The sequence below is a fragment of the Corynebacterium timonense genome, assembly GCF_900105305.1.
In the GTDB taxonomy this organism is placed as follows: Bacteria; Actinomycetota; Actinomycetes; order Mycobacteriales; family Mycobacteriaceae; genus Corynebacterium; species Corynebacterium timonense.
Window position 1 is genome coordinate 1,311,366 of the sequence record NZ_LT629765.1, and the last position, 113,758, is coordinate 1,425,123.

Genomic DNA, 113,758 nt, shown 5'->3' on the forward strand with positions numbered 1-113,758 from the left:
CGCGGCTCGGGGAGCTCTTTTGGGCTCCCACCACGTACGCCCGCCCCGCGCTGCGCACTCCCTACAATGGCTCAGGTACCTACCCGCCCGCGCATAACCAAGCGAAGGAGTCAGGCTATGGCCTCGGAGCACTACGTTCTGTCCCCCTCCGCATGGGGCGCTGCGGTGGAAGTACCGGTGCAAAAACTTGTGCAGGCGACGCTTTTTTCGGATTTTACGGCGGACGCGGGCAGCAGGGCCACGCGCTACATCGATGTGGCGTTGCAGCCGGACCCGGTCGGCGGGGCGTGGCGCGTGCGCTACGCGGGCGGGATCCTCGGCGAGATCGACGCTGCGGACCGTGGGCGCTTCTTGGACATCCACGCGGTCTACGCCGCTGGCCTTGTGCCCGAGACACTCGCTGGGGTGCGCCTCGACCGCGACAGCGGCTTGTTCGGGGTCTCGGTGTTTTTCCCCCCGGCGCCGCTCGCTGTCCCGCGCAACGACGCGCCCTCCGGCTCGCGCGTGCTTCCGCCGGGCGACATGTTCCCGGTGGACACCTCCTCGGGCGAGGTTTCGGCCGCCGAGATCGCCGCGGCCTCGCCGGGGCAATGGCTCGTCGGGCTGCAGCTGCTCGACGGCACCGTGGTGGTCACGCTCGGCGGACGCGTCCTTGGCCACCTCCCTGACGAGGACTCGGGTGCCGTTGCTCCCCTGCTTCGCGACGCCCCCGCCGCCGCCTTCTCCGCCCGCGCGCATTTCCTCGACGGGATGGTCGGGCTCGACCTCGACGCCCAGGCGTCGGCCACCGCGGAAGCGGCGGCACTGCCGCGCCTCGGCCCCCGGCCCGATCCCGCAACGGGGGCGGAGGTGACCCAGTTCCCGGACGGCACGTGGGCCGTGACCACGGCCGGGGAGGACGTCGCCGCGTACCTCACCGGCGAGGGGGGCGCCCGGCGCGTGTCCACGCCGCCTGCCCCGAGCGTCGATTTCACGCCGACGAAGTCGTGGAGCGTGTCGGCGGGCCGGTACCTCAGCGAGGTGGAGAAGGTGCGGTTGCGGCGCCAGGCGGACGGCCGGGTATCGGAGGGGCGCCACCGGCTCGTCGATTAGCGGTGCGACGACGGAAAGGGTGCTACAGTCATGATGTTTCCCCGTTTGAATTAAAAGCGAGGCTGTCATGCGTTTCCCCTCCCGCTCCCTTGCCCTGCTCGTCGCGGGCGCCACAACCTTGTCCCTAGTGACGGCCCCGTCGGCGGGCGCGCAGAGCTCGTTATCGTCAACGGCCTCGTCGGTGCTGGGAAGCTCTGGGCGCGTGGATAACTCCGACACCCACCCCAAGGAGCCAGGCACGCCGGTGGAAATGCCGGGCGGGGTTATCGTGCGGATCATGGGCGACCTGCTCGGGCGTGGCCTCTCCGACCACGTGGGATTTCGCTCCGGCGACCTCGGCGTTATGGCCCCGCTGGGGAACGGCGGAGATTTCGCCCTCATTTTCGGCGACTCCTTCCGCGGCGCCACCTTGGGCGCCGGCGAATGGATGAGCCCCGTCGGCGTCGTCGCCCAGCTCGCCAACGGCGTCGTCGAGATCCTGCGCCCCCTCAACCAGGGCAACCGCGTGAACCAGCTGATCCCCTACGAGCGCGCAGACGGCGACATCCTCACGCTGATCCCCTCGGACGTGATCAACCTCGACGGGACTCTCTACATGCAGGGAATGTGGAACCGTGGGATCGGCAACGTCCAGTACACCGAAATCTGGAAGTCCACCGACAACGGGGCCACCTGGGACTCTGTGGGAACCACGAGCGCCGACTACATGGGCGGGATGGGCAACCTCATCTCCTGGGAGCGCGGCGCCGACGGCTACATCTACGTGGTCTCCTCCAGCTTCACACGCACGGACTCGGTGTACCTGTCGCGTTTCCGCCCCGAACAGATCGGCGACCGCACCACGTGGCAGCTGTTCGACCCGACCACGGGGACCTGGTCCGACCACGGCACGCCCATCCTGAGCACGGGCGTGAAGGCGGGCGAGATGAACCTGCGCTACATCGACGGGCACTGGGTGCTCGTGATGTTCAACGCGCAGACGCTACAGATCGAGGTCCGGGCCTCGCCCGAGCTGGCGCGCGACTGGAATGACGTGCCCGCCGCCGTGGTGGCCAAGAACGGCCCGTGGCGCACCACGCAGTCCCCGGCAAACTTCTCCCAGCTGTACGGCGGCTACATCGTGCCCGGTTCCACCTTGGCAAAAATGGATATCGTCATCTCGCAGTGGAACACCTCGACCAACGCGCGCTACAACGCGACCCAGTTCAACGTGACCGGCCTGGACGTCTTCTTCGGTCTCACCGAGGCGCCAACGGCCGACAACAGCGACGTCGAGGTCACCGAAGTGCCCGCCGCGGATGCCGGCTCGTTGAGCCCGCTGCACATCGCGCTCATCAGCGTGCTCGGCCTGCTCGGCCTCGGCGCCCTCGTCGCCTCGCTCTTCCCCGCGCAGGTCGCCGACCTCGTCAGCCGTTTCTCGCCGTTCTAGCCGCGCTTATCGACGCCCCACCGGCCGCACTGTAAAGTTCGGTCGGTGACCACCACCGAGCGCACCTCCCCATGGCCAGCCCTCGTGTCCATGATGCCGGGGTTTTTCATGATCCTCGTGGACTCGACGATCGTCTCGGTGGCCATCCCCGCCATCACCGCGGGCCTTGACGCCAGCTACAACGAGGTCATCTGGGTCAACAGCGCGTACCTTCTCGCCTACGCCGTGCCGCTTCTCATCACGGGGCGTCTCGGCGACCGCTTCGGCCCGCGGACGCTCTACCTCACCGGGCTCGCGCTGTTCACCGCCTCTTCGCTGGCCTGCGGCCTCGCCGGGTCGATCGAGGCCCTCATCGTCGCCCGCGCTGTCCAAGGACTGGGCGGGGCGATGGTGACGCCGCAGACGATGTCGGTGATGATCCGGACCTTCGCCCCCAACGAGCGCGGCGGCGCGATGGGCGTGTGGGGCGCGACCGCCGGCCTGGCTACCGTGACGGGCCCGCTGCTCGGCGGACTGCTTGTCGACGCCGCCGGGTGGCCGTGGATCTTCTACATCAACGTGCCAGTCGGTGTGGCCGGCCTCGCCCTCGCCTGGGTTCACGTGCCCGCGCTCGAGCGCTTCGCCCGCAACTTCGATTGGCCGGGGGTTGCTGTGAGCTCGGCGGGTATGTTCGGGCTGATCTTCGGTATCCAGGAAGGCGACCGGCTGAACTGGGACGCGCGGGCCATCGGCCTCATCGCGGGCGGTGCCGCGCTCCTCGCTGTCTTCGTGTGGTCGCAGGCGCGCACGAGGCGCGACGCCCTCGTGCCGCTCGAGCTCTTCGGCGACCGCAACTTCTCCCTGGCCGCGCTCACCATCGCCACCGTGGGCTTTACCATGTCCACGCACATGATCCCCTGGATGATCTACACCCAGTCGGTCCCTGCCCTCACCCCCACCCAGGCGGCGTTGCTCATCCTTCCCACGGGCCTCGTGTCCGGGCTGTTGTCCCCCTGGATCGGGTCGCTCACCAACACCCACCCGCCCAAGCCCTTCGCCATCGCCGGGCTCACGCTCACCGGCGTGTCGGTGGCATTGACGGCGCTTCTGGCCACCCCGGAGCTCAGCCCGGTGTGGATGCTCGGCGTCTCGGTCGTCTCCGGCCTGGGCAACTCGATGATGTGGGGGCCGTTGTCGATGATCGCCACCCGCAACCTCACCCCGCGGCTGGCCGGCGCGGGGTCCTCGGTGTACAACACTCTCCGCCAAGTCGGGGCCGTCATCGGCTCGGCCTCCATCGCGGCAGCGATGTCCACGCAGCTCAGTGCGCGCATCGGCCCTGGGGTGGCCGGCGCCCCCACCCACGCGGGGCCCCTGCCGGCCGCGCTCCACGAGCCCTTCTCGCAGGCCATGTCGGCCTCCCTGTGGGTGCCGGCCGCCGTGATCCTCGCGGGCGCCGCCGTGGCGCTCTTCTTCGCCCCCACGCGCTCGTGGGGCGAGGGGGGCTAAGCCCCCTCGCCGTTGAGGGAAAGGCCCCACACAGGGGCGTCGAATTGGTGAAAGCCCACGCGCTCCCAGAAGGCCACGCCGTTGTCGTTCCCCGGCGCAATCATGAGGCACGCGGTATCCGCCCCCTGCTCGCGCAGGAACTCCTGGGCGCCCTCCGCGAGCAAGCGCCCGATTCCGCGGCCCTGGCAGCTGGGCAGCACTCCGGTCATGTGGATCCAGCCCATGTGGCCGTCGTAGCCCGCGATGATCGCCGCCTCGATGCCCCCCTCTCCCTCGGCGACGATCACCGCGCACGTGGGCGTGGCCAGCGCATTGTCGAAGTCGCGCGGCGGGTCGTTCCATTCCTGCGTGATCCCGGAGGCATCCCACACGTCGATGACGGCCTGCTTGTCTGCGGGGGTAGCGTGGCGCAACGTCGTCATGCCTGACCACAATAGTCTTCTATGCAGCAGCGCAAACCGCGGCATCCAACGCGGCGCATCGAGGGCACCTACCCCACCTCGACGGGCACCGCGCGCATCGTCGCGGACCCCGCACGCGACGGCGCCTACATCCTCGAGGTCAACGACGTGCCGAGCTCCCATGTCGTCCTCGGCGCGCCCGAGGTCTTGAGCTTCGACTACATGGAGTGGATCGCCCAGCTTCTCGACGCCTCCCCACCCTCCACCACAGTCCACCTCGGCGCCGCCGCCTGCGCCCTGCCCTCCTACGCCCGCCAGCGCTGGCAGGGGCGCACCGTCGCCGTGGAGATCGACGCGGAGCTAGCCCGGCTTGTGCGCTGGGCCTTCGACCCGGACGTGGAGCTCGTCGTGGCGGACGCCCGCACGTTCACCCACGCCCTTGCGCCAGGCTCCGTGGACGCCATCGTCCGCGACGTCTTTTCCGGGCCCGCGACGCCGCGCCCCCTGACCACCGTCGAGTTTTTCCGAGCCGTGCGCCGCGCTCTCGCCCCGGGAGGGGTCTACGCGGCGAACGTCGGCGACCGCTCCGGGCTCCCCGAGACCCGCTCGGAACTCGCCGGCCTGCGTGAGGTGTTCGACCACGTCGCCGCGATCAGCACCGCCGACATGCTCGACGGCCGCGCCTACGGCAACATCGTGCTCGCCGCCTCCGACCAGCCGCTCACCTATACTGGCCGAGCCGTCTTCCGTGGCGACGCGTGGGCCGCGAGCCTCGGCGGCACCGCACGCTACGACCGAAAGGCCTCTGATGATTAGGCTCGCCCGCCGTGACGACGCCCCGGCGCTCGCCACCCTTCTCCGCGATTTCAACGCCGAGTTCGGCAGCGCCGCTCCCGGCCACAGCGAGCTCGCCGGACGCTTCGGCCGGCTCCTCGCTACCCCCGCCGCCTTCGCGGTCCTCGCGGATCCGGACGTCGGTTTCGCTCTGGTCACCCTGCGCCCCACCCCGTACTGGGACGGCCCGCTTGCGGTGCTCGACGAGCTCTACGTCCGCCCCGCCCACCGTTCCGGCGGCGTCGGCTCGCTCCTGCTCGCGCGCGCCGAGGAGGAACTCACCCGACGCGGGTGCCGGGAGCTCCACATCAACGTTGACGCCGAGGACACGGGCGCGAGGCGCTTTTACGAGCGCCACGGCTACTCCAATCGCGACCCCGAGTCCGGCTCGGAGATGTACGCCTACCTGCGCGAGCTGTAACGACCGAGGTGTGAGGCCCAAACTGTCCTAGAACCGCGGCAGGCCCGGTCCGAAGGCCGCGGCCCCGAGCACGCCGAGGACCCCGAGGACCCCGAGGACCCCGAGAACGACCGCCGCGATAGCGGCGCCGATCCCGGCGGCGGAGGAACCGGACGAGTTAGACGAACCCGGGTCGGTGGAGGCGGCCGGGGTGTGTCGGACGAGCGTGACGGCGTCGACAAGCGTGTCGTCCGCAGCGTTGACGCTGCGCACCTGCACCGTGGTGGGGGTGACGTCGATGATGGAGTAGTCCGGGGTGCGGTCCTGGTTCCACAGGGCGATCGTCGGGTGGTTCAGGCCCTTGGCGCGGGATTCTTCCAACGTCATGTCCGGGTACTTTGCGCCGTCGATGCCCTGGTAGTCGTAGTATTTTCCGCCGACCGCGGTATTCAGGGTGAGGTAGAGGACATCGCCCTTCTCCGGGTAGAGCACATCCCCGGGGGCGGCGTCCACGGCGGGCACCTTCGGCTCGAGGCCGTTGATGAGGTGCGAGCGGTTGTGCATGTGGTCGTGGCCGTTGAGCACGAGGTCCACGCCGACCTCGCTAAACACGGGGCCGAGGACCTCGCGCATACGCGCGATCTCCTCGGTGGTGTACCGCCCGCCCTGGGAGTAGAACGCGAAGTGGTTGGCCACGATGATCCAGTCCTTGCCCTCGCCGTGGGCGGCCACGGTGTCGCGGACGAACTGAGCCTGCTCCTGCAGGCCAGCGTCGTCCTTCCGGTTAGAGTTCAGGGCGATGAACAGGGCGTTGTTCTGCTCGAAGAAGTAATGGGAGGTATCGGCCACCTCGTTCGGCAGGTTCCAGTGCTCCTTGAAGTGCCTGCGCGCCAGGGGCGATGGGAGAACCTCGTGGTTGCCCTCAAGCGCCGCGACACGAACTGGCGCAGCTGGGGCGCCGAGAAGAACGCGTTGTATTGCCCGAGCGGGCCAATCAGGTCCCCCCACCCCTCGACCTGGTCCCCAAGGCTCAGCACGAACGAGGAATCCGGGCGGGCATTCGTGGCGCGTGCAAGCGTCGCGCGCCACGTCGCGGCCTGGTTCGACACTCCCAGGTTCACGCCGATCTGGGCGTCGGCAAGCGCGAGGAAGCTCCACGTGCCGTCGCCATCGTCGATCGTAAAGCTCTCCGGCGTGCTCCAGCCGCCGTCCTCCGAGCCGATCTGGTAGGTGTAGGTCACCCCTGGCTCGAGGCCGGAGACGTCGGCGAACCGCGAGCGGTAAGCAATCGCCCCGAAGTCGGCGTCGCGGGCCACCGTCTCGCGGACCGCCTCCGGGTTCGCGGCTGGGGCCACGCGCACCACCTCGTTGCCCGCGTGGTGTGAGCGCCACGAGAAGTTGACACTCGTCGCATCCGAGCCCACCCCCGTGACCACGCGGTAAATCGGGCCGCCCGCGGAGGCATCCGCAGACACCGCGTGGGCGGCGGGGGCGAGCGACAGGGTCAGGGCGGTCACAGTGGCCAGGGCTGCGGGGAGCGAGCGAGTCAGTTGCATATCTACACCTTCAACGTTGGCAGCAAACAACCTGTATATAACAGCACACTTTCCTGGCCGCCGCGCGTGACCCGCACGCCCGGACGCCCTCCCGCAGGACCGCACACAGGCGTAGCATGGGCTACCCACGACATCGACGTACGAAAAAGCTCAACAGGGAAAGGAACGCCATGCACAACGACCCCGCTAAGCCCGGTTACTCCTCCGAAGACAGCACGAACAAGCCGGTGGACAAGGACGACGACCAGCTCGCACAGGACACCGGCTCCCACCTCGGCTACGGCGAGGAGGCGCCCGAGAGCGTCGACGAAAGCGAGCGCAACGACGCGTAAACGGGGACGCGCCACCGGGGCTGGCGCGCCGCGGGCGCGAGCCGCATGACTACCACATCGGCCCGCGGCGCGATGCGCATCACTATCATGTCCGGTTATGACGCACACAACCCAGCCCGCATCGGCCGCGCCCGAGACGCACCACGACACCGCCAACCCCACAGCCGCGCTGTGGGAGAAATTCAGCGATAGCGCCCTCAAGCGGGGCGTGTTTTCCGCCTTCTACTCGCTCAAGGCCCCGTACTTCCGCACCGTGCTCCCCCGGGTCCGAGAGGTGACCCCCGGCGAGCGCGCGGTGATCCGCCTGGGTAAGTGGTGGGGCGTGAAGAACCACATCGGGACCTTCCACGTCATCGCTGCGCTCAACGGCGCCGAAGCCGCGATGGGCCTGCTGTGCGAAACGACGGTGCCCCCGACGCACCGCTGGATCCCCCGCGGCATGCGGGCGGATTACCCCGCGAAGTCCACGGGTGGCCTGACAGTCACCGCGACCGCGGACTTCCCCGATTTCTCCGCCATCACCCGCGAGAGCGGCGGCCAGCTGGTCACCATCACCTGCCAGATTGTCGACGACGCAGGCGTCGAGCCGGTCACGGCAGAAATCGACGTCTGGGTCACGGCCAAGCGGCCGCGGTAGCCCAGACGTCGGTCAGGGCGTCGTCGTCAGCGCTCTCTTCCTAGCGCTCGGGGGCGACCAGGATCTTGACGGACGTGCCATCCTTGTCAAGCAGGGCCGCGAAGCCCTTCTCCACAACATCATCCGGGGCGATCTTGGCGGTGATGTACGGATCGAGATCGATGCGGCCGGACTGCACGGCCTCGATTGCCTCGTCGTAGTCCCTGCGGGTGTAGCCGTAGGCGCCCTGAACGACGATCTCGGTGCGGTGGAGGTCCTTGAGCACGTCGAGCTCCAAGGGCTTGCCCGGGATGGCGACGAGCTGCAGGTGGCCGCCCGGGTGAAGGGTGCCCGCGAGCTCGTGGATCACGGGGATGACACCGGCGCAGTCGAAGGCGACGTCGGCAAGCAAGCCGTCGCTGTTCTCCTTGACCACCTCGAGCAGGTCCTCCTCCGTCGGGTTGACACCCACCGCTGCGACACCAGTCTTCAGCGCCAGCTCGCGGCGGGCGGCGTTGGGCTCGGAAATGATGACCCGGGCACCGCGCGCGGTCGCCACAGCCGCGACGAAGACGCCGATCGGCCCAGCACCGCCGACGACGACAACGTCGCCTTCTTCGACGCCGGCCAGGCGCACGGCGTGCGTGGACACAGACAGCGGCTCAATCATTGCCGCGTGCTCAAGCTCCATGTCCCCGACGGGCACGGCAACCTGAGCCGGCACGTTCACGGCCGCGCTCAGGCCACCGCCCCAGCCGGACAGGCCGAGGCCCCAGACCTTCTGGCAGAGGTTAGTCTTGCCCGCCTTGCAGGCCACGCACTCGCCGCACCATACGCCTGCCATGACTGCGACACGGTCGCCTTCCTTGAGGTCCTCGACGCCCTCACCGACGGCGGTGACGGTGCCGGAAAACTCGTGGCCCAGCGTGATCGGAAGGGATGCGCCGGTCACCGGCTGTTCGCGGTCCTCATCCGGGGTCACCGGGTAGGACGGGCCGTCCTGGTAAAGGTGGAGGTCGCTGCCGCAGATGCCAGCCCAGCCCACGTCCAAGCTCACCCAGCCCTTGTCGGGGGCGCCGGGCTCCTCCACCTCGTCGACGCGCAGATCCTTTGCTCCGTACAACCGAACAGCCTTCATCTCATTGTCCTTTCTTATGTGCCTTTTCTGAATGAACGATGGACACTGCCACTTCCTACGTTACCCCCGTAGGGTTTATTCATCACTCGCGCATGGTGATGCCGCAGCTCAGGAGCACAAAGATGAGTGAAGCGTCACACATTCCGGCGCACGGCGTGCCGGCTCGTCCCGCGGGCACGCCACGCTGCTGCTTCGGCCGCTATAGTCCTCGCTCATGGAGCACTCCCCTCACGACCTGGCGTTCATCGCCGACGACAACGGCATCCTCATCGTTGGCGACGCCGACGACCTTGCGGACCTCGACTCGCGCGCGAGCGGAACCCTGGGCGATGTTCGCCCCGTTTCTCCCCAGGTCTTATCGCGAGCCAAAGCTGTGCTCGACACCGCCAGCCGCTACCGAAACCTGACCGGGCGGTACCTCACCCCCACCAAGGAGTCCGCCGCCCTTCTGCGGCAACGCGTCACCAACGGGCCCGTATCGGGAGTTCTCCGCAAAGGCGACCTCGGCGCGGCCGGCAACCCCGGCGAAATCGTGTCAACCCTCTCGTTCAACCGTGTTCCGGCTGGCCCCGCGGTGGCCATGGGTATCGCGGGCATTGCCACCCAGGTCGCAATCGAGATTGCGATGGCCGAGGTCAAGCGATACTTGGAGTCCATCGACGACAAGCTAGACACCCTCCTGCGGCACCGGAAAATCGATGCCCTAGCCCACCTCGGCGGGATCCAGTACACCATCGACGAGGCCGACAAGCTCTACCGGCGAAGCAACAGCGTCTCGGCCACGACGTGGTCCAAGATCGACCACCTAAGCTCGTCGCTGAACTCCATCGAGTCGTTCGTGATCGAACAGGTCGACGACGCGGCCACACACATCAACGCGCACCGAGGGAACGCCAAAAAGGTATCGTCGCTCCTCGCGGAACTCAATGACGACCTTCCCCTGTGGGTTGGTGTTCTCGCGCGAAGCATGTATCTGCATGACCGACTGTATGCGCTCGAACTCGCGCACGTCAGCGAGTTCGAGCCACACGTGATGGAGGCCCACAGAGAGGGGATCATTGAAGCGAGAGGCGCGCGACTGGCCACCACGCTTGAGCGGCTGCTCGCGATCGATTCCACGATCCGGGAAGCAGGCACGCTCAACGATACTCAGTGGGCCCTCAAACACGGTCGCGCGAAGGAGATGACCACCAACGCAAACTCCATACTCACCACAATCTACGGTTTCGCCTCCCACCTCCAGGGCAGCGTGCCTGAGGCGACGCCGCTCGAGGCTCAGGGCCGCGGCCAATCGGCCCGGGCGCTGGTCGAACGATTCGTTGATTCGGCGAACCACACAGGGCGTTCAGCCTTCACCCACGCCCAACGAACCACCCAGAAGGTGATTGCCGCGGCCGCGGACCTCCCCCACCGAGACTCGACAGAACGGGCGGGTCTCGACGCCTCGGACGACGCGAGGAGCGGCCCCACCACGAGGTCCCGCCGCCGGAACGTCCGTGGCGCGGGGAATACGAAACCCGGGGACGCGTAAGCGGGAGCGCTTCCGTCGGCCTCGGCCGCGCCGCCGCCTCGGCCTACACGTTGAACTTGAACTCCACGACGTCGCCGTCTTCCATCACGTAGTCCTTGCCCTCTTGGCGTACCTTGCCGTGGGCGCGGGCCTCGGCCATCGAGCCCAGCTCATCGAGGTCATCGAAGCTGACAATCTCGGCCTTGATGAAGCCCTTCTCAAAGTCGGAGTGGATCACCCCGGCGGCCTTCGGCGCAGTGTCGCCCTGGCGGATCGTCCACGCGCGCGCCTCCTTGGGCCCCGCGGTGAGGTAGGTCTGCAGGCCGAGGGTTGCGAAACCAGCCTTGGCCAGGGTGTTCAGGCCCGGCTCCTCCTGCCCCACGGCAGCGAGCAGCTCCGCGGCGTCCTCCTCGTCCAGCTCGAGCAGGTCCGTCTCGCTCTGCGCGTCGAGAAACACGGCCTCTGCGGGTGCGACGAGAGCGCGAAGCTCGTCCTTTGTCGCGTCGTTAGTGAGCACTTCCTCGTCGGAGTTGAACACGTAAAGGAAGGGCTTAGCCGTCATGAGGTGCAGATCGCGCAGAAGCGCCAGGTCAAGCTCGCCCGTCTTGCCCGCGGCGAAGAGGGTGCGGTCCCCCTCGAGCACTTCCTGCGCCTTTGTCACCTCCGCGACGGTGGCGGCGACCTCCTTGTCCTTGCGCGCCTCCTTTTCCAGGCGCGGCAGGGCCTTTTCAATCGTCTGCAGGTCTGCGAGGATCAGCTCGGTGTTGATCACGGCGATATCGCTGGCCGGGTCAACCTGCCCGTCGACGTGGATGACGTTGTCGTCCGAAAAGGCGCGCACCACCTGGCAGATAGCGTCGGCCTCGCGAATGTTGGCCAAAAAGGCGTTGCCCATGCCCTCGCCCTCCGAGGCGCCCTTCACAATGCCCGCGATGTCGACGAACGAGACCGTGGCGGGCAGGATGCGCTCGGAGCTGAAGATCTCCGCGAGCCGGGCCAGGCGCGGGTCCGGAAGTTCCACGAGGCCCACGTTGGGCTCAATGGTGGCGAAGGGGTAGTTCGCCGCTAGGACGTCGTTACGCGTCAGCGCGTTGAAGAGCGTGGATTTCCCCACATTGGGCAGACCGACAATTCCAAGAGTTAGGCTCACAGGCGCCCATCCTATCCCACCGCCGTGACGCGACCCGCCGGGGTGCGTCGCAGTCTCCGGAGGGGCCCTGAAGACGTCGCAAAGCGCGTGCCGATGGGGCATGATGGTGCGGGTGAATACCGAAAAAGAGGAGCGCCCGGACGATCAGATCGAGAACGATCAGATCGACCGCGGGGTGGTCATGAACGAATGGTTGAAGTCGGCAGCGATGTTCACGCTGCGCGTACTCATCATTGCGCTTTTCCTGTTCGCTGCCAGCAAGCTCATCGGCGCGTTCTGGGCGGGCATCCTCCCCGTCGTTCTCGCACTCATTGTGTGCACCGTCCTCGCGCCGCTGTCGACGTTCTTGCGCCACAGGCGGGTGCCCGCCGCCCTCGCCTCGATCATCTCCATCCTCGTGTTTTTCGGCGTCGCGGGCTTCATCGGCTCCCTCATCGCGCCGGATATCGTGTCCCACTCGCAAATCCTCTACCTGCAAGCCCTCGAAGGCATCCAACGGTTGCAGTTGTGGCTGCAGGGCCCGCCGTTGAATATCGACCCGGAGGAGCTGAACAACGCCGTCAACGAGATCGCGAATTGGCTGCAGAACCAAGCCGGCGCCATCGCTGGCGGCGTCTTCGCGGGGATCGGCACCGCGGCTGGCGTCGCGATCACGCTGACCGTCGTCCTCGTCTTGACCTTCTTCTTCCTCAAAGATGGCCACCGCTTTCTCCCCTGGCTTCGCTCGGCGACAGGCGGGCGGACCGGCCTGCACGCCACGGAGCTGCTCACTCGCGCGTGGAAGACGCTCTCGGGCTTCATCCGCGCCCAGGCGCTTGTTTCGCTTGTCGACGCCTTTTTCATCGGCGTCGGCATCGCCATCGTGGGGGTGCCCATGGCGTTCACCCTCGCAGTGATCACCTTCTTCGCGGGCTTCATCCCCATCGTCGGCGCCGTCGTCGCGGGCGCGCTCGCCGTGCTCGTCGCCCTCGTCTCACTCGGCTTCACCGAGGCCTTGATCGTGCTGGCCATCGTCATCGCGGTGCAGCAGCTCGAAGGCAACGTCCTCCAGCCCGTCCTGCAGTCCCGCGCGATGAACATCCACGCGGTGATCGTGCTCGTGTCCGTCACCGTCGGCGGCGGGCTGTTCGGCCTTATCGGCGCTTTCCTCGCGGTCCCCGCCGCCGCCATGATCGCGGTGGTCTACCGCTACATCCTCGACATGCTGAAGATCCACGCTGGCGAAAGGACGGCGGATCAGCTGGACTTCGCCACCGACGAGGGCCGCACCATCGCCGAGCTGGAGGAGCGCGAATCTGTCTACGAGCGCAGGCAGTGGCGAGGCGACCGGGAGTGGGCCCCCGCCAATGTCGCCAGCCAGTTCACCACAGAATCGTCATCGACCCGCACAAAGCCCGGGTGGCACAAGCTGCGCGACAGCGAGCGCCTGCGCCGCCTGACACCCACCAGCATGTTCACAAAACTGTTCGATAAAAACGGCAACAAAGACACGTAGCGTCCGCCCCCTGTGGCACACTGCTGCCCATGTCCATCGTCTCCGCATTGGCCGTCTTCATCGCGGGCCTCCTCCTCGGGGCCCTCGCCTGCTACCTCGCCGTGCGCAGCCGCGCGACCCCGCCCCCGCCGTCCACCGACCTTGCCCCCGTCACGCACGCCCTCGAGCGCCTCGCCGGGCAGCTCGACGACATGGACGAAGACCGCGCCGTCGCCTACTCAGCTCTGGCCAGCCAGGTCCAAGCCATCACGCGCACCTCGACGCGGCTGTCGGACCGCACGGATCAGCTCCTCTCAGCGCTGCGCTCCCCGCATACCCGCGGCCGGTGGGGCGAGATGCAACTGCAACGCGTCGTCGAGCTCGGCGGGATGCTCGAGCACTGCGACTTCGACGTCCAAAGCACGGCGTTTGTCGACGGCACCCGGGTCCGCCCCGACATGATCATCCGCCTCTCCCACGGCCGTTCCATCGTCGTCGACGCCAAGGTTCCCTTCTCGTCCTACCTCGACGCGCTCAACACCGACGACCCCGAAGAAAAAGAGGCGTACCTGCGCCGCCACGCGCACCTGCTGCGCCAGCACGTCGACACGCTGTCCGCCAAGGCCTACATCGACGCTTTCCAGCCCACCCCGGAGTTCGTGGTCATGTTCGTGCCCGCCGACCCCTTCCTCGACTCGGGCCTGTCGATCGACCCGGAGCTTTTGGACTACGCCTTCTCCCGCGACGTCGTCATCGCCACCCCCACAACTCTTTTCGCACTCCTGCGCACCGTGGCCCTCGGGTGGCGCTACGAGGCGATCAACGACAAAGCCAAGGAGGTCCAACGCCTCGGGGCTGAGCTGTACCAGCGCCTGGGGACGATGGGCGAGCACTACAACCGCGTCGGGCGTTCCCTCGAGAAAGCGGTGGAGGCGTTCAACGCGAGCGCCGCGTCGATGGATTCCCGCGTCATGGTCACCGCCCGCAAGCTCAACGAGATGGGCATCCCTGCCCGCACTACCCGCGGGCGGGCCCCCGAGCTACACCACGTTTCCGCCTCGCCCCGACACGCGGCAGAAGAAACACGCGACTGACTCCCGCCGCAGCGCCCGCGACAGGTAGAATCTCCCGACGTGTCACACCCGTCATCCCGCACCTCCCACGCTCAACGAGCGACGTTCGTCGGGCTCCCAACGGGCTCTGGCATCGCCATCATCTTCGCCGCCGTGTTCACCGGCGCGCTCATCTCCATTTACATGGAGCAGATCGGCTGGCCTTTCCTCGTGCTCTTCGCCGCCGGTTCGGTGCTGGTGACCACGCTCGTCAACGTGAAAGGTCTCTTCCTTTCCGTCGTGTGCGCTCCTCTCTTCTTCGCGGCGGGCGTCGTCGGCGCGGGGTACGCCATGGCGCGCGTGAGCACAACGACCGAAGGGGCGGGCATTTCCCGCACGTCGCTGTTGGTAATGATCTACCCGCTCGCCGAGTTCTTCCCCGTCTTGGTGGCCGTGACAGCGGGGTGCGCGGTGATCGCGTTCCTCCGCGTGTGGCTCATGAAGCGGAACAACGAGCGCATCGAGCAGCGCGAGATCCGCGACCGCAGCCGCGCCGCAGAAACCAACCGGCGCACGACCCACCAGAGCAGGCGGGCACGCGCGAGGGCGAACGCCGTCACCGTCGAAGAGCTGCTCCGGCGCGGAGCCCAACCGACAACCAACGACCCCACCCCGCGCCGCCGCCTCGGCGACGACCTGTACGGCGACGAGAGCTAGGAGCGGGCCCTCGCCCAGAGCCAGCCGCGCCAGCGGGCTCGCGTTACACGCGGGCGGGGCGCAGGTCGCGGGGCAGCGAAAACGTGATCGTCTCGGTCGTGGTCGTGACCTCCTCCACGTCCGTGAAGCCGCGCTCGGCCAGCGATTCGACGACCTCGCGCACGAGAATCTCCGGCACCGACGCACCCGAGGTGACGCCCACGGTATTCGCGCCGTCGAGCCATTCCTCCTCGATCTGGCGGGCGTAGTCGACCAAGTGGGCGTCCCGTGCCCCCGCCTCAAGGGCGACCTCGACGAGGCGCTTCGAATTCGAGGAGTTCTGCGAGCCCACGACGATCATGAGGTCCGCGCGCGGCGCAATCGCCTTGACCGCCACCTGACGGTTCTGGGTGGCGTAGCAGATGTCGTCGCTCGGCGGGTTCTCCAGGTTCGGGTAACGCTCGTGCAGCTTGTTGACGATCACCATCGTCTCATCCACCGACAGCGTCGTCTGCGACAGCCAGACGAGCTTCTGGTCCTCCGCGAAGTCAGGCAGCTTGTCCACGCCGTCGACCCCGTCGACGAGGTGGGTCACCTCCGGCGCCTCACCCGCGGTCCCTTCGACCTCTTCGTGGCCCTCGTGGCCGACGAGCAGGATGTGGTAGCCGTTGCGGGCGAAGCGCTTGGCCTCGTTGTGCACCTTGGTCACCAGCGGGCACGTGGCGTCCAGCGTGAGCAGGTTGCGGTCAGCCGCGGAGTTACGCACCGCCGGGGAAATTCCGTGCGCGGAGAACACTAGGTGCGCACCCTCCGGAACCTCGTCGGTCTCCTCCACGAAGATCACGCCGCGGTCCTTGAGCGTCTCCACGACGTACTTATTGTGCACAATCTCCTTGCGCACGTAGACGGGCGCACCGTACTTCTCCAGCGCCTTTTCCACGGTCTCGACCGCCCGGTCGACTCCAGCGCAGTAACCGCGGGGGGCGGCGAGAAGAACCTTCTTACCCTGATCTGTCATGGAACCAAGGGTATCGAATCACCGTCTAAAAGGACAGACACCGTTATGCTGGTGATGTTTGCGGGGTGCCGCCCATGCGGCGCTCCGCGCGCACCGTGAGATGCAGAAAGGGGCGGGCACCGGTTCCGTGACACAGACAACACAGACGTCCACGCGCTCCGCGGCGAGCACCCCCGAATCCCCGTGGGCCGTGTCGAAGCTCAATCAATCGGTGAAAGGCTGGGTGGACAAGCTCGGGTGGCTCTGGGTCGAGGGCCAGCTCACGCAGATCAACATGAAGCCGACCTGGAAGCTGTCTTACCTTACCTTGCGCGATACGCAGGAGGAAGTCAGCGTTCAGCTCACGGCGAGCACGTCGCTGCTGCGCTCCATGCCCACCCCGCTCAAAGACGGCGACCGCGTGGTCATCTACGGCAAGCCGGATTTTTACGCGGGCCGCGGCTCCTTTTCCATGCGGGTCACCGAGATCCGCCACGTCGGCGAGGGCGAGCTACTGGCGCGCATCGAGCGCCTCCGCGCGCAACTGGCCAGCGAGGGCCTGTTCCACCCCGACCGCAAGAAACCGCTGCCCTACCTGCCGCGCACGGTTGGCTTGATCACGGGGAAGGGCTCCGCCGCCGAGCGCGACGTGCTTTCCGTCGCCCAGAACCGTTGGCCGGCGGTGAGCTTCGCGGTGCGCAACACCGCGGTCCAAGGCGCCAACGCCGTGCCCGAGGTGGTCGCGGCGTTGCGTGAGCTCGACGCCGACCCGCGTGTCGACGTCATCATTATCGCCCGGGGCGGAGGCTCCGTCGAGGACCTGCTGCCGTTTTCGGAAGAAGCGCTCCAGCGCGCCGTCGCCGCCGCCTCCACCCCGGTCGTCTCGGCCATCGGCCACGAACCCGACAACCCAGTGCTCGACAACGTGGCCGACCTGCGCGCCGCCACACCCACGGACGCGGCGAAGCGCGTCGTCCCCGACGTCACGCAGGAATATGCCCTGCTCGACGAGGCCCGCGCCCGGATGAACGCCGCCCTGCGCGGCTGGGTCCAGCGCGAGCGCTCCACCGTGCAGGCGCTGCGTTCGCGCCCCGTGCTGGCCAACCCGCTGACCTCGATCCGCCAGCGCCGGGAGGAGGTGGACCGAGCGCGCTCCCTCATCCGACGCGACGTGGGCTACCTGCTGGACAGGGAGCAGGCGGCGGTTCGCGCGCTGCGCGCCCAGGTCTCGGCGCTGGGCCCTGCCGCAACCCTGGCCCGCGGCTACGCCGTGGTCCAAGTGCTGCCGCGCGACCACAGCGAGCCTGAGGTGGTCACGAGCATCGAGCAGGCCCCGCCGGGCTCGCAACTGCGCATCCGCGTCGGGGACGGCTCGATCACCGCCGCCTCCATCGGGACCACCCCCGCCGATTAGCCCCACCCACGTCTTTACTGAAGGAGTACACCTACATGAGCGACCCGACACAGAACACGTTTGGCGCCGGACGCGGGGGGCAGGACGCACTGCCCGACCCGTCGTCCCTGACCTACGAGCAGGCCCGCGACGAACTCGTGGAAACGGTGAAGATCCTCGAGCTGGGCCAGATGAGCCTTGACGAATCCCTCGCCTACTGGGAGCGCGGCGAGGCTCTGGCGAAACGCTGCGAAGTGCTCCTTGACGGCGCCGCTCAACGCGTCGAAGCCGCCATCGGCAACGACTCCACAACCGACGGCGACGGCGACGGCGGGGAGACGAACGCCGACACCGACTAACCGCGGGGCAGGGGCTCGCTGCTGAGCGTGGCGGTGATGACCTCGCGGCGCTCCTCGTCCGTGCCGGCGCCTGTGACCACGAGGCGCACGTCACCGTCGTCGACGACCCACACGTCGCGCACGTCCGCGTCCCCCGAGGTATACACCCGGGCCTCGGCGCCGCCGACCGGCTCCGAGCGGTCGTACTCGCGCGGGTGCGGGTCAAGGCCGCGGACGGCCTCGTCGACGCCCGCCCCGGTCTGCGTGAGCTGGACGTAACCCTGGTCTGGCGTGACCCAGCCGACCACCGGCGCGGGGTCGCCCTCGATCACCGAGCGGCGCGCGGAGTTCGTCGTCCACTCCTCCGGCATCTCGGGGTAGCGCACCGGGAAGTCGACGGCGCGGGCCTCCAAGCCGAGGAAGGTCTCCGCGTCCACCTCCTGAACCGGGCCGCCCTCCGGCGCGCCCGGATTGAACGTGCACAGGCCCGTGAACCCGACGACGACGAGCATGGCGACAACAATGATCGCCATGTTGATCGCCATGTCCCGGCCGTCCTGAAAAATGCGGGGTTTGTCGTCCGAAGCCACGCGCTCCAGTATGTCACGCCCACCTTCCCACCCCCGTAAGAAGGTGGGAGGGGGAAAAAACCGGAGCCGGAAGTGCAACAATGGTCGCTTGGATACCCCCGTGCCGCGCCCGCGGCACGCGCCGAACGTTCGACAGCTCAGGAGGCCGCCTTCTATGACCGACACTTCAACGACGCAGAGGTCCCCGGAGTACCCGGACCGTAACCTTGCCCTAGAACTCGTGCGCGTCACCGAGGCGGCCGCGCTGGCGTCCGGCCGGTGGGTCGGCCGGGGGAAGAAAGAGTCGGGTGACGGCGCGGCCGTCGACGCGATGCGCAAGATGATCAACTCGGTCAGCATGGACGGCATCATTGTCATCGGCGAGGGCGAGAAAGACGAGGCCCCGATGCTCTTCAACGGCGAGCTCGTGGGCAACGGCACCGGCGCCAAGGTCGACATCGCGGTCGACCCCGTCGACGGGACGACGCTGATGGCGGAGGGGCGCCCGAACGCCATCTCCGTCATCGCGGCCGCGGACCGGGGCACGATGTACAACCCGAAGGACGCGTTCTACATGAACAAGCTCGCCGTCGGGCCGGAGGCGAAGGGCAGCGTCGACATCACTGCGCCTGTGGAGCACAACATCAAGGCCGTCGCTAAGGCAAAGGGCGTGGCGCCGGCCGACGTCACCGTCGTCGTGCTCGACCGCCCCCGCCACGAGCAGCTCGTGCGCGAGATCCGCGAGGCCGGCGCGAAGGTGCGCTTCATCGCGGACGGCGATGTCGCCGGCGCGATCGCGGCCGCTCAGGATACGAACTCCATCGACATCGCGATGGGCATCGGCGGCACCCCAGAGGGCGTCATCACCGCCTGCGCCATGAAGTGTCTCGGCGGCGAGATCCAAGGCCAGCTCGCCCCGCAGTCCGAGGCAGAGCGTGCCGCGGTGCTCGCCGCGGGCCACGACCTCGACCGCATTCTTGGACTCGACGACCTGGTCTCGACGGACAACTGCTACTTCGCCGCCACGGGCGTGACCAACGGCGACATGCTGCGCGGGGTGTCCTACCGAAAGAACGGGGCCACCACTCGGTCCCTGGTCATGCGCGCGCGTTCCGGCACGGTCCGCTACATCGAGTCCATCCACCAGCTGTCCAAGTTGCAGTCCTACTCCGTCGTCGACTACTCCGGCCCGGCGGAATAGTCACCACCCGGGCCGCGGCGAGCGGGCATAATCTCTAGGTAAGTACGTCCCCGAACAGAAAGATTACGTTTTCATGGCTGATCAGGAATACCGCATCGAGCACGACACGATGGGCGAGGTCAAGGTGCCCGTCGACGCGCTGTGGCGCGCGCAGACCCAGCGCGCCGTGGAGAACTTCCCCATCTCTTTCCGCCCGCTCGAGTCCCAGCAGATCCGCGCCCTCGGCCTTCTCAAGGCCGCGTGCGCACAGGTGAACAAGGACCTGGGCACGCTCGATGCCGGCAAGGCCGACGCCATCATCGCAGCGGCGAAGGACATCGCCGATGGAAAGCACGACGATCAGTTCCCCATCGACGTCTTCCAGACCGGCTCCGGCACCTCCTCGAACATGAACACCAACGAGGTCATCGCTTCCATCGCGAAGGCCAACGGCGTCGAGGTCCACCCGAACGACGACGTCAACATGGGCCAGTCCTCCAACGACACCTTCCCGACGGCGACCCACGTCGCCGCCACCGAGGCCGCCGTCACCGACCTCATCCCGGCCCTGAAGGTGCTGCACGAGTCCCTGGCGGCCAAGGCCTCCGAGTGGCATGAGGTGGTCAAGTCCGGCCGCACCCACCTCATGGACGCCACCCCGGTCACCTTGGGCCAGGAGTTCTCCGGCTACGCCCGCCAGATTGAGCTGGGCATCCAGCGCGTCGAGGGCGTCCTTTCGCGCCTCGGCGAATTGCCTATCGGCGGCACCGCCGTCGGAACCGGCATCAACACCCCGGCGGAGTTCGGCGGCAAGGTCACCGAAGAGCTGATCAAGCTCACCGGCGTCGAGCAGCTCTCCGAGGCCGAAAACCATTTCGAGGCGCAGGCCAACCGCGACGGCCTCGTCGAGTTCTCCGGTGCGATGCGCTCCGTGGCCGTCTCCTTGTACAAGATCGCCAACGACATCCGCCTCATGGGCTCCGGCCCGCTCGCAGGCTTCGGCGAGATCCACCTGCCGGACCTGCAGCCGGGTTCCTCCATCATGCCGGGCAAGGTCAACCCGGTCCTGTGCGAGACCGCAACGCAGGTTTCCGCCCAGGTTATCGGCAACGACGCCGCCGTCGCCTTTGCCGGCACCCAGGGCCAGTTCGAGCTCAATGTGTTCATCCCCGTGATGGCCCGCAACGTGCTCGAGTCCTCCCGCCTGCTGGCCAACACCGCCCGCCAGTTCGCGACCAAGCTTGTCGACGGCATCGAGCCCAACATCGAGCGCATGAAGGAGCTTGCGGAGTCCTCCCCGTCGATCGTCACCCCGCTCAACAGCGCTATCGGCTACGAGGCCGCGGCGAAGGTGGCCAAGACCGCCCTCGCCGAGGGCACGACGATCCGCCAGGCCGTCATCGACCTCGGCTACGTCGACGGCGAGAGGCTCACCGAGGAAGAGCTGGACAAGCGCCTCGACGTGCTGAGCATGGCGAACACCGACCGCAATTAGCCCGCCGCTAAGATGAGCCCCCAGTCCAATCCCTGCCGACTGGGGGTTTTTCAATGCCTGATTCTTTCAGCGAGCTGCGCGACAGCGGAGGCTCAAACCGCCCGTGGGTGATCGGCGCGATCGCGGTCCTCATCGTCGCGGTGCTTGCGGCAGCCGCCGCCGCGGCCTACGCGCTGTCGCGCCCCGCGTCCGAACGCTCGGCGTCGCCCGCGGTCGTCACCGTCACCGCGCAGCCCGCACCGCCGAACGGGCCCGCCCAGTCCCCGGCCCCCGGCACCTACACCGGATGGATCACCTCCACCTCGTCGGGGGCAGAGTCCGGCTTCAACGGGGTGCTCACCTTCGCCGGCGACAGCGCCATGCTCTCCTACCCCGCCAAAAACTGCGCGCTTTTGCTCACGCAGTCGCGTGACGACGCCTGGACGGCCCGCCCTCTTACCACCCGCTGCCCCGACAGCGAAGGCACGTGGTCTGTGCGCGACGCCGCGCCGGGGATCATCGAGCTCGAACGCGTCGGCGCGGAGGGGTCGACCACCCACGGCACCTTGTCGTGGGAGAGCCCGGTGTAGTCGAACATTTGCACATTTTTGCACCGGGTGTAATCTCGCACTCTGTGCAAGAAAAGAGCGACGGACTCCGGGAACGAAAGCGGCGCGAGACGCGGCGGCGCATCATCGACGAGGCGATGGCGCTCGTCGAAGAGCGCGGCTTCGACAACGTCACCATCGAGGACATCTGCCGCGCCGCGAACATTTCGCGCCGCACGTTTTTCAACTACGTGGATTCGAAGGACGAGGCGGTCTTGGGTCCCTTCCCCTTCGCGTTGAGCGACGAGGCCTTCGATACCATCGCGACCAGCCCGTCGGGCAACATCCTCGATCTCATCTTCAGCCAGCTGACGGTGCGCCCCGACGTCCTTGGGCGCGAGCACCTTTTGCGGCGCAGGGCCATCCTGAAGCAGAATCCGGCGCTCTCGGGCGCGGCCTTCGAGCGTTTGGGAGAAACATTGATGCGGCTCGGGCGGGCCGTCGATACGCATCTTGCGCGTTTCCCCGCTGACCGTAAGCTGCCTGGGGCACCGCAACAAATCGAGGCCAACGCCATTGTCAACCTGTTCTACGTGTCCGTGTCCACGTATCTGAGCAACCCGAATTTCCCTGCGACCGACCCCGTCGGGATCGAGCCGCTGCGGGCAGCAGCCCGCTTTCATATCGACCTAGCAAAGGAGCTTCCGTGGTAGACACCGCAGACGAACGCCCACGGGTCGGCCTGATTTTCACCGCCCTTCTCACCACCATGCTCATGAGCTCGCTGGGGCAGATGATCTTCGCGACCGCACTGCCCACCATCGTCGGCGAGCTCGGCGGAGTGGACCACATGAGCTGGGTCATCTCCGCCTTCCTCGCCACCATGACCATCGCGCTGCCCGTCTTCGGCAAGCTCGGCGACGGCATCGGCCGCAAGTGGCTCTACATCGGCGGCATCGTCTTCTTCCTCGTCGGCTCCACGATCGGCGGCTTCGCGTCCTCGATGGGCATGCTCATTGTCGGCCGCGCGATCCAAGGCTTCGGCGCGGGCGGCATGATGGTCTGCTCCCAGGCAATCATCGCGGAGGTCGTCCCCGCCCGCGAGCGCGGCAAGTACATGGGCGCGATCGGCGCCGTCTTCGGCGTCGCCTCCGTTCTTGGCCCCGTCCTCGGCGGGTGGTTTACCGACGGCCCCGGCTGGCGCTGGGGGCTGTGGATGAACATCCCGCTTGGTCTTGTCGCCATGGCGCTGTCCGCGGCCGTGCTCAAGCTGCGCACCGGCTCGCCATGGGGGCTGCGCTACGACTGGTTGGGGACGCTGTTCATGGTGGTGGCTACCACCTCGCTGATCCTCACCACAACGTGGGGCGGCACCCAGTACGAGTGGAGCTCGCCGATCATCCTCGGGCTGCTCGCAACGACCGTCATCTCCTCGGTCCTCTTCGTACTCGTCGAGGCGAACGCGGCGAACCCGCTCATCCCGATGTACCTGTTCCGCAACCGCAACATGGTGCTCACCACGGTGGCGGGCCTCGTGCTCGGCATCGCGATGATGGGCTGCCTCGGCTACTTGCCCACCTACCTGCAGATGGTCCACGAGCTCACGCCGACCAACGCGGGCCTGATGATGCTGCCGATGATGCTGGGCATGCTCATCACAGGTATCGGGGTCGGGTACCTCATCTCTGCTAGCGGGCGCTACAAGATTTTCCCGCTGATCGGCATGGGGTTCATGACCCTCGCCCTGTGGCTGCTCTCCACGCTTGAGGTGAGCACCCCTTTGCCGCTGCTCGGGGTCTACATGTTCGTCCTCGGCGTCGGCCTTGGCTTGGTGATGCAGGTGCTGGTGCTCATCGTGCAAAATTCCTTCCCGCTGGCGGTCGTCGGCACCGCCACCGCAGCAAACAACTTCTTCCGGCAGATCGGTGGGGCGATCGGCGCCTCGCTCATCGGCTCGCTGTTCGTGCACAACATGACCGAGAACCTGCGCGAGCGCGTGCCCGAGGCTCTCACCGCGATGGGGCCGGAGGGCGAGCCCTACGCCGAGGCCTTCACCTCTGGGGCGGCCCAACAGTCGCTCACGCCCGAAGCGGTGGGCATGCTTCCCGACGCCCTGCGCTCCGCTGTACTCACCAGCTACAACGACGGCCTCACGCCGATTTTCTTGATGCTTGTGCCCCTCGCCCTGCTGGCGCTGGCCCTCCTCATCCCTGTGAAGGAGGACCCGCTCAGCGAGACCATCGACTAACCGCGGGCTCGCGGCGCTTCTCGCCCGGCTTGGGCAAAAGCAGCTCGTAGATATCGGTGTCGCGCCACTCGCCTTCCATGTCGCCGTAGGTCATCTTGGCCATGTGATGAAGGGTGCCCACCTTCTCGAATCCCCGCGAGGTGTGCAGGCCGGCAGACCCTTCGTTTTCGGGGAAAATCCACGAGTGGATCGACCACTTGTCCAGATCAATGCAGGCTTCGATGAGCCGGTCGAGGAGGGCCCCGGAGACCCCGCGACCCTGCGCGTCCGGGTGCGAGTAGATCGAGTCCTCGACGACCCCGTGGAAGACGGAGCGCGAGGACGCCGGCGCCGCCGACACCCAGCCGAGAATTTTGTCTTCGTCCTCGTCGTCGACGGCTACGAAGACCGCCTCCATGATCTTCTTTGCGGTGAATTCTTCCCAGCTCGGGCCCTCGGTTTCGTAGGTGGCGTGGCCTGAGCTGAGGCCCATCTCATAGATGGCGCGGACCTGCGGGTAGTCCTCGCGGCGGATGGGACGGATCGTAAAACCGTTCTGAGACATGGCAGCAATTGTTCACTTTTCCACCATGTCGCGCAATAAGACGCGGAAAAGCCCCGCTCCGCGCCCTTCTTCAGGGTCAGAGCGGGGCTATAACGCGAGGGTTTTTACTCCTCGATGACGTTGGCGGTGAAGACACCGTCAGCGCCGCGGACCCACTCGATGCGGCCGTTCTCAAACTCCTGGACCCAGCCTTCCTGGTCCGGGTGGACCTCCTCCGGCGCCACCGGGAAGCCCAAGGAGGAGTCGGCGCGGACGTTGGTCAGCCAGTTGTTGGCAATCTCGCCCCACGTCGGTGCGCCGCCGGTGTTCTCGTTCCACGCGATGTAGTGCTCGTCGTCATAAGACACGATCCAGCCGTTGTCGACCTCCTCGACCTCAACAGGCTCGCCCCAGTCGGCTTCGGCGTACTGGCTCATGGCCTCGGCGACGCCCTGCGGCACGAGCACCGTCGCGCCGTCCGCCGTGGTCACCTCGACGGTAACGCCCTCGGGGGTGTCGGTGCTTTCGTTAGCCTGCTCCTGCTGCTCCTCCGGCTCCGGGGTGACCTCCTCGCTCGGCTGCTCCTCCGATTCCTCGGCCGCCGTCTCCTGCGCGGTGGTCTCTTCCGGCTGCTCCTCGTCAGCGCACGCCGTCAGGCCGGTCACGAGAGCGAGCGCGGCAGCGCTTGCAGCAATCTTCTTGCGAACAATCATGGTAAAAACTTCCCTTTCGTCGTTGGTATCACTTGTAACCTCCACTGTACGGAAAGTTTCCTACCTGCGTCGAATCCTTCCCCGCCGCGACCTCGGAGAACGCCGTTCATTTTTACCCTTCACCTGCGCCTTTGACGTACGAGAAGAATTTACGGTGCGGCCTTTTGCAACACCCACAAAGTCTTGAATTCGGTCGGAATCCGCCCGTTTTTCCCACACCAATGCGATCGTCGTTATGGGTGCATTTTCGTCGCTCAGTTCGAGAGCCACCACCTGTTTCTTCGACAAAATTTTCAGCAGCGGCCGCGGGGCGTACGCGACGCCGACGTTCGCGGCGACGACCTGGAGGGCGCCGCGAAGCTCCTCGACCGTGGTGCCTGGGGTGAACGCGAGGGTGACAATTTCGTCGGCCACGTCCTCGGGGCGCACCGCCTCCCCCACCTCCGCGTACACGGAATCCTTGGGCACCGCCACGCCGGGCGCCTCCGTGTAGAGGGTGACCACGTGATGGCGCTGCGTCACGCGCTCGTCGGGTAAGCGGACGAGGGCAAGGTCGCAGCGACCCGCCTCGAGCTCGGCGAGGGGGTCGTCGCTGCCCGAGGCGTCGATCGCCTCGCGGGTGGATGCCTCGTATCGGCGCAGCCACTTGCCGGGTTCAGTCCCTGTGACGAAGGAAAGCCTGAGCATGGGTTAATGCTACCGTCAAGGCCATGACGCACAACCAGCCATCGGGCACCGCAATGAAGCCCGCCACCGCGGCAAAGAAGCTCGGAATTTACCTACCGGCCACTCCCGACCACTTTCGAAACGGCGCCGTCACGCATGCACAGCTGCGCGAGCTGCAGGACAATCCGCCCGAGTGGCTGCAGGAGCTGCGCCTGAACGGGCCGCACCCCCGCCCCGAGGTTGCGCGCAAGCTCGGAATCAGTATCACCGCCCTCAAGGCCAACGACCTCGACAAGCCTCTCACTACCGAGGAGATCAAGGCCCTCTTGGCCGATCAGCCCGAGTGGCTGCGTACAGCCCGCGCTACCTTGGCACAGGAGCGCGGGCTGCATGAGGACACGGACAGGGCTTAAAGCATCTTCCAATCCTCAAGGTTGGGGTAGAGGGGGTACTTCTCTGCAAGCGTGTCGACGCGCGCGTGCAGGGCATCGACATCAGCCTCATCGCCCTTGATGAGCACCTCAGCGATGATCTCCGCGACCTCGCGGAAGTCTTCCGCCTCGAAGCCGCGGGTTGCCAGCGCGGAGGTGCCAATGCGCAGGCCCGAGGTGACCTTCGGCGGGCGCGGGTCGAAGGGCACAGCGTTGCGGTTGACGGTAATGCCCGCGCGGTGCAGCAGGTCCTCCGCCTGCTGACCGTCCATATCGGAGTTGCGCAGGTCAACCAAGACAAGGTGGACGTCCGTTCCGCCGGAGACCACGTCGATGCCGGCCTGCTTCGCGTCATCCTGCGTCAGGCGCTCGGCAAGGATGCTCGCGCCGTCCAGGGTGCGCTGCTGGCGGTCCTTGAACTCCGGGGTGCCGGCAATCTTGAATGCTGTTGCCTTGGCGGCGATCACGTGCATGAGCGGGCCGCCCTGCTGGCCCGGGAAAACCGTGGAGTTGAGCTTCTTGTGCAGCTCAAGGTCGTTGGTCAGGATGAAGCCGGAGCGCGGACCGCCGATGGTCTTGTGGACGGTGGAGGACACGACGTGCGCGTGCGGCACCGGGTTGGGGTGCAGGCCGGCAGCCACGAGGCCCGCGAAGTGCGCCATGTCGACCCACAGGTAGGCGCCGACCTCGTCGGCGATGGAGCGGAACTCGGCGAAGTCCTGCTGGCGCGGGTAAGCGGACCAACCAGCGATGATGACCTTTGGCTTGACCTCGCGAGCCTGCTCGCGCAGCTTGGCCATGTCGATGGTGTGCGTGTCCTTTTCCACCTGGTAGGCGGCGACTTTGTACAGGCGGCCGGAGAAGTTGATTTTCATGCCGTGGGTGAGGTGACCGCCGTGAGCCAGGTCGAGGCCGAGGATGGTGTCGCCCGGCTCAGCCAGCGCCATGAGGACGGCGGCGTTCGCCTGCGCGCCCGAGTGCGGCTGCACGTTGGCGTACTGCGCCCCGAATACCTCCTTGGCGCGGTCACGTGCCAGGTCCTCGACGACGTCAGCGAATTCGCAGCCGCCGTAGTACCGACGCCCCGGGTAGCCCTCGGCGTACTTGTTGGTGAACACCGATCCCTGCGCCTGCAGCACGGAGCGCGGGACAAAGTTTTCGGATGCGATCATCTCCAGCGTCTCGCGCTGACGCCCGAGCTCGTTGCGGATGGCCTCGTGGACTTCGGGGTCGAATGAGGCAAGATCTTGGTAGCGGAGGTCGTCAGACACGTGCTCGAGTCCTTTCGGTGGATTTCTTATTTGCAGACACGCCCCCAAAAATGGGCGTACCAAGCAGTATATTCATCGAAGGAACTGCCGGCACCCACTTTTCCGCGCTTATTCTAAGAATGACACAATGGTGTTCATGTCCCGTGCTGTTGAGTCCGGCCCCTACGTTGATTTCCCGCGAGAAGCGTGGCGCAAGAGGCGCGCTGCGTGGCCCCAGGTCCTCACCGAGGACGAGGTGGTCCAACTCAGCGGCATCGGCGAGAACCTCGACCTGAACGAGGTTTCCGAGATCTACCTCCCCGTCTCACGCCTGATCCACCTGCAAGTTCTGGCGCGACAGAAGCTTACCGCGGCCACGGAGACCTTCATCGGCGCGCCCATCCACGTGCCCTACGTCATCGGCCTCGCAGGCTCAGTCGCTGTGGGCAAATCCACCACCGCGCGCGTCCTCCAAGTGCTGCTCCAGCGCTGGGAGTCCCACCCCCGGGTCGATCTCGTGACCACCGACGGGTTCCTCTACCCTGGCACCGTCCTGCGCGAGCGCAAGCTCATGGGCCGCAAAGGCTTCCCGGAATCCTACGACCGGCGCCGGCTCATGCGGTTTGTCACCGAGGTCAAGTCGGGCAACCGCGAGGTGCTTGCGCCCGTCTACTCGCACAACGCCTACGACATCGTCCCCGGCGAGTACCAGGTCGTGCGCCAGCCGGACATCCTCATCCTCGAGGGGTTGAACGTTCTGCAGACGGGCCCGACGCTCATGGTCTCCGACCTGTTTGACTTCTCCCTCTACGTCGACGCCGCCACCGAACACATCGAGCAGTGGTACATCGACCGCTTCCTCAAGCTGCGCACCACCGCCTTCCGCCAGCCCGGCGCCCACTTCGCCCGCTTCGCCGATCTCGACGACGAGCAGGCCACGCGGGAGGCGCGCGAGATTTGGCAGTCCATCAACCTGCCGAACCTCGTCGAAAACATCCTTCCCACGCGGGTGCGCGCCTCCCTCGTGCTCCGCAAGGGCCCCGACCACTCCGTCGAGCGCGTGCGCATGCGCAAGCTGTAGCCCCGAGCACTAGATGTACTTCCTCGGCAGGTTGTGAACGTGTGAGCACTGACAGGGAGTCGGTCCGTATGCATTGCATAGTTTCGGGCCCGTCCGCTTGGGGCCGGGGTGTATGCATTGCATAGCCGGTGCACTTGACGGTTGGGGTGCCCCGTATGCATTGCATAGTCGCGGCGCTAGGTGGTCGGGGGGGTTGATCGGTCTGCATTGCATAGTTTCGGGCCCGTCCGCTTCGGGGCCGACATGTATGCATTGCATAGTTTTGGCGCTCGGGGGGTTGATCGGTCTGCATTGCATAGTCGGTGCGCTTGGCGCTCGGGGGGTTGATCGGTCTGCATTGCATAGTCGGGGCGCTTGGCGCTCGGGGGTTGATCGGTCTGCATTGCATAGTCGGGGCGCTTGGCGCTCGGGGGGTTGATCGGTCTGCAGTGCATAGTCGGTGCGCTTGGTGGTCGGGCGCTGATCGGTCTGCATTGCATAGCCGGGCGCTCGACGGTCGGGCGTTGATCGGTACGCATTGCATAGTCCGCCCCGCTCAAACACGCGCGCTATACAAACGTCGAAAAGCTGCCTTTATCCAGCTCAACCCACATGTCCGACGCGTCGTTATACTGTCAATCAAACACACGATCGACACGCTTGGGGGAGCAATGGACACACCACCAACCACCGTCAGCAGGGACAGCGCACCCTTGCATATCGCGCACACCATCGAAAAAGGGTTCGGCGTATTCTCGCGCCGCAAGGCGCAGATACTCTACGCCATAGCACTTTTCGACGTCCTCGGGCTCGCCCCCCAGTTCGGCGCACAAACGACCGCATTATGGCTTGTTAGGAGCATCGCGGTGCCGAACTCCACCGCCCACGAGTACGTCAGGGTTGCCCGCGCAATGCTGCGCTTCGAGGTGATGGCACAAGCATTCTTGGAGGGGCGAACAAACTACTCCAAGGTCAGATTGATACTGCCGCTGCTCACAAAGGACAACGAGGCTGAGCTGGTGGAGCTGGCCTGCACCATGACGTTTCACGAGTTGGAGATCGCGCTGCTGCAATTCCGCCAGCCAGCAAAGAAAGCGACGAGGACGTCCTACGTGCGTCTAAAAGCCGCGCCGGATGGGCGTATAAAGCTGTGGGCGGACTTCAACGCGGCGGAAGGCGCGCGTGTGATGGCGGCGATGAAGGTCGGGGAACTCGCCTGGCACGACGTGGACTGGACATCCTTAGCAGGCAACGACGGGACAGTGGATCCGGAGCGTATCGACGCTGAAATGGACCGCCAGGATAAGAAAACACGCGGCTGCTCCGGTTTCGGCCTGCCCATCGGGGAAGTGCTGGTCAGCGCGTTCATGGGCATGGTGAACATGACGTTGTCGCGGCCGCGTAACCCGTTGCGCGCACCCGGGGCGCATGTCAATGTCGTTATGACCACCGACGGCAAGGCCTACCTGCCCTACAACCCTGGTGCGCCTTCAGAGGCGGTGAAAAACTTCCTCGCCAACGCCTCCTACCGGCTCAACAGGGTCGACGACACAGGGCTGGTGCTCAACAGTGGGCGCGCGTTTCGGCTTGCCTCCGACGCCCAGGTCAACGCGCTGATGCTCATGTGGCGTCACCAGTGCGCGATGCCCGGGTGCAGTCACACGCGCTTTATAGAAATGCACCACGTCCACGACTGGGCTGATGGCGGGCCGACGGACCTGGACAACTTGCTGCCGTTGTGTTCGGCGTGCCACAGCCTCGTCAGCGACAACCGCATCACCATTTTGCGCGACGGTGGGGACTTTCATTTCCTGGGCCCGGGCGGGGTGCGCTACGTCAGCACAGACCGCGGGCTGCCGGTGCGCAACGACGACGCCCGGACGCTGGAGGAGTACAACGAGCTCAGCTGGGTCTAAAAGCGCCTCGCCAGCACGAGCTTCGCGATGCCACGCCAGCCGAGCATGAGCAGGGCGCAGGTGGCACCGGTGACGACAACGAAGGACCAGTGAGGCAGCTTGTCACGGGAGAAACCCCACATGATCAGGCCGACGACCAGGGTGATCAGCCAAATCAACCACCCCGTGTTGCGCCGCACCGCAAGCCACGCAAGGGCCAGGCCGACGCCGAAGGGAACAAAGGTCTCGAGCCAACCAAGAAACGTCAACGGCATCTCTTCGATCTGGTGAGCGGCGCGGGCGAGAAGGGCGAAGGCAGCGATGGCAACGAAATCGGCAGCGATGGCGTAGGGCTTGTGCAACATGACAGGGAAGTACAACTAGGACCACTGAAAGCTCCGCTCGCTCCGTCGATAATTCAGCGGAGCCTAACCTAACCTGATGGACGACGGCAGCAGCGCCACATGTATGCTCATTTCCGGCTTAAGTAAAGCCTAACCTAACCTGGAAAGGAAGTATCTATGGGCCCATTCACGCGGAAGGCCGCGGTGTCCACCGCTCTCGCCGTTGCCCTCGCCGTCGGGCACGTCACCCCCGCCTCCGGCACCGAGAGCACCACGCACACCGACGCTGTCGCCAGCACCAGCACCCAGGACCAAGCCGCCCCCATCGCTGCAGCGTACGCGAACTGGGATTTCCGCCGCTCCTTCCGCGACTACGTGGGAACGACCCTCGTCGGAGACGAGGGCGAAACCCGCACGCAGGTGGACCTCCTCGAGCACTCACGCAGCCTCATGTGGAAGGTTCGACCCGGCCAGAGCATCAATGTGGCGTCGCCACGCGGGAAGCTCCATTTCGACGGCGCGGTCGCCTGGTACAAGTACGGCGGAATCCTCAACGTGCGGATCTCGAACCCGACCATCGACTTTGACAACGAGCTTTTGCTTGTCGACGGCTACACCACAGGCACCATGGCCAAGGAGGGCGTGGTGGAGTTCACGCAGGAACCCATCGCGCGATTGAACGGGCTCACGGTGGAAACACGGGACGGCTACAGCGTCATCTCCTCGCTCGAGCCCACCCTCATGGGGCGTGTTAAGGACCTCGTGGGCTTCTACGACAACGAGGGGGGCGAGCCACTCGTTGTCACCCTCACCACCGATGACGACCGGGCCGACACGCTGCTGCGACCGCAGTTGTGGGACGTCTTCCCCACCCGGTTTAGGAACCCGCGTACTGGCCCGGCTGAGACCGACGCTCCCCTGACAAACGTCGACATCGCGGATGCCCGTCTGGAGGCGTGCATCCGAAGCCAAGCCGACATCGCCCCGAACGTCCCGATGACCAACAAGGCCCTCGAGGGCCTGGAGGCGCTGAGCTGCCCCAAGCTGGGTATTACACACCTGCAGGGCCTCGAGCACGCGGTGAACCTCGCGAGCGTGAACCTCCGCGGCAACAAGCTGCGGGACATCGCGCCGCTGCGCCAAGCGAAGCGACTCGTGGTCGTTGACGTCTCCGAAAACGAGCTGACGTCGATCGCCGAGCTCTCCGGCGCCACCGCGCTGCAGCAGCTGCGCGCGGAGCAGAACTGGCTCCACGACGTCTCGGTGGTCACGGAGTTCTCTGCACTCGACGTTCTCGACGTCTCCCACAACCGCATCTCCAACCTCGAGCACGTGACGTGGCAGCCCGAAGAGACGATGTCGACGCTCGACCTCTCCCACAACCGCATTGGGGACCTCTCGAAGGCGAAGGATCTGCCGTTTGCGCGCACCGTTGACCTGTCCTACAACCTCATCGAGACGCTGGGGACTCTCCCGCAGAAGCGCGCCATCGAGCGGCTCAACCTCGAGCACAACTTCATCACCGACCTCGATCGGCTCTCGGACTGGGCCGAGGGCTACCAGAGGCGCACCGTGAAAGCGCTCACGCTCGGGTACAACAGCTTCACCAACTGGGATGCTCTCCGCGGCCTGACCGCGGTGGACACCACCCGCGGGGACACAGTCAACGCCTTCCCCGACTTCGAAAGGTTCGCCGCTGACCCGCAGGCTTTCCTCAACCCGATGACCATCGACGAGCGCCACTCCCGTATCGGCGCCGAGGACCGCGCGATCGACGCAGCCATGCAGAAACCCACCAAGGACGGGGAGACCACAGCCCCAGGCAAGGAGCCGGATCAGGGCCAGGGCGGCGGCCAGGCCCAAGAGCAAGGCGAGCACGACAAACCCCGCTCCGGCTCGTCACGCCACCTGACACTCGGACTCAGCATCGGCATCCCCGCCTTCCTGCTTGTGATCCTTGGCCTCGCCGCGCAGCTCAACGTTCTGGGCCTCACGCCGCTGCTCAACGGCCTCACCTCGTCGCTTTCCGCGCTGCGAGCAGGGGCGTAACAGCGCTCTACTTGCCGAAGCGCCGCGAGCGCTGCGAGTAGTCGCGCAGCGCGCGCAGGAAATCAATCTTGCGAAACGCCGGCCAGTACGTGTCGGTGAACCAGATCTCGGAGTACGCGGCCTGCCACAGCATAAAGCCGCTGAGCCGCTGCTCACCCGAGGTACGGATGACCAAGTCCGGGTCGGGTTGCCCCGAGGTGTACAGGTGGCGCGAGACCGACTCAATCGTGACGGCGTCGGCCAGCCCGTCGGGGCTGACCCCGGCGGCGACGGAGGCGTCGATAAGCGAGCGAACGGCGTCGACAATCTCCTGGCGCCCGCCATAGCCGACGGCGATGTTGACGCTCAGGCCCGGCTTTTTGGTCGTCGTCGCGGCCGAGCGGCGCATCCTGTCGGCGACCTCTGCCGGCAGGAGATCAAGGTGGCCGACCAGCTTGACCCGACAGGTGTAGTTTTCGGTGGCGAGGTCGTCGACCACGTCCGAGATGATGTCGAAGAGGAGCTCGACCTCCTCCGTGGTGCGCTGAAGGTTTTCCGTGGACAACAAATAGATGGTGACCACGTCGACGTCTTGCTCCGCGGACCAGCGGACGAGCTCCCCGATCTTCGCCGCACCCGCTCGGTGGCCGTGAGAAATATCGGTGAAGCCCGACTCGCGGGCCCAGCGCCTGTTGCCGTCCGCCATCACCGCGATGTGTTTCGGGCGCACCTTGCCGCGCAGCTCGCGTTGGAGCCGCTTCTCGTAGAGGGGGTAGAGGATCTTCGCTAGCGCTGCCACACCGTTAACCCTATCCTGCCGCTAACTAACGCTAGAACCGGGACTTGCGGCGCCGGTCAAGCACGCCGGCTTCCTCCATCGCGCGGTCCACCGCCTCCTCGTCGAACGGGTCGAGGCCACGGGCCTCCGCGAATAGGCGCCGACGGTGGAAGCGCGAGTAGCGGCGGTGGAACGAAAAGCCGATGAACAACACGACCACGAGCAGGCCGACGATGAGCAGCAGGCCGAACGGCGCGGCCTTGCCAAACTCGGGGCCGACGGGGGTCTCCTGTGGCGCCTGGGCGATGAGCCACCCCGAGGCGTTGGTGAGGGCGTCGATAGGCATTTAGTCCTCCTTGGCTGCCCCGGCGTCAAGGTCCACGCCGGCGAAAAGGTCGTCTTCCGGCACGGTGGTAGCGACGCGGCTGCGCGCCAGCTCGAACTCCTCCGTGGGCCAGGCCTTCTGCTGATCCTCCACTGGGCTTGCCAAAAAGGCGCCGGCGGGGTCGATCTGCGTGGCGTGGGCCGTCAGCGCCGCGGCCCGGCGGTCGAAGTAGTCGCTGCACTCGATCTGGGTGGTCACGCGGCCCATGATGTCGGCCTCGTTGCTGCGCCAGCGCTTGATCATCACCTCGTAGGGGCTGCGCTGGCCGCGCGCGACGAGCATCTCGTGGAGGCGCTCCATGCGCTGCAGGATGAAACCGTGCGAGTAGTACAGCTTCTGCGGGGTCCACGGCGCGCCGAGCTCGGGAGCGTACTCGGGGTCCCCGGCTTTCTCCCAGGCCAGCATGGACACGACGTGCACCTTGATGTGGTCCGGGTGCGGGTAGCCGCCGTTTTCGTCGTAGGTGATGATGACCTGCGGGCGGAACTCGCGGATGACGCGGACAACCTCACGGCACACGGTGTCGTCGTCCTCGAGGGCGAAGCAGCCCTCGGGCAGCGGCGGCAGCGGGTCCCCCTGCGGCAGGCCGGAATCTTCGAAGCCCAGCCACTCGTGTTCCACGCCGAGCGCCGCCGCGGCCTGCGCCATTTCGTCCTCGCGCACTCGCCGAATGTTCTCCAGCACCCCCGGCCGGTCCATCGCCGGGTTGAGAATGTCCCCGCGTTGCCCGTCGGTGCAGGTCAGCACCTTAACCCTTCCGCCTTCGGCAGCGTACTTCGCCGTGGTGGCCGCGCCCTTGGATGACTCGTCGTCGGGGTGCGCGTGGATTGCCAAAAGGCGCCTAGCGCTCACTGTGTCCTCAGTCCTCCTTGCTGTGGCCCTCACCCGTGCATAGGGGCGTTACGTTAACCGCATCCATCTTAGTACCATCTCGAATGAAGTCATTGACCGCTTCAGCCGTGCTCTACCGTGTTCTACCGTGTAAAGGAATCTCTGACCGTGCCCGCGTCCCCGTCCCCCGCAGAATCCCCGTCGCGCCCTCCCCGCCGCCCTGTGACCCGCTACGGCATCACGGACAAGGCCGCACGTCCGGGAGGGATGGGCGGCAAGGTGCTCGTCGCGGCCCTCGTCATCGTGGTCGTGCTCATCGCCGTGGCCTTTGCCCGCACGCTCGTCGAGCGCGCCGCCGTGCCCGTTACCGCTGAGTTCATCACGCAGGAAGCTGTCGACGACTCCACCACCCGCCTATGGATCGACGTCACCCGCCGGAACACCGACGTCCCCTCCTACTGCATCATCACGGCGGTGGACTACAGCTTTGCCGAGGTGGGGCGGCGTGAAGTCGCTTTGCCCCCGGGAGGCGAGACCCTCACCCGCATCGGCGTGGACCTGCCCGTCCGGGCGCCGGGCGTGTCCGGGCGCATCTACGGCTGCTCGGAGGATATCCCCTTCTACCTGGACACCAGCCAGACGCACACCGAGGCGCGCTAACCACCGCGAGCACCTCGCGTGTCGACGCCCCACTGGCCCCGCCCGGCCCCACGGGCGTCCACCGCCCGCGTGGTAGAATCCCGCTGTATAATTGCATGTTTCCATGGCGGGCGGGCTACTGTGGCACCGCCCGCGCACCATAGCTACACGGGAGGCGCAGACTTCATGGCTGGCACGCAGCAGCAGTACATCACCCCGGAGATGAAGGCCAAGCTCGAGACCGAGCTGCAGGCCCTCATCGACAACCGCCCGAAGATCGCGGCCGAGATTAACGAGCGCCGCGAGGAGGGCGACCTCAAGGAGAACGCGGGCTACGACGCCGCGCGCGAGCAGCAGGACCAGGAAGAGGCCCGGATCAAGCAGATCTCCGAGATCCTCTCCAATTCCACCACCGAGCGCGCCGGCATCGTCGAGGGCGTGGCCCACGTTGGCTCCGTCGTCCACGTCTACTACAACGGCGACGAGAACGATAAGGAGACCTTCCTCATCGGTACCCGCGCCGCCTCCACCGACAACAAGGACTTGGAGACCTATTCGGAAAACTCCCCGCTGGGCGCCGCCGTGGTCGGAGCTTCCGAGGGCGAGACCCGCACCTACACGGCCCCGAACGGCCGGGAGATTTCGGTGACGATCGTGGACGCCTCGCCGTATGATTCGGTTAAGGCCTCCACGCCCCGCGCGCAGTCCTAGGCGCGCTCCTCTTCATGTGATTTCCGGTACTTCGCAGAACGATACATAAGGACTGACCCCGTGACTCTTTCTTCCTCCCGCACTGCAGTCGTCGCTAGTGTGGCCGCCGTCGCCTCCCTAGGCCTGGCCGCCTGCTCACCTCCCGGCCAGGTGGACTCCGAGCAGAAGGTGGACACTGCGACCAGCCAGGACGCCGACTCCCTGCCCGGCGGCACTGCAGAGACCGGCCACGCCGTCCCCACCAACGTCGCCGAGGTCACCGGGACCACCTCGCCCGCCCCCGCGGGTACCCTGCCCGTCCTGAGGAACTGCGGGGAGCCGAGCGAGACCGAACCCACCGAGATTGTCCTCGCATGCAAGGATCAGAACGATCTGCTCGAGGACATTGAGTGGTCCGAGTGGGGCGAGGACCTCGCCGTCGGCACCGGCACGCGCGTGACTATCGACCCGGATCGCCGCGTGGAAAACGCCGAGATCATCCTCGGCAACCCGACGATGGTCGACGGCGAGCTCCAGTTCACCACCGTCTCCGTCGAGGGCCGCGAGATCAACCCGGAAAGCCAGTACACCTAAACCGAACAGGCACGGGCACGAAACAGCGCCCTCCCCGCTCGTTGCGGGGAGGGCGCTGTCGTGTCCGCCGAGTGCTAGTCCCTGTCAGCGAAGATGGCCAGCAGGCGCAGGATCTCGGTGTAGAGCCAGACGACGGTCACGGCGAGGCCGAGGGCGACGCCCCACGCCATGTTCGCCGGGGCGCCGGTGCGCACGAGGCGGTCGGCCATGTCGAAGTCCTGCAGGAAGCTGAACGCCGCTAGGACGATGCACACGACGCCGAAGATGATGGAGAGCATTCCGCCGTCGCGAAGCGGGTTGGCCTGCGTGAAGATCGCGAGCAAGAGGTTGCCCAGCGCCATCACAGCCACGCCGAAGATCGCGCCGGTGAGGATGCGGTTGAAGCGCGGGGTGACGCGGATCGCGCCGGTCTTGTACACGAAGAGCATGCCGAAGAACACGCCGAGCGTGCCGATGATCGCCTGGAAGATCAGCGCACCGGCGTTGGCGTTGCCCACCAGGAAGCCGCTGAGCACCAGCGAGAACCCGCCGACGAACAGGCCCTCGAAGGCGGCGTAGATCAGCGTGACGGCCTTGCTTCCGAACGAGCGGCCGAAGGCGTGAACCAGCACGGTGATGAAGCCGCCGATGGCTCCGACGAACGTGAGGCCCATGGCGAGGCCCGGGTTGCCGCTCAGCGCGATGCCGAAGTTGATCATGGCGAAGACCACGATCACGGCGAGGGTAATGCCCGCCTTGGTGACGACATCGTCGATGGTCATGGGGCGCTCGGAATCAAGCTGCGCCGCCTGCCCGGACTGGCCACCGAAGTTTCCGTAGCCGTCTACCCCCGGCAGTGTGTTCATCACGGGATTGTTGTTTTTCACTGTGCCCTTGTCCTTTCGTCATGGGTTCACATGGTTCACACGATCCAACGCTATAACCAACGATCTGGACATCCGTTTAGTTCCCGGATTCACACATAAGATCCGATTTTTTTGTTTAGCCCTCTCTCTCGGCGGCGTAGGATGCTTCCATGAACCTCTTCGGCAGCGGGTTCGGGTCCGGCATCAGGCGAGGTCGCGTCCACGCGCGCCTGCGGCCCCGCCTCGGCGGCGACGCGCTTCTGCGCGCGCTCGACGCGGCGTCTGGGGCGGCGGAACCCGTCGCCTTCCCCGGCCCCGCCGGTGAGCTTGACGCCCCAGCGGTCCTCGCCTACCCGTGCCGCACACCCGTACCCCACCTGCTCTACACCACCTTCGGCGTGTCGCGGGTGCGTTCGAACGTCCCCGTGGCCGGGCTGCAGACCGAGCTCAGCCTGCGCACCGCGCCCTCCGAGGGCACCCCGCCCCGGTGGCCCGCCGAGATCCTCTTCGCGCTCGCCCGCCACATCCACACGCGCGACCGGCCGATCGAACCGGGCCATTACATGCAGGCCCCCGGCATCGCGGGCGATGGGCCGCGCGGCTTCAGCTTCGTCGCCGACCCCGTCCTCGGTGACGTGGAGACGGTCACCGGGACCGTGCGCTACACCTACGCCGTGGGGCTCACGGCCCGCGACCTCGAGGACGCGCTGGCGTGGAACCCGCTGAAGTTCACTGGAGTGCTCGGGGACTTTATCCCGCTCGGGCTGACCGACCCTGCGCGCGCATCGCTGCGCGACAACCCTGAGGCCCGCCGACGCGTCGAGGACGCCACCGCCGCCGAAGGCTCCTCCATCGGCGCCGTGGAGGTGACGTTCCTCGACGTCGAGCCGGGCAGGATCGACCTCGACCCGGCCGGTGCGGCCGCGCTCCTGCGTGCCGCACGAGGGCGGCTCGCGTTCTCTCGCCCCTTCGCGCTTGTGCGGGCCGCGGGCCCCGACACCTGGGTGCGTTTTGCACCCGACGCGGTGACCTCCTGCGCGGGCGGAGTCTCCGAGGTGGCCGCCCCGCCCCGGCTCGCCGCCGAGCTTCTGGCCACCTTTGACACCTCCCCCGGCGTCTACCGGCTCCGCACCGTGCCGCTGCTCATCCACGTCATTGACCCGCGGAGTTAACGGCTCCCACTGCCGCTGCTACCCTTTTCACCAGCCCGCGACGAAAGACGTAACCCGATGGCCCACCCCGCGCTCCCCTCTTCCCTCGCCCGCTACGACGCCATGTGCGACGCCGCGGCCGCAGAGGTCATCGCCGCCTACTCGACGAGCTTCTCCCTGGCCACCCGCCTGCTTCCCGCGCCACAACGGCGGGACGTGCGCAACCTGTATGCCATGGTGCGCATCAGCGACGAGATCGTCGACGGCGCCGCGCTCTCCGCCGGCCGAGACCCCGCCTCCGCCCTCGACGCCTACGAGCGCGCAGTCCTCGCCGCCCCCGGCGTGACCTTCCACACCGACCCAGTCCTCCACGCCTACGCGGCAACCGCGCGCCGCTGCGGCTTCGACCCGGATCACGTGCGCGCCTTCTTTTCCTCCATGCGCCGCGACGTGACACAGACGCACTACGACGCCGCCGGCTTTGACGCCTACGTCTACGGCTCCGCCGAGGTCATCGGCCTGCTCTGTCTGTCGGTGTTCCTCGCCGGGCGCCGCGTCGACGCCGCCGCTCGCGCGGAGATGGAGCGCGGGGCTCGCACGCTCGGCTCGGCCTTTCAAAAAATCAACTTCCTGCGCGACTACCGCGAGGACCAGGGCATCCTCGGCCGTGCCTACTTCCCCGGCCTGCGCGAGCGCGCGCTTGACGACGCCCTCAAGGCCGCCCTCATCAGCGACATCCGTTCCGAGCTCGACACCGCCCGCCGCGCCATCGCGCTACTGCCGCCCGCCTCGCGCCCCGCGGTCGCCGCGGCCGAAGCCCTATTCCGCGAGCTGACCGACGTCCTCGACGCCACTCCCGCCGCAACGCTCGCCACCGCCCGCGTCCGCGTCCCCGCCCACCGCAAGCTCCTGGTCACCACGCGCGCCGCCGCCCGGGCGGGGGTGCGCCGTGGCTAAACGCAGCGCCATCGTCATCGGGGCCGGCGCCGCCGGGCTGGCCACCGCCGCCCTGCTGGGCAGGGAGGGCTACGCCGTCACGGTCGTCGAACGCCTCGGCACCATCGGCGGGCGCGCCGGCGAGGAACGCATTGACGGCTTCCGCTTCGAAACGGGCCCGTCCTGGTACCTCATGCCGGACGCGTTCGACCACTTCTTCTCCCTCTTCGGCATGCGCACCGAAGACGTCCTCGACGTGGTCGACCTCGCCCCGGCCTACCGGCTGTTCCCAGAGGGGCACGCCCCCCTCGACGTGGACTCCGGCCGGGAGGCCGCCACCGAACTTTTCGAGGCGCTTGAGCCGGGGGCCGGCGCGCAGCTAGGGCAATATCTGGACTCGGCCTCCGAGGCGTACAGGGTGGCCGTCGATAAGTTCTTGTACACCACCTTCTCCTCGCTGAGGCCCCTGGTCGGGCCCGAACTGCGGGGCCGCTACGCGCAACTGGCGGCGTTTCTGCGCGTGCCCCTCGACACGTTCGTCGCGGAGCGTTTCACCGACACGCGCCTGCGGCAGATGCTCACCTACCCCGCCGTTTTTCTGTCTTCGCACCCGGCGCGCACCCCTTCGCTCTACCACCTGATGAGCCACACGGACCTCGTGCAGGGGGTGAAGTACCCGCGCGGGGGCTTTTCGGCGGTGATGGGCGCGCTGCGCGACCTCGCCGAAGCAAACGGCGCGCGGATCCTGCTGAACACGGAGGTCAGCGCCATTACCCACCGCGGCGGGAGCGCCACCGGGGTGCAGCGCTTGGGCGGCCCGCCGTTGCACGCCGACGTCGTCGTCTCCGCCGCCGACCTGCGCTTTACCGAGACCCGTCTGCTGCCGCCCGCGCTGCGCACGTACGACGAGCCATGGTTCGCCGCCCGCGACCCCGGGCTGGGCACCGTGCTGCTCATGCTCGGCGTCGAGGGCGCACTGCCCCAGCTGTCGCACCACAACCTGCTGTTCAGCGCCGACTGGGACGCCGACTTCGACGCGGTCTTCAACGGCCCGACCCCGCAGCGCCCGCTGCAGGCCTCACGCTCGATCTACATCTCCAAGCCCTCCGCTACAGAGCCGGGTGTGGCTCCCGCTGGCTGCGAGAACCTCTTCGTACTCGTCCCCACGCCCGCCGCGGAGGACCTCGGGCACGGCGACTTGTACCACCGCTCGGCCTCGGCGGCGGTCGAGGCAATCGCGTCGGCCACGCTCGAGCTCATCGAGCGCCGGTGCGACATCCCGGACCTGCGCTCCCGGATCCGCGTGCAGCGGACCCTGGGGCCCGCCGACTTCGCCGAGCGCTACCACGCGTGGTCGGGCGGGTCGATCGGGCCGGCCCACACGTTGCGGCAATCGGCGTTTCTGCGTGGCTCCAATCGCTCCAAAAAGCTGCGCAACCTCTACTACGCAGGCGCGACGACGGTGCCGGGCGTCGGCGTGCCCATGTGCCTGATTTCGGCCGAAAACGTGATCAAGCGCCTGCGCGGCGACCGCAGCTCGGCACCTCTCAAACCGGGCACGGCGTAGCCCGCGGTGTGTTCTAATTTTGGGAAGGTATTTCTTTTCCCCGCCAAAGGAGACGCCATGCGCCGCCACCTGACCGTTCTTGCCAGCCTCGCCGTCGCCGCCGCAGCAGCAGCGCCTGCCGACGCCAGCCCCGTCGATTCCTCCTCGCGGCTTACCCGCCCGCCGTGGTCCACGCGGGCGAGCCAATGCGCGAGGTCGCGCCCCGGCACGTCCCCACCTTCGACAGCGGTTTGTCCATCCCCGCGCCCTCCGGACCTGCGGGCACGGCGCTTGCGGAGGTCCCCTTGGACCCGCGTGTGGGGCTGAGCAGCGCGGCCCAACAATTCCGGGTGGCGTACACGACCGTTAACCAGCACGGGCAGCCCACCGTGAGCACGGGCGCCGTGTTCCTGCCGCATGGCCAGGCCCCGGCGTCGGGGTGGCCGGTGCTGGCGTGGGCGCACGGCACAGTCGGGCTGGGCGACGAGTGCGCTCCCAGTATCAACGAGCGCTCTGCGCGGGACGCCGAATATCTCAACCGGTGGCTGGACCACGGCTACGCCGTCGTGGCCACCGATTATGCCGGGCTGGGCACGCCTGGCGCCCACAGCTACCTCAACGGTCACGTCGCCGCCGCCAACGTTGTCGACTCCATCCAGGCCGCCCACCAGGCGAGTTTCGGCCCCTCGCTGTCGAAGCGCTGGGCGGTCATCGGCCAGTCCCAGGGCGGCGGAGTGGCGCTGCACGTGGCGCACCGGGCGACCGCGTTGAGCAGTCAGCTCGGTTTGGACTACCGCGGGGCCGTGGCCACCGGCGCGCCCGCCTACATCGAAGAGATCGTCATCGCCGCGGGCCCCACGTTTCCCCCGGTTCCGCTGCCCTCCGGCCTGACCACCTACGGCCTGTACATCCTCGCTGCGGTCGAGGAGGCCCACCCTCACCTCGACATCGACTCCGCACTGACCCCGGAGGGCCGCTTCATGGTTGACCAGGCCACACGCAGCTGCTACTCCGAGGTCGCCGCCGCCTCCGCCGGCACGAGCCTCTCCCGCGCCTTTTCGCGCCCGCTGAGCGACGTCCCCGGGCTCGCCCCGGCTATCCGCTCCTTTATGTCCACCCCCACCGCAGGCTACGATAGGCCCGTTTTTGTGGGCCACGGCCTCACCGATATTGATGTCCCCTCCCCTATCGGCATCGCCTTAAACAGCCAACTCTGGCTCAACCAGTTCGCCGCCAACGCCGGGGCGCGCAACGCTCGCGTCGAGGTGCGCTGGTACCCCACCGACCACAGCGGGACGGTGAACCTCTCAACCACCCACTCCGCACCGTTCCTCCGCGAGATCTTCGCCGACTGATGCTCCGTGGCTAGCGCTGCGGCTGCGTGACGTTGAACCCAATGACGCCTGGGAGCACCGCCGGCGCCTGCCCGAGCAGCGCCCGCAGGTTCCCGTCCCGCTCGACGGCGCTGGTGACGGCCTTCACCCGCGCACCCCTGCGCGTATCCTCGCCGTCGCGGCGCGGCACCCCACCCGCGGGCCCCATAGGTCCGCCCGACCCAGCCGGGCCTGCCACGCCCGACACCGGCACCGCGCGGGGCCCCGCTTGCGCGGCCGTGGGTGCGGCTGTGCTTGAGTAGCGGTTCGCTCCGTCAGCCGGGATGCCGACGGCGCCCGCCCCAACACCACCAAACTGTGGACGCCCACTACCGCCGGCGTGGCCAGCACCACCCAGCTGCGGGCGGCCGGTGGCCCGGTGATGTCCGGCCCCGCCCCCGACACCGAGCCCAGGCACGATAGAAGTTCCTGCGGCGCTACCGGGGCGGGGGCTGCTCTGCGCGCCCAACAAACCTCCGGGCAGCGGCACCCCCATCCCCATGCCGGACGCGCCCGCGCCTGGCGCCGCTCCGCCGGCTCCCAGGCTGGCCCCGGGAGTAAGCGTTGCGGGCATGCTCGGCGCGGCGAGCGCAGCCGCCTGCGTCGGTGTTGCCCCCGCGGAGATCGCCTCGACAACTTCGGGGGTGATCGCGCTGAACTGGGAAACAACCTCATCCGGCGTCCGCGCCTGCGCTAGGTCTCCGTAACCGCGCTGGCGGAAGGCATCGGCGACAATTGTAGGCAGCCCAATCTTGTCGAACTCTGGCGCGGCCGCCACACTTACTGCCCCCGGATTGAAGTGGTCCCCAGGCATGTCCGCCAAGTCCGGCAAGAGCTGGTTGAACACGGGTTTCGTGGGCACCAGGCTCGCCGTCAAGGTCGATGGAAATGGCGCCAGGTACGCCTGTTCAAAGGCAATCTTTTGCTCCGGCGAGGGAAGCGCGGCCCAGGTCGCGTACGCTGCCGCGGTAAGCACCTGCTTCGCCGCAGCGACCGAGGCAAGGTTCGCCGTGTGCGAGGCCATCGCCGTTGCATGGGCAGCATACGTTCCGCCGGCCCATTGGATGCGGTTGATGTGCCCCAGTGCGGCCTGCACCCAGCTCGTCGCCGCCGACGACGTGAGCGCCGCCTTCGCCCCCTCGAGCGCCGCAACCGTTTCCCCCAGCCTCGCCGCGGTGGCACCCCACTGCCCGGACGCCGTAGCTGCCTCAGCGGGGTTGGTGGCGGACAGCAGGCTATGCAGGCCCGGAAGCGAGAACTGAGGTCCCGCCACCGGCGCCGCGTTGGCGAACCGGCCTGTCTTGGCGTTCACCAATGCCGGCGCCGGGGCTGCCGCTTGGGCTCTCGACGCGGCCCTCGCAACGGCGCCCTTGACGACACCGATATGGGACACCAAACGAGAGAAATCGGCGTCTGCCCTCACCGTATTGTTCAGGTTCGACTCCAGCAGCACGGCGGCGTCCCGGATGTGCGAGGCAAACGCCTTGGACGACATCGGCTCGTACGTGCCCGCAACCGTGCCATGCATCCGACCCGCCATGTCGAGACCCGACACCGGGGAGAACGCGGCCAACGCTACTGACAGGCTGTGGGATCCAGCATCGTCCGCCAAGGCATATGCTGCTCTAAGTTGTGCGACCGCGCTCCTAACTGAAGCGACGTCTAGAAAAAGTTGGCTACTCATCCGCTACCCCCATGTAGCTTTCCCCCCGAGAAAACACTGGACTTCCGTCATGTTAACCACGCCGCCGCCCTTCGCTCATGCGAAGCATGCCCACCATAGTGGACACGCGGCATATTACAAACTGTAGAGCGCTTGGAGGCTGCGGCTGGCTCTTTCGCATAGCGGGACGACGTCCGCATCGGGAAAGACAGAGCTAGCAACCGTGCCGAAAGCTCCGCGCTCCGTGTCGACAACGGCAAAGCAGACCCCCGCATCGAACTGCGGCTGATAGAAATAGACGCCCGGGATATTGCCCGCGTCGATCCCTTCGATAAAACGAGCCTGAGCACCCGACGTCTCTCGATTCGCGGCGTTAGCGATGAAACCGACTCGAATATCAGGGTCGTCAGACTCGAAAAAACACGACGCTTTTTGAGCCAGCGCGTCATAGCCCAAATCGTGCTTACCCACGAAGCCCGCCGCGGCGAACTCCTCGTCGGTGATCTCCGCGCACGGGTTAAACAGGTTCTCGCCAATGGTGTACGGATCGTAGTCACCTAAGACGAGGTCACCACTCTGGAAGTGAAAGGCTGGCACCTCCTCGACCGGCGCGGCCTCGTTCGCAGGCTGCTGGGCCTGCGGGCTATTGCACGCTGCAAGGGTCGTCGCTACGCACACTGCGACGACGCATGGAGTCGCCCCCCGGATAATTCTCATTGTCTCCCCCAACATCACCATCCACTGATGTTTACCCACGCAGCATACAAGGCGCGAGACGGTGTGCGCAGAGATCTGCAGAAGAAAAACCTCGACCCAGGTCCGCCCTGGATCGAGGTTGCTCGCACTACGGCATGCGCCCTAGAAAGAGCTGCCCTTCAGCGCGGGTGCGGACGATCCGGGGATGTTGAAGAGCGCGCGGAAGAACTGCAGGATTGAGGCGAAGATGTTCATGAGCAGTTGCTTCAGATCCGAGGAAGACACTGGCGGAGTCGGCTCCGGCTGCACAGAGGTAGTCGTGGTCGGTTCCGGCTGCGCAGAGGTAGTCGTGGTCGGTTCCGGCTGCGCAGAGGTAGTCGTGGTCGGCGACGCGGTCGGCGCTGGCGGGACCGGATCGGCGGCGAGGACCTTCACCGCGGGCAGCGGGTCCGCTGGGCGGTTTGTACCGCCCTTAGATGGGTAGTGGGTGTCGTGTTGGGACAGCCCACAACGGATGAACGCACTCACGTTGAGGTTGATAAAAAACGCTTTCGCGGTGGCGTCCGTGTACAGCTGCACGAAGGAGTCGGGGCTGAACGTCGCGGCGTCGGCGGCGTTGATTCTCGGCTGGATCGTCTCACCCGCCGTAGCACTTGCCCTCATTTTTAGGGTGACCTTGGGCACGTTAACGACGTAGCTGTTCCCCACTTTCTGCGCTTCGAGGCCGCCATGCGCGAATTGCGCACGGTTGCCCTTCGACCACGTGGTCACGTCGGCGCCACTTTGCCCGGTGAAGTGCAAGCGATTTCCCTCGCGCTTCACAGCAACGGCCGGGCTTCCGCCGCTGGTCTCAACGGACTCGATGGTGGCGTTGCTTGGCAGGTCCACCCACAGGTTAAGCTGGCTCACCTTGTTCACAGTCGCCGTAGCAACCGAGGCCTTGAAGCTCGCGGGGAAGGACACCTGGCCGAGATCGATCGTGTAGTCGAACTCCTCGTTCGCCTTAACAGTCGCCGGGGCGGTGACCTTCGCTGAAATCTTAAAGGCGGAGTAGGCCGATTCAGCGGAGTTGTACACGCCCTCTGCCTGCTGAGCAAGGCCGGATGGATCTTTCAACTGCAGGTTGCAGGCCAAGGGCAAGTTCACAGTCGTCGTTGCGGAATCTGCTTCCGCATAAGGCACGGTTGCGAGGCCCACGCCGAGGCCCAAGGCCGTGAGCGCGGACACGAGCGCACGCGAATTTTTGGTCATGAAACTCCGATCACGAAGAGGAAACACTGGGGACTCACGTCATGGCCTCACGCTCCACCATTACAGTGAGATAACGCGATTATATACTTGGAGCAACCGTTTGCCGAAAGTTTTCACATAAAACTTTGCCGTCACGCGGGTAAAGCTCGTCGGGCACCCAGCATTTCCACCAGCGCTGCAGGTCACAACCCATCTCGGCCAAACAGTGCGCGGCTGTCCGGGTGAGGAAAAACTAAAACTCTCTTCTACGACGCGGTGCCCGAAAAAACACGAGCCCGAGACATAACCGGAACTATGCCTCGAGGCTCCACACTGTGCCCCCAGTGGGACTCGAACCCACACTGAATCGATTTTAAGTCGACTGCCTCTGCCGATTGGGCTATGGGGGCATGCCCGAATATCTTACGGGACCGGGCGCGCAACCCGTAGACGCCTACTCGCTCACCGAAAACACCTTCTTTTTCTCCTCCACCGGCGTCGACCCCGTCACGGAGATTTTCTCCACGTCGAACATCTCGGACAGAAAATCGGAGACCCACTGGAGAAGTTCGACGTCGCGAAGCGTGGGCTGGTTGACTCCCTTGGCGGAGCGGGGGAACGGAACCTGGAGGGCCTTGGCCGCGGCGCGGTAATTCGCGCCCGGGTAGAGGCGCTTGAGGCGCACTTGCTTCGAGTCCGGCAGTTCGACGGGCTGGAACTTAATGCGCGTGCCTTGGACCAGGATGTCGGACACCCCGGCGCGCCGCGCCTGGTGGCGCAATCGGGCCACCGCCATGAGGCGTTCGGCCTCGGTGGGAAGCGCACCAAAGCGGTCCGTCATCTCGGCGGCGACGGCGACCAAGTCCGCGTCGTCGCGGGCCTCCGCGAGCTTGCGGTAGATCTCCAGGCGCAAACGCTCGGAGTTGATGTAGGTCTCGGGGATGTGGGCGTCGACAGGCAAGTCGATGCGGATCTCCTTCGGCCCCTTGTCGGTCGCGTCCACCGTCTCCCCCGTCATGAGCGCCTTGAAGGTCTCCACCGCCTCGCCGACAAGACGAACGTACATGTCAAAGCCCACCCCGGCGATGTGACCGGACTGCTCCGCACCCAGCACGTTGCCCGCGCCGCGCATCTCCAGGTCCTTCTGCGCCACCGCCATGCCGGCGCCGAGGTCGTTGTTCTGCGCGATGGTCGCCAGCCGGTCGTAGGAGGTCTCGGTGAGCGTCTTGTCCTTCGGGTAGAGGAAGTACGCGTAGGCGCGGTCGCGGGAACGGCCGACACGCCCGCGCAGCTGGTGCAGCTGGGACAAGCCCATGTTCTGGGCGTTTTCGACGATCAAGGTGTTGGCGTTCGCGATGTCAAGACCCGTCTCCACGATGGTGGTGCACACGAGCACGTCGTACTCCCTATTCCAGAAGCCCTGCACCGTCTGTTCGAGGACCTGCTCCGACATCTGGCCGTGGGCGACGACGACGCGGGCTTCCGGGACGAGCTCGCGCAGGCGGCGGGCCGTCTTCTCGATGTCGGAGACCTTGTTGTGGATGTAGAACACTTGGCCGTCGCGAAGCAGCTCGCGGCGCACGGCGGCGGCGATCTGCTTGTCCTCCTGGGGGCCGACGTAGGTGAGCACCGGGTGGCGGTCCTCCGGAGGGGTGGTAATCGAGGTCATCTCGCGGATGCCGGTCAAGGACATCTCCAAGGTGCGCGGAATCGGCGTCGCCGTCATGGTGAGCACGTCGACATGCGACTTGAGCGCCTTGATGTGCTCCTTGTGCTCCACGCCGAAGCGCTGTTCCTCGTCTACGACGATGAGGCCGAGGTTCTTCCACTGCACGCCCGTCTGCAGCAGCCGGTGGGTGCCGATGACGACGTCGATGGAGCCGTCGGCAAGCCCGGCGAAAATCTCTTTCGATTCCTTCGCGGTGGTAAAACGCGACAGCTCGCGCACGGTCACCCCGAAACCGTCCATACGCTCGCTGAACGTGGAGAAGTGCTGCTGGGCGAGCAGCGTCGTGGGCACAAGCACCGCGACCTGCATACCGTCCTGCACAGCCTTGAAGGCGGCGCGCACCGCCACCTCGGTCTTGCCGAAGCCGACGTCGCCGACAATGACGCGGTCCATCGGCACCGGATTTTCCATGTCGGACTTCACTGCTTCGATGGCTGTGAGCTGGTCCTCCGTTTCCACGAAGGGGAAATTGTCCTCCATCTCATGCTGCCACGGGGTGTCCGGGGCGAACGCGTGGCCGGGCGCGGCCTGGCGTTTGGCGTAGAGCTCAATGAGCTCGCCGGCAATTTCGCGCACCGCGGCGCGCGCTTTCCGCTTCGTGTTCTTCCAGTCGGAGCCGCCCATCTTGGACAGGGAGGGCTGCTCGCCGCCGGAGTACTTGCTCAGCAGGTCGAGCGACTCCATGGGCACCCACAGCTGGTCGTTCGGCTGGCCACGCTTGGCCGGCTGGTACTCGAGCACGATGTACTCGCGGCGCGAATCCTCGTCTCCTGCCTTGACCGTGCGCTCCGCCATCTTCACGAACTTGCCGATGCCGTGCGTGTCGTGGACCACGTAATCGCCCGGGGTGAGCGCGAGCGGGTCCACCCGGTTGCGCCGCCGCGGGGCGCGGCGCTTAGCCCCGGCGATGTCGCCCACACGGTTGCCGGTCACGTCCGTCTCCGTCACCACCACCAGGTTGGGGCCGGGAAAGACGAGGCCGGCGTGGGAGAGCGCCTGGTAGAGCGTCACCGCCCCGGCGACCGGCTCCATGCCGGGGGTCGCCAGGCGCGCCGAGATGCCGTGCTCGCGCAGCCTTTCTGCGGTGCGCTCCACGGTGCCTTTCGCAGGCGCTACGAACGCGGCCGCCCCGCCGTTGTCGCCCAAGTGCAGCTTCAACGCGGCGTAGAGCTGTTCGATCGCCTTCGGGTCACCCTTCGGCGCCGGGGCCGGCTCGAACTCCAGGGGTAGCGTCTGCTCGTCGTCGGCCGTGAACATGCCGGGCGGGGCGAAGGTCCACCACGCCACGCCCGCCTTGAGCGCGCTCACCTCGAGCGACTCGAAAGAGCGGTACGAGCTGGCGGAGACGTCCAAGCCCTCCACAGCAACAGGCCCCTCGGCCCCCATGGCGGCGGCCTCCCAACCGGCCTCGAGAAACTCACGGTCGGTGGCCTCCAAGTCAGCGACGCGCGCCTTGACCTTCTCCGGGGACGTCACCAGGACAATCGCCCCCTGGGGCAGCAGCTCCGGCACCGCCGCGAAGGGGGCGTCGGTGAGGACCGGGATGAGCGCCTCCATCCCGTCGGCGTAGGTGCCCTCGGACACGCGCGTGAGCAGCTGAACTAGCGTCGGGTTCGACGGGTACTCGCGCGCGAGTTCGGCGGCGCGGGCCGCGACGGCGTCGCTAATGAGTAGCTGGCGGGCCGGGAACAGCTCCACGCGCTCGACCTCGACCTCATCGATTGTGCGCTGGTCGGCGACGGAGAAGGTGCGGATGTCCGTGACCTCGTCGCCCCAGAACTCGATGCGCACGGGGGTCTCCGAGGTCGTGGGGAAGACGTCGATAATGCCGCCGCGGGTGGCAAACTCCCCGCGTGCGGACACCATGTCGACGTGGTTGTAGGCGTAGCCCACCATCCGCGCGGTCAGCTCGCTGAAGTCGTGTTCCTCGCCGCGCGCGAGCGCAATGGGCTCGACGGCGGGGAGCACAGGCTGGCAGGCCGCGCGCGCCGCGGCGACGATGACGCGCGGCATCTCCCACAGCACCTTCGCGCGCCTGCCCACGACGTCCGCCGCCGGCGAGAGCCGTTCGTGCGGGAGAGTCTCCAGCGCGGGAAGCTGCGCCACCTCCCCGTCGCCCAGCAGCGCCCTCAGCTCGGCGGTGAGATCCTCCGCCTCGTGGCTGGTCGCCGTGACCACAAGCAGCGGGGTCTCGCGCGCCACGGCGGCCGCGGCCCAGCTGCGCACCTGGTCAATGCCCGTGACGTGGAGGCGCTCCTGACCGACGTTGCCCACTAGCCCCTTCAACTTCGGGTCGGTGGCAGCAGTGGCGAGCAGCCCGCCAAGGGCAGGGGTGGTGTCGGTCATTCGTCCTCCGTGGTGTTGGTCTCCGTGCCAGCGTCATCCTGCGCGCCGACAGCAGGATCGATTTTCGGCGTCGTCTCCATCCCGCGCAAACCGTTCCAGGCGAGGTTCGCAATGTGCGCGGCCACCGTGTACTTGTCCGGCGAACGCTCGTCGAGCCACCACAGCGCGGTGTTCGACGCCGTGCCCACGAGCGCCTGGGCGTACAGCGGCGCGATCGTCGGGTCGAGCCCGCGGTGGTTGAACGCGACGCCCAGGAAGGACGCCACCTGAGCAATCGACCGGTTCAGCAGCGTGGAAAACGTCCTCTCCTCCCCCGGCACTTGGCCGTGGACGAGGATCATGAACCCGTCTGTGTTGTCTTCGACGAAGGTCAACAGGGCAACGATGCCGCCTTCGATGCGCTCGCGCCAGCGGCCCCGTGAGATCGCCTCGAGGATCATCACCTCGAGCGCCGCCGTGTCCTCCTCGACAATCGCCCTGTACAGACCGTCCTTGCCCCCGAAGTGCTCGTAGAGCACGGGCTTAGACACCCCGGCACGCGCCGCGATCTCCTCCACCGACACCCCGTCGAGGCCCCGTTCGGCGAAAGCCGCGCGGCCGATCGAGATCAGTTGCGCGCGGCGCTGGGCGCGTGACATTCGCTGGCGAGCCATGGCCACCACTCTACGGGCGTTTCACAGCACCCCGGGATTAGGGTTTGCCGCCCCGTCCGCTAGAATGACCAACTGTCGTTCCCCATGGTGTAATTGGCAACACTACGGTTTTTGGTACCGTCATTCTTGGTTCGAGTCCAGGTGGGGAAGCTTACGCAGCGCGACCCCACCGCGGCCACGCGCCGCCTCCGCCGCGCGAAGATTAGTACACGCTTATCCGGCGCCCCGTGCGCACCGCTTTTAGGATTACCCGGTATGAGCGAGAACACGCCGGACACGCCGGAACACGAGGAAGCAAACGCCCGGCGTTTTATCTGGTCCAACGGGCTCCAAGGCATTGGCGATCAGATCGTCGCCGCCAAGACTGTCCTGCCCTGGCTGTTCACGGCCGCGGGCGTGCCAGCCACCTTCACCGCGCTGCTCGTCCCGGTGCGCGAGTCCGGCTCCATGCTGCCCCAGGCGGCGCTGAGCCCGTGGATTAGCTCCACACCCCACCGCAAGCGCCTCTGGCTCCTGGGTTCCCTCGGCCAGGCCGCCTCCGCCGCCGGCATCGCCGTCGCCGCGGTGTTCCTCCGCGGCGTCGTCCTCGGCGTCACCGTCATCGCCCTGCTGGGCGTGTTGGCCGTCTTCCGTGCCATCTGCTCCATCACCGGCAAAGACGTGCAAGGCAGAACGGTAGAGAAGGGCCACCGCGGCCTCATCACCGGCAGGGCGACGGCCCTGTCCGGCGCGTTTACCCTCGCCATCGGGCTGGGGCTGACATTCCTTCCCAACGAGCCACCGCGCTGGGTCATCGTCGCCCTGCTCGGCGGCGGCGCCGCCACCTGGGTGCTGGCCACGCTCGTCTTCGCGCGCATCGAAGAACCGCCGGGCGGCCACGACGTAGAGGAGAAGGACACGGGCTGGGTCAAAGCGACGCTCGACCTCATCCGCGACGACAAGCCGCTGCGCCGCTTCCTCGTGGTGCGCTCTCTCATGCTCGTTACCGCGCTGTCCACCCCGTTTATCATCGTGCTCGCCCAGGGGGAGGGGCAGGACCTGACCGGGCTCGGGGCGTTCATCATCGCCTCGGGCGGCTCCGCGCTCCTCGGCGGGCGCGTCTCCGGCATCTGGTCGGACGCATCCTCCAAAACCACGATGGCGGTGAGCGCGGCGATCGCCTCGGTGGTGCTCATTGTTCTTGTGGCGAGCGCCACGTGGGCGTCGACAAGCGTGAATGCGTGGGTGATGCCGCTGGGCTTCTTCCTCGTCAACCTCGCGCATACCACCGTGCGCGTCTCGCGCAAGACCTACCTAGTGGACATGGCCGAGGGGCCGCGGCGGACGATGATCACGGGGGCGTCGAACACCGTCATGGGCGCGATCCTGCTCGTTATGGGCGCGGTCACCTCGGCGCTGGCCGCCTTCGGCCCCGAGATCACGCTGCTCTTCCTCGCCGTCATGGGGCTCATCGGCGTCTTTGGCGCGTCGAACCTCGACGAGGTCTGAAAACGCGAGGGCTAAGCGTTATGCTGACCCCTGAACCCGCAGCGCCCGCGGCACGGGCGAAGGATATCCACAACACCTAAGGAGAGTCTCCGAGTGCCACACCACTCCGAATGCGCCGTTATCGTCCTCGCCGCCGGCGCAGGAACCCGCATGAAATCGGACAAGCAGAAGACGCTCCACGACATCGGCGGGCGCAGCCTTCTGTCGCACTCGCTGCACGCCGCTGCCGCCGTCTCCCCCGCCCACCTCGTCGCGGTCATCGGGCACCAGCGTGAGCAGGTCGCCCCCGCCGTCGCCGCCATCGCGGACCAGATGGCGGCGAAGGTACTCACGGCCGTGCAGGAGGAGCAAAACGGCACCGGCCACGCCGTCCAGGTGGGCCTCGAGGCGCTGCCCAACTTCAACGGCACCGTCGTGGTGACCAACGGGGACGTGCCGCTGCTGACCGGCCACACCATCGAAGCGCTCATCGAGGCCCACGAGTCCGCCGGCGCCGCCGCCACCGTCCTCTCCCTCGAGTCCGAGAATCCTACCGGCTACGGGCGCATTCTTCGCGACGCCACCGGGGCCGTCCAGGGCATCGTGGAAGAAAAGGACGCCGATGAGACGCAGAAGCTCATCCGCGAAGTCAACTCCGGCGTCTTCGCCTTCGACGCGGCCGTGCTGCGCGACGCTCTGACCCGCATTACTACCGACAACGCCCAGGGCGAGCTGTACATCACCGACGTGCTTGGCATCGCACGTGGCGACGGCAAAACCGTCGCCGCCTTCACCGCGCCCGACGCCCGCGAGCTCGCCGGCGTCAACGACCGGGTCCAGCTCGCCGCCGCCGGCAAGGAGCTCAACCGCCGCACCGTCGAAGCCGCCATGCGCGCCGGCGCCACCGTCGTCGACCCCGACACCACCTGGATCGGAGTGGAAGTCGAAATCGGCCGCGACGTGGTCATCCACCCCAACACCCAGCTGTGGGGCTCCACCGTCATCGGCGACGGCGCCGAAATCGGCCCGGACACCACGCTGACCGACATGGAGGTCGGGGAAGGCGCGACCGTTGTGCGCACCCAGGGCGAGCTCAGCGTCATCGGCGCGCGCGCCAGCGTCGGCCCCTTCACGTACATCCGCCCCGGCACCGTGCTTGGCGAAGACGGTAAGCTCGGCGGCTTCGTCGAGTCCAAGAACGCCACGATCGGGCCCGGCTCGAAGGTGCCGCACTTGACCTACATCGGCGACGCCACCGTGGGCCGGGAATCCAACATCGGCGCCTCCAGTGTCTTCGCCAACTACGACGGCGTGTCCAAGCACCACACCACGATCGGCGACTACTGCCGCACCGGCTCCGACACCATGTTCGTCGCGCCCGTCACCGTCGGTGATGGCGCCTACACGGGCGCGGGTACAGTAGTGACGCAGGACGTGCCGGCGGGCGCCCTCGCCATCAAGGAGGGCCGCCAACGCAACATCGAGGGCTGGGTGGAGAAGAACCGGCCCGGCACGGACGCGGCCGAGGCCGCGAAGAACGCACGCGAGAAGTAAGGAACACCATGACCGGATATTCCACAGAGAGCCACAAAAACCTCAAGCTTTTCACCGGGCGCGCCCACCCCGCGCTCGCCGAAGAGGTGGCCAAGGAGCTCGGCATCGAACTGGTTCCCACCACCGCGCGTGACTTCGCCAACGGCGAAATCTTCATCCGTTTCGAGGAGTCCGTCCGCGGCTCCGACTGCTTTGTCATGCAGTCTCACTCCCAGCCGCTGAACAAGTGGATCATGGAGCAGCTCATCATGATCGACGCCCTCAAGCGCGGCTCCGCGAAGCGCATTACGGCGATCCTGCCCTTCTACCCCTACGCCCGCCAGGACAAGAAGCACCGCGGCCGCGAGCCCATCTCCGCCCGCCTCATCGCCGACCTGCTCTCCGCCGCGGGCGCCGACCGCATCGTCTCCGTCGACCTGCACACAGACCAGATCCAGGGCTTCTTCGACGGCCCGGTCGACCACATGCACGCCATGCCGATCCTCACCGACTACATCAAGTCGAAGTACCCGCTGGACAACCTCTGCGTGGTCTCCCCCGACGCCGGCCGCGTCAAGACAGCAGAGAAGTGGGCCAACACGCTTGGCGACGCCCCGATGGCCTTCGTCCACAAGACCCGCGACATCGACGCCGCCAACAAGGTCGTCTCCAACCGCGTCGTCGGTGACGTGCTGGGCAAGGACTGCATCCTCATGGACGACATGATCGACACCGGCGGCACCATCGCCGGCGCCGTCGGCGTGCTCAAGGACGCGGGCGCGAAGTCCGTGCTCATCGCCACAACCCACGGCGTCTTCTCCGGCCCCGCCCGCCAGCGCCTCAGCCAGTGCGGCGCCTCGGAGGTCATCACCACCGACACGCTGCCGCAGGACACCGAGGGCTGGGATAATCTCACCGTCCTTTCCATCGCCCCGCTCCTGGCCAAGACGATCCACGAGATCTTCGAGAACGGCTCGGTGACCACGCTGTTCGAGGGCCAGGCGTAGGGGGTGACTCGCGTGATCCGCCCCGACCTGTCTGATCTGCCCGCCTACGTACCGGGCACGCGCACCACGAGCCCCGACACCGTGAAGCTGTCCTCGAACGAGAGCGCGGAGGGCCCGCTGCCCTCGGTCAGAGAGACCCTCGCGGCGGCCTCCGCGGAGCTCAACCGCTACCCCGACATGGGCGCGCTGGAGGTGCGCGCCGCCATCGCGCGGCACCTCCAGCTCAACCCCGAACGCGTCGCGGTGGGCACGGGCTCCTCGGCACTGTGCCAGCAGCTGGTGACGGCGACAGCGCAGCCCGGCGACGAGATCGTCTTCCCGTGGCGCTCCTTCGAGGCTTACCCCATCTTCACCCGCATCGCCGGCGCCACCCCCATCGCGGTGCCGCTCACGGCGGACCAGCGCCTCGACATGCCCGCGCTGGCGGCCGCGGTCACCGAGCGCACCCGTGTCATCTTCGTCTGCAACCCGAACAACCCCAGCGGCACGACGATCACCACCGGGGAGTGGAACGCGTTCATCGAGGCGGTACCCCGCGACGTCATCGTGGCTCTCGACGAGGCGTACTTCGAATACAACCGCGCCTCCGACACCCCCGTCGCGACGGAAGAGATTGTCCCCCACCCCAACGTGGTGGGTCTGCGTACGTTTTCCAAGGCCTACGGCCTGGCCGGCGCGCGCATCGGTTACGCCTTCGGCGCCCCCGAGATCATCGAGGCGCTGAACAAGGTCGCCGTGCCCTTTAGCGTGAGCTCTGTGGCACAAGCCGCCGCGCTCGCGTCGCTCGAGCAGCAGGAGGAGCTCCGGCGGCGCGTTGAAGCCACCATCCACGAGCGCGACCGCTTCGGCGAGGCCCTCGCCGACTACGACAGCCCCGCCAGCCAGGCTAACTTCGTGTGGGTCCCAGCACACGCCCTTGACGCTCCAGCCGCCGAGTACGCCCAGCGCCTCGCCGACCACGACGTGCTGGTCCGCGCCTTCGACGAGGGGCTGCGCATCACCGTCACTACCGAACGGGAGACCGAGGCCTTCCTCGCCGCCTGGCGGCGCGTGACCGGCTCCGGCCGCTAGTTAGTTGACCCGCTGGTACGGGTCGCGGGTACCGATGAACTGCACCTCGGTGTACTCGAGCATCCCCTCGCGGGATCCCTCTCGGCCCAGGCCGGAGGCCTTCACACCGCCGAAGGGGATCGAGGCGTCCGAGACCACGCCCGAGTTGAAGCCGAGGATGCCGAACTCGAGCGCGTCCGAGGCGCGGAACAGCATGTCCGGGTCTTCCGAAAAGACGTAGGACGCCAGGCCAAACTCGGTGTCGTTGGCCACTTCCCACGCCTCCTTTTCGTCCTTGAAGGTAAAGATCGGCGCGATCGGCCCGAAGATCTCCTCACGGAAGACCTTGGCGTCCGTGGACGCTCCAGTGATGACGGTGGGCTCGAAGAAGAAGCCCTTGCCTTCGACGCGCTTGCCGCCTGTGAGCACAGTGCCGCCGTGCGCGACGGCGTCGTCGACAAGCTCCTGCATGTGAGCGACCGCCTTCTCCTCGACGAGCGGGCCCACCTCGACCCCGTCATCGAGGCCGTTGCCCACCTTCATCGCCTCGATGGCCGCGACGAACTTGCGGGTGAACTCCTCCGCCACGTCCTCGTGCACCAGAATGCGGTTCGCGGCGGTGCAGGCCTCGCCGATGTTGCGCATCTTCGCCGACTTCACGCCCTCCACAGCCAAGTCGAGGTCGGCGTCCGGGAAGACGATGGCCGGGGCGTTGCCGCCGAGCTCGAGAGAGATGCGCAGGATGTTGTCCGCAGCCAGGCCCATGAGCGTCGACCCGACGGGGGTCGAGCCGGTGAAGGACACCTTGCGCAGGCGCGGGTCCGCCATGATCGGCTCGGAAACGTCGGAAGCCGAGCGGGAGGAGACGATGTTGATCACACCGCCGGGCACGCCCGCCTCGACCATCGTCTGCACGAAGTACTGCATAGTCAGCGGGGTGAGCTTCGCGGGCTTGATGATCACGGTGTTCCCCGCCGCCAGCGCGGGGGCGATCTTGCGGGTGGCCATAGACAGCGGGAAGTTCCACGGGGTGATCAGCAGGCAGGGGCCGACCGGTTTGTGCACGGTGAGCATCCGGTTACCCTTCGCCGGGTAGCGGTTGGTGTGGCCGAAGAAGTGGTTGGCCTCCTCGGAAAACCACAGCAGGTAATCTGCGCCGTAGTCGACCTCGCCGCGCGCTTCGCCGAGGGCCTTGCCCATCTCGAGTGTCATCAGGTGGGCGAACTCCTCCTTGCGCTCCTTGACCAAGTCGTAGCCCGTGCGCAGGATCTCGGCACGGGTCCGTGGGTCCGTGTTCTCCCAGCTCGCGCGCGCCTTGTGCGCGGCGTCGAGCGCCGCGATGGAATCATCGCGGGAGCCTGAGGACATGGTCGCGAGAACCTCCTCGGTGGCAGGGTTGAGCACGTCGTAGGTCTCCCCCTCAGAGCCCTCGCGCCATTCACCGTCGATGAACAGGCGTGTTTCTACTTTGGACAGAAGTTGTTGGATATCCACGTTCCACTCCTTGATGTGTATTTTTCGCGTTGTGTGGTTGTGTGTTATCGAGTCGCGCCCGACGGGCTGACATGTTCCGTGTCTACCAGCTTCCCGCTCCCGCGGTTGCCAAAACGGGAAACCCCGCCCGCGCGGCCGCACGCGTGGAGCACCCGATCAGAGCGAGCATCCTCGTTGACCTCCCGTTGACCTCCTGTTCCGCCGCATGACGGGGTGTGAGAGAACCGGCGCGTTGCTCGATGCTGAGCAGGTATGAATACTATTATCCTAAAAAATTCACGTGCCGTGCATCACAGCCGCGCGCCGAAAGAGTAACCCACCACCCCCGACCTAAAGGCGACTGCATGTCTACAACAACCGTTCCGCCAGAAAGAACCGCCGAGCGACGCAAGGTCATCGCCGCCACAACGATCGGCACGGCCATCGAGTGGTACGACTACTTCCTCTACGCCGCGACGGCCGGCTTGGTATTCAACCAGCTCATGTTCGCCGGTCTCGGCCCCGAGGCCTCGACCATCGTCAGCTTTCTTACCGTCGGCCTGTCCTTCCTCTTCCGCCCGCTCGGGGCGTTTCTTGCGGGGCACTTCGCCGACAAGGGCGGCCGCCGCCTCGTGCTCATGGTCACGCTCATCGCGATGGGTGCAGCCACCACCCTCATCGGGGTACTGCCCACCTACGCGACCATCGGCATCTGGTCACCCATCCTGCTTATTACCCTCCGCATCGTTCAGGGCATCTCCGCCGGCGGCGAGTGGGGCTCCGCCGTTTTGCTCAGCGTCGAGCACGCCCCCACCGCCAAGCGCGGATTGTTCGGCGCTGGCCCCCAGGTCGGTGTGCCGCTTGGCCTTCTGTTGTCCTCGGGCGCGCTCGCGGCGATGGACGCGATCGCCCCGGGTGACGCCTTCCTCGCGTGGGGCTGGCGCGTGCCGTTCCTGTTCTCCGCCGTCCTCGTTATTATCGGCATTCTCATCCGGCTGAAGGTCGAGGAATCGCCCGTGTACGAAGAGATGGCCACCATCAAGCAGGTCGAGGTGAGCAATCCCATTGGCACGCTGCTGCGGCGCTTTACCCCGCTTGTCCTCGTGGGCGCGCTCCTGTTCGCGGCGAACGGCACCGTCGGGTACATGACCACCGGCGGCTACATCCAGAACTACGCCACCCGGGAGCTTGGCCTCGACCGCGGCGACATCCTCCTCGCGGTCACCGTCTCCGGCTTCACCTGGATGCTCTCCACCGCCTTCGCCGGCTACATCTCGGATGTCGTCGGCCGGCGCATGACCTACATCGTCGGCTTCATCGTTCAAGGTATTGGCGCCGTGACGCTGTTCCCCCTGGTCAACACCCAGAGCCTGGGGGCGATCTACGCCGCGCTCATCTTCCTCACTGTCGGCCTGGGTCTGACGTACGGCCAGACCGGGACAACCTACGCGGAGTTCTTCCCCGCCTCCGTGCGCGCCTCGGGGGCCTCCATCACCTACGCCCTGGGCTCCATCCTGGGTGGGGCGTTCGCCCCCATGATCGCGGCAGCGCTCTACCAGAACACCGGAACAACCTGGTCTATTACGATCTACCTGGCAACCGCGTCCGCCGTCGGTCTCATTTCCGCCCTGTGCCTGCGCGAGCGCAAGGGCATCCCGCTGAGCCACGACTACGAGCACCTCCAGACCACCGGACACTTCGTCTGGGAGCGCCCCGCACGCGCGTAACCCCCCGCGGTTGTGCGCGCCTTTGCTGCGGTGGTAGGGTTTCTCCCGTCTCGGCGAGGGCCCCGTGCAGGGCCGTTATCGACGCGATAGAAATGCAGACTTTTTTAAAAGCCTGCGATCACTCGACGAGATATCACCGTCCATGTGGTCGCAGGCTTTTCCTGTGGCCGACGTACCCACGAAACCCAGGGAGAAGAGACTATGGCTACACCCCCGGTCATTAAGGCTGACAAGCGCGAAGAGTTTGGCAAGGGCGCCTCCCGCCGCCTGCGCCGCGAGGGCAAGGTTCCCGGCGTGCTCTACGAGTCCGGCATCGACAACGTCCACTTCGCCGTCGACCGCCTCGAGATCACCGCGCTTGTGCGCAACGAAGGCACCAACGCCGTCCTCGAGCTCGAGGTCGACGGCGAGAAGCTGCTGTGCATGGTCAAGAACGTCGACCAGAACGTTCTCACCCTCGAGATCGACCACGTTGACCTGCTCGGCGTCAAGCGCGGCGAGAAGGTCGTCGTCGAGGTCCCCGTGGTCACCGAGGGCGAGGCCCACCCGGCTGCCGTCGTGCTGCAGGAGGCTGACGTCGTCGAGGTCGAGGTCGACGCGCTGAAGATCCCGGACGAGCTCACCGTGTCCATCGAGGGCAAGGAGATCGGCGAGCAGATCACCGCCGCCGACATCACCCTGCCGGAGGGCGCCGAGCTGATCACCGACCCGGAGACCCTCGTGGTCAACTTCACCTACGAGCAGCAGGACGAAGAGCTCGAGGAGGCAGCGGCCGAGGCCGAGGAGGGCGGCGCCGAAGCTGGCGCGGAGTCCACCGAGGAACCCACCGAGTAACAACCGCCGCTCGCATGCGTGGCGACGCCCCCGCGGCCCCATTCCAGGCACGGCGGGGCTGTTTTCTTCGTCGCCTATGATGGGCCCGTGACTGACTCACCCGTGCTCATCGTCGGCCTGGGCAAACCCGGCCCCAAGTATGCCGCGACCCGGCACAATGCCGGGGTCCTCGTCGTCGAGGAGCTCCTCGGGCGTGCTACCCCGGCGCCCGCCCAGCTCAGCGCCCACAAGAAGACCAACACGGAGGTGGCCGAGCTGGCCGCCGGGCGCCTCCTGCCGAGTCGGCGGGCGATTGTGGCGCGCACCCGCAGCTACATGAACGTCTCCGGCGGGCCGGTCACAGCCCTCGCCAGGTACTTCGGGGTGGCCCCGGCGGACCTCTACGTGGTCTACGACGAGCTCGATCTCGACCTCGGCACGGTGAAGCTGCGTGCCGGCGGGGGCGACCACGGCCACAACGGGCTGCGCTCGGTGAGCGCGTCGCTGGGCACCCGCGAGTACAACAAGCTGGCCGTGGGTATCGGCCGCCCTCCCGGGCGGATGGCACCGGCGGATTACGTGCTCAAGCCCTTCAGCCGCAAGGAATCCGCCGAGTTGCCCATCGTCGCGGCCGACGCCGCCGATGAGCTGCTGCGCGCCGCGGGTAGCGTGTAGCCATGCGCCTTGTCACCCTGAGAACCAACAACGTAACCGTCGCAGCGCGGCTGACCTCAGATACCGAGGCGGTGGTGATACCCGGCTACGCCGACGTGGGGGCGTTGCTTGCCCAGCCCGACTGGCGCGAAATCGCCGCCGCCGGCGGGTCGGCCGTGCAGGTGAACCGCGGAGGCCTCGCCCCCGTGATCACCCGCCCCGGAAAGATCGTCTGCATCGGGCTCAACTACGCACAGCACATCGAGGAAATGGGCCACGAACGCCCCGGCGTTCCCACCCTCTTCGTCAAATTCGCCGACGCGCTGACCGGCCCCTACGACGACGCGCGGGTGCCCTCCTTCAACGCCGCCGGCCTCGACTTCGAGGGCGAGCTCGCGGTGGTGATCGGCCGGCGCGCGCGCCACGTCCCCGCCGCCGAGGCCGGGGCCCACATCGCCGGCTACTCCATCATCAACGACTACACCCAGCGCGAGTACCAGTACCGCACCCAGCAATGGCACCAGGGCAAGTCGCTCGAGGCGACCGCAGGGTTCGGTCCGTGGCTCGACACCGAGTGGGCCCCGGGGCCGGCGCTGGAGACGACGCTCAACGGCGAGCGGATGCAGTACGCGCCCACCAACGACCTCGTCTTCAGCCCCGCCGACTTGGTGGAATTCATTTCTCACCTCTACCCGCTCAACCCCGGCGACGTCATCGCCACCGGCACGCCCGAGGGGGTCGGCCACGCGCGTAGCCCGAAACGCTACCTCGGCGATGGTGACACGGTGCGGGTCTCCATCGACGGGCTGGGCTACATCGAGAACACCACGCGCATCCTCTAGGGCGTCAACGCTGCCTCGATCTCCGCGGCCGGAGCCTCGGGCAACCCCGCGTAATCGGCCCCAACGAGGCAATACTCGTTGCCCGGCACCATCGGCTTGAGGTAGGGGTAGATCGCCGGCATGTCGGGGTGGGCGCGGGTGAACTCCGTTTCCACGCCGCGCGCCCACCGTCCCGAGAACGCCCGGGAGACCACGCTGCGTCCTCCCGCGCGCAGCAGGGCGCGGTTGCGTTCGCTCGTCCCAGCCTCCTCCGCGAGCAGGAAGGCGCTGCCGCAGGCGACAGAGCAGGCGCCGGCACGCAGTAGCGTGCCGACATCCCCGCTGCCGCGCGCCCCGCCCGCCGCGATGAGCGGCAGGGCCACCGACCGGCGCACGGCGGCGAGCAGTTCCCTGAGCGCGCGCCCATCTGGCTGCGCGTTCTGGTCCCACGTGCCGCGGTGGCCGCCGGCGAGCGGCCCCTGCACAATGAGCCCGTCGGCGCCGCGGGCCGCGGCCTCGCGCGCCTCGGCCTCGTTCGTCACCGTCACCCACGCCTGCGATCCTGCGGCGTGCAGCCTGTCGATCTCAGCGGCGGTGAAGCAGCCGAAGGTGCACGAGACGAGCTGCGGCGCCGCCTCCAGCACCACCTCGAACTTTTCGAAGAAACCGCTGGTCACGTCGGCGTGCGGGACGGGTGCCCCGAGATCGCGGGCGACGCGTTCGACGGCGGCGCGTGCCGGCTCGGGCTGCGGGTAAAACAGGTTCGCCCCGAAGGGCGCCTGCGCCTCGCCGAGCTGCTCTCGGGCGCTGTCTACCGAGCATGTGCCGAGGGCGAGAACACCGAAACGAACGGCGTTGACGAGCTCGGGGGTGCTCGGGCCGCCCGCCATCGGCGCCGCGACAACAGGAGGAAGGTTCACATCCACTACCGTAGAGGAACGTGAGATTTTTGACGCGCTTGTTCCGCCCCACCCCCGCCGTGCCGGGGGCCGACTGGCTCGTCGTAGGCCTGGGAAACCCGGGCGCGAGGTACGCGGCCACGCGCCACAACGTCGGCTACATGGCGCTTGACCGGCTCATCGAGGAGCACGGCCGGTCCCTCGACCCCGTCCCCGGCGTCCCCGTTCGCGTCGCCGTCGATGAGGGGGTGGCCTACGCCCGCCCGACGACCTACATGAACGAATCCGGGCGCGCCGTCGGTCCGCTCGCCCAACGCCTCGGGGTCCCCGCCGAGCGCGTCGTCGTCCTCCACGACGAGCTCGACCTGCCGCCCGGCACCGTCCGCTTGCGCCGTGGGGGGAGCGAGAACGGGCACAACGGGCTGAAATCTCTCAGCGAACACCTAGGCACCCGCGACTACATCCGCGTGCGCATCGGCATCGGGCGCCCGCCATCGGGCACGCCCGTGCCAGAGTGGGTGCTCTCGCCCGTCGAGGGCGACCTCACGCCCCACGTCGACACCGCGGCGGAGGCCGCGCGGATCGTCGTCGACGAGGGGCTCGCGAAAGCCCAAAACGTCATCCACGCCCGGTAGCGCGATTCATGTTCCGGCCCGCTCCGGGCTAGGCTTAACAGCCTATGAGTACCGTTTCCGAGGCCGCGCGCCGCCGCACCTTCGCCGTCATCGCCCACCCCGACGCCGGTAAGTCCACGCTGACCGAGGCGCTGGCGCTGCACGCCCACGTGATCTCCGAGGCGGGCGCCGTCCACGGCAAGGGAAACCGCAAATCCACCGTCTCGGACTGGATGGAGATGGAAAAGGACCGCGGCATTTCCATCGCCTCCTCGGCGCTGCAGTTCGAGTACCTTCCCGAGGGCTCCGACGCCACCGAGCCCTACGTGATCAACCTCGTGGACACGCCCGGCCACGCCGACTTCTCCGAGGACACCTACCGCGTGCTCTCGGCAGTCGACGCCGCCGTCATGCTCATCGACGCCGCGAAGGGCCTCGAGCCGCAGACGCTCAAGCTTTTCCGCGTGTGCAAGGCGCGTGGGCTGCCGATCGTCACCGTCATCAACAAATGGGACAGGGTCGGGCGCGAGCCGCTCGAGCTTGTCGACGAAATCGTCACCGAAATCGACCTGCAGCCCACGCCCCTGTACTGGCCCGTCGGCGAGGCCGGGGACTTCCGGGGCCTCGCCCACATCAACGCCGACGGCGAAGCGGACCGCTACATCCACTTCATCCGCACCGCGGGCGGCTCGACCATCGCCCCGGAGGAGCACTTCACCCCGGCCGAGGCGCTCGATCGCGAGAACCGCGCCTGGGAGACGGCCGTGGAGGAAGCCGAGCTACTTGCCGCCGACGGGGCCGTGCACAACCAGGAGCTTTTCGAACAGTGCGTGACCTCCCCGATCATCTTCGCCTCGGCGATGCTCAACTTCGGGGTGCACCAGATCCTAGACACCTTGTGTGCCATCGCCCCCGCCCCGGCGGGCAAGGACTCGGATGAGGCGGCCGTTGAGGCGTCGACAAGCGCGATGGATGCCCGCCGCGAGCTCGGCGACGACTTTTCGGGCGTCGTGTTCAAGGTGCAGGCCGGCATGGACAAAAACCACCGCGACACCCTGGCGTTCATGCGCGTCGTCTCCGGCGAGTTCGACCGCGGGATGCAGGTCACGCACGCCCAGTCCGGCCGGGGTTTTTCCACGAAGTACGCCCTGACCGTGTTCGGACGCACCCGCGACACCGTGGAGACCGCGTACCCCGGCGACATCATCGGCCTCGTCAACGCAGGCGCCCTCGCGCCCGGCGACACGATCTACGCGGGGCGCAAGGTGCAGTACCCGCCCATGCCCCAATTCGCCCCCGAGCATTTCCGCACGCTGCGGGCGAAATCTCTGGGCAAGTACAAGCAGTTCCGCAAGGCGCTCGACCAGCTCGACGCAGAGGGCGTTGTCCAGATCTTGCGCAACGACCTGCGCGGCGACGCCGCCCCCGTCATGGCCGCCGTCGGACCCATGCAGTTCGAGGTCATGCAGGCGCGCATGGACAACGAGTACAACGTGGAGACCGTCACCGAGCCCGTGCCCTACTCCGTGGCGCGGCGCACCGACGCGGAATCCGCCCCCGAACTGGGCAGGCAGCGCGGGGTGGAGATTTTTACCCGCTCCGATGGGGAGCTCATCGCGCTGTTCGGCGACAAGTGGAAACTCGCGTTCATCGAGAAGGAGCTGCCGCACCTGACCACGGAGCCGCTCGTCGCCGACTAGCCTTCGTCGGCGATGAAGGCCTCCAGCTCCGCGCGGGCGTGCTCGTCGCCCAGCTGCACCGGCGGGGACTTCATCAGGTAGGACGACGCCGCCTCGACCGGGCCGGCCAGCCCGCGGTCGAGCGCGATCTTGGCCACGCGAATCGCGTCGATGATCACACCCGCCGAGTTCGGGGAATCCCACACCTCGAGCTTGTACTCGAGGTTGAGCGGGACATCGCCGAAGGCGGTTCCCTCGAGGCGGACGTAGGCCCATTTGCGGTCGTCGAGCCACTCGACGTAGTCCGAGGGGCCGATATGCACGTTGCGGTCCTCCACCTTGCCGGCGATCGGGCTCTCGGCGAGGTTCGAGGTCACGGCCTGGGTCTTGGAAATCTTCTTGGACTCGAGCCGGGTGCGCTCCAGCATGTTTTTAAAGTCCATGTTGCCGCCCACGTTGAGCTGCATCGTGCGCTCGAGGCGCACGCCCCGGTCCTCGAAAAGCTTGGCCAGCACGCGGTGGGTGATGGTAGCGCCGACCTGGCTTTTGATGTCGTCGCCGATGATCGGCAGCCCGGCGTCGGTGAACTTCTGTGCCCACTGCGGGTCGGAAGCGATGAATACCGGGAGCGCGTTGACGAAGGCGCAACCGGCGTCGATGGCGGCCTGGGCGTAGTACTTATCTGCTTCCTCGGATCCGACCGGGAGGTACGAGACGAGGACGTCTACCCGGGCGTCCCGCAGCGCTTGGGCCACGTCGACGGGTGCAGCGTCGGATTCCGTGATGGTGGACAGGTAGTACTCGCCGAGCCCGTCATAGGTTGGGCCGCGCTGCACCTCGACGCCGAGGTGGGGCACGTCGCAGATTGTGATGGTGCAGTTCATGCCGGACTCGGTGGCCTCGGCCAGATCCTTGCCCACCTTCTCGGCGTCGACGTCGAAGGCGGCGACGAACTCGACGTCGCCGACGTGGTAGTCGCCCAGCTGGACGTGCATCAGCCCCGGCACCTTCTCCCCTGCCGGGGTGTTCTTGTAATACTCCACGCCCTGGATGAGGGAGGTCGCGCAGTTGCCGACACCCGCAATGGCGACCCTAATCGTACTGCTGCCCATGTTCCCGCTGCTCCTTTACGCGTGCTTCAGGTTGATGCGCCGGGCGAATGAGAACCCGGTCACACACACTGTGGCAGCGTGGCGCCAGCAGCGGTAGCGAGCGCCTCACCTTGATGCATTAAGGTGCCGCGGAAAAAATACCGCCGTGCTGCAGCAATCACAGATGTGTAATCTTGGTCACACATAGCGCGGCCCGCGCCACCGCCTACGCGGCGAGGAACTCCTGCCAGGCGCCCCATTCGGCGTCCATCTGGCGCTCGCCAGCGCTAAAGTTCGCCCGGAGCTTCACCACGTTGCGCTCCGTGGAGTTCACCTGCATGTCGTCCGGGAAAAACAGCTGGGCTCGGCCCTCTTTCTCGAGCTCGAGCAGCCTCTGCTTCGAGGCGTTGTAGCGGCCGGGGCGGTCAATGATCGCCTGCGCGACGGCCGGGGTGTTGCGGAAAACGCGGCGCACCACGTTCTGCCGGTTCACCTGGGGGCGCACGTAGCCGCGCGGCTTCGTGGCCACGAAGAGGAACTTCTCGTAGCCCGCGTCCTCCGCCTCCGCGATGGAGATGCCGCCGGAGGCGCCGAGCGCCCCGTCGACGTAGGGCACGCCCCCGATGTAGCGCTTCGGCATGATGAGCGGCAGCGTCGACGAGGCGCGCACGAAGGAGTTCATGTCGCTGCGCTCGCGGATATCCTCCCGCGTGAAGTGGACGGACTCGCCGGTGTCGGCGCGGGTCGCCGAGATGGTCATCTGCGCCGGGTTGGCCTCGAAGGCGTCGTAGTCGAAGGGGAGGTCACCGTCGGCGGAGCGCTCGTAGATGTACTCGGCGTTGAAGTAGCCGTTGCCGCGCAGCAGCGAGGAGACCCCGCCGAAGCTGGGGTTGTTGGCGAAGTCGACGAAGCTCTCCCTCGCGCGGCGCAGGTCCCGCGAGAGATAGTTCACCGTGTGGGTCGCCCCCGCGGAGACTCCCCCGACCCACCCGAACTGAACGTCTTCTTCGATGAGCTTGACGACGCACGGCGACGTGTAGGAGTTACGCATCCCGCCGCCCTCAAATATCAGTGCTGTGTCACGGGCATCAATCATGGTGCCCCATAGTACCTACGCAGCATCGATCGGGCTGGCGCCCGAGGGCGTTCCCGCCCCGCCCTACGGCGTCAGAGCCCCTCCGGTCACCGGCAGCGTCGCACCGGACACGTACGAGGCGTCCTCCGAGGCGAGGTAGACGTACGCGCCGGCGAGCTCCGCGGGCTGGCCCGCCCGGCCGGTCTCGGACCCGTGCCCGAACTTCTGGAGCTTCTCCGGCGGCTGCCCGTGGCTGGGCTGGATCACCGTCCAGATCGGTCCCGGCGCGACGGCGTTGACGCGAATCCCCCGCGAGGACAGCAGCGCCATGGACAGTCCCTTGGCAAAGTTGTTCATCGCGGCCTTGGTCATGGCGTAATCCAACAGGGTCTCGGAGGGGTCGTACGCCTGAATCGAGGAGGTGAAGATGATCGACGAGCCCGCAGGCAGGTGCTTGACCGCCTCCTTTGTCACGCGGAACGAGGAGTAGAGGTTGGACTTCATCGTTGCGTCGAAGTCCTCGTCGGTGATCTCGAGGATGTCCTCGTGGTAGATCTGCCGCGAGGCGTTGTTGACCAGAATGTCGAGCCCGCCGAGCTTGTCGACGGCCGTCGTGACCGTCTCCACACACGTGTTCGCGTCGCACAGGTCCCCCGGGATGGCGACGGCGGTGCGCCCGGCCTCCTCAATGGCCGCGATCACTCGGTCGGCGTCCTGCTGCTCCTCCGGCAGGTAGGCAATGGCCACGTCCGCGCCCTCGCGGGCGTAGGCCACGGCCACGGCGGCACCGATGCCGGAGTCGCCGCCGGTGATGAGCGCTTTGCGCCCGGCCAGCTTGCCGCTGCCCGTGTAGGAGTCGAGCCCGATGTCGGGCACGGGGTCCGCCTCCGTCTCCACGCCCGGGTGGTTCTGGGACTGGTCCGGCGGGGAGACGCGTGCGTACTTGTCGCGTGGGTCAACCAGGTTCGTCATGGCATCCTCCAATAAGCGTGGACTAATCTGTTGCCCTGCCCACGCTACAGAATTTTGCGGCGGCGGTTCTTCACTTTTTCCGCGATCTCCCCTATCCGGCGCTGTGTCCGCAGCCTGATGCGGAGGGCTGCGTTGGACTTCGGCGGCGCCTGGATCACGTCCTCGGAGGGGTAGCCGATCTGCAGCTCCTTCACGCGCAGCACCTCCGCGTCGATTTTGACTCCGACCACGAGCACGATGTTCATGATCCACACGAGCACCAGCACCATGAGCACGGTGCCGAACGCCCCGTAAGCGCTTTGCACCCCGATTTCGGTGACGTACCAGGAGAAGCCGATCCAGATAATCGCGCTCACGACGAACGCGAGGAACGCCCCATACGTCACGGGGCGGTACGCGCCGCGCCGCACGTTCGGCGTCACCTGGTACAGCATCGACAGCATGCCCAGCGACAACAGCGCGACGACCGGGTAGCGCAGCCAGTCCCACACCGGGAGGAACACGCGCACCAAATTCTCAACCTCCTCTTCGAGGCCGAAGGGGCGGGCGAGCGGCGCCACGACACCGGTGAAAATGGATTCGCGGGCGACGAGACCGACGAGCAACAGCAGCACCCCGAGCGACATGGCGACGGTGACGAGCCACATCGTCAGCCACGTCATGGCGAACGTCCTGCCCTCCTCACGCCCATAGATGACGTTGGCGTTGCGCGAGAAGGAGCGAACGTAGGCGGACGCGGACAGCAGCGACACCGCGATGGAGATCACCAGGGCGATGGTGCTGTCGGAGGGCGAGCCCACGATCGTCGCTAAGAGTGCCAACGCCTCCGACTGAAGCGCCTCGGGCACGTAGTTCTTCACGAGGTCGTTCAGCAGAAGCGGAGCCTCCCCGCCGTCGCGGGGCAACAGCAGCAGCACGAGGGAGTAGATGGCAAGGATCATCGGAGCGATCGCGAGGACCGTGTAGTACGTCAGGCTCGCCGCCCGGTCGACCATGTCGTCGACCGAAAAGTCCGCGATGACGCGCCGCACGACGAGGTGGAGGCCCGGCCAGCTCATGCGGTTGCCCCGCCGTGAGAGGGGGTCGGAAAGCTCGGCGCGGGGCGTGACCGCTTCCACGTGCTGCGTGCCGTAGGGCTGCACGAGGTCGGCGCGGCGCGAGACGGCGTCGGGGCGTTCCATGCCCTCTACCCTATCGCGGGCTTAGCGGGGCGAACGCAGGATGTTCTCGATCTTCTTCCCGCGGGCGAGCTCGTCGACCACCTTATCCATCCAACGGATCCGCTGCATCAGAGGGTCGGTGATCTCCTCCACGCGCACCCCGCAGACGACGCCGGTGATGAGGGTGGCGTGCGGGTTGAGCCGCGGCGCGGAGGCGACAAACTCGGCCAGTGTTTCCTCGGACTCGGCCGCGGCGTGCAGGCCGTCCGTTGTGTGCCCGGTGAGCCAGGTGAGGACGCCGTCAAGCTCCCCCTGGCTCCTGCCCTTCCTCTCGACCTTGGCGAGGTAGTTGGCGTAGATATCGCCGAAGCGATAGCGACCGGCCCGCCCGAGTGTGTCGTCCATGACTAGTTACCGTAGCCGCCTGCGGGGCACGCCTACACCAGTCCGATCCAGTTCCAGTAGGTCGCCGACAGCAGCAGGATGAGCAGGTAGCCCACGATGGTCAGCGGGATGCCCGCCTTGAGGAACTGCTTCGTGCTGAACGCGCCCGTTCCGTAGGCCAGCATGTTCTGCGGCGCGGAGATCGGCAGCAGGAAGCCGAAGCTGATGACGAACTGCTGGATGATGACAAACCCGAGGCCGCCGTTCGGCAGATCGAGCGTGGCGGCCAGGGCGATGAACACCGGGATGAGCGCCGATGCCAGCGAGGTCGCGGAGGCGAAGCCGAGGTGGATGAGGATGTTGAACAGGGACACGATGGCGATCGTGGCCAGGATCGGCATGGCGTCGAGCCCGAGGAGGCCAAAGGTTTGCTCGGACAGCCAGCCAGCGGCGCCGGTGTTGAGCAGGAAGGAGCCGAGCGAGATGCCCACCGCGAAGACCACGAGCGTTCCCCAGTTGATGTTCTTTTGGGCGTACTTCCAGTCCATCACCCCCACCCCCGGCAGCAGCATAAGGCCGATGGCGGCGATGGTGATCACGGAGGAGTCGATCGGGTGCAGGATCCCCTCGGTGGCCCAGAAGAGCAGCAGAATGACGGCGATCGTGGTCAGCCGCTTCTCCGCTCCGGTCATGGAGCCCATTTCTGAGAGCTGGTCGTTCACCAGCGCGCGCCCGCCCGTGATGGATTCCACCTCGGGTTTGATGGCCGCGCGCATGATGAAAAACAGCGCGATGGACATGAGCACCGACCAGGGCGCGGCCCAGATGAACCACTGCCCCCAGGAGACGGTGACGCCCATCTGGTCCTCGATAAATCCGATGGCGACGAGGTTTTGCGCGGCGGCGGTCTTGATGCCGACGTTCCAGATCGACACGGCTTGGGTCGCGGTGATCACCAGCAGCGCGGAGAGCTTCGAGTTCACGGCGAGCCCGAACGCCGCGACCATGCCCAGCAGAATGGGCACGACGGCGCCGGCGCGGGCGGTGGCGGAGGGGACGAAGAAGGCGAGGATGATCGAGATGACGATCGCCCCGACGACGATGCGGGAGACTTTCTCGCCCGCGATCTTGAGCACGTAGAGCGCGATGCGGCGGTGCAGTCCGGTGGCCTGCATGGCCGTCGCCAGCGCCAGCGCCGCCGCGACGAGCGCGACTGCGGAGGTGGAGAACCCGTTGAGCGCGATCTTCAGGGCGTCGCCTGTGCCGAAGAGCTCGCCGGGGTTGTCCGGGTCCGGCGACAGGCCCACGAGCAGCGAGATCAGCCCGATGATAAGCACCGAGCTGACGGGGTAGCTGACGGCTTCGGAGACCCACATGATGACGGCGAAGGCCAGCATGCCGAGGGCAATCTGCCCCTGCCAGCCGATGGTCTCCATCGGCAGCAGCAAGACGGCGATCAGTGCGACGAAGGCGAGAGCGAAGGCGACGGGTTTGGTGCGTGTGCGGGTCGGCCCCTTTTCAGTTTTTTCTACGGGCGGCGCGGGGGCGGTGGGCTGGTCTGTTACTGAACTCACAGCAAGGTCCTCCTTTATCATTGGCCACACTTAAAAGTTTAATAACCTTTATCTAAACCGGGGCATGATAATGGTCACGTCCGCGCGCCCCGTGGACGGGGATACACTGCCGCCATGGGCTTCATGGACAGACTCAGCTCCCTGTTCGGCGGCGGCGCACGTCTCGTCGACTACCCGGAGGAGTACCGCAGCGTAGAGGTACCCACTCTGCGCGTGCATACGGCGAACTTCTCCCCGGACACGGAGGAGACCCTCGTTATCATCACCCTCGCCTCGCTCGATCCGCTGTCGCTTCTCGACGCCCCACTACGCCTCACCAGCGGCAGTGAACGCCCGGTCACGTTCGTGCCCGTGCGCACGCCGAACGACCCGGCTCTCGACCCCACCCTGGGGTGGATCATCCCGGTCACGCCCGAGACGGCGGCCGAGATCGAGGCGTTGCCGCCGGGGCCGGGCGCGCACGCGCTCTCCACGCTGCACGTGGGTCTCGTGATCGAGGAGGCATAAAGACCACGCCCCCCCCGGCGCGACAGGGCAGGTCACCGGGCAGGTCTGCGACGGCGCCTAGGCTCGCCCTAGCGCCTCGCCCACGCGCTTACCTGAGTGGATGCACCCGCCCAGGAAGGTCCCCTCCAGGGCGTTTTTGCCGTGCATCCCGCCGCCGCCGAAGCCGGCCGCTTCGCCGCAGGCGTAGAGCCCCTCGAACACCTCGCCCTCGGCGTTCAGGGCCCGCCCGGACAGATCCGTCTCGATGCCGCCCAGCGTCTTGCGCGTGAGCACGTGCAGCCGCACGGCGATGAGCGGGCCCTTCGACTCGTCGAGCAGCCTGTGCGGCGGGTGGACGCGCACCACCTTATCGCCGAGGAAGCCGCGCGCCATGCGGATGTAGTTGACCTGGATGTCCTTGGAGAAGGGGTTGGTGACCTGCGCGTCGCGCTCGACCAGCTGGCGGCGGACGAGGTCTGCGTCGATGGGGACGTCGCCAAGCGCATTCATGCCCTCGACCAGCTCGTCGACGGTGGTGGCTGTGACCCAATCGACGCCGTTGTCCTGGAAGGCCTTGATCGGGCCGGGCGTGCCCGAGGCCAGCTTGCCGGCGAGTTTCTTCAGCGACTTGTCCGTCAGGTCGGGGTTTTGCTCCGAACCGGAGAAGATGAATTCCTTGTCGGCGATCGCCTGGTTAAGCACGAACCACGAGTAGCCGTGCCCGGTCCGGCCGATGTGCGTGAGCGCCGCGAGGTTGTCCGAGCCCGGGAACAGGTGGGCGGGCAGGCGCTTCCCCGTCGCGTCGAGCCACAGCGCGCTCGGGCCGGGGATGATGCGGATGCCGTGGCCGGGCCAGACGGGGTCCCAGTTGATCATCCCCTCGGGGTAGTGCCACATGCGGTCGGTGTTGACCAGCCGCGCCCCCGCCTCCGCGGCGATGTCGATGCCGCTCCCGTCCACGAACTCGGGCACGCCCGTGACCATGTTCTCCGGGCACGGCCCCCAGCGGTCCTCGGGCCACGTACGGCGGACCTTCTCCAGGTTGCCGCCGATGCCGCCGGTGGCGATGACCACGGCCACTCCCCGCAGCTCGAAAGCCTCGAGCTCCTCGCTATTCGACGCCTCCCCGCGCGCCCCGGGGTCGTCGGCAAGCCTGGCCCCGCGAACGCCAACGACGCGGCCGCCCTCAACGATGAGCCCGTCGACGCGGTGCCGGAAGCGGAACTCCACCACCCCCTCGTCCTCCGCCCGCGCGAGCGGCTCTGCAAACACCCGGACGACCTCGGGGCCGGTGCCCCAGGTGACGTGGAAGCGCGGCACCGAGTTGCCGTGGCCGGAGGCATCGCCGGAGCCGCGCTCGGCCCAGCCGACGGTCGGCAGCACGCGCAGGCCGAGGTTTTTGAGGTAACCGTGCATCTCGTTCGCCGCGAAGCGCACGAACTCCCTCCCCCATCTGCGAGGCCACTCGTCGTACTCCTCGTCGTCGTAGTCGGCGGAGTTCTCCCAGTCCATCCACGCGAGCTCCTCGGTGTCCGTGACCCGCATGAGCCGCTGCTCCGGCGTGCCCGCCATGAACAGACCGCCAAGCGACCAGAAGGCCTGCCCGCCGAGGTTTCGCCTGCTTTCCTGGTCGACGAAGATCACCCGGCGCCCAGCCTTACTGGCCTCGTAACCAGCGACGAGCCCGGCAAGACCGGTTCCAACGACGATGACTGCCCCAGTTGCTTTCATGGGCGAAACACTACCGAAACTTGGGCCCGCCGTGGTGAAAAAATTTCCGTCGCGTCACCAAGCGTTCACTCCCTTCGCTGAGCGGCCTCTATGTGCGAGCTGTAATGTGGCTAGAAGCCCGCGGCCATAAGGCACCGCGGAACGACGCTCGCGCGCTCCTGCGCGCTTTGTTCTGAGAAAGGGTTTGCTGTGCGGATTGCAGTTCTTGGCGGTGACGGGTTTTGCGGTTGGCCAGCCTCGTTGCACCTGTCCGACCTCGGCCACGACGTCACCATCGTGGACAACCTCTCCCGGCGCGCCATCGACGAAGAACTCGGCGCGGAGTCGCTCACCCCGATCGCGTCGATCGAGGAGCGCTTGACCGCGTGGACAGAAGTCTCGAGCCGCGAGATCGGCTTCGTCAACCTTGACGTCGCACGCGACTTCGACAGTCTGCTCGACTTCATCACGCAGTTCCGCCCCGACGCTGTGATCCACTTCGCGGAGCAGCGCGCCGCGCCGTACTCGATGAAGAACAACCGCACGAAGCGCTACACGGTGGACAACAACGTCAACGCCACGCACAACCTGCTCGTGGCCATTGTCGAGTCGGGCCTCGACGTCCACGTTGTCCACCTGGGCACGATGGGCGTCTACGGTTACGGCACCGCGGGGATGAAAATCCCGGAGGGCTACCTCGACGTCAAGGTGGACGCCGGCGAGTACGGCATGATCGACCAGCAAATCCTCTACCCCACTAACCCGGGCTCGGTCTACCACATGACGAAGGTGCTCGACCAGAACCTGTTCGCCTACTACGCCAAGAACGACGAGCTGCGCATCACCGACCTGCACCAGGGCATCATCTGGGGCACCCACACCCCGCAGACGGAGCGCGACGAGCGCCTGATCAACCGCTTCGACTACGACGGCGACTACGGCACGGTGCTCAACCGTTTCCTCATGCAGGCGGCGGTGGGCTACCCGCTGACCGTGCACGGCACCGGTGGGCAGACCCGCGCCTTCATCCACATCCGGGACATGGCCAAGTGCATCCAGCTGGCGGTGGAGAACCCGCCGCAGCGCGGCGAGCGCGTCAAGATCTTCAACCAGATGACCGAGACCCACCGCGTACGCGACTTGGCCGAGCTCGTCGCCCGCATCTCCGGCGCGGAGGTGGCCCTCGTGCCCAACCCGCGCAAGGAGTCCGCGGAAAACGAGCTGCACGTCGCCAACGACACCTTCCTCAGCCTGGGGCTGGAGCCGACCTTCCTCGAAGAAGGCCTGCTGCGCGAGGTCGAGGACGTGGCGAAGAAGTACGCCCAGCGCGCCGACCGCTCGAAGATCCCCGCTCGCTCCCTGTGGACCGCCGCCCAGTCCGAAGGCGTCCCCTCCGGCGAGAAGTAAATGCGCATCGCCTTTTTCACCGAGGTCTTCCACCCGAAGATCGACGGGGTGGTCACCCGGACGTCGCGCACCCTCGAGCAGCTCGCGGAGATGGGCCACGAGGCCCTCATCTTCGCCACCGGCACCCCGCCCAGCGAGTACGCCGGCTTCGAGGTGGTGAAGGTGCCCTCCCTGCCGTTTTGGCCGGTCTACCCGGAAATCCATTTCGGGCTCCCCGCCCCGCGCATGCCGCGCGCGCTCGCCGAGTTTCGCCCCGACGTTGCCCACGCGATCAACCCGATCTGGACGGCGGGCTTTTCGGCCCTCTACGCGCGCAGCAGGGGCATCCCCATTGTCGCCTCCTTCCACACCGACGTTCCCGAATACACACGCCGGCTGGGCATCCCGTGGGTCAAGCCAATCGCGGAGTTCGGGCTTCGCCTGTTCCACAACCGCGCCGTGACTAACCTGGTCACCTCCGGACCCATGCTGGACAAGGCCGCCGACTACGGCATGACGCACCTCGAGCTGTGGCCGAAGGCCGTGGACACCGTTGGCTTTTCCCCCGAGCTCCGCTCGCGCGACGCGCGCAGCCTGCTAAGCGACGGCCACCCCGACGCCCCCCTCGTCACCTACGTCGGCCGGATCTCCGCCGAAAAGGACGTCGAGCGCACCCTCGGGATCATGGACGAGGTGCGCCGGCAGATCCCCGACGCGCGCCTCGCTCTCGTCGGCGAGGGGCCGCAGTACGAGCAGCTACGTGAGCGGATGGACCGGGACTGGATCACGTTCACCGGCTATCTCTCCGGCGAGACGCTCGCCGCAGCCTTCGCCTCGGGCGACGTCTTCCTCTTCCCCTCGACGACGGAGACCCTCGGTTTTGTCGCGCTCGAGTCGTTCGCCTCGGGCGTGCCCGTCGTCGGCGCACGCGCGGGCGGGGTCCCCTTCGTCATCGAGGACGGCACCACCGGCTTCCTCGTCGACCCGCAGCTGCCCGACTCCGCCTGGGCCGAACGCGTGGTCACCCTCCTGCGGGAACCGGACACCCGCGAGCGCATGGCTGCCGCCGCCCGCCAGGAGGCACAGAGGTGGTCGTGGCGGGCATCCACCGAGAAGCTGGTGGAGGTCTACGAAGCAGCAGTCGCGAGCGCAGCCCCGCGCCGCAGCTAGCGGATCTCCTGCGGGTCCTTGCGCGCCGGGTAGATCGTCGGGCGGACGCCGCCGATCTCCTCGACGATACGGATGACCTGGTTGGAGTAGCCGTACTCGTTGTCGTACCAGACGTAGAGGACGAGGTGGTTGCCTGAGGCGATGGTGGCCAGGCCATCGACGACACCAGCGTGGGTGGAGCCGAGCAGGTCGGTGGAGACGATGTCCGGGGAGTTGATGTAGTCGATCTGCTGGCGCAGGTTGGAGTCGGTGGACACGCGGCGGAGGAAGTCGTTGACCTCGTCTTTGTCCACCTCCTTGTCCAGGTCGAGGTTGAGCACCGCCATGGAGACATCCGGGGTGGGCACCCGGATGGCGTTCCCTGTGAGCTTGCCCTCAAATTCGGGCAGCGCCTTCGACACGGCCTTGGCCGCGCCGGTCTCGGTGAGCACCATGTTCAGCGCGGCGGCGCGGCCGCGGCGCGGGCCCTTGTGGTAGTTGTCCGCCAAGTTTTGGTCGTTGGTGTAGGCGTGGACCGTCTCCACGTGGCCGTGTGTGACGCCGTAGCGGTCGTTGATCACCTTGAGCACCGGGGTGATGCCGTTGGTGGTGCACGACGCCGCGGAAATGACGCGGTCCGACTCCTCGGTGGTGATGTCGCCGTGGTTGACGCCGTAGACGATGTTGCGCACGTCGCCCTTGCCCGGGGCGGTGAGCACGACGCGGTCGACGCCGGAGGACTCGAGGTGCTGCGACAGGCCGGCGCGGTCGCGCCAGCGGCCCGTGTTGTCCACCACGATGGCGTTGTCGATGCCGTAGCTGGTGTAGTCGATCGAGGCCGGGTCGTCGGAGTAGATCATCTGAATCGGGGTGCCGTTGGCCCAGATGATCTCCTTGTCCTCGTCGACGGAGATGGTGCCGTTGAAGGCGCCGTGGACCGAGTCGCGGCGCAGCAGGGAGGCGCGCTTGAGGATGTCGTCGGATCCCTTCTTGCGTACAACCACCGCGCGGAGGCGGACACCGCCGTACATCGCCTCGCGGGCGATAAGGATGCGCGCAAGCAGGCGGCCGATACGGCCGAAGCCGTAGAGGACCACGTCGCGCGGCTGAAGCTCGTCGCCGCCATTGATGACCTCGCCGAGCTCTTCCTCGAGGTAGGAGCGCAGGTTCTGGCCCTCGACGCGCGCGAAGTTCTTAGCCAGGCGGCCCAGATCAATGGAGGCGGTGCCGAGGTTGAGCTGGACGAGCTCCCTGAGGATCGGCAGGGTCTCGTCGAGGGGCAGCTCGCGCTCGACGATGCGGCGCGCGTAACGGTGCGCCTTGATGATGTCGATGTCGGTCACACCCACCAGAAGCCGCCCGTAGATCGAGGTGACCACGTTGTTTTCGCGGTGCAGCTGGCTGATGAGGGGCAGCATCTCCTGCGCGAGGGTCAGCTTGTGGTTCCAATCGTTGGAGGTGGGGGTTGCGTCAGTCACAGTGGTCCTTCTTTAGGCTTCGTGAGGCGGGTGTTCTACCAAAATGTGCGCGTCCCGGGGGTACGCGCTGGCCGCCTATTCTAACGGAAAGACTCCCGCCGGAACCCCAACCGGGCGCGGCGGGGGCACCCCCGATCAGCGCAGGACCGCGCGGTACCTATCGGGTTCCGGCTGCGGCGCGAAGCTGGCGTCGCGGCTTTTGTCCACGAGCACCGCGCGCACGCCCTCCGCGAAGTCGGGTTCCCGGGTGAGTACGGAGCCCAGCGCGAGCTCGTTGCGCAGCGCGGCCTCCAGGTCGCGGTTGGCGTTCACGCGGATCAGTTCCGCTGCGGCGACGAGCGCCGAGGGCGAGGCCTGGGCAGTGAGCTCCCCGACCAGCTCGGCAAACTCGGGGTTCTCGCCGAGGCGTGCGGAGATGTCGGCCCATGGGCCGTCGAAAAGCGCATCGATGGGTTCGTACCACTGCTCGAGGGCCGAAGGGCCGGGCTCGAGCGCAACCTCGTCGAGCACCCCGAGGCCCTCCGTGGCGATGCGTTCGGCGAGGCCCTCGAGGGTCTCGGCGGCGACCTTGTGGGTCGCCAGGCCCGTGGCCAGCATGTCGTCGGCCGTGAGGCGGTAGCCCGTCAGCGCGAGGAAGGCGCCGAGCGCCTGCGAGGGGTGCCCGGGGAGGTTCTGGAGCAGCCAGCTCATGCCGACGTCCGTGACAAAGCCGATGTTCATCTCCGGCATGGAGGCAAACGCCTCCTCGGAGACCACCATGTGCGAACCGTGCGCGGAGACGCCGAGACCGCCGCCCATGTCGACGCCGCCGACGAGGGCGATGTAGGGCTTCGGGTAGCGCGCAATGTCAAGGTTGAGCGCGTACTCCTCCTCGAAGTAGCGGTCCACGTGATCGGCGTTGCCGCTGAGAATCCCCTCGCGGGCAGCCTTGACGTCGCCGCCGGAGCAAAAGTGCTTGCCGGCGGAGCGGATCACGACCTGCTCGATGGCATCGTCGTCGCGCCACTGCCCGAGGATGTCAGCGAGCTGGGTGATCATGTCGTAGCTGAGAGAGTTCAGCGCCTTGGGACGATCAAGGGTGATGATGCCCGTGCGCTCCACGACCTGCGTGATTACCTGCGGTGATTCATGCGTACTCATGGTCCCAAGTGTTCCACAACACATGAACCATGAACACCGTCACCGAAATCATACTTTTAGTTGATTGACCCCGCCGCCTCCGCGTTTATGATTAGGCAAGGCTTACCTACATATCTAAAGGAGGACCTCATGACAATGTCCCTCGCCGCCCCGCTGTCGGCGGCCCTGCGCGACGAGACCGCGACCGCCCACCACGACGCAGAAAACACGGACTTCATGTCCGCTCTCGTCCGCGGCGAGCTGCCCCGCGACGGAGTCGTCGACCTCACCGCCCAGTACTGGTTCGTCTACTCTGCGCTGGAAGAGGCGGTGCGACGACTCCCCCGCGACCCCGTCTTTGCCGCCATCGCCGATCGACGCCTCGAGCGCGTCCCCGCCCTCGAAGCCGACCTGGCCCACCTGCTTGGACCGGAGTGGCGCTCGGCGATCGTCCCCACCCGTGCGACCCTCGCCTACGCTGCTCAACTCGATTCCTTCGGGCCCGACGACGCCCCAGCCATCGTCGCCCACCACTACGTGCGCTACCTCGGCGACATCGCCGGTGGCCAGGTCATCGCCCGCATGCTGTCCGCGAACTACGGGCTCGACGCCCAGGCCCTGAACTTCTACGATTTCTCGGCCGTGGGCAAGATCCCGCCCTTCCGGGCCCGCTACCGCGAGGCACTCGATGCGCTCGAACTCACGGACGCCGAACGCGCCCGCCTCATCGGCGCAGCGAAGGAGGCCTTCGCGCTCAACCAGGCAGTCTTCACCGAACTTCAGGGACGCTGCCGCAACGCGTAGCGCCGTGCCCGCCGCGCGGGCGTTGTGACCACGGGCGTTGTGACGAAGCCCGCGCACGCGATCCCCTGGGGCCGCAGTGCGCTAGGCCAGCGCCAGTGTCGCCCAGGCGAGGGCGGCGCACACGCCGCCCACGATGACCCCGCCGGTGAGCGTGTAGTCGGCGGGGACGAAAAACAGCCCCGCGACAACGATCGCCGCGATAAGCAGCCACATGCCGGCGGTGATCGCTCCCGCTTTCCACGTATCCCGGGCCGGATCGGACGCGGGCTTGCGCGCCGCCAACACCACGAGTCCGACGATCAGAACAGCGGCCGCCCCGAGGGCGACCGGCAGGATGCCGGCGGTACCCCCGAACGCGAGGACCCCCACGCACAGGCTGATCACCAGCCGCTCGAGAGACCTGCGCGTATCCGCGTTTCCGCGCTGCACCGCAGAGCTCACAACGGCGATCGTTTCCGTGTCGTTTTCCCGCACGGTACCCCTTTCTTAAGTTTGCCTTGCCTTAATTGCAAACTTGAGGTTAGCCTAACCTGGCACGTAATACTATCCCCGGCCGCAAAGGACCCCATGAACACTCGCTCACTCTGCCGCTCGCTCTGCGCCGCGACCGCCACCGCAGGCCTCCTCGCCCTCGGGCCGTTCCCCTTCCCCGCGCTCATGCCGGACGCCGCGGCGCAGGATACCGCCTCGACCCACCGCACCGTCACAAGCGGCAGCGTGGAATGGGGTGTGCGCACGTCCTTCCGCAACTACATCGAAGGAAACATCGCGCGCGGGCAGATCGAGATGCTCAGCCCCGCCTCGCGCACGGGCGGAGGCTTCGAATTTCCCGTCGCGTCCTCCGCACTCAGCTCCTCCTCCTCCGGCCAGATCAACTTCGCAGGCGGTGTTCGCTTCACCGGCCACTCGGGCGTACTGGACATGACGCTGCAGAACCCGATCCTCGTGGTCAACGGCACCAAGGCTGAGCTGCGGGTGGACTACCGCACCCTCGAGTACAACGGCATGCAAACCCACGAGCCCGGCAAGCTGCTCACCGGCACCGAAGCGGTCTTTGCCACCATCACTCTCTCCTCGCCCGCGGACTTCTCCGCAGACACCGTCACGCTCAACGGAACTGCCCAGCTGGCCTCCCAGGCCACCGAAGTCTTTGGCGGTTTCTACCAACCCGGGGAGGAGCTCGATCCCATCTCCATTAGCTTGTCGCTGGGCACCGCGCACGGACCCGCCCCGAAGCCCAAGTACTCCCTGGGCGGTGGAGGTGGCCCCGGCGGGAACACGGGCGGCGGCACGGGCGCCACCCGTTCGAACGCAACGACAGGGCCGGCGAAGCTTCTGGGCACGATCAACGACACCCTCATTGAGGTCAACGGCCTCTTTGTCAACAGCGACAACATCATGCGCAACAGCAAGAAGCTTCTCGCTGGAGGCGACAGCGCACACTCAGGCGGGGGCGCCGCGAATCCGAACAACACGGCCGCCCCCGCCAACAATGGCCCCACCCAGGGTGGGCAGCCCGCCCCAGCGGCGCCTAAGCCCCCGAACTCCGCCCCCGGGCAGGCGGCCACCTCCGCCCGGACCGCGTCGGCGCCACACGCCGCCGGAGGCGGGGCGGCGGGTGGGGCGGCGCCGAGCACGGGCGCCTCGGGCGACGTCTGTCACGCGCCCGGCTCCCGAGGGGTCACAAGCGCGAACGCCGAGTGGGGCGTGCGGCAGTCCTTCCGCACCTACATCCGCGGCACCATCGCACGGGGCGGCTGGGAGCTGAGCAACGTCGGCGACGCTGACAAGAAATTCCAGTTCAGCGGCAACTCGGGCGCCGTTGACCCCGGTGCAAGGTCGGGGTCGATCCTGTTCCCGGGCAGCATCCGTTTCACCGGGCACTCGGGCATCCTGGACACGCGCTTTTCCAACATCGAGATCACGTTCAACGGCACCACCGGCTCGCTGATCGCCAACGTCTCCTCCAACGACGTCGAGGGCAGACCGCACGAGTACGGGCGCGTCGCCCTCGCCGACCTGTCATTCACCCAGCTCGACGTCTCCGATAGCGCGGTCAGCGGCAGCGCCACCACCGCGCTCACCGCGGTCGGCGCGGAAGCCTTCGGCCAGTTCTACCCGGTGGGCGACCCGCTCGACCCGATCTCCTTCACGGCCACCCTCGGTGGGTCGGCCAACTGCTTGGAGGGCCAGGGCGGCACCGCTTCCGGTGCAGCCACGGGCAAGGGCAACAGTGCGGAAAACGCCCAGGCGAAGCTCAGCGGGGCGGCCGCCACGCAGGCCGCAGGAGCCGGCGGTAGCGTCCTCGACGATCTGACGGGTGACGCCACGACCACCTCGAGCGAGCAGCCGGAGGGCGGCAAGTTCCAGATCAAGAACGCCGCGACCGGCAGCGGCGGGGCGGGCGTCGACGACGGCTTCCTTGCCCGGCTGCTCCTGCTCCTCGGTTCTGTCGCGGGAGCGGGTGGGGCGCTGGTTCGCTTCGTCGTGAAGTAACTGCAGGTAACTGCGCGAACTCGCTGGTTCAACAACTACGGAGAAAGATAGTGACGAAACGTTGTTCATTGGTCGCCGCAGTGTGCGCGGCCGCCCTCGCCCTAAGCTCCTGCGCCTCGTGGGACACCCCGATCGAACCGGTCGCTGTCGAAGCGACGGGGGATCCGCGCACAACGCAAGGCGCGTCCATCATCTCGCAGGTGCCGGAGGTGGAACCCGTCACAGCGACGCCGCAGCACCTGCTGCCCGTGAGCTTAACGGACGCCGACGGCTACGACGTCGAGGTCACCGACACCTCGCGGATCTTGGCCCTCGACCTGTACGGCACGTACACGAAGACCCTGCGGGGCCTCGGCCTGGGCGACAACATCATCGGCCGGACGGTGAGCTCCGACGAGCCCTCACTGGCGGATCGGCCGGTGGTGACGGAAAACGGCCATTCACTCAACGTCGAGGCGATCTTGAACCTCGCGCCGAGCCTGGTCATCGTCGACCACTCTGTCGGCCCTCAGGAGGCGATCGACCAGATCCGCGCGGCGGGCGTGACCACGGTGGTGATGGAACCGCAGCGCTCCATCGACTCGATCGGCGCGGACATTGAGACGCTCGCCGCGGTGGTCGGAGAGCCGGAGGCGGGCGCGGAGCTCGCCGAGCGCAGCGAGCGGGAGTTGCAGCAGGCGAAGGAGGCCATCGCGAAGGTGGTGCCGGAGCAACCGCTGCGGATGTCTTTCCTCTACGCCCGCGGCACGGGCGGTGTGTTCTACCTGCTCGGCGAGGAGGCTGCGACAGACGACCTGATCGGCGCGCTCGGCGGCGTGGACGTGAACACTCAAAACGGCATCGGTGCGCCCTCCCCCGCCAGCCCGGAGGCCCTCGCGGAGGTCAACCCCGAGGTCTTTGTCATGATGACAGGCGGGTTGAAATCCACGGGCGACATCGAGGGGCTCCTCCAACGCCCCGGGGTGGCCCAAACAATCGCGGGGCAGAACCGCCGGGTGCTCGCGCTTCCCGACGGCGACTCCCTCGCCTTCGGCCCGCAGACCGGCCAGCTCCTCCTCAGCGCGGCCAACGCGCTATACGGGGGGCAGCAGTCCTAGTGCACCCCTCACCTGGTGGCGCCTTCGCCGTCCGGCGTCGGCGCCGCACCCTCATGTATGCCTGCACCGCCGTCGGCCTTCTTGCCGCGGCGGCTGTGTCCGTGACAGCGGGCCAGTATGAGTTGCCGCTCGCGCAGCTCGGCCCGATCCTCGCGGGCGGCCCTCACAACGCCACTGACCTCGACGCCTCCGTCGTCTGGCAGATCCGTCTGCCCCGCCTCGTGCTCGGCCTCATCGTTGGCGCCGCCCTCGGAGTCGGCGGCGCGCTCATGCAGGCCGTCTTCGCCAACCCGCTGGCCGAGCCATCGGTCATCGGCGTGAGCAGCGGCGCGGGCGTCGGGGCGGCCGCCGCCATCGTCTTCGGGTGGAACGTCGTGGGCGCGATGACCACGCCGTTATGTGCCTTCGCGGCGGGCCTCGCCACGACGGCTCTGGTCTACCAGCTGTCTCGTATCGGCGGCTCCGTCCGCGTGATCAACCTCATCCTCGTCGGCATTGCGGCCAACGCGTTAGCCGGGGCAACGATCGCGTTGCTTACCTTCATCGCCCCCACGACAGCCCGCGAGAACATCATTTTCTGGCAGATGGGGACGCTCGCCGGCGCGACCTGGGAACACACGGGCATCGTGGCCGTCATCGCGGCCATCGCGCTCGGCGGCGCTCTGCTGCTCGGCCGCCGGCTCGACATCCTCGCGCTTGGCGACACCGCCGCCTTCCACGTGGGCATCAACGTCACGGCGCTCCGGGTTACCGCCATTGCTCTCTCGACCCTGCTCACCGCGGCCGCCGTGTCCTTCGCCGGGCTCATCGGCTTTGTCGGCTTGGTCGTGCCGCACATCGTTCGCACGGTGATGGGCCCGTCCAACGCCGCCCTCCTTCCCGCCTCGGCGCTCGGTGGGGCGTTGCTCATCGCGGTCGGCGACGTGCTGGCCCGCACGCTCATCGCCTTCGCTGACCTCCCGATCGGCATATTCACCGCGATGATCGGCGGCCCCGTGTTTTTTGTGCTGTTGCGGCGGATGATGCGCAAGGGAGGCATCGCATGAGCGTCATCGCGCGAGAGGTCTCCGTGGCTATCCACGGCACGACAATCGTCGATTCGGTCTCTCTCACGGCCCACCCCGGCGAGGTGACGGGGCTGATCGGCCCCAACGGCGCTGGCAAATCCACCGTGCTCGCCGCGTTGTCCGGAGGCGTGGCGCTGTCCTCCGGGGCGGTGGAGTGCGCGGGCCTCGACGTGGCGGCGGCGAGCCCCGCCGAGCTGGCCCGAGTGCGCTCGGTCATGCTGCAAGACGTGTCGGTCGCCTTCGGCTTCCTCGTCCGCGACGTCGTGGCCATGGGCCGCGCCCCCTGGGGCCGTTCGTCTCGCGACGCCGAGCTTATCGACGCCTCACTCGCCGCCGCGGGCATCGAGCACCTCCAGGACCGCCAGGTGACAACCCTCTCCGGCGGCGAGCGTGCGCGCGTCGCGCTGGCCCGCGTGCTCGCTCAGCAGACCCCTGTGGTGTTCCTCGACGAGCCCACCGCGGCTTTGGACGTGCGCTACCAGGAGGCGACGATGGGTACCGCCCGCGTTCTTGCGGACCGGGGGCGCACTGTGGTTGTCGTGCTGCACGACCTTTCGCTCGCCGCGGCCTACTGCGACCGCGTGGCGTGCCTCAAGGGCGGCCGTCTCGTGGCGGCAGGGCGCGTCGACGAGGTGTATACGCCGGAGACCCTCTCTCGTGTTTACGACTGGGATCTGTCCATCACCCCGTCGCCTATCCGGTTGCACGTCACACCCCAGCTGTCGCACGGACGGCTGCCAGCCGATTCGCCGCTGTTCACCGTCCTACCCCCGCGCCACCCCCGCTCTTGTTAGGCCAGCGTGTCCTTATTAAGGTTAGCCTCACCTCGTAGTCCAACCTTCAAGGAGCACATATGCCAGAACGTTCCCGCACCGCCGTCGCCGTCGCGACAGCCCTCGGCCTCGCGGCCACCACCCTCGCCGCCCCCGCCGCCCACGCGGAAGCCCCGGCGAAACTCGACGGCGGCACCGTGTCATGGCCCATCAAAAAGTCCTTCCTTCGCTACATCCAAGGCTCCATCGCGCAGGGGTCGATCACCCCCTCGGATGGCGCGCAGGTGACCAAAGACGGCGAGTCGATCGTCGACCTCGTCTTCCCCGTCGACGCCGCCGCCTCCGAGATCAAGCCCGATGGCAGCGGGGTCATCGACCTCAAAGGTGCCGTTAAGTTCCTCGGCCACAAAGGGCACGGCGGGGCCGAGTGGGGCCTGGAACTGGAGTACTCCGACCTCAAGGTCCACATCACCGACGGCACGAAGGGCGTCCTCACCGCCGACTACCGCCGCGTCGGCGCACTGCCGGGCAAGACCCCCGACACGGCCACCGGCGACGACCAACCCATCGTCTCTTTCACAATGGCAGCCCCCCTCAAGCCCGGCGACGACCTGACCTTCAAGGGCGGCTCCCCCACCACCACCGTTCTGGAGCATGGCGAAAAGACCTTGCTCCAATACAAGAAGAACGACGTGCTGGAAGACGGCCCCATCACCCTCGACCTGGCCTTCGCTAAGGGCCAGACCCCGACTCCGCCGACCTCCCAGAAGTCAAGCCTTCCGCCCGTCGGCATCGCCGGTATCGTTCTGGCCATCGTCGGCCTCCTCGGTGGCCTCGCCTCGCTGCTGGGCGCCATCCCCGGGCTGAAACTGCCGGGGCTGCGCTAGGCGGGGCTGACAATGAAGCTGAAGACCACCGGCGGCGCGCTCACCCTCGCGCTGGCTCTCTCCCTGGGCGCGGGCCACGCCCCCGCGGCGGCGGAGACACCTGCAGCGGAGACGCAGGCGTCGTCGCCCCACGCGCTGTCGTCTCCCACGCTGTCCTCCACGCTGTCCTCCACGAAGGACGACTCCATCGCGGCGCAGGTCACGAACGCGCTCGCCCTCGCCATTGCCGTGGTCGGTTTGACTGCCGCGCTCGCCGGCCTGGCGAAGGGGGTGATGCCTCTGTAGCGCCGCACTGATGATCTCGTTGGACGCCCCGGGCCCGCCACAGGCCCGGGGCGTCGCTGTCTCTTTCACCCCCGCGCGCCTAGTATGTACGGCGATGACCGTGAACTTCACCGACCCCGCCGACGTCGTCGCGCCGCAGCTGCTCGGCTGCCTCATCACCCACAACGGCGTCACCATCCGCCTCACCGAGGTGGAGGCCTACCTCGGCGCGAGCGATAGCGCCGCGCACACCTACCGCGGCAAGACCGCCCGCAACGCCGCCATGTTCGGCCCACCCGGGCGCCTCTACGTCTACCTGTCCTACGGCATTCACCACAACGGCAACATCGTCTGCGCCCCCGAGGGCGAGGGGCAGGGCTGCCTGATGCGCGGCGGGGAGGTCGTCGCCGGGGAGGACCTCGCCCGCCAGCGGCGCCAGCGCCCCGACCGTGCCCCGATCGCCCACGAAAACCTCGCCCGCGGGCCCGGCAACCTGGGCCGGGCGCTCGGGCTCGAGCTGGCGGACAACGGCACGCCTGTCGAGATCAGCGCGCGCGAGGCCGAGCCCGAATGGGTGCGCGGCCCGCGCGTCGGCATCTCGAAAAACACCGAGGCGCCCCTGCGGTTTTGGGTGCCCGGGGACGCGACTGTGTCGACGCCGCGGGGGCGTCGCTAAGCCTTCTTCTCAAGCTTCCTGGCCACGTCGGGCACGTAGTTGAACTCATTGCGCGGGGGGCGCTTGTAGCCGTCGCCCTCGGGGCGCGTCGGGATCTCCGGCAGCTCGCGCTCGATCCGCTCGTAGGGGATGGTGGACAGCAGGTGCGAGATGACATTGATGCGCGAGCGCTTCTTGTCCTCGCTTTCCACAGTGAACCACGGCGCCGAGGGGATGTCGGTATGCACGAACATTTCGTCCTTCGCCCGGGAGTAGTCCTCCCAGCGGGTGATGGACTCGAGGTCCATCGGGGACAGCTTCCAGCGGCGCAGCGGGTCGTCGCGGCGGGCCTCGAAGCGGCGCGCCTGCTCCTCGTCGGAGACCGAGAACCAGTACTTGCGCAGCATGATCCCGTCCTCGACGAGGAGGCGCTCGAAGATCGGCGCCTGGTGCAGGAAGCGGCGGTACTCCTGCGAGGTGCACAGCCCCATCACGCGCTCGACGCCCGCCCTGTTGTACCAGGACCGATCGAAGATGACGATCTCGCCCGCCGCCGGAAGGCGCTCGATGTAGCGCTGGAAGTACCACTGCGTCCGCTCGCGCTCCGTGGGCGCGGGCAGCGCCTCGACCCGGCACGTGCGCGGGTTGAGGTACTGCGTGATCCGCTTGATCGCGGATCCCTTCCCGGCGCCGTCGCGGCCTTCCATCACGACGACGAGGCGCGCGCCCGTTTCCTCGACCCACTGCTGCATGTCCACCAGCTCGGCTTGGAGGCGCACCAGCTCCTTTTTGTACGCCTTCTTCGACAGCTTCGGCGGCTTTCCGGACTTCTTCTTTTTCGCCTCGCTCATGCCTGTCCACGCTACCGTGACCGGCTGCGCCCCTGAGTTCTACTCCACCTTGAACTCCGCCATCTCGTCCCACTCGGCCTTGCCCTCGATGAGGGTGTTGATGATGGAGGGGGTCTCAACCAGGATCGTCGGAAACAGCTCGGCCGCCCGCTGAAAGTGCTCGGAGTTCACGTGCGCCTCCGCGGCGTCGTCCGCGAAGCCCTCGACGAGGATGTAGCGGCCCGGGTTATCGGTATCGCGGTACCAGTCGAAGAAGAGGCAGCCCTCCTCTGCCCGGGTCGCGCGGGTGAAGTCGTCGACGAGTTCGCGGAAGTTCTCCACGTACTCGGGCTTCGGAATGAACCTGACGTTGATCAAAATCATGCGCCCCAGCGTACAAGCACGGCGGATCAGCCCGTCGCCGAAACTCGGCGCAGGGCGCGGTATAAATAAGGCATTGACCACGTGTGGCGAGGGCGCATCCGTCCCAAGCCGCACTCCGTTTCTTTTTGTTTCTTTATTTTGGGAAGGCACACGAACGTGAGCACAACCATCGACCTCAACGCCGACCTGGGCGAAACCACGGCCGGCAACCCCGTTGCCGACGACGCCGCCATGCTCGAGATGGTCTCCAGCGCGAACGTCGCCACCGGCTTCCACGCCGGGGACCCCCACTCCATCGCCGGGACTCTCGCCGCCGCCGCGCGGGCGGGTGTCGTCGTCGGCGCGCACCCCGCCTACAACGACCCGGCCGCCTTCGGCCGCCGCTTCGTGGACTACGCTCCCGCCGAGCTTGCCGACGAAGTGCTGTACCAAATCGGCGCCCTCGACGCGCTCGCCCGCGCCAACGGCACGCAGGTGCGCTACGTCAAGCCGCACGGCGCGCTCTACAACACCATCGTCCACCACGAGGCGCACGCCCGCGCGGTGATCGACGGCATCAAGGCGTTCAGCCCCGACCTGCCGGTGATGCTCCTTCCCGGCGGCGTCGCCGTCGACATCGCGGAGCGCGCCGGCCTGCGGGTGGTCCGCGAGGCCTTCGCCGACCGCGGCTACAACCCGGACGGGACCCTGGTCTCGCGCCGCGAGCCGAACGCCGTCATGCACGACCCCGAGGCTGTCGCCCGCCGCGTGCTCCAGGTCGCCGCGACGGGCTCAGTCACGGCTGTCGACGGCACCGAGATCAACGTCGAGGCCGAATCCGTCTGCGTCCACGGGGACTCGCCGGGCGCGGTGGAACTGACCCGCAGCGTCGTGGCGCGCCTGGGCGACGAAGGTATCGAGATCAGGAGCTTCCTGTGAGCGCACCCGTGGTCAAGCGCGTGGGCAGCCGCGCGCTCATCGTCGACCTGCCCGATCTTGCCACGGTGATGGACTGGCACGCCGCGCTCTCCGCGCGCCCGCTGCACCGCCAGACGGACGTGGTGGCCGCCGCGCGCACCGTACTTATCACCTTCGATTCCGCCGGCGCGGCCGCCGCCGCGGCCAGCGCCCTGGCGGCCTTCCGGCCGGACGCGGCGCGGCGCGCCACCCCGCGCGACATCGAGATCGAGGTGCTCTACGACGGCGCCGACCTCGGCGAGCTCGCGGACTCGCTGTCCATGAGCCGCGCGGAGCTCATCGACTGGCACACCTCCACCACCTGGGTCGCCGCCTTTGGTGGCTTCGCCCCCGGGTTCACGTACTGCGTCCCCGCCGAGCCCGAGCGCGCGCTCGACGTCCCGCGGCGCTCCTCGCCCCGCACCCAGGTCCCGGCGGGGGCGGTCGCGGTGGCCGGAGACTTCTCCGCCGTCTACCCGCGCACCTCCCCCGGCGGCTGGCAGCTCGTGGGCACCACGCGCACCCCCATGTGGGACTCCGCGGCCACCCCGCCGGCGCTGGTCGCCCCCGGCGACCGAGTGCGCTACGTGGCGGTCGACTCGCTGCCCGAAGAAACCGCCGCCGGCCAGCAGAGGGCCCAGCTTCCTCCGCGCCGGCCCGTCCTCGCCGTGGACGATCCGGGCCTGCAGACGCTCTACCAGGACCTCGGGCGCCCGGGCCACGGCGATCTCGGGGTGACGTCCTCGGGCTCCGCCGACCGCGCCTCGGCGCGGGCAGCCAACGCCGCGGTGGGTAATCAGCGCGGGGCGACCCTCCTGGAAAACATCGGCGGGCTGACGCTTCGCGCCCTGACGGAGACGGTCGTCGCTGTCACCGGCGCCGAGGCTCACGTCACCGTCGACGGGCGCCCGGCGCTTCTCGCCCACCCAACCCTCGTACCGGCGGGGGCACAGCTGGTCGTGGCCGCCCCAAGCACCGGCATGCGCACCTACGTCGCCGTGCGCGGCGGCCTCGTCGCTGACGCGGAGTTGGGGTCCTCCGCCACCGACATGCTCTCGGGCCTCGGCCCCGCGCCCGTCGCGGCGGGCGACACGCTCTCCGTGTCGCTTCAGGCTCCGCAGTCCACGAACCCGCGAGTGGTCAACCCGCTGCGCGTGGCGCGCGAAGGCGCCGACACCGTTGGCGTGGTGCGCTGCGTCCTCGGCCCCCGCGACGACTGGTTTACGCAGGAGGCCGTGGAGCGCTTCCTGTCCACGACCTTCACCGTCACTCCGGAATCGAACCGGGTGGGGCTGCGGCTCGAGTCGGACGACCCGCTTGAGCGGGGGCGCGAGGGCGAGCTTGCCTCGGAGGGCATGGTCGCCGGATCCGTCCAGGTTCCCCCCTCCGGGCAGCCCGTGCTTTTCCTGCGCGACCACGCAGTGACCGGAGGATACCCCGTCATCGCGACCGTGATCAGCGACGACGTCGACGTCGCCGCCCAGCTTCCCCCCGGCGGAAAAATCCGCTTCGAGCTTTATTCCGTGTAAAGGACATCTTTCCCATGACTCTTCACACCGTCCTCATTGCCAACCGCGGCGAGATCGCCGTCCGCATCGCCCGCACCGCCCGCGACCTCGGCATCCGCTCCATCGCGGTCTACTCCGAGCCGGACACTGGCGCGCTGCACACCCGCGTCGCCGACGAGGCCTACCTCCTTCCGGGACGCACCTCGGCGGAGACGTACATGAACATCCCCGCCCTCATCGACGTCGCCCACCGCGCCGGGGCGGACTGCTTGCACCCAGGCTACGGCTTCCTCTCCGAGAACGCGGACTTCGCCCGCGCGGTGCAGGACGCTGGGCTTACCTGGATAGGCCCCGCCCCCGAATCCATCGAATTGCTCGGCGACAAGCTGGCGGCCCGCGCCGTCGCCGTCGAGGTCGGCGCCCCGCTGGCGCCGGGCACCTCCGAGCCTCTGTCGAGCTGGGAGGAGGCGCGCGAGTTCGCCGAGGAGCACGGCATGCCCATCGCCATCAAGGCGGCCTTCGGCGGCGGCGGCCGCGGCCTCAAGGTCGTCTTCGACGAAGACGACATCGAGGAGGGCTTCGCCTCCGCGGGCCGCGAGGCGCGCGAGGCCTTCGGCCGCGGCGAGTGCTACGTAGAGAAGTTCCTCACCCACCCGCGCCACGTGGAGGCGCAGGTCCTCGCCGACACGCACGGAAACGTCGCCGTGTTGGGCACGCGCGATTGCTCGACGCAGCGCCGCTTCCAAAAGCTCATCGAGGAGGCCCCCGCGCCCTTCCTCACCGCCGAGCAGCGCCGCAGCATCGAAGAGGGCGCCCGCGCCATCTGCGAGAAGGCGGGCTACGTCTCCGCCGGCACCGTGGAGTACATCGTCTCCGAGGACGGCACCGTGTCCTTCCTAGAGGTCAACACCCGCGTCCAGGTCGAGCACCCGATCACCGAGGCCATCACCGGCGTCGACATCATCGCCGAGCAGTTCCGCATCGCCGACGGCCAGCCCCTCTCTTTCGCCGGCTCCGACCCGTCCATCACGGGCCACGCCTTTGAGTTCCGCATCAACGCGGAGGACGTCACCAACGGCTTCGCCCCCTCCCCGGGCACGATTTCGCGTTTCGACGTCCCGACGGGCCCCGCAGTCCGCATCGATTCGGGCGTGACCACGGGCTCGACGATCCCCCCGTATTACGACTCGCTCATGGGCAAGCTCGTCGTGTGGGGGCCTGACCGCGCGACGGCGATCCGCCGCGCCCGCCAGGCCCTGTCCGAGTTCAGGATTGAGGGCGTGCGCTCCGTGCTGCCCTTCCACCGCGACATGATCGAGGCCCCGGAGCTCGTCGGTGACAGCATCAGCGTCTACACCGACTGGGTCGACCACAACTACTCCCCGTCGGCGAACCACGAGGTCGCCGACATCGAGCAGCTTTACGACGATCGCACCAGCGTCGTCATCGAGATCGACGGCAAGCTCCACACCGTGGGCATCCCGACTGCCCTTCTCAGCGCCGGCGCTGGCCGAGACGCGGACGCGGATACCCCCGCTGCTGACTCTGGCTCCAGTGCCAAGGCAGGCGCTGGCTCCGTGACCACGAAGTACGAGGCCACCATCGTCGAGTGGCTCGTTGCCGACGGCGACATGGTCTCCGCGGGCGACGCCGTGGCCACCATCGAGGCCATGAAGATGGAGTCCACGCTGACCGCCCCCACGGACGGCACGATCACCTTGGCCGCGGCTGAGGGCGATCGCGTGCAGGCGAACGCGACGGTCGCAACGATCGCCTAAAGCACCCGTCCCTAGGGCACCTGGTAGAAGCTGTCCCGCACGTCGGTGACGAGCATCCGGCCCGGCGAGTGGCAGATGGCCAGGTCGGGTGCCGAGTGCATGACGACGGACTGCGGAGTCACCCCGCAGGCCCAGAACACCGGGATCGTGCCCGGGGCGATGTCCACGGCATCGCCGAAGTCGGGGGCGGCGAGGTCTCCGATCCCGATCGCCGCCGGGTCGCCCACGTGCACCGGCGCGCCGTGGACGGCCGGGTAGCGCGAGGTGACGCGCACGGCGTCCGCCACCTGCGATGCCGGGATCGGGCGCATGGAGACGACCATCGCGCCGGAGAAGACGCCGGCCGGGGTGCACGGGATGTTCGTGACGTACATGGGCACGTTGCGGCCCTGCTCGATGTGGGCGACGGGGATGTGGGCGTCGACAAGCGCCTGCTCGAAGGTGAACGAACAGCCGATGAGGAAGCTGACCGTGGTGGGGGTCCAATAGTCGCGGGCGTCGGCGACCTCCTCGACGAGCGTGCCCTCGCGGAAGATGCGGTAGGAGGGGATGTCCGTGCGGATGTCGCCGCCCGCGAAGAGCTCCGAGGTGGTCTCGCCCGCCTCTAACACGCCGAGAAGGGGACACGGCTTCGGGTTGCGCTGCGCGAACAAGAGGAAGTCGAAGGCATAGCGCTTGTCGAGGGCAATGAGGTTCGCCTGGGCGTAACCAGGCGAAAAGCCCGCCGTTGTGGGCACCTCGGTGGTGCGAAACAACGCGCGGGCTTCGGCGGGGGTGGCGGTGGCGGGGTTCATACCCCGCTATTTTAGGCGCTCGGCGGTCAGGCCCAGAGTGCCGACAGGCCTGCGATCGAGCGCACGCCCATGAACACGGTGAGGACCAGCACGAGCGCGCCGATGACGAGCAGCCACACGGGGTACTTGTAGTTGCCCAGAAGGTCCTTGCGGCGCCACGCCGCCCACATCACCACGGCGAAACCGATGGGCAGGATGAGACCGTTGAAGGCGCCCGCGAAGATGAGCAGGGTCTGCGGCGCTGTGCCCAGCACCAGGTAGAGCACCGCACAGACCGCGACGAAGGCCACCGTCATGACGTTGCGGGTGCGCTCCTGGGTCTGCTGGGTGGTGATGAAGGACACCGAGGTGTAGGAGGCGCCGATGACGGACGACAGGCCAGCCGCCCACAGCACCAGGCCGAAGGCGCGCAGGCCGAAGTCTCCCGCGGCGACCTGGAAGGCGTGCGCCGCCGTGTTGTCCTTCGAGAGGGCGACGCCCGTGGAGACCACGCCGAGGACCGCGAGGAAGAGAAGCACGCGCATGACGCCGATGACAACGATGCCAAGGACGGAAGACGTGGTGATCTGCTTCAGGTTCTCCTTACCGGCGTGGCCTGAGTCGATGAGGCGGTGCACGCCGGCGAAGGTGATGTAGCCGCCCACGGTTCCGCCGATGAGGGTGGTGATGACCAAGAAATCGACGTTGTCGGGCATGACGGTCTGCCGCAGCGCCTCGCCCACCGGGGGCTGGGACACGATGGCGACGTAAAGCATGAGCAGGATCATGATCGCGCCGAGGGCGACGACGATGCGGTCGAGCGCGACCCCGGCGCGGCGGGACAGGAAGATGAAGATGGCGATAGCGGCGGAGATACCGCCGCCGATCCGCGCGTCGATGCCGAACATCGCGTTCGTGCCCAGGCCGGTTCCCGCGATGTTGCCGATGTTGAACACCGCGCCGCCGGCGAAGACGAGGACGGCCATCACCCAGCCGAGGCCCGGCAGCACCTTGTTGCCCAGCTCGTTGGCCCGCAGGCCGGAGATGCCGAGGACGCGCCACACGTTGAGCTGGATCGCGATGTCCACGAGGATGGACAGCAAGATGGCGAACGCGAAGGCCGCCCCCATCTGCACCGTGAAGACGGAGGTTTGGGTGAGAAAGCCCGGGCCGATCGACGAGGTGGCCATCAAGAAGACGGCGCCGACGGCGGGACCGATCCCCTTCGGGGCCCGTACCTGGCCCTCTACCTGGGCCTTTGTCGATCCGCCAGTATTATTCGAGTCCGTCATGGACCCCTCCTTTTGTGCCGGAGATGATGAGTTCACCACATCTTAAAGGGGTGAGAGCCAGGACACATAAATGATCCGCGCACCCTCACCCCGCGCCACCCCTGCCATCCCCGCTAGCGTGGACATATGTCCTCCCCGACCGTTTTTTCCGATTCCCTCTTCTGGTCCGTGACCTCCCCGGCTGGGGCGGAATCACAGGTCTTTGGCACGATCCACGTCATCGACGACACCAAGATTGCGCTTCCCCTCGCCCATCTGAAAAAAGCGCTGCGCCAGAAGGGCACGCTCGTTCTGGAAATCGACCCGTGCGACCTCGACGAGCTCCGGGAGCAGGGGCTGGACAGTCTGCGCGGTGGCGAGGGGGAGGAAAGCGCCAGCGAGACGCTTTCGCCGCTGGACGTCGAGCGGCTGGACACCGTGTTTGCCTCCTCGCCGCGCCTGGCGCCCATGAAAGGCGAGCTGATGCGGCTTCCCGCCGCCTCTCTCGTGCCGCTCGTCGGTTCGGAGGAGCAGCTGCGCTCGCCCCTGTTTAGCCGCGCCACCCTCGAGCCCGAGCTGTACTTCGCCGACTACGCCCGACGCGTCGGCGCGGACATCGTCGCGCTCGAAAACGTCGACGTCCAGCTGGCGCACCTGCGCGAGGACGCCGATCTTCCCGGGGCCTTAGACAGCTACTTCGCAGCGGACAGCATCGACATCTTCGAGCGGTACGCGCGGCAGGACCTCGACGTGCTGGCGGACAAGGACTTCACCTCCCCGGCAATGCTGCGGCGCAACCGGGACATGGCCGCTGCCCTGCAGCGTGCCGTGAGCGAGCGGGAGGCGCTGGTGCTCGTAGGCGTGGCGCACCTGCCCCGCGAATCGGGGATCCTCGCTCGCCTCGCCCGGGCCGGGTGGGGTGTGAGCCGGGTCGAGTTGGGCGTCGAGAAGCGCGCCGCGACTTGATGCTCGCCACAGTTACTTCTTCTTTGGGGCTAGATAATTTACGATAGAAATTATTAAAGCGATCAATTTTCCCCATGAATTGCAACTGAACTAGGAGTCAGTATGGATGTCACCATCCTCGTCCTTCAGCTGGTGATCATGCTGCTGTGCATCTGGATCGGGTCGCGCCAAGGCGGTATCGCGCTCGGTTTCTGGGGAGGGGTTGGCCTCCTCGTCATCACCTTTGGTTTCCGCCAGGCCCCCGCCGAACCCCCCGTCGACGTGATGCTCATCATCCTCGCCGTCACCTGCGCCACGGCGGCGATGCAGGCGGCCGGTGGTATCGCTTTCCTGGTCCGCCTGGCGGAAGGCATCATTCGGCACTACCCACGCCGCATCACCGTCATCGCCCCGCTCGTGTCGTACCTGTTCACCTTCGCCGCAGGCACCGGCCACATCCTCTACCCGCTGCTCCCGGTCATCCACGACACCGCGCTGCGCAACGGCATTCGCCCGGAGCGCCCCATGTCCGTCGCGGTGATCGCCTCCTTCCAGGGCATTACCGCCTCCCCGGTATCGGCGGCGATGGCGGCGCTGATCGTGGTCGTCGAACCGATGGGCATGTCGCTGCCGCAGATCATGCTCATCGCCGTGCCCGCCACCCTGGTCGGCGTGCTCGCCGCGTCCCTGGTCATGATGAACTGGGGTAAAGAGCTGGAAGATGACCCGGTGTTCCAGGAACGCGTGGCCAGTGGCGAGGTGGAGGACATCCCGGCTTACGTCAAGGCTCAGCGCATGGCCAAGCGCCGCAACATCTCCGTGGACGAGGCGCTCGTCGAGGTCCTCGGCTCGGAGCCAAGCCCCGAGGAGCGCGAATCCCTCGTGGCGCTGGCGGAGCACCGCCCTGAGGAGGGCGGCCAGCTCGAGGAGGATGCCCTCGCCGAGGACAATGGCGCGCGGGCCGGTTCGCCGCGGATCGCCGCGGCGATCTTCCTCGTCGCTGTGCTCACGGTCGTCGTCCTCGGCGCCGTGCCGGGGTGGCGCCCGCCGAACGCCGACGGCGAGCCCCTCAACATTGCGATCGTCATCCAGATCGTCATGCTCGGCGCCGCGGCGTTGATCGCCACCGTCACCCGTGTCGACGTCAAGCACATCGCCACCTCCTCGATCGCGCGCACCGGCCTGGTGGCCATCGTGGGTATCTTCGGCTTGGCCTGGCTCGGCCTCACCGTCATCGAGGCAAACCAGGAGATCATCGTCGACGGCCTGTCCAACATGGTGTCCCACCAGCCCTGGACCTTCGCCATTGCCCTGTTCGCCGCCTCCGTCGTGCTGTTCTCCCAGGCCTCCACCACGCGCACCCTCATGCCGCTCGGTGCCACGCTCGGACTGGCGGCGCCGCAGCTGGTGGGCATGTGGCCCGCGGTCAACGGCTCCTTCTTCCTGCCCACCTACGGCACGGTGGTGGCCGCGCTCAACTTCGACCGCACCAGCACCACCAAGATTGGCATGGTACTCAACCACTCGTTCATGGTCCCAGGCCTTGTCGCCGTGGCCGCCGCAGTGGCAGCGGGCCTTTTGCTCGCCAGCTTCTTCTGACCCGTTCACCTCTCGCATAGATAAGGACACCCCGCCGTGGATTACACCGCACCGCACGAGCCGACCACCCCGTACGACGGCTACATCAAGCACGTCGAGGCCGATACCGCCGCCCGCAAGAAGGTCCTGCGCTACCGCGCCCCGGACCAGGAGGGCGCCCCGGAGCCGCTCAGCCGCGAGCTCGAGCAGATCGTCGAGGAGATCTCCGCGGACATCATCGAGCTTTCCCAGCACCTGCACGCCAACCCGGAGGTCGCGTTCGAGGAGCACGGGTCCGTGGCAAAAATCCAGGAGATCCTGCGGCGCCACGGCCTGGACCTGCACCAGGGCGCCTACGGGGTGGAGACAGCCTTTGAAACGCAGGTCGGCTCGGGCCACGGCCCCACCATCGCCGTGCTCTCCGAGTACGACGCCCTGCCCGAGATCGGCCACGCCTGCGGCCACAACGTCATGGCCGCGACCGGCATGGGCGCGTTCATCGCCATCGCGGAGCTTCTCAGGCTCCACCCGGACGCGTTCGACGGCACGCTGAAGTATCTGGGCACCCCCGCCGAGGAGGGCCGCTCCGGCAAGGAGCACATGGCGCGCGGCGGCGCCTTTTCCCCCGCGGACATCGACGCCGCCATCATGCTGCACTCCTACGGATTCGACCTGGCCGACCAAGTGTGGCTCGGCCGGCGCGTGCTGCGGGTGACCTTCCACGGCGTCTCCGCCCACGCCTCCTCACAGCCGTTCATGGGCCGCAACGCGCTCGACGCCGCCAACCTGACGTACACCGGCATTGGCCTGCTGCGCCAGCAGATGCCGCCGATTGACCGCATCCACGCGATCATCACCAAGGGCGGCACCCGCGAGTCCATCATCACCGAGACCGCCGAGATGAAGTTCTACGTCCGCTCCAAGTACCCGGGCACCCTGAAAAACCTCTCGGAGCGCGTCGAGGACGTGGTCAAGGGCGCCGCGCTCATGGCCGGCGTCGGCGTCGACATCGAGTGGGACGAGCACCCCGCCACCCTGCCGGTGCGCACCAATGACCAGCTGCTGTCGCGCTGGGTCGAGGCACAGCGCCGCCGCGGCCGAGAGCCCCTTCCGCTGGGCGTTGTCAGCGAGGACATCGCGGCGTCCACCGACTTCGGCAACGTGTCCTACCGCGTGCCGGGCATCCACCCACTGATCAAGGTCGCCCCCGAGTCCTCCGCGCTGCACACCCGCGCCTTCGCCGCCTCCGCGGGATCCGCCGCCGGCGACAAGGGCGCGGTCGACGGCGCGTATGGCTTGGCGCAGGTCGCCCTCGACTTCCTCACCGACGCGGCGCTGCGCGACGCGGTCAAGACCGAGTTCGAGGCCGCCGGCGGCACCACGGACGTGGCCCACTTCTTCGACTAGGCCGAAAGGCCCACGCTCAGCCCTCCAGCTGCTCCCCCAGCTCGAGCCACTGCGTCTCCAGCTCCTCACGCTGGCCCCGCAGCCCAGAGGCCTTTTCTGTCTTTTCCCCAATCTCCTCGAAATCGGGGTCGCTCCCCTGCGACAGCGCCGCGACCTCGGATTCCAGCGAGGCGATCTGCTCGCCGAGCTTGTCCATTTTCCGCTCCAGCGAGCGCATCTTCTTCGTCAGCTCGTGCTGCTCCTGCGCGGAGACCGCCCCCGCCGTCTCCTCGGCCTTGTTTCCGGCCTCGCCGAGGTCCAGCACGCCGGCCGGACCCTCCATCGCGTGTCGACGCTCCAAGTACTGCTCGATTCCCCCCGGCAGATTCGTCAGTGTCCCGTCGCCGAACAGGGCGTACGTCGCGTCCGCGATGCGCTCGATGAGGTAGCGGTCGTGCGAGATGACGACAAGCGTGCCCGGCCACGTGTCCAACAGGTCCTCGAGCTCCTGGAGGGTGTCGATGTCGAGGTCGTTCGTGGGCTCGTCGAGAAGCAGCACGTTCGGCTCGCTCATGAGCACGCGAGTGAGCTGGAGGCGGCGGCGCTCCCCGCCGGAGAGGTCGCCCACCGGCGTGCGCTGGCGCTTCGGGGAAAAGCCGAGACGCTCGGCAAGCTGGGAGGCCGTGAGCTCCTTCGTCCCCAGCGCGATGTAGGTGGCCACGTCCTCCACCGCGTCGATGACGCGGCGCGTCGGGTCGAGGTCGTCGAGCTCTTGGCGCAACCAGCCGATGCGCGTGGTCTGCCCCTCGATGCGCCTGCCCGCCGCCAGCGGGTACTCGCCGGCCAGCGTGCGCAGCAGGGTCGTCTTGCCGGATCCGTTGACCCCGACGAGGCCGATGCGCTCGCCCGGCGCGAGGCGCCACGTGAGGTGGTCAACGAGGGTGCGGCCGTCGGGGGCGTCGATACGCGCGTCCTCGAGCTCGATGACCACGCGGCCCTGGCGCTGCTTGGAGAAGGCCATGAGCTCGACGCTGTCGCGCGGGGCGGGGACGTCCGCGATGAGCGCCTCGGCCGCCTCGATGCGGTAGCGCGGCTTCGAGGTGCGCGCCGGGGCGCCGCGGCGCAGCCACGCGAGCTCCTTGCGCGCGAGGTTACGGCGGCGTTGCTCGATGGCGTCGGCCTGGCGGGCGCGCTCGGCGCGGGCGAAGGTCCAATCGTTGTAGCCGCCCTCGTAGACGTCCACCGTGCCGTCGTGGACCTCCCAGGTCAGCGTGGCCACGGTGTCGAGGAACCAGCGGTCGTGGGTGACCACGACCACTGCGACCTTGCGGCTGAGCAGGTGCTCGGCGAGCCACTGCACGCCCTCGACGTCGAGGTGGTTGGTGGGCTCGTCGAGCACGACGAGGTCGAGGTCGTGGACGAGCGCCGCGGCGAGGTTGACGCGGCGGCGCTCCCCGCCGGAAAGGTTGCCCACGACCGCGTCTAGGCCGAGCTCGACGACGCCGGTGCCCTGCAGCACCTCGCGCACCTTCGCGTTCGACGCCCACTCGAAGGTCTCCAGGCCCAGCGGCTCGACGACGGCCTGGCCCACGGTCAGGGACTCGTCCAGTTCGAAGCGCTGCGTCACCACAGCCATGCGCAGGTCCGAATTGTGCGAGACGCGCCCCTCGTCGGGCGGCTCGATGCCGGTGAGCACCTCGAGCAGGGTCGTCTTGCCGCCGCCGTTGACGCCGACGATGCCGATGCGGTCGCCGGTTTGGACGCCGAGGGAGACGCCATCGAGCAGCGTTTTCAGCCCCCACGTCTTGGAGACGTTTTCGAGATTGATCAGGTTAGCCATAGGTGGTCCAGTTTAGGTGGTGCCGGCCAACAGCTGCGCCCCCGGCGCGGGGCCCGTGGTGGCGAAGGCCTCGTAGCCCGGAAAACCGTCGCGGACCCCCGAGAGGACCTCGGCGGTGTGGTTGTCATCCCGGCACAGCACGGCGACGGTCGGGCCGGAGCCGGAGACGATCGCCCGCAGGCCCAGCTCCCCCGTGCGGCGCAGCAGCGCGGCGAGCTGCGGGCGCATCCTCACGGCGGCCGGTTCGAGGTCGTTGTGCAGGGCGCGGGCCAGCTGCTCGGGGTCTGCGCTGAGCAGCGCGCGCGACAGCGCCGAGGTGTCCAGGCGCGGAAGGAATGCGGGGTTGTCGTGGCGGAGGTCGTCGAGAAGCGAGAAGGCTTCCCCCGTGGGCAGGCCCACGCGGGGGTTGACAAAGACCCAGTGGTACTGCCCGCGGGCGAGCATCTCGACGAGCTCGTCGCCGCGCCCCGTGCCCAGCGCCGTTCCCCCGACCAGGCAAAAGGGCACGTCGGCGCCCAACGAGCGGGCCAGACGCACCAGCGCGTCCTCCTCGAGCGGCGCGCGACCGTAGGACCCGAGGTAGTCGTTGGCGGCGACAAGCGCCGCGGCGGCGTCCGCCGATCCTCCCGCCATGCCTCCGGCGACGAAGACGTCTTTTTCCACCACAACCTTGACCCGCGGCAGCGCCAGCGCGGCCCCCGGGTAGCGGCGCCGGTACTCCGCCACCACGGCGTCGACGGCGCGCCAGGCGAGGTTCGCGGGCCCGTCGATGTCCTCCTCCGGCTCGGCGACGCCGAAGAAGGTGCTCATGCCCTGCACAACGGTGCCCTCGGCGGAGGTCTCAAGCGCCGGGTCGACGAGCAGCCGGACCGTTTCCCTGCGCTGCACCGCCTGGAACACCGTGACCAGCTCGTGGTAGCCGTCGCGGCGCGCCTCGCCGACGCCGAGGTGCAGGTTGACCTTGCCCGGCGCGGAGGCGGAGAACTCCCGCGGCCTACCCTTCACGCGCCGCCCCCAGACGGGCGAAGTCGGCCACGGAGAGCTTCTCGCCGCGCAGGCCGGGGTCGATGCCCGCCGCGCGCAGCGCCTCCTCCGCGCCGGCGGCGGAGCCGTAGGCGCCCGCGAGGGTGGAGCGCAGGGTTTTGCGGCGCTGGGCGAAGGCGGCGTCGACCAGCTCGAAGACGCGGCCGCGCTGTTCGCGGGGGTACGGGTTGGTCACGTCGATGCGCACGAGCCCGCTTTCGATGTTGGGCGCCGGCCAGAACACGTTTTTGCCGATCACTCCCGCGCGCGTGACGTTGCCGTAGAAGGCGGCCTTGACGCTGGGCACGCCGTAGATCTTGGAACCCGGCTGGGCGGCGAGGCGGTCCGCCACCTCCTTTTGCACCATCACCAGCACGCGGCGGATGGAGGGGAACTCCGCCAGCAGGTGCAGCAGCACCGGCACCGAGACGTTGTAAGGCAGGTTGGCCACCAGTGCCGTCGGAGCGACGTCGAGGTCGGCGCGGGTGACGTGGAGGGCGTCTGTGGCGATCACGCTCAGACGCGACGCGTGCTCGGGCGCGCGCTGCTCGACCGTCAGCGCGAGCCGGCCGGCCAGGCGCGGGTCGATCTCGAGGGCGACGACGCGGCTGGCCGCCTCGATGAGCCCGAGGGTGAGCGAGCCCAGGCCGGGGCCGACCTCGACGACCACGTCAGCGGGGTCGAGGTCGGCGGCCGCGACGATGCGGCGCACAGTATTGGGGTCGTGGACGAAATTCTGGCCGAGCTTCTTCGTCGGCACCACGTCCAGTTCCTGCGCCAGCTCCCGGATCTCCGCCGGGCCCAGCAAGTGGGCATCCGTCATGGTGGTCTAGGGTAGCAGCGCCCCGAGCGGCCCCCGCGAAGCGAGCGCGCCGAGCAGGACAGCTAGCGCAGGCCGAGCTTGGCGGTGCAGGCCGGCCACGCCCCCCAGCCCTGCGCTGCCTGGGTTTTCTCCGCGATGGCGATCTGCTGCTCGCGGGTGGCTTGGTCCGCTGTCGGGGCGTACGCCGTGCCGCCGTAGGCGGCCCAGGTGCCCGCGTTGAACTGCAGGCCACCGTAGTAGCCGTTCCCGGTGTTGATGGACCAGTTGCCGCCGGACTCGCACGCGGCGATGGCGTCCCAGACCGAGCCGCCGGCCACGGCGGGGGCAGAGGGTGCTCCCGCGGTGGCCGTGGCTGAGGCGGTCTGGACGGTCGGCTTCGTGCCGCGGGCGATCGTCGCGGGCTTCGCCGCGCGGGTCTCCTTCTCCTCGGTCTGGCCGGTGGACTCCACCTGGCCATTGACGGTGACGGTGCGCGTGGTGACCGTCTTCTGTCCCTTCTGCCCCGGCGTGCGCACTTCCTCCGTCCCGGCCTCGAGGGTCTCGTCGTCGACGTAGGTGGCCGGGGCGTCGAACTCGACGGTGTCGACGGTGCGCACGACCTCGACGCGGTCGATGCGGATGTCCATGTTCTCCTCGACTGGGGCGTCGAGGGCGACATTGACGCGGTCGTTCGAGTCCACGGTCACCCCGCGCGAGGCGAGCAGCTCCCCGACGGTGTTCTTCGCCGCCGAGGTGTAGATGACGTCGCCGCCGTCGTTGATGGAGACGATCTTCGGGGTGGTTACGGCGATCGTCATGCCGTCGGTGACCGGCTGTTGCGGGTCCACGTCGGTGGCGGCGGCGTGCATTCCGGCCTCGCCGATCAGATCCGCGACGGTCGCCGCGGTGGACGTCACCTGCTGTTCGGCGCCGTCGACGACGAGGGCGACCGGCTTCGCAGTGATGACGCTCACGGTGTCGCCGCTCGCGACCTTCTGCCCCGGCGCCGGGGAGATGAGATCGCCCGCGCCTACGCTCACACCGGCGGCCTGGAGCACGCCCTCCACGTCGCCAGCGTAGGTCCGCACGTGGGTCGCCTCGCCGTTGACGTCCACGGTGACCGCCTTCTGCGCGGCGACCGCCGTGGCACCCCCGCCGACGATCACCGCGCCTGCGACGCTACCCGCGACGATGCGACGAGTCGCTGTGGTGCTGGTGTTGATGCGCTTTGCAGACATATGCGTAACGTTCCTTGAGGTCGGTGTCGGGATCCGCGGAGGATGCCGCGTGTACAACAGGACGTAACAATACGATAACAACGGGTATCGCGCAAGAACGCTCGGCCGGCGACGTAACACCTTTCACTTAGGTCTCAAGGGCCACTCTTACAGGCCAAACACGCGGTCAAAGGTCTCGGACACCTCGCCCGCGAGCTTTTCGACGTCCACCCCACGCGCCTCGGCCACCACCCGCGCCGTGTGCCCGATCAACGCCGGCTCGTTCCGCGCCCCCCGGTACGGCTCCGGCGTCATGTACGGCGCGTCCGTCTCAATGAGCAGCTGCCCCGCCGGGGCAAGCGCCGCCGCCTCGCGCAGCTGCGCGTTGCGCTTAAACGTCACGTTCCCGGCGAAGGACAAGACATAGCCGCGCTCGATCGCCTCCCTGGCCACCTCGACCGGCGAGGAGAAACAGTGCAGCATCACCTCGCGCGGGCGCGGCGCATCCGCCAGAATGCGCAGCAGGTCCTCGTCGCCCTCGCGGTTATGGATCATCAGCGCCTTTCCGCTGTCTACGGCGAGGTCGATGTGCCAGCGTAGCGCCTCCTCCTGCACGTCAAGCGGCGCCGTCGAGTCCGGGTCGTGCTCGATCCAGTAGGTATCAATGCCCGTCTCCCCCACCGCGACGCAGCGCGGGTCGAACGCCATCTCCCGCAGGCGGGCGCGCGCCGCCTCGTCGAGCTCGTGCGCCCGCGTCGGGTGGATCGCGCACGCCGCGTAGATCCGGGGGTTCGCCCGCGCCGCCGCGAGCGCGGCCTCGGCCTCCTCCAGGCCGTCGCCGACGGTGCACACGCGCTCCACTCCCGCCTCAACAGCCCGCGCCACGAGGTCGTCAGCGCTCGGGCCGGTGGAGGCGAGGTGGGTGTGGGCGTCGATAAGCCCCGCGACCTTTGGTGCGGGGACGGGTGTGGGGCGCGATTTCTTGCTCATAGGATCAACCCTATGGCATACACAGATCTCACTTCCGCCACCCGCCGCCAGCTTGAGGCCGACCTCGCCGAGGCCGCGGGCCGCGGCATCAACGGCAGCGTCGACGCCATCGTCGCCTCCTTCGAAGAGGAGCTCGCTTCCTACCTGCAGCTTGACGACGACCTCAGGCGCGCCTACCCGCGCGGCGAGACCGCCCGCGTCTTCGGCACCGCGCTCGGCGAGGCCCTCGTGCGCGAGCACGGCTTTCGGTGGGCGATGCTGTCCGACGACTACGGCACCGACCTCGTCGTCGTCCGCGGCGACAAGTACACCGCCCCGCTCGTTGTCGTTGACACGCGCTTCGATGACGAAGAGACCGGCAAGCTCACGACGTTTGTCGGGCAGTTTTTGTAGATGTTGGGTGCTACCCTTCGAGAGATTCGCCGACGAGAGCCATCACCGTTGCGCGCCACTGCGCGCTGCGCTCGCCGCGTTCGGCGTGAAGAGCTTCAACCAGCTGCTCAGTGAGCACCATCAAAGCTGCTCGCGACGTGTAGAGCAACTCCGCTTGGAACGAGGGGTCAACCGGTGGGACAAGGAGGATCACATCCGCGAGCTCAGCCACGGGCGAAGGCGCAAACGACGTCGCGGCAATGACCGTCGCTCCGCTATCGCGCGCTTGAGACACGACCTCGAGAGTCGCCCGATTCGCCCCCGAGCCCGAGAAAACAAAACACACGGAGCCGTCGCCCAGAGAATGCGCCGCAATGCGCTGGGTCATTGTATCAGCGTGAAATTCTGCCGGGCGACCAGCGGAAATCAGCCTTTGTGTGAGGTCAAAACCCAGCGGGGCGGACAGACCGTTGGCAGCGACCAGCACCCGATCAGCACCATCGAGCAGGTGCACGGCACGCGACAGTGATTCTTCATCAAGCGCAGCAAAAGAATCGTCCAACCGTCGAGAAAACGCTGCAACGTTGCTCCGCACGGTGTCGAGTAGCGATTCATGGCCGTCTGATATTCCTCTCGGGGGAGCGCCGACGACCTGTTGCGCCAGCGCCACACGCAGTTGCGGGAAACCAGCGTAGCCCAGGCTCTGCGCGGTGCGAACGACGCTCGCACGGCTCACACCGACGAGGTCAGCTAACTGCTGAGCTGTCATTTCGACAGCTGCTGCCGGATTAGCCGCGATCGCTTCAGCGACCGCGCGCTCCTTTGGCTGCAACGAGGACATCGCGGCGGCGATCCTCACGCTCGGAATCGCTCCCGGTCTCGGGGACACTGGCACGAACGGTGGCTCCTCTCATGATGCGGTTGCGAATGGCGCCGGAAATCACGTCGACAACCATCGTGGCGATGATGATGACGATGAGCGTCATACCTACCACGTCCCACTGACGATAGTTGGTGTAGTTCGACAGCATGTCGCCGATGCCGCCAGCCCCCACCATGCCCAGTACCGCAGAGGTTCGGATGTTGATCTCGAAACGGTACAGCGCGAAGGAAATGAGCGCCGGAGCGGCTTGAGGCCACAACGCCCAACGCACCGTCTCGACCGTCGTCCCTCCAGCAGCGCGGACGGCCTCAGCAGGGCCCGGTGGCAGCGACTCGATACTCTCGTATGCCCACTTCGATTGCTGGCCGATGCCAGAGATCGCGAGCGCCAACACACCAGTGAACGGAGTCAGGCCGGTCACAGTGAGCAAAATAATTGCAATCACCGCTTCAGGGAAAGCGCGGATCACAGCGAACAGCCCTCGAAGTGCTGCACGTAGCCATGCCGGGCCAACTCCCCTAGCCGCCAGCATGCCAAGCGGAATCGCAAAAATGACGGTACCGATCATGCCGATCCACGCCATAGAAATGGAACGCCACATCTCTGTCAGCGCCCGTGATAAACGCGACGTGTCGGGGTCCTTGAACATCAGCGTGAGGTACTCCCACACCTGGGCGGGGACCTGGGGCAGGTCGCTCCACGTGATGCGCAGAAAGGAGAAAGACACCACGATGACCACTGTGATGATAATCGAGACCACAGTCTCGTATGTCTTCCTCGGTGTGCGGGGAAGCGTCATGTCCATTTAGACCAGCCTCTTTCGCAACCAGTTCGAAAGCATCTCCACCAGCACGACGACCACGAGGATCTCGAGGATGATGATGGACACGTCCTCGTACGCGAAGAACGAGCGACGCTCCTCGAGCAGGCGCCCGATTCCACCTGCACCGACAAGCCCTAGGATTGCCGAGACTCGGACGTTGAGCTCCAGCGTGTACAGCCACTGGTTCATGAACAACGGCATGACCTCCGGAAGGGCCATGGCGCGATTGATCTGAAACTGGGTACCACCCGCTGCGCGCCCAGCCTCAATGTATCCGTGATTTTCGGAGTCGATCGCCTCGGAGACAAGCTTGACCACGATGCCAATGTTGAAGAGAAAAAGGGTGATCACGCCGGGCAGTGCGCCAACGCCGACCATCGCCACGAGGATCGAGGCGTAGACGAGATCTGGTACAGAACGCACGACGTTAATTACGGTGCGGACAATGGCTCGCCCGACACTGTTTGGATTCGTCGGAGTGGCGGCCCACAACGTCAGTGGAATCGAGATCACAGCAGAAAGCACCGCACCGACTATGGCCATTTGTAATGTCTCCACCATCGGTCCTACTGTCCTAGGGACGAAGGCGAGGTTCGGCTGGAGCATTTGCAGCAGTTTGTCGGCACCATTGCGCCAGTTCCTCGCTATCGACGCAATGTCGACGTCGATGCCGCCGATGCGCGGCGTCATGGTGAGAGCAGTAAATCCGACGACGGCCACGACAATCAGAGCCGTTCGTACACGCTGCGTAGGCTTCTCCGGCAGCGTGGGCCGCATATGCGCAGGCGTCATCAGCGCCTCCCCGTCATATCACCCGGCAGCACGCTACGCCCGTAGATCTGCTCGAAGTCAGCATCTGTCGCGTCGGCGGCCGGACCATCGTAGACGAGCTCGCCCTGACGTAGACCGACCACCCTCGTTGTGTACTGGCGGGCGAGATCAATGACATGCAGATTAACCAACACAGTCAATCCTTGCTCCCGGTTGATGCGCATTAGGTCAGCCATCACCGAGTGAGCTGTGGGCGGGTCGAGGGAGGCCACTGGTTCGTCGGCAAGCATGACGGCGGGCTGCTGGGTCAGAGCCCGTGCGATGGCGACACGCTGCTTCTGCCCTCCGGATAGCGCACCAGCGCGGGCCCATATTTTCTCGAGCATTCCGACGGAATCTAAGCAGCGGAGCGCAAGCTCCTTGTCCTCGTCCGCCGGAATGTCGAAGAGGGAACGCCACCAAGGCGTACGAGCGAAAGTGCCGACCAGCACGTTGTGGTAGACATCGGTACGCTCCGCCAAATTAAATTGCTGGAAGATCATGCCGATCTGGCCGCGTGCTTCGCGTAGTTGCTTGCCCTTGAGTTCGCTGATGACGTGCGGGCCAACGCTGACCCGTCCTGCGGTCGGCTCGGCGAGACCATTGATGGTTCTAATCAGCGTCGATTTGCCGGAGCCGGAAAGCCCCACGACGGCAACCATCTCACCAGGTTCTATCCGAAGCGAGACGTCTTTCAGGGCTTGCGTCCCGTTCGGATACGTCACGGAGACGCTATCGAGCACAATAGGCCACGGCTCGCGGGTGTGGCCAACATCATCCTGCAGCATGGCGGTTCCTTGTGTTCTAGGAGCTGAAACGGGTGTAGATCTCGCCGTAGCGTTCGATCTCTTCCTCGTTCGTTTCCTTCGTCCAGTCGGTCAGTCCGACGAGGTCCTGCATGACCTGCTTGGCCTCGTCCGAGGACTCGGCGTAGGAATCCATGAGGTCAGCGAGCTGGGTCTTGAGGTCCTCCGGGAGGTCCTCGGTAACCACGACTCCACCGTTGGGGATCATCTCGGTGTAGGCGAAAGCAACCAGTTCAGTTGCTGCCTCGGGAGCCTCGGCCAAGATGGACGAGCGGGCATCCCAGAAACCAAACCCGACCTCAGCGTCGCCCCTGAGAACTGCGAGCATAGCGTTGTTATTTCCTTGCACTGGGACCTGGGAGAGGGAATCAACGTCAACGTCCTCATCCTCAAGTGCAACGATCGGGTACTGGTAGCCCGCCGGGGACGTTGCCGCTTGGAATGCAACTGCCGTGCCCGGCTCGAGATTGTCAAACGCGCCGGTTGCCGCTGGCCCCTGGCCTGTCGCCGTGGCTCCCGCGTTCTCGATACCGTTGCAATACGCGAACTCGGTGTCGTCAGCCTCGTACGTAGCCATCACTGGTTCTCCCTCACAGTACTTGTCCGGGTTATTGGTGAAGGCCACCGATGCGTAGGAGGTCGCTCCGAAGCGAACATCACGCAGGATGAGCTCAGCGTCGTGCTGCGTCATGGCGTTGTACAGGGAGCCTGCGTCTGTGATAGCGACCTGTGCTTGGTTTGCCCCGATCGCCTCAACAGTCGCAGCGTAGTCGTTCGCCACAACACCGTTGACCTCGATGCCGAGGTTCTCGGACAAGTAGTTCGTCAGCGGCTCGAGCGCCTCCGCGAGGTCCTCGCCTTCAGTCGATGGAACAAGAGAGACCGTGATGGAATTGGGCCAGTTCGATGCCTCGTCGGAGCCGTTGTCCTGATCAGAGGAACAACCCGTCAAGGAAAGCATTGCGGTAGCAGTCAGCGTGCCGAGCGCAAGTGCAGAATTACGCATGAGAAATACCTTTCGGACTAGGTGCCGGTTGGGATGGTGAATGAGGTGGTGTCAGGGTGGGTGATTGCGAGACCCACGCGCACAGCTCGCCGCGAAGATCAGTAAGCGTTGCCCCACGCATCGTCACATCGGCGTTCGCCCCTGCTGTTGTCACCCCAACGAGTGCAGTATCCGCACCCAGATCGAAGGCGGGCTGTAGGTCGAACTCGATGATGTCTCCCACCGCCAAAACCGGGCCATTCTTCAGCAATTGCCGCAGGATGGGGTAGAGCCCGTCCGGCTTACCAACGTTGAAGTGGAGCTGGTCAAAGCAGTGGTACACACCCCAGGAGTCAAGAACTCGCTCGACTCCTACGCGGGGCGCGTTCGTGGCAAGGTGCACATGAGCGTGCTGGCTCAGCCCCTCAAGTAAAGGCACAACTTCATCTGGAGCCTCCACTGGAGCTTTCGCTGTACCCAAGATTTCTCGGCTGGCCTGGTAGGCCTGCTGCATCGTCCAAGAAGAGACCCCGTCCTGCGCGGCCAGTTCCCCCACGATGTGGTAACCATCACGGTACATGGGGCTCCCCGCGTCGAATGCTCGCAGCGCCTCTTCGACTCGGGAAACGAAAGCTTCTCCGGCCGACGGAGCCACAGCTTTGGCGTAGGCCAAAACTGGCCCGTGCCCGATAGCGAGCGTTCCATCGAAGTCGAAAACCACACTGCGAGTCACTGCCACGATCTCCCTCAATTATGGACGATGCGTTCACGCTATCTTTTCTAGATGAACGGTCCGTCCACACTGTGTAAACTTTGCATGAAGACACACAAAGGGCCGTCGGTATCCCGACGGCCCTTTGCCCGAATCATCGCCAGACGCCTACGACCGCCCCGCCAGCTCGTCCTCGATGTAGACATTGCGCGCCCCGATCACGCCGAGCCCGCCCATGACAAGAGCTAGGACGATGAGCGCGATGAGGATCGGCGTGAACGAGCCCGCGGCGTCGTAGCCGATGCCGACGAGGAGCGGGCCGATAGCCGCCAGGATGTAGCCGATGGGCTGCACGAACCCGGCGAGGCGCGCGGTGCCGAGCGCGGTGCGCGTCCTTGCCGGCATGAGGGCGATGGCAAGCGGGAAGCACCACCCGCCGAAGCCCAACAGCGCGCTCCACACGATGGGGGCCGCCGCCGGCGCGATGAGGACACCGGTGTAGCCCGCGGCGGTGAGCACGCCGAACAGCAGCACGAGCGGAGTCAGGGTGCGCGCCCGCGAGATCACGGTCGGCAGCACGAGCCCGCCGAGCGCGCCGATCAGGCCGATGAGCGACAGACCGAGCGCACCCGTGTCCGCGGGCACGCCGGAGGTGCCGAGGATCGTCGGCAGCCAGCCCATCTGGATGTAGGCGGTCATCGACTGCAGACCGAAGAACAGCATGAGCGCGACCGCGGTGGGCGAACGGTAGATGCCGGCTCCCCCGCCGGACTCCGCCTCCTCGCCCGTCGGCTTATCGACGCCCACCGTGCGCCACACCACAAGCCACACGAGCGCCTGCACGAGCGCCGACACCGCCCACAGGGCGAGCGCTGCCTGCCACGTCTCGGTGACGAGCGCGCTGAGCGGGCCCGCCGCCGCCGACAGGGACAGCGACACGGAGTACACCGTGGTCAGCGCGACGATGTGCGACCCGCCGTACTGCTTAATCCACGCCGGCAGCAGCACGTTCGCGAGCGCGATACCGCCCGCCACCGCGACGGTGGACAGGATGAACAGCGAGATGTGCGGGGCAAACGGCCGCAGCGCCAGCCCGAGTGTGGACAGGATGGCCGCCCCGGCGAGCGTGGGCGAGAGCCCCACCCGGCGGGCAAGCGGCACGGCGGTCAGGCCGACGATGCAAAACATCAGCCCCGGCAGGGCTGTGATGACGCCGCCCAAAGACGCCGGGGCACCGTAGTCGGCGATGACCTCGTCCAGCACCGCCCCGACGGAGGCCATGCCGGCGCGGAGGTTGAGCGCTGCGGTGAGGACAGCAACGAACGCGAGCAGCGGCTTGATCACTATTTCACTGCCGCCCATGCGGGTCCGGTCTCGCCAAGCTCGGGGTCGAGCTTGGCCACCAGGGGACGGGGCTTGGCCAGGGCGGTGCCGGGCACGACGTCGACACGCGCCCACACAGCCTGCTGCCCGGCGTAGTCGCCGGTGATGATCGGGTAGGTCTGACCGCGCTCGGGCAGGCCCACGCCGACGAGGTCGTAGTCCGCGTCGTCGACGACCTCCTCCACACGCGGCATCGCGGCCCACCGGCCACTGCGCCCCAGGGTCTCGTGAACGTTCTGCGCGGTGTGCGGCAGGAAGGGCGTGAGCATGGCGTTGCAGTCCGAGACGACCTGTAGGGCCGTCCACAGCACGGTGGCCAGGCGCTCGCGGCTGCTGTCCTCCTTGGCCAGCTTCCAGGGCTCCTGCTCGGCGATGTAGGCATTCGCCTCGCCGACGACGTGCATCACCTGTGTGATGGCGTTTTTGAAGCGGGCGCGGTTGAGCGCCTCGCCCGCCGAGTCGAAGGTGCGCTCCGCCAGATCGAGGATGGCCTGATCAGACTCGGTGAGCTGGGCGGGCGCCGGCACCTGGCCGAAGTTCTTGTGCGCCATCGACACTGTGCGGTTGACCAGGTTGCCCCAGCCGTTGGCCAGCTCGTTATTCACGCGGCGCACGAACTCGTCCCAGGTGAAGTCCGTGTCGTTGTTCTCGGGCCCGGCCACGGCGATGAAGTAGCGCAGCGGGTCGGGGCCGAACTCCTTGAGGAAGTCCTTGACGTAGATGACCACGCCCTTCGAGGAGGAGAACTTCGAGCCCGACATGGTGAGGAACTCGGAGGAGACGACCTCGGTGGGCAGGTTCAACTCCCCGAGGGCGTGCACATCGCCCCCCTTAGCTCCCTTGCCCGCGTATCCGAGCAACTCGCCCGGCCAGATCTGGGAGTGGAAGGTGATGTTGTCCTTGCCCATGAAGTAGTAACCGGGGGCGTCCGGGTCCTGCCAGAACTCCTTCCACGCGTCGGGGTTGCCCGAGCGCGCCGCCCACTCAATCGAGGCGGACAGGTAGCCGACCACGGCGTCGAACCAGACGTAGAGCTTCTTCGCCGGGTTCTCGGACCAGCCCTCCACCGGGACCGGAATGCCCCAGTCGATGTCGCGGGTCATGGCGCGCGGGCGCATGTCCTCGAGCAGGTTGAGGGAGAATTTCAGCACGTTCGGGCGCCAGTCGTGGCGGGTTTCCAGCCAGGCCTTGAGGGCGTCGTGAAGCGCCGGCAGATCGAGCAGAAAGTGCTCGGTGTCCACGAACTCGGGAGTCTCGCCGTTGATCTTGGACACAGGGTTGATGAGATCTGCGGGGTCGAGCTGGTTGCCGCAGGTATCGCACTGGTCACCGCGGGCGCCGTCCGCACCGCAGATCGGGCAGGTGCCCTCGATGTAGCGGTCGGGCAGGGTGCGGCCCGTCGACGGCGAGATCGCGCCCTTCGTCGTCTCCTTGATCATGTACCCGTTGGCGTACAGCCCCCGAAACAGCTCCTGCACCACCGCGTAGTGGTTGCGGGTGGTGGTGCGGGTAAACAGATCGTACGACAGCCCGAGGCCCGCCAAGTCCTCCACGATCTGACGGTTGTACCGGTCCGCCAACTCCTTGACGGTCACGCCCTCTTTGTCCGCCTGGACGAGCAACGGCGTGCCGTGCTCGTCGGTCCCCGAGACCATGAGCACGTTGTTGCCCCTCATGCGCTGGTAACGGGCGAAGACGTCGGAGGGGACGCCAAAGCCCGCCACGTGGCCGATGTGGCGCGGGCCGTTGGCGTACGGCCAAGCCACGCACACGAGGATGTTCTGTCCAGTGGCGGCGGATGAAGACGCGGAATCAGGGGAAGTCATGCGTTCCAGCATAAGTTACGGGGGTTTAGCTGTGCTTCTCAGCCTCGTGGGCCTCGTGCGCCCTGTGGGCCTCGTGGGCCTCGTGCGCCTCGCGCAGTGCGCGGCGTTCGTTGGTCAGGCGGCGGGCGAAGTTCTCCTGGTCCTTCATGTTCTGGTACACGCGGTCCTGGGACACATCGCGCACAATGGCGAACATCAGCGCGATAAGGATGACCAAGAAGGGCGTCGCCGCCACGATCGTGACCGACTGCAGCGAGTCCAAGGCGTCCTCGCCGCCCGCGATCAGCAGTGTCAGGCCGACGAAGGCGGTCGCCAGGCCCCACATCGCTGCGAGCCACGGCTTCGCCTCGGTCTGGCCGCTTTGCGACATCGACGCCATCACCGTCGACGCCGAGTCGGCGGAGGTGATGAAGAAGGTACCCAAAAGGATCACCGCGAACACGCCGATGATGGTGCCACCGGGCAGGGAGTGCAGCAGGTTAAACAGCTGCTCCTCGGAGCCGCCGTCGCCGAAGATGGACTCGCCGATCTGCTCGAAGTGGATTGCGCTGCCGCCGAAGATCGCAAACCACATCGTCGACAGCAGGGAGGGGACCAGCAGCACGACCAGGCAGAACTCGCGGATGGTGCGGCCGCGCGAGATCCGGGCGAGGAACATGCCCACGAACGGCGACCAGGAGATCCACCACGCCCAGTAGAAGATGGTCCAATCGGCGAGGAAGTCGCCGGCGGTGCCGTCGGCGCTCGAGGCGGTGCGCCCGGCGATGAAGAAGAACTGGTCGAGGTACGCGCCCACCGAGCTCGGCAGCAGGTTGAGCAGGTTCACCGTGGGGCCGAGGACAAAAACGAACACCGCGAGCAGTGCGGCGATGACCATGTTGAAGTTGGAGATCCATTGGATGCCGCGGCCCACGCCCGACATGGCCGAGAGCAGGAAGGCGAGCGTGAGCACGCTGACGATGCCGACGGTGAGCCGGGTCGAGGTCTCGGAGACGAAGCCGGAGGCCTCCAGCCCGGACGTGATCTGCAGGGCGCCCAGGCCGAGGGAACAGGCGGTGCCGAAAATGGTGGCAAAGATGGCGAAACCGTCGATGAACTTGCCCGGCACGCCGGCCGCGGCCTTCTCGCCGATCAGCGGGATGAAGGCACTCGACAGCAGCTGCCTGCGCCCCAGGCGGAAGGTGGAGTAGGCGATGGCCAGCCCGAGGATGGCGTAGACGGCCCAGGGGTGCAGGGTCCAGTGGAACATCGTCTGCGCCATGGCGGTGCCCACCTCGTGGGGTTCGCGGCCCGGAACGCCGTCGCGGTACATCGCAAGCGGCTCGGAGGCGCCGTAGAACATCAGGCCGATGCCCATGCCGGCGGCGAACATCATGGCAATCCACGAGCTCGTGCGGAACTCCGGCTTCTCGTCCGGGCCGCCGAGGCGGATCGTGCCAAAGCCGGAGACGGCGATCACGATGACGAAGACGACGAAGACCGTGCTGAACAGAACAAAGGCCCAGCCGAGGTTATCGATGACCCAGCCGAAGGACGCGTCCGCGAAGTTCGAGAAGCTCTCGGTGCCGAGCATCCCCCACAGCACCATGCCAATGACGATCGCCGCGATCGGGATGATGATGC

General features: G+C 67.1%; 107 protein-coding genes, 1 tRNA gene and 1 pseudogene (1 of these 109 running past the window's edge). 57 read left to right on the plus strand and 52 right to left on the minus strand.

The genetic code is table 11. The annotated features are described in order from the left end of the window. Positions 1-117: 117 nt before the first annotated feature. The 3 genes from BLT81_RS06170 to BLT81_RS06180 all read left to right on the plus strand — a co-directional run bounded on the left by BLT81_RS06170 (position 118) and on the right by BLT81_RS06180 (position 4,009). Entirely contained in the window at positions 118-1,092 is a 975-nt protein-coding gene (locus tag BLT81_RS06170; RefSeq protein WP_019194092.1) for a hypothetical protein, read from the plus strand. Between the two features lie 67 nt (positions 1,093-1,159). After that, on the plus strand, positions 1,160-2,521 hold the full coding sequence (locus BLT81_RS06175; protein WP_081582910.1) for a DUF4185 domain-containing protein: 1,362 nt from the start codon (positions 1,160-1,162) through the stop codon (positions 2,519-2,521). Between the two features lie 45 nt (positions 2,522-2,566). Continuing rightward, entirely contained in the window at positions 2,567-4,009 is a 1,443-nt protein-coding gene (locus BLT81_RS06180; RefSeq protein ID WP_019194094.1) for a DHA2 family efflux MFS transporter permease subunit, read from the plus strand. Here BLT81_RS06180 and BLT81_RS06185 read toward each other — a convergent pair. Then, a complete protein-coding gene (locus BLT81_RS06185) occupies positions 4,006-4,431 on the minus strand; it encodes a GNAT family N-acetyltransferase (protein WP_019194095.1) in 426 nt (141 codons plus the stop codon). The genes BLT81_RS06180 and BLT81_RS06185 overlap by 4 nt on opposite strands. A 21-nt stretch (positions 4,432-4,452) precedes the next feature. Here BLT81_RS06185 and BLT81_RS06190 point away from each other — a divergent pair, with 21 nt between their 5' ends. Continuing rightward, complete coding sequence (locus tag BLT81_RS06190) at positions 4,453-5,226, plus strand: spermidine synthase (protein ID WP_019194096.1); 774 nt, start codon at positions 4,453-4,455, stop codon at positions 5,224-5,226. Then, entirely contained in the window at positions 5,219-5,665 is a 447-nt protein-coding gene (locus BLT81_RS06195; RefSeq protein ID WP_019194097.1) for a GNAT family N-acetyltransferase, read from the plus strand. The genes BLT81_RS06190 and BLT81_RS06195 overlap by 8 nt, the downstream gene beginning before the upstream one ends. Before the next feature lie 27 nt (positions 5,666-5,692). Here the strand turns inward: BLT81_RS06195 and BLT81_RS12935 are convergent, their stop codons facing one another. Further along, positions 5,693-6,802, minus strand: coding sequence for a metallophosphoesterase family protein (locus tag BLT81_RS12935; protein ID WP_331271100.1), 1,110 nt, complete (start codon positions 6,800-6,802; stop codon positions 5,693-5,695). Positions 6,803-6,834: 32 nt separating this feature from the next. Next, positions 6,835-7,200 (minus strand): annotated as a pseudogene (locus BLT81_RS13265) (fibronectin type III domain-containing protein); the annotation flags it as partial. Positions 7,201-7,370: 170 nt separating this feature from the next. On the opposite strand from BLT81_RS13265, the gene BLT81_RS12640 reads away from it, so the two are divergent. Continuing rightward, entirely contained in the window at positions 7,371-7,532 is a 162-nt protein-coding gene (locus BLT81_RS12640) for a hypothetical protein (protein WP_019194098.1), read from the plus strand. Positions 7,533-7,629: 97 nt separating this feature from the next. After that, entirely contained in the window at positions 7,630-8,169 is a 540-nt protein-coding gene (locus BLT81_RS06210; protein ID WP_019194099.1) for a hotdog fold domain-containing protein, read from the plus strand. Positions 8,170-8,209: 40 nt separating this feature from the next. Here the strand turns inward: BLT81_RS06210 and BLT81_RS06215 are convergent, their stop codons facing one another. Further along, positions 8,210-9,286, minus strand: coding sequence for an alcohol dehydrogenase catalytic domain-containing protein (locus BLT81_RS06215; RefSeq protein WP_019194100.1), 1,077 nt, complete (start codon positions 9,284-9,286; stop codon positions 8,210-8,212). Between the two features lie 214 nt (positions 9,287-9,500). Here BLT81_RS06215 and BLT81_RS06220 point away from each other — a divergent pair, with 214 nt between their 5' ends. Next, complete coding sequence (locus BLT81_RS06220) at positions 9,501-10,817, plus strand: hypothetical protein (RefSeq protein ID WP_019194101.1); 1,317 nt, start codon at positions 9,501-9,503, stop codon at positions 10,815-10,817. Between the two features lie 43 nt (positions 10,818-10,860). On the opposite strand, the gene ychF is transcribed toward BLT81_RS06220, so the two are convergent. Further along, positions 10,861-11,946 (minus strand): redox-regulated ATPase YchF, encoded by a 1,086-nt coding sequence (gene ychF, locus BLT81_RS06225; protein WP_040421259.1) that lies wholly within the window; start codon positions 11,944-11,946, stop codon positions 10,861-10,863. 103 nt (positions 11,947-12,049) lie between these two features. On the opposite strand from ychF, the gene BLT81_RS06230 reads away from it, so the two are divergent. The 3 genes from BLT81_RS06230 to BLT81_RS06240 are packed head-to-tail and all read left to right on the plus strand — an operon-like array spanning position 12,050 to position 15,189. After that, positions 12,050-13,441 carry an AI-2E family transporter gene (locus BLT81_RS06230; RefSeq protein WP_231286620.1) on the plus strand — a complete coding sequence of 464 codons (1,392 nt, stop codon included), beginning with the start codon at positions 12,050-12,052 and terminating at the stop codon, positions 13,439-13,441. Positions 13,442-13,470: 29 nt separating this feature from the next. After that, positions 13,471-14,514, plus strand: coding sequence for a DNA recombination protein RmuC (locus BLT81_RS06235; RefSeq protein ID WP_019194104.1), 1,044 nt, complete (start codon positions 13,471-13,473; stop codon positions 14,512-14,514). Positions 14,515-14,553: 39 nt separating this feature from the next. Then, the gene (locus BLT81_RS06240; RefSeq protein ID WP_019194105.1) at positions 14,554-15,189 is read left to right on the plus strand and encodes a DUF6542 domain-containing protein; all 636 of its coding nucleotides are present in this window, start codon (positions 14,554-14,556) and stop codon (positions 15,187-15,189) included. A 43-nt stretch (positions 15,190-15,232) separates the two neighbouring features. On the opposite strand, the gene BLT81_RS06245 is transcribed toward BLT81_RS06240, so the two are convergent. Continuing rightward, positions 15,233-16,186, minus strand: a complete 954-nt coding sequence (locus tag BLT81_RS06245) for a 4-hydroxy-3-methylbut-2-enyl diphosphate reductase (RefSeq protein WP_019194106.1) — start codon at positions 16,184-16,186, stop codon at positions 15,233-15,235. Between the two features lie 100 nt (positions 16,187-16,286). Here BLT81_RS06245 and xseA point away from each other — a divergent pair, with 100 nt between their 5' ends. Together xseA and BLT81_RS06255 are read left to right on the plus strand one after the other, a co-directional pair. After that, positions 16,287-17,579 carry an exodeoxyribonuclease VII large subunit gene (xseA, locus tag BLT81_RS06250; protein ID WP_019194107.1) on the plus strand — a complete coding sequence of 431 codons (1,293 nt, stop codon included), beginning with the start codon at positions 16,287-16,289 and terminating at the stop codon, positions 17,577-17,579. 35 nt (positions 17,580-17,614) lie between these two features. Continuing rightward, a complete protein-coding gene (locus BLT81_RS06255) occupies positions 17,615-17,917 on the plus strand; it encodes an exodeoxyribonuclease VII small subunit (RefSeq protein WP_019194108.1) in 303 nt (100 codons plus the stop codon). Here the strand turns inward: BLT81_RS06255 and BLT81_RS06260 are convergent. Next, positions 17,914-18,486 carry a DUF4245 domain-containing protein gene (locus BLT81_RS06260; RefSeq protein WP_019194109.1) on the minus strand — a complete coding sequence of 191 codons (573 nt, stop codon included), beginning with the start codon at positions 18,484-18,486 and terminating at the stop codon, positions 17,914-17,916. The two genes, BLT81_RS06255 and BLT81_RS06260, sit on opposite strands and share 4 nt — an antisense overlap. A gap of 154 nt (positions 18,487-18,640) precedes the next feature. On the opposite strand from BLT81_RS06260, the gene glpX reads away from it, so the two are divergent. The 5 genes from glpX to BLT81_RS06285 all read left to right on the plus strand — a co-directional run bounded on the left by glpX (position 18,641) and on the right by BLT81_RS06285 (position 23,915). Then, positions 18,641-19,666, plus strand: a complete 1,026-nt coding sequence (gene glpX / locus BLT81_RS06265; RefSeq protein ID WP_019194110.1) for a class II fructose-bisphosphatase — start codon at positions 18,641-18,643, stop codon at positions 19,664-19,666. A gap of 73 nt (positions 19,667-19,739) precedes the next feature. After that, the gene (locus BLT81_RS06270; protein WP_019194111.1) at positions 19,740-21,140 is read left to right on the plus strand and encodes a class II fumarate hydratase; all 1,401 of its coding nucleotides are present in this window, start codon (positions 19,740-19,742) and stop codon (positions 21,138-21,140) included. Between the two features lie 53 nt (positions 21,141-21,193). Then, on the plus strand, positions 21,194-21,709 hold the full coding sequence (locus tag BLT81_RS06275) for a hypothetical protein (RefSeq protein WP_019194112.1): 516 nt from the start codon (positions 21,194-21,196) through the stop codon (positions 21,707-21,709). 44 nt (positions 21,710-21,753) lie between these two features. Then, positions 21,754-22,380, plus strand: coding sequence for a TetR/AcrR family transcriptional regulator (locus tag BLT81_RS06280; protein WP_051011457.1), 627 nt, complete (start codon positions 21,754-21,756; stop codon positions 22,378-22,380). Then, the gene (locus BLT81_RS06285) at positions 22,374-23,915 is read left to right on the plus strand and encodes an MDR family MFS transporter (RefSeq protein WP_019194114.1); all 1,542 of its coding nucleotides are present in this window, start codon (positions 22,374-22,376) and stop codon (positions 23,913-23,915) included. Before BLT81_RS06280 ends, BLT81_RS06285 begins: the two co-directional genes overlap by 7 nt. On the opposite strand, the gene BLT81_RS06290 is transcribed toward BLT81_RS06285, so the two are convergent. The 3 genes from BLT81_RS06290 to BLT81_RS06300 all read right to left on the minus strand — a co-directional run bounded on the left by BLT81_RS06290 (position 23,896) and on the right by BLT81_RS06300 (position 25,838). Continuing rightward, on the minus strand, positions 23,896-24,459 hold the full coding sequence (locus tag BLT81_RS06290) for a GNAT family N-acetyltransferase (protein WP_019194115.1): 564 nt from the start codon (positions 24,457-24,459) through the stop codon (positions 23,896-23,898). The two genes, BLT81_RS06285 and BLT81_RS06290, sit on opposite strands and share 20 nt — an antisense overlap. 104 nt (positions 24,460-24,563) lie before the next feature. Continuing rightward, on the minus strand, positions 24,564-25,151 hold the full coding sequence (locus BLT81_RS06295) for an LGFP repeat-containing protein (RefSeq protein ID WP_019194116.1): 588 nt from the start codon (positions 25,149-25,151) through the stop codon (positions 24,564-24,566). Positions 25,152-25,211: 60 nt separating this feature from the next. Next, positions 25,212-25,838 carry a LysR substrate-binding domain-containing protein gene (locus BLT81_RS06300; protein WP_019194117.1) on the minus strand — a complete coding sequence of 209 codons (627 nt, stop codon included), beginning with the start codon at positions 25,836-25,838 and terminating at the stop codon, positions 25,212-25,214. 23 nt (positions 25,839-25,861) lie between these two features. On the opposite strand from BLT81_RS06300, the gene BLT81_RS06305 reads away from it, so the two are divergent. Then, complete coding sequence (locus BLT81_RS06305) at positions 25,862-26,230, plus strand: DUF5997 family protein (protein ID WP_019194118.1); 369 nt, start codon at positions 25,862-25,864, stop codon at positions 26,228-26,230. Here the strand turns inward: BLT81_RS06305 and glyA are convergent. Next, complete coding sequence (glyA, locus tag BLT81_RS06310; RefSeq protein WP_019194119.1) at positions 26,227-27,519, minus strand: serine hydroxymethyltransferase; 1,293 nt, start codon at positions 27,517-27,519, stop codon at positions 26,227-26,229. The two genes, BLT81_RS06305 and glyA, sit on opposite strands and share 4 nt — an antisense overlap. 136 nt (positions 27,520-27,655) lie before the next feature. On the opposite strand from glyA, the gene coaA reads away from it, so the two are divergent. Beyond that, positions 27,656-28,579: a type I pantothenate kinase gene (gene coaA / locus BLT81_RS06315; protein ID WP_040421345.1), complete on the plus strand. Its 924-nt coding sequence runs from the start codon at positions 27,656-27,658 to the stop codon at positions 28,577-28,579. A gap of 650 nt (positions 28,580-29,229) precedes the next feature. Further along, on the plus strand, positions 29,230-30,474 hold the full coding sequence (locus tag BLT81_RS06320) for an HNH endonuclease signature motif containing protein (RefSeq protein WP_083337254.1): 1,245 nt from the start codon (positions 29,230-29,232) through the stop codon (positions 30,472-30,474). On the opposite strand, the gene BLT81_RS06325 is transcribed toward BLT81_RS06320, so the two are convergent. Continuing rightward, positions 30,471-30,818 (minus strand): DUF3054 domain-containing protein, encoded by a 348-nt coding sequence (locus BLT81_RS06325; RefSeq protein WP_040421347.1) that lies wholly within the window; start codon positions 30,816-30,818, stop codon positions 30,471-30,473. The genes BLT81_RS06320 and BLT81_RS06325 overlap by 4 nt on opposite strands. Before the next feature lie 156 nt (positions 30,819-30,974). On the opposite strand from BLT81_RS06325, the gene BLT81_RS06330 reads away from it, so the two are divergent. Next, positions 30,975-32,846, plus strand: a complete 1,872-nt coding sequence (locus tag BLT81_RS06330) for an HtaA domain-containing protein (RefSeq protein WP_019194123.1) — start codon at positions 30,975-30,977, stop codon at positions 32,844-32,846. Between the two features lie 7 nt (positions 32,847-32,853). On the opposite strand, the gene BLT81_RS06335 is transcribed toward BLT81_RS06330, so the two are convergent. The 3 genes from BLT81_RS06335 to mca are packed head-to-tail and all read right to left on the minus strand — an operon-like array spanning position 32,854 to position 34,840. Beyond that, entirely contained in the window at positions 32,854-33,624 is a 771-nt protein-coding gene (locus tag BLT81_RS06335; protein ID WP_019194124.1) for an isoprenyl transferase, read from the minus strand. 31 nt (positions 33,625-33,655) lie between these two features. Beyond that, on the minus strand, positions 33,656-33,949 hold the full coding sequence (locus BLT81_RS06340) for a hypothetical protein (protein ID WP_019194125.1): 294 nt from the start codon (positions 33,947-33,949) through the stop codon (positions 33,656-33,658). Continuing rightward, positions 33,950-34,840, minus strand: coding sequence for a mycothiol conjugate amidase Mca (gene mca / locus BLT81_RS06345; protein ID WP_040421264.1), 891 nt, complete (start codon positions 34,838-34,840; stop codon positions 33,950-33,952). 147 nt (positions 34,841-34,987) lie between these two features. Here mca and BLT81_RS06350 point away from each other — a divergent pair, with 147 nt between their 5' ends. The 3 genes from BLT81_RS06350 to BLT81_RS06360 all read left to right on the plus strand — a co-directional run bounded on the left by BLT81_RS06350 (position 34,988) and on the right by BLT81_RS06360 (position 36,742). Beyond that, positions 34,988-35,479 carry a DUF4307 domain-containing protein gene (locus BLT81_RS06350; protein WP_231286595.1) on the plus strand — a complete coding sequence of 164 codons (492 nt, stop codon included), beginning with the start codon at positions 34,988-34,990 and terminating at the stop codon, positions 35,477-35,479. 165 nt (positions 35,480-35,644) lie between these two features. Further along, complete coding sequence (greA, locus tag BLT81_RS06355; RefSeq protein WP_019194128.1) at positions 35,645-36,169, plus strand: transcription elongation factor GreA; 525 nt, start codon at positions 35,645-35,647, stop codon at positions 36,167-36,169. Between the two features lie 60 nt (positions 36,170-36,229). Continuing rightward, entirely contained in the window at positions 36,230-36,742 is a 513-nt protein-coding gene (locus BLT81_RS06360; RefSeq protein ID WP_040421268.1) for a hypothetical protein, read from the plus strand. A gap of 74 nt (positions 36,743-36,816) precedes the next feature. Here BLT81_RS06360 and BLT81_RS06365 read toward each other — a convergent pair whose 3' ends face one another. Further along, positions 36,817-37,608, minus strand: a complete 792-nt coding sequence (locus BLT81_RS06365; RefSeq protein ID WP_019194130.1) for a Bax inhibitor-1/YccA family protein — start codon at positions 37,606-37,608, stop codon at positions 36,817-36,819. 149 nt (positions 37,609-37,757) lie between these two features. Between BLT81_RS06365 and BLT81_RS06370 the strand changes: the two genes are divergently transcribed. The 4 genes from BLT81_RS06370 to BLT81_RS06385 all read left to right on the plus strand — a co-directional run bounded on the left by BLT81_RS06370 (position 37,758) and on the right by BLT81_RS06385 (position 42,575). Next, the gene (locus BLT81_RS06370; RefSeq protein ID WP_019194131.1) at positions 37,758-38,759 is read left to right on the plus strand and encodes a suppressor of fused domain protein; all 1,002 of its coding nucleotides are present in this window, start codon (positions 37,758-37,760) and stop codon (positions 38,757-38,759) included. A gap of 57 nt (positions 38,760-38,816) precedes the next feature. Then, positions 38,817-39,695, plus strand: coding sequence for a phytoene/squalene synthase family protein (locus BLT81_RS06375; RefSeq protein ID WP_019194132.1), 879 nt, complete (start codon positions 38,817-38,819; stop codon positions 39,693-39,695). Next, positions 39,688-41,241: a phytoene desaturase family protein gene (gene crtI / locus BLT81_RS06380; protein ID WP_019194133.1), complete on the plus strand. Its 1,554-nt coding sequence runs from the start codon at positions 39,688-39,690 to the stop codon at positions 41,239-41,241. The genes BLT81_RS06375 and crtI overlap by 8 nt, the downstream gene beginning before the upstream one ends. A gap of 164 nt (positions 41,242-41,405) precedes the next feature. Continuing rightward, positions 41,406-42,575, plus strand: a complete 1,170-nt coding sequence (locus BLT81_RS06385; RefSeq protein WP_231286596.1) for an alpha/beta hydrolase — start codon at positions 41,406-41,408, stop codon at positions 42,573-42,575. A gap of 10 nt (positions 42,576-42,585) precedes the next feature. Here BLT81_RS06385 and BLT81_RS06390 read toward each other — a convergent pair whose 3' ends face one another. The 6 genes from BLT81_RS06390 to BLT81_RS06415 all read right to left on the minus strand — a co-directional run bounded on the left by BLT81_RS06390 (position 42,586) and on the right by BLT81_RS06415 (position 50,910). Next, positions 42,586-44,121: a hypothetical protein gene (locus tag BLT81_RS06390; protein WP_155860828.1), complete on the minus strand. Its 1,536-nt coding sequence runs from the start codon at positions 44,119-44,121 to the stop codon at positions 42,586-42,588. 270 nt (positions 44,122-44,391) lie between these two features. After that, entirely contained in the window at positions 44,392-44,934 is a 543-nt protein-coding gene (locus BLT81_RS06395) for a DUF3558 family protein (RefSeq protein WP_172812378.1), read from the minus strand. 180 nt (positions 44,935-45,114) lie between these two features. Further along, positions 45,115-46,179: a hypothetical protein gene (locus tag BLT81_RS06400; RefSeq protein ID WP_155860830.1), complete on the minus strand. Its 1,065-nt coding sequence runs from the start codon at positions 46,177-46,179 to the stop codon at positions 45,115-45,117. A gap of 339 nt (positions 46,180-46,518) precedes the next feature. Continuing rightward, positions 46,519-46,592, minus strand: a tRNA-Leu gene (locus tag BLT81_RS06405). Positions 46,593-46,636: 44 nt separating this feature from the next. After that, the gene (gene mfd / locus BLT81_RS06410) at positions 46,637-50,257 is read right to left on the minus strand and encodes a transcription-repair coupling factor (RefSeq protein WP_019194137.1); all 3,621 of its coding nucleotides are present in this window, start codon (positions 50,255-50,257) and stop codon (positions 46,637-46,639) included. After that, the gene (locus BLT81_RS06415; protein ID WP_040421355.1) at positions 50,254-50,910 is read right to left on the minus strand and encodes a TetR/AcrR family transcriptional regulator; all 657 of its coding nucleotides are present in this window, start codon (positions 50,908-50,910) and stop codon (positions 50,254-50,256) included. The genes mfd and BLT81_RS06415 overlap by 4 nt, the downstream gene beginning before the upstream one ends. A gap of 255 nt (positions 50,911-51,165) precedes the next feature. Here BLT81_RS06415 and BLT81_RS06420 point away from each other — a divergent pair, with 255 nt between their 5' ends. The 4 genes from BLT81_RS06420 to hisC all read left to right on the plus strand — a co-directional run bounded on the left by BLT81_RS06420 (position 51,166) and on the right by hisC (position 55,988). Next, complete coding sequence (locus BLT81_RS06420; protein ID WP_019194139.1) at positions 51,166-52,398, plus strand: MFS transporter; 1,233 nt, start codon at positions 51,166-51,168, stop codon at positions 52,396-52,398. Between the two features lie 93 nt (positions 52,399-52,491). Then, entirely contained in the window at positions 52,492-53,931 is a 1,440-nt protein-coding gene (gene glmU, locus BLT81_RS06425; RefSeq protein WP_019194140.1) for a bifunctional UDP-N-acetylglucosamine diphosphorylase/glucosamine-1-phosphate N-acetyltransferase GlmU, read from the plus strand. Between the two features lie 8 nt (positions 53,932-53,939). Further along, the gene (locus tag BLT81_RS06430; RefSeq protein ID WP_019194141.1) at positions 53,940-54,917 is read left to right on the plus strand and encodes a ribose-phosphate diphosphokinase; all 978 of its coding nucleotides are present in this window, start codon (positions 53,940-53,942) and stop codon (positions 54,915-54,917) included. 12 nt (positions 54,918-54,929) lie between these two features. Continuing rightward, the gene (hisC, locus tag BLT81_RS06435) at positions 54,930-55,988 is read left to right on the plus strand and encodes a histidinol-phosphate transaminase (RefSeq protein ID WP_019194142.1); all 1,059 of its coding nucleotides are present in this window, start codon (positions 54,930-54,932) and stop codon (positions 55,986-55,988) included. Here the strand turns inward: hisC and BLT81_RS06440 are convergent, their stop codons facing one another. Then, positions 55,989-57,461, minus strand: coding sequence for an NAD-dependent succinate-semialdehyde dehydrogenase (locus BLT81_RS06440; protein WP_019194143.1), 1,473 nt, complete (start codon positions 57,459-57,461; stop codon positions 55,989-55,991). It lies immediately after the preceding gene. Positions 57,462-57,805: 344 nt separating this feature from the next. On the opposite strand from BLT81_RS06440, the gene BLT81_RS06445 reads away from it, so the two are divergent. The 4 genes from BLT81_RS06445 to BLT81_RS06460 all read left to right on the plus strand — a co-directional run bounded on the left by BLT81_RS06445 (position 57,806) and on the right by BLT81_RS06460 (position 61,476). Then, entirely contained in the window at positions 57,806-59,167 is a 1,362-nt protein-coding gene (locus BLT81_RS06445; RefSeq protein WP_019194144.1) for an MFS transporter, read from the plus strand. A gap of 201 nt (positions 59,168-59,368) precedes the next feature. Continuing rightward, a complete protein-coding gene (locus tag BLT81_RS06450) occupies positions 59,369-60,001 on the plus strand; it encodes a 50S ribosomal protein L25/general stress protein Ctc (RefSeq protein ID WP_019194145.1) in 633 nt (210 codons plus the stop codon). Positions 60,002-60,088: 87 nt separating this feature from the next. Beyond that, a complete protein-coding gene (gene pth / locus BLT81_RS06455) occupies positions 60,089-60,655 on the plus strand; it encodes an aminoacyl-tRNA hydrolase (RefSeq protein WP_019194146.1) in 567 nt (188 codons plus the stop codon). A 2-nt stretch (positions 60,656-60,657) separates the two neighbouring features. Continuing rightward, positions 60,658-61,476 carry a fumarylacetoacetate hydrolase family protein gene (locus BLT81_RS06460; protein ID WP_019194147.1) on the plus strand — a complete coding sequence of 273 codons (819 nt, stop codon included), beginning with the start codon at positions 60,658-60,660 and terminating at the stop codon, positions 61,474-61,476. On the opposite strand, the gene BLT81_RS06465 is transcribed toward BLT81_RS06460, so the two are convergent. Further along, positions 61,473-62,381 (minus strand): nitronate monooxygenase, encoded by a 909-nt coding sequence (locus BLT81_RS06465; RefSeq protein WP_155860831.1) that lies wholly within the window; start codon positions 62,379-62,381, stop codon positions 61,473-61,475. The two genes, BLT81_RS06460 and BLT81_RS06465, sit on opposite strands and share 4 nt — an antisense overlap. Before the next feature lie 14 nt (positions 62,382-62,395). Between BLT81_RS06465 and pth (BLT81_RS06470) the strand changes: the two genes are divergently transcribed. Beyond that, the gene (gene pth, locus BLT81_RS06470) at positions 62,396-62,989 is read left to right on the plus strand and encodes an aminoacyl-tRNA hydrolase (RefSeq protein WP_040421275.1); all 594 of its coding nucleotides are present in this window, start codon (positions 62,396-62,398) and stop codon (positions 62,987-62,989) included. A 44-nt stretch (positions 62,990-63,033) separates the two neighbouring features. Further along, positions 63,034-64,668, plus strand: coding sequence for a peptide chain release factor 3 (locus tag BLT81_RS06475; protein ID WP_019194150.1), 1,635 nt, complete (start codon positions 63,034-63,036; stop codon positions 64,666-64,668). Here the strand turns inward: BLT81_RS06475 and BLT81_RS06480 are convergent. The 6 genes from BLT81_RS06480 to BLT81_RS06505 form a co-directional block, all read right to left on the minus strand. Continuing rightward, positions 64,665-65,759 carry an inositol-3-phosphate synthase gene (locus BLT81_RS06480; RefSeq protein ID WP_019194151.1) on the minus strand — a complete coding sequence of 365 codons (1,095 nt, stop codon included), beginning with the start codon at positions 65,757-65,759 and terminating at the stop codon, positions 64,665-64,667. The two genes, BLT81_RS06475 and BLT81_RS06480, sit on opposite strands and share 4 nt — an antisense overlap. Before the next feature lie 205 nt (positions 65,760-65,964). Beyond that, a complete protein-coding gene (locus BLT81_RS06485; RefSeq protein WP_019194152.1) occupies positions 65,965-66,834 on the minus strand; it encodes a patatin-like phospholipase family protein in 870 nt (289 codons plus the stop codon). 63 nt (positions 66,835-66,897) lie between these two features. Then, positions 66,898-67,785, minus strand: a complete 888-nt coding sequence (locus BLT81_RS06490; protein ID WP_019194153.1) for an SDR family oxidoreductase — start codon at positions 67,783-67,785, stop codon at positions 66,898-66,900. A 44-nt stretch (positions 67,786-67,829) separates the two neighbouring features. Further along, positions 67,830-68,966, minus strand: coding sequence for a YihY/virulence factor BrkB family protein (locus BLT81_RS06495; RefSeq protein WP_019194154.1), 1,137 nt, complete (start codon positions 68,964-68,966; stop codon positions 67,830-67,832). A 21-nt stretch (positions 68,967-68,987) separates the two neighbouring features. After that, positions 68,988-69,350, minus strand: a complete 363-nt coding sequence (locus tag BLT81_RS06500) for a DUF2200 domain-containing protein (RefSeq protein WP_019194155.1) — start codon at positions 69,348-69,350, stop codon at positions 68,988-68,990. A gap of 32 nt (positions 69,351-69,382) precedes the next feature. Then, positions 69,383-70,903 carry an SLC13 family permease gene (locus BLT81_RS06505; protein ID WP_019194156.1) on the minus strand — a complete coding sequence of 507 codons (1,521 nt, stop codon included), beginning with the start codon at positions 70,901-70,903 and terminating at the stop codon, positions 69,383-69,385. A gap of 123 nt (positions 70,904-71,026) precedes the next feature. On the opposite strand from BLT81_RS06505, the gene BLT81_RS06510 reads away from it, so the two are divergent. Further along, a complete protein-coding gene (locus BLT81_RS06510; RefSeq protein WP_231286598.1) occupies positions 71,027-71,410 on the plus strand; it encodes a hypothetical protein in 384 nt (127 codons plus the stop codon). A gap of 57 nt (positions 71,411-71,467) precedes the next feature. Here BLT81_RS06510 and BLT81_RS06515 read toward each other — a convergent pair whose 3' ends face one another. After that, positions 71,468-73,120, minus strand: coding sequence for an FAD-binding dehydrogenase (locus tag BLT81_RS06515; protein WP_040421277.1), 1,653 nt, complete (start codon positions 73,118-73,120; stop codon positions 71,468-71,470). Positions 73,121-73,309: 189 nt separating this feature from the next. Between BLT81_RS06515 and BLT81_RS06520 the strand changes: the two genes are divergently transcribed. Beyond that, positions 73,310-74,506: an NAD-dependent epimerase/dehydratase family protein gene (locus BLT81_RS06520; protein ID WP_040421279.1), complete on the plus strand. Its 1,197-nt coding sequence runs from the start codon at positions 73,310-73,312 to the stop codon at positions 74,504-74,506. Further along, a complete protein-coding gene (locus tag BLT81_RS06525; protein WP_019194160.1) occupies positions 74,507-75,655 on the plus strand; it encodes a glycosyltransferase family 4 protein in 1,149 nt (382 codons plus the stop codon). Here the strand turns inward: BLT81_RS06525 and BLT81_RS06530 are convergent. Next, positions 75,652-77,052 carry a glyceraldehyde-3-phosphate dehydrogenase gene (locus BLT81_RS06530; RefSeq protein ID WP_231286621.1) on the minus strand — a complete coding sequence of 467 codons (1,401 nt, stop codon included), beginning with the start codon at positions 77,050-77,052 and terminating at the stop codon, positions 75,652-75,654. The genes BLT81_RS06525 and BLT81_RS06530 overlap by 4 nt on opposite strands. A gap of 195 nt (positions 77,053-77,247) precedes the next feature. Beyond that, the gene (locus tag BLT81_RS06535; protein WP_040421281.1) at positions 77,248-78,252 is read right to left on the minus strand and encodes a 3-hydroxyisobutyryl-CoA hydrolase; all 1,005 of its coding nucleotides are present in this window, start codon (positions 78,250-78,252) and stop codon (positions 77,248-77,250) included. Positions 78,253-78,381: 129 nt separating this feature from the next. Here BLT81_RS06535 and BLT81_RS06540 point away from each other — a divergent pair, with 129 nt between their 5' ends. Then, positions 78,382-79,035 (plus strand): biliverdin-producing heme oxygenase, encoded by a 654-nt coding sequence (locus tag BLT81_RS06540; protein ID WP_019194163.1) that lies wholly within the window; start codon positions 78,382-78,384, stop codon positions 79,033-79,035. Between the two features lie 81 nt (positions 79,036-79,116). Here BLT81_RS06540 and BLT81_RS06545 read toward each other — a convergent pair whose 3' ends face one another. Next, on the minus strand, positions 79,117-79,509 hold the full coding sequence (locus BLT81_RS06545) for a hypothetical protein (protein ID WP_019194164.1): 393 nt from the start codon (positions 79,507-79,509) through the stop codon (positions 79,117-79,119). Between the two features lie 93 nt (positions 79,510-79,602). Between BLT81_RS06545 and BLT81_RS06550 the strand changes: the two genes are divergently transcribed. From BLT81_RS06550 to BLT81_RS06580, 7 genes are all read left to right on the plus strand, one after another. Further along, the gene (locus BLT81_RS06550) at positions 79,603-81,531 is read left to right on the plus strand and encodes an HtaA domain-containing protein (protein ID WP_019194165.1); all 1,929 of its coding nucleotides are present in this window, start codon (positions 79,603-79,605) and stop codon (positions 81,529-81,531) included. A 50-nt stretch (positions 81,532-81,581) separates the two neighbouring features. After that, complete coding sequence (locus BLT81_RS06555) at positions 81,582-82,628, plus strand: heme/hemin ABC transporter substrate-binding protein (protein ID WP_155860832.1); 1,047 nt, start codon at positions 81,582-81,584, stop codon at positions 82,626-82,628. 53 nt (positions 82,629-82,681) lie between these two features. Then, positions 82,682-83,674 (plus strand): FecCD family ABC transporter permease, encoded by a 993-nt coding sequence (locus tag BLT81_RS06560; protein WP_019194167.1) that lies wholly within the window; start codon positions 82,682-82,684, stop codon positions 83,672-83,674. Beyond that, positions 83,671-84,489 carry a heme ABC transporter ATP-binding protein gene (locus BLT81_RS06565; protein WP_019194168.1) on the plus strand — a complete coding sequence of 273 codons (819 nt, stop codon included), beginning with the start codon at positions 83,671-83,673 and terminating at the stop codon, positions 84,487-84,489. Before BLT81_RS06560 ends, BLT81_RS06565 begins: the two co-directional genes overlap by 4 nt. Before the next feature lie 59 nt (positions 84,490-84,548). Further along, positions 84,549-85,355, plus strand: coding sequence for an HtaA domain-containing protein (locus BLT81_RS06570; protein ID WP_019194169.1), 807 nt, complete (start codon positions 84,549-84,551; stop codon positions 85,353-85,355). Positions 85,356-85,367: 12 nt separating this feature from the next. Further along, the gene (locus tag BLT81_RS06575; RefSeq protein WP_019194170.1) at positions 85,368-85,640 is read left to right on the plus strand and encodes a hypothetical protein; all 273 of its coding nucleotides are present in this window, start codon (positions 85,368-85,370) and stop codon (positions 85,638-85,640) included. A gap of 94 nt (positions 85,641-85,734) precedes the next feature. Next, the gene (locus BLT81_RS06580; protein ID WP_019194171.1) at positions 85,735-86,295 is read left to right on the plus strand and encodes a DNA-3-methyladenine glycosylase; all 561 of its coding nucleotides are present in this window, start codon (positions 85,735-85,737) and stop codon (positions 86,293-86,295) included. On the opposite strand, the gene ppk2 is transcribed toward BLT81_RS06580, so the two are convergent. After that, the gene (ppk2, locus tag BLT81_RS06585) at positions 86,292-87,125 is read right to left on the minus strand and encodes a polyphosphate kinase 2 (RefSeq protein ID WP_019194172.1); all 834 of its coding nucleotides are present in this window, start codon (positions 87,123-87,125) and stop codon (positions 86,292-86,294) included. The genes BLT81_RS06580 and ppk2 overlap by 4 nt on opposite strands. 39 nt (positions 87,126-87,164) lie before the next feature. Continuing rightward, complete coding sequence (locus BLT81_RS06590) at positions 87,165-87,488, minus strand: putative quinol monooxygenase (protein ID WP_019194173.1); 324 nt, start codon at positions 87,486-87,488, stop codon at positions 87,165-87,167. Between the two features lie 156 nt (positions 87,489-87,644). Here BLT81_RS06590 and BLT81_RS06595 point away from each other — a divergent pair, with 156 nt between their 5' ends. From BLT81_RS06595 to BLT81_RS06605, 3 genes are read left to right on the plus strand one after another with little or no spacing between them, the layout of a single operon-like run. After that, entirely contained in the window at positions 87,645-88,406 is a 762-nt protein-coding gene (locus BLT81_RS06595) for a LamB/YcsF family protein (protein WP_019194174.1), read from the plus strand. Further along, on the plus strand, positions 88,403-89,953 hold the full coding sequence (locus tag BLT81_RS06600) for a 5-oxoprolinase subunit B/C family protein (protein ID WP_019194175.1): 1,551 nt from the start codon (positions 88,403-88,405) through the stop codon (positions 89,951-89,953). The genes BLT81_RS06595 and BLT81_RS06600 overlap by 4 nt, the downstream gene beginning before the upstream one ends. A 14-nt stretch (positions 89,954-89,967) precedes the next feature. After that, positions 89,968-91,710 carry an ATP-binding protein gene (locus tag BLT81_RS06605; RefSeq protein ID WP_019194176.1) on the plus strand — a complete coding sequence of 581 codons (1,743 nt, stop codon included), beginning with the start codon at positions 89,968-89,970 and terminating at the stop codon, positions 91,708-91,710. 11 nt (positions 91,711-91,721) lie between these two features. Here the strand turns inward: BLT81_RS06605 and BLT81_RS06610 are convergent, their stop codons facing one another. Next, complete coding sequence (locus BLT81_RS06610) at positions 91,722-92,504, minus strand: putative hydro-lyase (RefSeq protein WP_019194177.1); 783 nt, start codon at positions 92,502-92,504, stop codon at positions 91,722-91,724. Positions 92,505-92,530: 26 nt separating this feature from the next. Next, the gene (locus tag BLT81_RS06615; RefSeq protein WP_019194178.1) at positions 92,531-93,775 is read right to left on the minus strand and encodes an NRAMP family divalent metal transporter; all 1,245 of its coding nucleotides are present in this window, start codon (positions 93,773-93,775) and stop codon (positions 92,531-92,533) included. A 126-nt stretch (positions 93,776-93,901) separates the two neighbouring features. Between BLT81_RS06615 and BLT81_RS06620 the strand changes: the two genes are divergently transcribed. The 3 genes from BLT81_RS06620 (at position 93,902) to BLT81_RS06630 (ending at position 97,684) form a co-directional block, all read left to right on the plus strand. Further along, entirely contained in the window at positions 93,902-94,720 is an 819-nt protein-coding gene (locus BLT81_RS06620; protein ID WP_019194179.1) for a TraB/GumN family protein, read from the plus strand. A 102-nt stretch (positions 94,721-94,822) separates the two neighbouring features. Then, on the plus strand, positions 94,823-96,298 hold the full coding sequence (locus BLT81_RS12945; protein ID WP_019194180.1) for an anaerobic C4-dicarboxylate transporter family protein: 1,476 nt from the start codon (positions 94,823-94,825) through the stop codon (positions 96,296-96,298). 36 nt (positions 96,299-96,334) lie between these two features. Then, positions 96,335-97,684: an amidohydrolase gene (locus BLT81_RS06630; protein ID WP_019194181.1), complete on the plus strand. Its 1,350-nt coding sequence runs from the start codon at positions 96,335-96,337 to the stop codon at positions 97,682-97,684. 16 nt (positions 97,685-97,700) lie between these two features. On the opposite strand, the gene BLT81_RS06635 is transcribed toward BLT81_RS06630, so the two are convergent. The 5 genes from BLT81_RS06635 to BLT81_RS06655 form a co-directional block, all read right to left on the minus strand. Next, positions 97,701-99,503: an ABC-F family ATP-binding cassette domain-containing protein gene (locus BLT81_RS06635; protein WP_019194182.1), complete on the minus strand. Its 1,803-nt coding sequence runs from the start codon at positions 99,501-99,503 to the stop codon at positions 97,701-97,703. 12 nt (positions 99,504-99,515) lie between these two features. Continuing rightward, the gene (locus BLT81_RS06640) at positions 99,516-100,508 is read right to left on the minus strand and encodes a 4-(cytidine 5'-diphospho)-2-C-methyl-D-erythritol kinase (RefSeq protein WP_019194183.1); all 993 of its coding nucleotides are present in this window, start codon (positions 100,506-100,508) and stop codon (positions 99,516-99,518) included. Then, the gene (gene rsmA / locus BLT81_RS06645) at positions 100,498-101,349 is read right to left on the minus strand and encodes a 16S rRNA (adenine(1518)-N(6)/adenine(1519)-N(6))-dimethyltransferase RsmA (protein ID WP_040421290.1); all 852 of its coding nucleotides are present in this window, start codon (positions 101,347-101,349) and stop codon (positions 100,498-100,500) included. Before rsmA ends, BLT81_RS06640 begins: the two co-directional genes overlap by 11 nt. Positions 101,350-101,411: 62 nt before the next feature. Then, a complete protein-coding gene (locus tag BLT81_RS06650; RefSeq protein ID WP_019194185.1) occupies positions 101,412-102,566 on the minus strand; it encodes a resuscitation-promoting factor in 1,155 nt (384 codons plus the stop codon). A gap of 147 nt (positions 102,567-102,713) precedes the next feature. After that, a complete protein-coding gene (locus tag BLT81_RS06655) occupies positions 102,714-103,535 on the minus strand; it encodes a TatD family hydrolase (protein WP_019194186.1) in 822 nt (273 codons plus the stop codon). A gap of 12 nt (positions 103,536-103,547) precedes the next feature. Here BLT81_RS06655 and BLT81_RS06660 point away from each other — a divergent pair, with 12 nt between their 5' ends. Then, entirely contained in the window at positions 103,548-103,928 is a 381-nt protein-coding gene (locus tag BLT81_RS06660) for a DUF3806 domain-containing protein (protein WP_019194187.1), read from the plus strand. 10 nt (positions 103,929-103,938) lie between these two features. Here BLT81_RS06660 and BLT81_RS06665 read toward each other — a convergent pair whose 3' ends face one another. The 9 genes from BLT81_RS06665 to BLT81_RS06705 all read right to left on the minus strand — a co-directional run. Then, on the minus strand, positions 103,939-104,748 hold the full coding sequence (locus BLT81_RS06665) for a MurR/RpiR family transcriptional regulator (RefSeq protein WP_019194188.1): 810 nt from the start codon (positions 104,746-104,748) through the stop codon (positions 103,939-103,941). Further along, on the minus strand, positions 104,711-105,595 hold the full coding sequence (gene phnE / locus BLT81_RS06670; RefSeq protein WP_019194189.1) for a phosphonate ABC transporter, permease protein PhnE: 885 nt from the start codon (positions 105,593-105,595) through the stop codon (positions 104,711-104,713). The genes BLT81_RS06665 and phnE (BLT81_RS06670) overlap by 38 nt, the downstream gene beginning before the upstream one ends. Continuing rightward, positions 105,596-106,405, minus strand: a complete 810-nt coding sequence (gene phnE, locus BLT81_RS06675; RefSeq protein WP_019194190.1) for a phosphonate ABC transporter, permease protein PhnE — start codon at positions 106,403-106,405, stop codon at positions 105,596-105,598. Continuing rightward, entirely contained in the window at positions 106,405-107,211 is an 807-nt protein-coding gene (gene phnC / locus BLT81_RS06680) for a phosphonate ABC transporter ATP-binding protein (RefSeq protein WP_019194191.1), read from the minus strand. Before phnC ends, phnE (BLT81_RS06675) begins: the two co-directional genes overlap by 1 nt. Positions 107,212-107,227: 16 nt before the next feature. After that, on the minus strand, positions 107,228-108,235 hold the full coding sequence (gene phnD, locus BLT81_RS06685; protein ID WP_019194192.1) for a phosphate/phosphite/phosphonate ABC transporter substrate-binding protein: 1,008 nt from the start codon (positions 108,233-108,235) through the stop codon (positions 107,228-107,230). Beyond that, a complete protein-coding gene (locus BLT81_RS06690; protein WP_231286601.1) occupies positions 108,228-108,953 on the minus strand; it encodes an HAD family hydrolase in 726 nt (241 codons plus the stop codon). Before BLT81_RS06690 ends, phnD begins: the two co-directional genes overlap by 8 nt. A 141-nt stretch (positions 108,954-109,094) precedes the next feature. Continuing rightward, complete coding sequence (locus BLT81_RS06695) at positions 109,095-110,288, minus strand: MFS transporter (protein WP_040421296.1); 1,194 nt, start codon at positions 110,286-110,288, stop codon at positions 109,095-109,097. Next, positions 110,270-112,135 carry a methionine--tRNA ligase gene (metG, locus tag BLT81_RS06700; RefSeq protein WP_231286602.1) on the minus strand — a complete coding sequence of 622 codons (1,866 nt, stop codon included), beginning with the start codon at positions 112,133-112,135 and terminating at the stop codon, positions 110,270-110,272. The genes BLT81_RS06695 and metG overlap by 19 nt, the downstream gene beginning before the upstream one ends. Positions 112,136-112,160: 25 nt before the next feature. Then, positions 112,161-113,758, minus strand: partial view of a BCCT family transporter gene (locus BLT81_RS06705; protein ID WP_019194196.1) — the 3' portion only. It continues 169 nt past the right edge of the window; the window shows 1,598 of its 1,767 coding nt (coding positions 170-1,767); its start codon lies off the right edge, out of view; its stop codon occupies positions 112,161-112,163.

Excerpts from the sequence above, each read along its gene's own strand:
- BLT81_RS06430 (WP_019194141.1), top strand. The coding sequence starts at position 53,940 with ATGACCGGATATTCCACAGAGAGCCACAAAAACCTCAAGCTTTTCACC.
- BLT81_RS06445 (WP_019194144.1), top strand. The coding sequence starts at position 57,806 with ATGTCTACAACAACCGTTCCGCCAGAAAGAACCGCCGAGCGACGCAAG.
- BLT81_RS06590 (WP_019194173.1), bottom strand. The coding sequence starts at position 87,488 with ATGATTTTGATCAACGTCAGGTTCATTCCGAAGCCCGAGTACGTGGAG.
- BLT81_RS06230 (WP_231286620.1), top strand. The coding sequence starts at position 12,050 with ATGGTGCGGGTGAATACCGAAAAAGAGGAGCGCCCGGACGATCAGATC.
- BLT81_RS06480 (WP_019194151.1), bottom strand. The coding sequence starts at position 65,759 with ATGGGCAGCAGTACGATTAGGGTCGCCATTGCGGGTGTCGGCAACTGC.
- BLT81_RS06525 (WP_019194160.1), top strand. The coding sequence starts at position 74,507 with ATGCGCATCGCCTTTTTCACCGAGGTCTTCCACCCGAAGATCGACGGG.
- metG (WP_231286602.1), bottom strand. The coding sequence starts at position 112,135 with ATGACTTCCCCTGATTCCGCGTCTTCATCCGCCGCCACTGGACAGAAC.
- BLT81_RS06490 (WP_019194153.1), bottom strand. The coding sequence starts at position 67,785 with ATGACGAACCTGGTTGACCCACGCGACAAGTACGCACGCGTCTCCCCG.
- BLT81_RS06305 (WP_019194118.1), top strand. The coding sequence starts at position 25,862 with ATGACGCACAACCAGCCATCGGGCACCGCAATGAAGCCCGCCACCGCG.
- BLT81_RS06190 (WP_019194096.1), top strand. The coding sequence starts at position 4,453 with ATGCAGCAGCGCAAACCGCGGCATCCAACGCGGCGCATCGAGGGCACC.
- BLT81_RS06580 (WP_019194171.1), top strand. The coding sequence starts at position 85,735 with ATGACCGTGAACTTCACCGACCCCGCCGACGTCGTCGCGCCGCAGCTG.
- BLT81_RS06635 (WP_019194182.1), bottom strand. The coding sequence starts at position 99,503 with ATGGCTAACCTGATCAATCTCGAAAACGTCTCCAAGACGTGGGGGCTG.
- BLT81_RS06495 (WP_019194154.1), bottom strand. The coding sequence starts at position 68,966 with ATGGAACGCCCCGACGCCGTCTCGCGCCGCGCCGACCTCGTGCAGCCC.
- glpX (WP_019194110.1), top strand. The coding sequence starts at position 18,641 with ATGACCGACACTTCAACGACGCAGAGGTCCCCGGAGTACCCGGACCGT.
- ppk2 (WP_019194172.1), bottom strand. The coding sequence starts at position 87,125 with ATGAGCGAGGCGAAAAAGAAGAAGTCCGGAAAGCCGCCGAAGCTGTCG.
- BLT81_RS06255 (WP_019194108.1), top strand. The coding sequence starts at position 17,615 with ATGAGCGACCCGACACAGAACACGTTTGGCGCCGGACGCGGGGGGCAG.
- BLT81_RS06300 (WP_019194117.1), bottom strand. The coding sequence starts at position 25,838 with ATGCTCAGGCTTTCCTTCGTCACAGGGACTGAACCCGGCAAGTGGCTG.
- BLT81_RS06320 (WP_083337254.1), top strand. The coding sequence starts at position 29,230 with ATGGACACACCACCAACCACCGTCAGCAGGGACAGCGCACCCTTGCAT.
- BLT81_RS06605 (WP_019194176.1), top strand. The coding sequence starts at position 89,968 with ATGACTCTTCACACCGTCCTCATTGCCAACCGCGGCGAGATCGCCGTC.
- BLT81_RS06510 (WP_231286598.1), top strand. The coding sequence starts at position 71,027 with ATGGACAGACTCAGCTCCCTGTTCGGCGGCGGCGCACGTCTCGTCGAC.
- BLT81_RS06550 (WP_019194165.1), top strand. The coding sequence starts at position 79,603 with ATGAACACTCGCTCACTCTGCCGCTCGCTCTGCGCCGCGACCGCCACC.
- BLT81_RS06370 (WP_019194131.1), top strand. The coding sequence starts at position 37,758 with ATGAACCTCTTCGGCAGCGGGTTCGGGTCCGGCATCAGGCGAGGTCGC.
- BLT81_RS06565 (WP_019194168.1), top strand. The coding sequence starts at position 83,671 with ATGAGCGTCATCGCGCGAGAGGTCTCCGTGGCTATCCACGGCACGACA.
- BLT81_RS06245 (WP_019194106.1), bottom strand. The coding sequence starts at position 16,186 with ATGACAGATCAGGGTAAGAAGGTTCTTCTCGCCGCCCCCCGCGGTTAC.
- BLT81_RS06575 (WP_019194170.1), top strand. The coding sequence starts at position 85,368 with ATGAAGCTGAAGACCACCGGCGGCGCGCTCACCCTCGCGCTGGCTCTC.
- BLT81_RS06450 (WP_019194145.1), top strand. The coding sequence starts at position 59,369 with ATGGCTACACCCCCGGTCATTAAGGCTGACAAGCGCGAAGAGTTTGGC.
- BLT81_RS06620 (WP_019194179.1), top strand. The coding sequence starts at position 93,902 with ATGTCCTCCCCGACCGTTTTTTCCGATTCCCTCTTCTGGTCCGTGACC.
- BLT81_RS12945 (WP_019194180.1), top strand. The coding sequence starts at position 94,823 with ATGGATGTCACCATCCTCGTCCTTCAGCTGGTGATCATGCTGCTGTGC.
- BLT81_RS06610 (WP_019194177.1), bottom strand. The coding sequence starts at position 92,504 with ATGAACCCCGCCACCGCCACCCCCGCCGAAGCCCGCGCGTTGTTTCGC.
- BLT81_RS06290 (WP_019194115.1), bottom strand. The coding sequence starts at position 24,459 with ATGTCTCAGAACGGTTTTACGATCCGTCCCATCCGCCGCGAGGACTAC.
- greA (WP_019194128.1), top strand. The coding sequence starts at position 35,645 with ATGGCTGGCACGCAGCAGCAGTACATCACCCCGGAGATGAAGGCCAAG.
- BLT81_RS06695 (WP_040421296.1), bottom strand. The coding sequence starts at position 110,288 with ATGGGCGGCAGTGAAATAGTGATCAAGCCGCTGCTCGCGTTCGTTGCT.
- BLT81_RS06210 (WP_019194099.1), top strand. The coding sequence starts at position 7,630 with ATGACGCACACAACCCAGCCCGCATCGGCCGCGCCCGAGACGCACCAC.
- BLT81_RS06460 (WP_019194147.1), top strand. The coding sequence starts at position 60,658 with ATGCGCCTTGTCACCCTGAGAACCAACAACGTAACCGTCGCAGCGCGG.
- BLT81_RS06215 (WP_019194100.1), bottom strand. The coding sequence starts at position 9,286 with ATGAAGGCTGTTCGGTTGTACGGAGCAAAGGATCTGCGCGTCGACGAG.
- BLT81_RS06175 (WP_081582910.1), top strand. The coding sequence starts at position 1,160 with ATGCGTTTCCCCTCCCGCTCCCTTGCCCTGCTCGTCGCGGGCGCCACA.
- coaA (WP_040421345.1), top strand. The coding sequence starts at position 27,656 with ATGTCCCGTGCTGTTGAGTCCGGCCCCTACGTTGATTTCCCGCGAGAA.
- phnE (WP_019194189.1), bottom strand. The coding sequence starts at position 105,595 with ATGGACATGACGCTTCCCCGCACACCGAGGAAGACATACGAGACTGTG.
- BLT81_RS06195 (WP_019194097.1), top strand. The coding sequence starts at position 5,219 with ATGATTAGGCTCGCCCGCCGTGACGACGCCCCGGCGCTCGCCACCCTT.
- BLT81_RS06415 (WP_040421355.1), bottom strand. The coding sequence starts at position 50,910 with ATGGCTCGCCAGCGAATGTCACGCGCCCAGCGCCGCGCGCAACTGATC.
- BLT81_RS06340 (WP_019194125.1), bottom strand. The coding sequence starts at position 33,949 with ATGCCTATCGACGCCCTCACCAACGCCTCGGGGTGGCTCATCGCCCAG.
- BLT81_RS06665 (WP_019194188.1), bottom strand. The coding sequence starts at position 104,748 with ATGTCCTCGTTGCAGCCAAAGGAGCGCGCGGTCGCTGAAGCGATCGCG.
- BLT81_RS06650 (WP_019194185.1), bottom strand. The coding sequence starts at position 102,566 with ATGTCTGCAAAGCGCATCAACACCAGCACCACAGCGACTCGTCGCATC.
- BLT81_RS06170 (WP_019194092.1), top strand. The coding sequence starts at position 118 with ATGGCCTCGGAGCACTACGTTCTGTCCCCCTCCGCATGGGGCGCTGCG.
- BLT81_RS06375 (WP_019194132.1), top strand. The coding sequence starts at position 38,817 with ATGGCCCACCCCGCGCTCCCCTCTTCCCTCGCCCGCTACGACGCCATG.
- mfd (WP_019194137.1), bottom strand. The coding sequence starts at position 50,257 with ATGACCGACACCACCCCTGCCCTTGGCGGGCTGCTCGCCACTGCTGCC.
- BLT81_RS06185 (WP_019194095.1), bottom strand. The coding sequence starts at position 4,431 with ATGACGACGTTGCGCCACGCTACCCCCGCAGACAAGCAGGCCGTCATC.
- BLT81_RS06530 (WP_231286621.1), bottom strand. The coding sequence starts at position 77,052 with ATGCTGCCCCTCATCAGCCAGCTGCACCGCGAAAACAACGTGGTCACC.
- BLT81_RS06325 (WP_040421347.1), bottom strand. The coding sequence starts at position 30,818 with ATGTTGCACAAGCCCTACGCCATCGCTGCCGATTTCGTTGCCATCGCT.
- BLT81_RS06560 (WP_019194167.1), top strand. The coding sequence starts at position 82,682 with ATGTATGCCTGCACCGCCGTCGGCCTTCTTGCCGCGGCGGCTGTGTCC.
- BLT81_RS12640 (WP_019194098.1), top strand. The coding sequence starts at position 7,371 with ATGCACAACGACCCCGCTAAGCCCGGTTACTCCTCCGAAGACAGCACG.
- BLT81_RS06475 (WP_019194150.1), top strand. The coding sequence starts at position 63,034 with ATGAGTACCGTTTCCGAGGCCGCGCGCCGCCGCACCTTCGCCGTCATC.
- xseA (WP_019194107.1), top strand. The coding sequence starts at position 16,287 with ATGCAGAAAGGGGCGGGCACCGGTTCCGTGACACAGACAACACAGACG.
- BLT81_RS06540 (WP_019194163.1), top strand. The coding sequence starts at position 78,382 with ATGACAATGTCCCTCGCCGCCCCGCTGTCGGCGGCCCTGCGCGACGAG.
- BLT81_RS06275 (WP_019194112.1), top strand. The coding sequence starts at position 21,194 with ATGCCTGATTCTTTCAGCGAGCTGCGCGACAGCGGAGGCTCAAACCGC.
- BLT81_RS06515 (WP_040421277.1), bottom strand. The coding sequence starts at position 73,120 with ATGAAAGCAACTGGGGCAGTCATCGTCGTTGGAACCGGTCTTGCCGGG.
- phnE (WP_019194190.1), bottom strand. The coding sequence starts at position 106,405 with ATGACGCCTGCGCATATGCGGCCCACGCTGCCGGAGAAGCCTACGCAG.
- phnC (WP_019194191.1), bottom strand. The coding sequence starts at position 107,211 with ATGCTGCAGGATGATGTTGGCCACACCCGCGAGCCGTGGCCTATTGTG.
- BLT81_RS06270 (WP_019194111.1), top strand. The coding sequence starts at position 19,740 with ATGGCTGATCAGGAATACCGCATCGAGCACGACACGATGGGCGAGGTC.
- BLT81_RS06655 (WP_019194186.1), bottom strand. The coding sequence starts at position 103,535 with ATGAGCAAGAAATCGCGCCCCACACCCGTCCCCGCACCAAAGGTCGCG.
- BLT81_RS06615 (WP_019194178.1), bottom strand. The coding sequence starts at position 93,775 with ATGACGGACTCGAATAATACTGGCGGATCGACAAAGGCCCAGGTAGAG.
- BLT81_RS06570 (WP_019194169.1), top strand. The coding sequence starts at position 84,549 with ATGCCAGAACGTTCCCGCACCGCCGTCGCCGTCGCGACAGCCCTCGGC.
- BLT81_RS06330 (WP_019194123.1), top strand. The coding sequence starts at position 30,975 with ATGGGCCCATTCACGCGGAAGGCCGCGGTGTCCACCGCTCTCGCCGTT.
- BLT81_RS06220 (WP_019194101.1), top strand. The coding sequence starts at position 9,501 with ATGGAGCACTCCCCTCACGACCTGGCGTTCATCGCCGACGACAACGGC.
- BLT81_RS06485 (WP_019194152.1), bottom strand. The coding sequence starts at position 66,834 with ATGATTGATGCCCGTGACACAGCACTGATATTTGAGGGCGGCGGGATG.
- rsmA (WP_040421290.1), bottom strand. The coding sequence starts at position 101,349 with ATGACGGATGCCCACTTGCTGGGCCCGGCGGAGATCCGGGAGCTGGCG.
- BLT81_RS06295 (WP_019194116.1), bottom strand. The coding sequence starts at position 25,151 with ATGATTGTTCGCAAGAAGATTGCTGCAAGCGCTGCCGCGCTCGCTCTC.
- BLT81_RS06420 (WP_019194139.1), top strand. The coding sequence starts at position 51,166 with ATGAGCGAGAACACGCCGGACACGCCGGAACACGAGGAAGCAAACGCC.
- phnD (WP_019194192.1), bottom strand. The coding sequence starts at position 108,235 with ATGCGTAATTCTGCACTTGCGCTCGGCACGCTGACTGCTACCGCAATG.
- BLT81_RS06660 (WP_019194187.1), top strand. The coding sequence starts at position 103,548 with ATGGCATACACAGATCTCACTTCCGCCACCCGCCGCCAGCTTGAGGCC.
- BLT81_RS06390 (WP_155860828.1), bottom strand. The coding sequence starts at position 44,121 with ATGCATGGCACGGTTGCGGGCACGTACGAGCCGATGTCGTCCAAGGCG.
- BLT81_RS06500 (WP_019194155.1), bottom strand. The coding sequence starts at position 69,350 with ATGGACGACACACTCGGGCGGGCCGGTCGCTATCGCTTCGGCGATATC.
- BLT81_RS06235 (WP_019194104.1), top strand. The coding sequence starts at position 13,471 with ATGTCCATCGTCTCCGCATTGGCCGTCTTCATCGCGGGCCTCCTCCTC.
- BLT81_RS06535 (WP_040421281.1), bottom strand. The coding sequence starts at position 78,252 with ATGAGTACGCATGAATCACCGCAGGTAATCACGCAGGTCGTGGAGCGC.